The organism is Fibrella musci (assembly GCF_041321105.1).
Lineage (GTDB): Bacteria > Bacteroidota > Bacteroidia > Cytophagales > Spirosomataceae > Fibrella > Fibrella musci.
The window spans coordinates 1-115,343 of the sequence record NZ_JBGGWD010000008.1 but is presented as its reverse complement, the minus strand read 5'-3'; the positions used below and the strand labels follow the sequence as shown (position 1 = coordinate 115,343).

Here is a 115,343-nt window from a genome sequence, read left to right as displayed (position 1 = left end):
CGAGTACAGACCGCTGCCATCTGTCGTGGTGGTGGCCACCGCCGAACCGTTCTGGAACAGCGAGACTACGACACCTGGAATCGGCAGATCACCCGCATCCTGGATGCCATTTTTATTGACGTCTTCAAAGACGTAGTCACCCAGTGAAGCCAGGTAATCGTTACGGTCGCTGGTCGCGTAGAAACCGGCATCGAGACGATCGTTGTACTCATCTGGCATCAATGTTACCGTCCGCGTCAGCCCCGTCACCGGATTAGCATCCGAGTCAAGCGCATCGTCGCCGCCAACTTGTGCAGCAGTTGCCGTTAAGTTGACTGGGGTCGTGAAGCCAACTGAGTAGCTATACGACGTACCCGGGGTCAGGCCAATGAAGCTGTAGAAACCATCGCCGTTCGTAGCCGTCGTAGCCACAGCGCTACCATTCAGGTAAAGCGTAACGGCTACCCCATTGAGCGGGAAGTCACCCGCATCCTGAATGCCATCTTTGTTGCGATCATAGAAGACGTAGTTACCCAAACGAGCAGTCGTTGTAGTGTACCCAGCGTCGATCGTCGTGTTATTCTCACCCGAGGTCAACGTTACTGCTACAGTACGGCCCGTGATCGGATCCGCATCCGAGTCCAGTGCTTTGTCGGTACCACTCAGCGGCGTCGTTGCCGAGTAGCCCACCGGTGCGGTGAAGCCCACTGAGTAGCTGTTGCTGCTGCCAGGCGTCAGCCCTGTGAAGCTGTACAAGCCGGTGGCGTCGGTGGTGGTGGTGGCCACCGCTGAACCGTTCTGGTACAGCGTTACCACCACACCCGGAATCGGCGTGTCGCCCGCAGACTGCGTGCCGTCTTTATCATTATCCTGGAAGACGTAGTCACCCAGCGAGGCCGAGCGCACGAAGCCCGCATCCACCGTCGGGTTGAACTCGTTGGCCGTCAGGCTGTAAGCACCCGTCAGCCCGTTGGTTCCCGCGTCTGAATCCAGCGCGTCATCCGAGCCTACGTTGGCCACAGTCCGCGTGTAGCCCGTCGGGGTGCCGAAGCCCACCGTGTAGGGTACGCCGGGGGTCAGCCCCGTAAAGCTGTAGAGACCGCTGCCATCGGTGGTGGTGGTGCGTACCACTGACCCTGATTCATAGAGGCTAACCAGCACGCCGGGGATGGGTACGTCGCCCGCATCCTGGATGCCGTTGGCATTCTTGTCTTCAAAGACGTAGTCACCCAAGCCCGCCGTTTGCAGGTAGAAACCAGCATCCAGCGTGGTGTTGCTCTCGCCCGAGGCCAGCGTCACACTCTGGGTGCGGCCCGTGATGGGATCTGCATCCGAGTCCAGTGCTTTGTCGGTACCACTCAGCGGCATAGTAGTAGTATAATTCGCAGGCGTAGTAAAGCCTACTGAGTAGCTGTTCGAAGCACCCGGCGTTAAGCCCGTGAAGCTGTACAGACCGCTGCCATCGGTTACCGTCGTGGCCACCGCCGAACCGTTCTGGTACAACGTCACCACTACACCCGGAATACCCGGCTCACCTACGTTCTGCGTGCCGTCGCGGTTCTGATCGTTGAACACGTAGTCACCCAGCGAGGCCGGCCGATAGTAGCCCATGTCTACCGTCGGGTTGAACTCGTTGGCCGTCAGACTGTACACCCCCGTCAGACCCGTCACCGCGTTGCCGTCCGAGTCCGCGTTGTCAGCCCCCACATTGGCCACCGTGCCCTGATAGCCCACCGGCGCCGCAAAGCTCACCGAATAAGGCACACCCGGGGTCAGACCCGTGAAGCTGTACAACCCGCTGCCATCGGTCGTGGTGGTGCGAATCACCGCGCCGTTGCTCAGCAGGCTCACCACCACACCCGGGATGGGTACATCGCCCGCATCCTGAGTACCGTTGAGGTTCTTGTCTTCAAAGACATAGTCACCCAGCCCCGCCGTCAGCGGCGTGTAGCCCGCATCCAGCGTGGTGTTATTCTCGCCCGAAGCCAGCGTCACACTCTGGGTGCGGCCCGTGATGGGGTCCGCATCCGAGTCCAGACTGCGGTCGGTACCCGACAGCGGACTGGTGGTGGTGAAGTTGGCCGGCGGGGTGAAGCCTACCGAGTAGCTGTTCGAAGCACCCGGCGTCAGACCCGTGAAGCTGTACAAGCCGGTAGCGTCGGTGGTAGTGGTCGCCACGGCCGAGCCATTCTGGTACAACGTGACTACCACACCCGGCAGGGGCGTGTCGCCTGTGTTCTGGATGCCGTCTTTATTGGTATCCACGAAGGCGTAGTCACCAATCGAGGCCGAGCGCACGAAGCCCGCATCCACGGTGGGGTTGAACTCGTTGGCCGTCAGGCTGTATACGCCCGTCAACCCGTTGGTCCCCGCGTCTGAATCCAGCGCGTCATCCGAGCCCACGTTGGCCAGTGTGCGGGTGTAGCCCGTCGGGGTGCCGAAGCCCACCGTGTAGGGTACGCCTGGGGTCAGACCCGTAAAGCTGTAGAGACCGCTGCCATCGGTGGTGGTGGTGCGTACCAATGACCCCGACTCGTAGAGGCTAACCAGCACGCCGGGGATGGGCAGGTCGCCCGCATCCTGAATACCGTTGGCATTCTTGTCTTCAAACACATAGTCACCCAAGCCCGCTGTTTGCAGGTAAAAACCAGCATCGACTGAGGTGTTGCTCTCCCCTGATGACAAGGTATACGATCCCGTGCGGCCCGTGATGGGGTCCGCATCCGAATCCAGTCCGTCGAAGCCCACGTTAGCCGAGGTCGCCTCGAAGCCCGATGGCTTGCCGAAGCCTACTGAGTAGCTAATGCTGCTGCCCGGCGTCAGACCTGTGAATGAATACAAGCCGGTGGCATCGGTCGTAGTGGTGGCCACCGCCGAACCGTTCTGGTACAACGTGACTACCACGCCCGGGATTGGCGTGTCACCCGCATCCTGGATGCCATTCTTGTTCTGATCATTGAACACATAATCGCCAATTGAGGCCGGACGGATGAAGCCTGCGTCGACAGTCGAGTTGAACTCGTTGGCCGTCAAGCTATATAGCCCAGTTAGACCGTTCGTTCCAGCATCTGAATCCAGCGCATCATCCGAGCCTACGTTCGCAACGGTACGTGTGTAGCCCGTTGGGGTGCCGAAGCCCACCTGATAAGCAAGACCCGGCGTCAGGCCTGTGAAGCTGTACAACCCGCTACCATCGGTCGTCGTGGTGCGAATCACCGAACCATTCTGGTATAGGGTCACTACTACACCTGGGATGGGTACGTCGCCCGCGTCTTGGATGCCGTTGGCATTTTTGTCTTCAAAGACGTAGTCACCCAGCCCCGCCGTCAGCGGCGTGTAGCCCGCATCCAGCGTGGTATTATTCTCGCCCGAAGCCAGCGTCACACTCTGGGTGCGGCCCGTGATGGGGTCCGCATCCGAGTCCAGACTGCGGTCGGTACCCGACAGCGGACTGGTGGTGGTGAAGTTGGCCGGCGGGGTGAAGCCCACTGAGTAGCTGTTCGAAGCACCCGGCGTCAGACCTGTGAACGAATACAAGCCGGTGGCGTCGGTGGTGGTGGTGGCCACGGCTGAGCCATTCTGGTAGAGGGTTACCACCACACCCGGCAGGGGCGTGTCGCCTGCGTTCTGGATGCCGTCTTTGTTGGTATCCACGAAGGCGTAGTCACCCAGCGAGGCCGGACGGAAATAACCGGCGTCAATTGATGTGTTGCTTTCACCCGCCGTTAGCGTCACAGCACTGGCGAGTCCCGTAACCGGATCAGCATTGCTGTCGAGGTTACGATTCGAGCCACTTAGCGGCGTCGTTGCTGAATAGCCAGTCGGTTTAGTAAAGCCAACTACATAGCTATTAGACGTACCTGGAGTTAGACCCGTAAATGAATACAGGCCATTGGCATCCGTAGTCGTTGTGGCTACGGCCGAACCATTCTGGAACAGCGTTACTACTACACCGGGGATGGGTACGTCACCCGCATCCTGAATACCATTGATGTTTTTATCTTCAAACACATAGTCACCCAGACTAGCTGTTACACCCGGTATTACGACGATGTTACAGCAGTTACCAGTCGGGCAACCATTCAGCGTGGCCTGAAACGAAAAGATGCCGGGCCCTTTAATAATCAGGTTACCCGACGCATCGACACTAGCATTTGTCGTAGAAGCCGAAATAGGCTGGCCATCAGCCAACCACGTTACTGCCGAAAAACCAGCTGGCTTATCAACCTGATATTCATCACCGGCATACCAGCTTAAGGGTACCGAAAAACAGGCGTTGTCATAGTCATCTTCGAGCAGACTGCCATTTCCCGGAATTGAGTTAGCGTCGGTCTCGTTCATCGCACTCACTTCCGCGGCGCTGAACGCTACCCCTTCCGCATCAACGCGAGCGCTGATAAGCAGCGTAACCGTTTGGCCCGGCGCAACGCTGCCAACAGCCCAGGTACCAAGGCCTGTCGCACTGGTATAACTGAACGTACCTACCGAAGCTGTAGACGACAGGTAAGTGCTGTAGCCTGTAGCGATCGACTCACTCACGACAACGCCCGTTGCGGCCGTTGTGCCTGAGTTTGTGACGGTGACCGTGTAAGTAACGACCTCACCAATCGCCGGATTCGGGTTGTTAATTGCCTTGTCAAGACTGAGGTTAACCGAACTCGACTGAGCAGCCGCGTTGATGCCGGTAAACACGCTCAAGCATAACAAAGTCAGGGCACAGAGCTGACGGAAGCCATTCATGGCTTGTCGGCTGGCCATAACAGACCCAATCCGCGCTTGTCTTAAGGCACGAAAACAGGCTAGTAAAGAGCCTGTTGGGTTGTCATACTGATTGCGTAGAAGTTGATTATCCATTGAGCGAGACTGTATAAAAAAGCGAATGGTATGGGCAATTGGCAAAGGATCGTAGAAAAGAGAAGGTGGGCGAACTTCAGGATCAGGCGGGCCGGGTGGCTCACTGCTTGGAGGCCTGTAGCGGCCTGGTTCAGTACCGTATTGATACGTACCTGACGAATTATGGCCGTAGCCTGCTACGCAATACGCTTTAGCTGTTCTTCCAGAAAACAAGCTAATGAGCAGCCGTATAGCCTGCTGCAGAAAGCGAAGAAACCGCCGACCGGCCGACCATACTGGTAAACCCATCGCGGATGGCTTCTCTTGTTTCATATCAATTGCCTTCTGGAGGCGACTCGTAGGTATAGGATTCAAGTTCATCTGCTACCAAGTTGGATGCGTTCAACACGTATCAGTTACCAGTTGGAGGCAGGCTACTTTGTGACCTGTCATATATGAACTGGTCACGGATAAACGGCGCCGAACGGTTTCCTGGCTTTAATACACCTAGTAAGTATCTAAAACTATGCCAAAGCCCTATATGCCACTTTGTTTCAGCTGGCCATCAAGGTAACGGGGAGGCAACACGCCTGTTAATGAGTATAAAAGCTTAATAATGATACCCGTCACATATATATATCATAGCCAATAAATTACCCTCCTAAGTGATATTGGGTGTTCTTCATTCAAAAGAAAACTATGCCAATGCAAGGTTACAAGTGGTGTCTTATGCGATTATTTGCCAGCCAATACAGACAATAAAAAACCCCGGACAAGGCTGTCCGGGGCATATACGAGGCAATTCTAACTATAAAGTGTCCAGTTAAAAATCATACCCCAGCGTCAAATAAAAGATCGGTGGGTTCGTAACGCGGTTTTCGATGCCCCAGGCATAATCGGCTTTGACGTAGTAGCCAAACAGCATCGTGCGCGCGCCGACACCATAGCCAATCAGGAACGGATTTTTAAAGTTCGTGACGGTATAGTGGAAAGGCGGCCGGTTTTCCTCGACCGTATTCAGACTATTATTACGACTGAACGGCCCTTCAGTACCTGTCCAGGCGGCACCAATGTCCGAGAAGCCGACCACCTGGAAGTTACGCAGGAAGTTGGACGTAATATTGCCCCGATACAGATAGCGGATCAGCGGGAAGCGCAACTCGGCGTTGAAGAGCAGGTGGCTGTTCCCGATGAGTTTGCCCTGCCGGAAACCACGCAACGGCGCTACAAAGTCCATAAAGAACAGGTCCTGTATATTCTGGTTCTGATCGAGCAGCAGAGGATTGCGGGCGCCTGGTTCACGCTGTGATTGCGCCTGTCCAATCCAGTTTTCCATGCCACCCAGCGCACTCTGTTTCGGACTGGCGCCCCCCGATTGACCGTAGGATAAACGCATGGCCAGAATCAGGTCACGGTGCAGGCGCTGGTACCGACGGATATCCGCCGAAATCCGGTTAAACGACAAACTATTCCCTTGTAGGCTACCATAGTTTTCGTAGCGAAATTTCATACGCGTACCCTCAATCATGTTCATGCCATTGATCTTGGTGTTGTCGAATACCACCTCGGCCCGTGCTCCGGCATAATCGCGTACCAGATCGGGCTCACCCAGGGCCGACAGGTCGATGCGGCGCGTAACGGTATAGAACGGCGACACCGAGAAGCGCGTATTCACCGAAATCGGGTACGAGGCCGTCAGCGACACGCGGTTGTAGCGATACCGTTGCCCCTGATCGATGCTGCTGTTAAAATCGTTGAACAGCGTTTGCCGGTCTACGCGAATACCATAGTCGATCCGGTGTTTCTGGTTCATATATTCCAGCCAGAGATCGCTGTTACGCAACGACGTGGTAATGAACAGACCCGCTTTTACGATATGGTTTTCGAGCAGATCGTTGAGCGCTACCCGCTGAACGTACCCAAAGCCCCGGATGGGATCGATCCGGAAATCGGAACTGGCATCGTTCATCACAAACAGCCCGTTATAGGGGAACGGACCGCGCACGGTCACGTTTTCCCGGCGGCGGCTGCGAGGGAGCGGCGTTGTTAAGCCACCCGACGGGTTTCCGCCACTGAACGTCGTGGCAGCTCGTCGTTGCCGAAACTCAGCAGCTTTCAGTACATCAGGATCAAATTCATAAAAATCAGTATCGACCTCACCGGGCGCCAATGCCATCCGATTTTGAGCGGATGCCACTGTTTGGGCTACGGGTGCCGTGCGGGTAGCCGTATCGCGCCGGGCTACGCCGGTTGTGTCTGTAACAGACGTGGCCGTAACGGCTGTGGGTCTGACGGCTACCGCGCGTCGCAGCCCCATGCTGGTTGCCCGTTGGGTCGTTGGCAGCCCGCCACCGGCTTCGGTTAGTTTGGCCCGATAGCCAATGTACTGATCGCCATCCTGAATGCTGCTGTATACAAACCCACCATTGGCGGGCAGGTAATCGAACAGCCGGATACTCGTAGGCAGCGCCGTGACCGCCGTCTCGGTACCTTCTTCTACCAGGTGCTTGTACAAATTGCGGATACCGCTGGATTCAGACAGATAGTAGACCGTATTTTCCGTACTGGCTACCGGCGAAGTAGCCCGGCCAACGGAGTCGGTCAGCCGACGTACCGATGTAACACGGGGCGTTCCATCAATACTAAACAGGCTGAATTGATCGCGGATCGTTTTGTAGCTGCCCTTGTCGACGTTCAGCGTATCCTGCTGCCGGTTCGATGAGAACACGATCTGCCGGGTACGTCCCACAAAGCGGGGTTGCAGATCGTCGTACAGATCGTTGGTCAATTGCTGGTAATTGTTTCGGTTGATGCTGTACAGAAACAGGTCGCTTTGCCCTTTCCGGACGGCGCTCATGATCAGGCTACCGCCATCGGCAGAGGCATCCATGCTGGTTACCTGCGACAGCCCGTTGATGGCCTGCTTCAGCACCAGTTTCGGGCGTTTTTCCAGGCTATATATATATAGGTAGGGATCGCCCTGCTCTTCAACCAGCACAGCCAGTCGGTTGTCGCGCTGCCAGGCTACCAACGGCGTGTTGGGCCGATAGCTCAACCCATCGAGCCGGTAGCCGCCCGAAAGTAGCGACAGGCTCTTTTTGGTTTCTGTGTTGACCACCTCCACATTGTAGCGGCCATCGCGCACCGTAGTGTAGGCAATAAAGGCCTTATCAAGGCTCAGTTTCAGACTGTTCAGCTGTACTGGCGCTTTGGTGGTCGACGTCAGCTTAATCCGAAAATCATCATTGTTAGTTTTGAAAGCAGCAGCGAACGGCCCGGCCTGCCCGGCATAATACTCGCGCCACTCGCGCAGAAATCGATTATACGGAACGCCCAATGTGCTCTGAATGCTGCTCTGCTCGTTGCGAATGATGCGCGTCAGGTTCAGGATATTCGAAATATTGTCGCGGCCATACTTTTGCCCCACGTAGTTCCAGATCGACTGTCCCACGCGCTCAGCTTCGATACCACTGGTTATTGACGGTTTGCGAATCGGATTATTCACCGACGCATCGCGCATGTAGTCGTCGAGTTCGGTGCTCCATCCTTCCGACACGTAGGCCGCCATACCGGGCATAAACCAGTCGGGGAGTGTCAGCAGCAGGGAGCTTTGGAGGGCATCTTTCAGGCTACCACCGTAGAGCATGTCGTAGACGAACAGCATGGTTACGTCGCGGATCAGCTCTTTCCGGAAACTCACCTGATCGCCCGTAAATGCCAGCTCCACCCGCGACTTCGAAAGGTCGAGTTCGCGACGGCTCAGTTCGCCCAGCGTGGTTACGCCGATGTTGCTCTGCGCTAGTTCCTGCGGGGAGTTGTAGAGAAAAATTTTGATCCGGTTGTACGGCGTGTAGCCCAGCAGCTCGGTAATCCGGTCGAAATCAGACTCGGCATACTGCGCCGCAAGGTTGGCGATCTGTTCGCCATCCTCGTAATAATAAATTTCGAAGTTCGACGTCCGCACAGTCTGCCACGTAAACGTGCGGTACTGAATCCGGTTTTTGCCGAACTGTTCGAGTGACGGATAATTCTGGGCTACCGCCGGGATGATCAGGGCCATTCCCAGGACCATTCCCAGCAACCCGATTCTATAAAACTGACGCATATACCGAGTAGAACGAGAAGAAATTGAGCCAGTTGCGCATGTACGGACGCCGGTTGGCTGTTCCTAGACATGTAAAACCGACAACTCTTTTTTAAGCTACATTATAACGCTTGAAACCGAGTAATCTGTACGGCCGGCTCAATTTCTTCGCCCACGGTCAGGTGGTTTGCCAGGTTATGGGCCAGATAGGGTGCCAGCGACACGCCTTTGGTACCCATTCCGCCAAAAATTCCTATGGCCGGGTGGGTCGGATGCCAGCCCACAAACGGCCGACGGTCTTTGGTCGAGGGCCGGATACCCGCCTGCTGATCGACCACCCGAAACGGGATGGTCAGTAACTGACGGGCTTTCGTTTCTAGAAACGACCGGCCTGCCTCGGTTGTTTGCCAGTCCAGCTTATCCCACGCGTAGGTCGCCCCGATCCGGAGTCGTGCCCGGCCGGATTCGGCGGGGAGCGGCAACACAAACACGCCCTGATTGATGATATTGGTGACTGGGTACGTGTCGACTTCGGCGGTGAGCAACTCCCCTTTCACCAGGCTGTAGGGCAACCAATTGAAAAACGAATTAGTTTCGCCATGAGGGCCTTCACAAAAGATAACGTACCTGAAAACCTGCCCGTTGTACGTGATCCCATCGGGCTGAATCTGTAGCGCGGAAGCCGATACGTCGGCGACTTGAAAAAGCCCCTGCGCCGTGAGCCAGTCGCGCACTGCGGCGATAAAACGAGGCAGATCGACCCAGCCCGCCCCCGTCACCTGCAAACCGCCAAACGGATTACTGACCACCGCACTATACTGAGCGTTGTCAGGGTGAGTGGTCACGTACCTGGCGAGTTCAGGATCGGCGACGGCCCGTTCGTAGGCAATTTGCTCGGCCACATCGCGGTAAGGCCGGTACACATCAAGCGGCGTAAAAAACGACGTACCTGAGCGACCGCCCGACAACCGCTGGTCGGCAGCCGAATAGAACTGGTGCAAGTACGGAAAGAGTTGGTCGGCCAGCCAGGTTTTAACCAGTTTTCGACCCGTGAGAGGGTTCACAATCCCCGCCGCCACCAATGAGGCCGACGGCACCGAGGCCGACGAAACGACCTGCACACGGAGCCCGCGTTGCAATAAGGTTAATGCCAATACCGACCCGGCTATTCCCTGCCCAACAATCAACACATCGGCCGCCGGACGATTGTGCGAAACGCTGGTACTCATGCCTGGCGTGAGGCCGTTTTGTTGGCAGCAAAATGCCCTTTGCGGTGCAGTTCGGCAATGCGCCGGTCGGCCAGTTCGATTACCCACTCGACCTGCTCGTCGATCATCATAAACGATGTATCGAGCAGCGTGGCGTCGACGGCCTGCGTGAGGGGGCTTTCGGCGCGGGTGCTGTCGATATGGTCACGCTTTTCGAGGTTGCGCACGATATCGTCGAGGTTGACGAGTTCGCCCTTTTCAAGCAGTTCAACCTGCCGCCGTTTGGCCCGGATAAACGTATCGGCGGTCATGAACACCTTTACTTCGGCGTCGGGGAATACCTTCGTGCCAATGTCGCGGCCATCCATCACCACACCACGTTTGCGGCCCATTCGTTGCTGTTGAGCGACCATGGCACGGCGTACTTCCACGATGGTGCTCACTTCGCTCACCATATTGGAAATGTACATTTTCCGGATTTCCTCCTCTACGTTCAGGCCGTTGAGACAGGTTTCGTTACGCCCCGTTTTTTCGTTAAAATTGAACGATACGTGCAGTTTTTCGAGGGCAGCGGCCACCTCTTTCGGATTGGAGTAAGTGACGTGGTTCTGGTGAAAATACAAGCTGACGGCCCGGTACATGGCTCCGGTATCGATGTAGGCGTAGCCCATCCGGGCAGCTACGGCTTTGGCGGTGGTGCTTTTTCCGCAACTCGAATACCCGTCTATGGCAATGATGATCTTCGACATGAACCCTGGTCCTGAATTTTTCCGCAAAGAAACCACTCACGGGGCGGAATTGGAATTAGTTTGACGGCTGGCTTTGCAGCTTTACCGGTACTACCCTGACTACCAACCCCTATTAGCAAACGGCAACGGGCAAACTAAGTTTTCAAGCACGCTGGTTTTGTTGCGCATTGAACTCATCACGCAAAATGGCGTAGATGTGCTCATCGAGGTATTTATTGTTTTTGATGGCCCCTTTCAGCAGCACGGCCTCGTGCCGGAAATGCGCCCGTTCCAGCACCCGCATCGACCCGACGTTGCCATCCAACACACAGGCGTAAATGCGGTTTACCTGCGAATTGCGGAAGATGTATTCCACCATCACGGGTAGCACTTCGGAAATGACCCCCCGGCCCCAGTAGGCCTCGGAAAGCCAGTAACCGATTTCGGCGTTGTAACGGTACAAATCATCGCGGACGGTGTAGCCCACGTTGCCCACCGCCTCGCCGTCAATTTCGATAGCCAGGTTGTTGGGTAGCTGCAAGGTCTTGTTGGAACGTACCCAGGAGGTCGCATCGCGCACGGTGTAGGGATACGGAAAAAAATCGCGCACCCAATTCCAGATGTTACGGTTGCTGGCGTGGCGGGAAAGGGCTTCCTCATCGCCTTCGCGCCAGGGACGAAGCAGACAAGTGTTTAATTGAAAGTAAGTCAACAGGTAGCGAAGTTTAAACGAAGGTGGCCCGGTCGTCACCCGTCAAAGCCCACAGAGTGCCGGTCAGGTAGGTCAAGAACGGGTACGAAACGGACAAGATCAAGTTTTTTAACCGCCCCTTCTCACCAATGTTATCGGAAAATTACCGTCAGGCTTCGCGCACCGTGGGCCCCAATCACGAGCGACTGCTCAATATCGGCCGTTTTGGATGGCCCCGCAATGAACACCCCGTAACTGAGCGTGGCCCGATCGATACGGGCGTAGGCTTCGTGCATGGTCTGTACCAGCGCCGTTCGGTCGAGTAGCAGCACCAGGTGTTGGGTGATGAAGGGCAGTGCCCGGTGCAGCATATTGGCTTCGGGCAACCAGACAGCCCCGTTTTCGGCTACGCCAAATACGCCTTCCAGCACCGCCAGATCGACGCGGTCGAGCTCGGCTACGGGCGTCTCCTCCCCGATCGGCACGGTATCGATACCAGTCAGCGGCACCGACGCCGCCACGCGCTCCTGATCGGCATAGGCCGCCTGTATAACGCTTTCGACGGTCTGACCGGGTTCCAGCACCGTTGAGCGGCCACCCACAAAAGCCAGCACGTCCTGAAAGCGCGTCAGGGCGTCGGGCAGGCCGTCGGTAAACGTGGGTACGTTGGGTAATGCCGGTCCGTCGAAGCGGTGCTGCCGGATACGGTCGAGAATGGCTGATTTCGACAAGGTGGTGGGCATCTTTTGGGGTAGGCAGGCTACTTGTTTGTCTGGGTTTCCATCCATTCCCGGAAGCTCTGTTTAGGCGGCGCGGGCAACTCGCGGGCGATGGCCCAGGGGTTGAGCGATCCATTGTGCGTAAGGGCATGGGGCGTGATCGACAGCATCCGGCGGGCTACTTTGCCCAGGCGGGCATAGAGCTTGGGCCGGGCCAGCACTTGCGCCAGTCCGCGCATGCCGAGCCGCTTGCCTGCGGGCATCGCCCCTTCCTGCCCAATGATCTGCCGCCACTTATACAGTTGAACATGGATGTCGATTTTGACGGGGCACACATCGGAGCAGGAGCCGCAGAGGGTACTGGCAAACGGCAGTGACGCGTGTTTGCGCACGTCGATGTTGGGCGACAGAATGGCCCCGATAGGGCCGGGAATGGTGAAGTCGTAACTGTGGCCCCCGCTGCGCCGGTAGACCGGGCAGGTGTTCATGCAGGCCCCGCAGCGGATGCACTTCAGCGATGCCCGGAAATCGGGGCGGCTTAGCTGCGTGGTGCGGCCATTGTCGACCAGCACAATGTGCAGTTCCTGACCGGGGCGGGGTTTATGAAAGTGGCTGGTGTAAACCGTGCTGGGTTGCCCCGTGGCCGACCGAGCCAACAGCCGGGTAAACACGCTCAGGTCGCCCAGGCGGGGAATGAGCTTTTCGATGCCCATGCTGGCGATATGCACCGGGGCCAGCGTAACGCCCAGATCGGCATTACCCTCGTTGGTACACACCACAAAACCACCCGTTTCGGCAACGGCAAAATTGACACCCGACAGGCCTACCTGCGCCTCCACAAACTTGCCGCGCAGGTGTTGCCGCGCGGTTTCGGCCAGAAACTGCGGGTCAGATGCGCCTGCGGGGGTGCCCAAATGGCGGTGGAAGATGTCGCCCACATCCTCTTTTTTGAGGTGGATGGCAGGCATCACAATGTGGCTGGGCGGTACGTGCTCAAACTGGATAATGCGCTCGCCCAGATCCGTATCAACGACCTCGATGCCGTTGCGCTCCAGATACGGGTTCAGGTGGCATTCTTCGGTCAGCATCGACTTGCTTTTCACAATGCGCGTGGCCTTGTGCCGTTGCAGAATCTCAAGCACGATCTGGTTGTGTTCGGCGGCATCGGCGGCCCAGTGTACCACGATGCCGTTGGCCTGCGCCTGCCGCTCAAACTGCTCCAGGTACGTATCGAGCCGGCTGAGGGTGTGCATCTTGATCTGCGAGGCCAGTTCGCGCAGTTGCTCCCACTCCTGAATGGCGTAGGTGGCGCGGTCGCGCTTCTGCCGCACAAACCACAGCGCTCCATCGTGCCAGGTGGTACGATCGACGTCGGCGGTGAACTTCTCGGCGGCTTTAGGGTGGCTCATAGGTACGTTTGACGTTTACCGTTTTGGAATTACTGTTAGAGGTCGCGCGCTTTTACTCGTACAGGTTTGCCATCGCGCACGATAACCAGTTCCTGATCGGTTAAGTTAGCCTGCTCTATTACTTTGTCTACGGCCCGTTGTACACCTGCCAACACAGCTTCTTTAGTCGGGATTGGTTTGGGCTTCATCGTTACCATACGCCAGAATTCTTTTCCAGACTTGTTCATTATACACCTCAACCTCACTTTGTAATTTTCCTACAGCAACCAGTTGCGGGGTCACTGTGCCGTTATCAATGACAGTGAAATAATCACAAACAGAAACATATAAGTTTCGTAGGTTTAAGATGCTTCGACTATAACGTCTTTCAATAACATCAGCCGGTATATTGTGACCACCTCGGGCAACCCGAAAGGCCACCCGTTCCTTCGAAACAACTGCAGAGGGAAGCCAGAAATAATACAAACTAACTACATAACCTTGCCGCTGTGCTCGTTTAATCAACTGCACATAAGACCGGGTAGCTAGTGTCGTTTCAAAGGCAAAGTCTTCACCTTTTTCCATCAAATAATCAATACGTTGCAACATCAGCCGCCCTGCTTCAAAGGCGACGCCGTCAACATTAAACGGTGAAATTCCACGCGCAATCTCGTCTGCATTGACAAATTCATTGATTTGCATCACCTCTGGCAGCAGCGTGTAAGCAGCGGTGGTTTTACCCGCTCCGTTTGGTCCGGCAATGATGTACAGATTGGGCATAATTAATCTGTCTCGTCGAGCATAAACAACTGGTCAACGGGTTTCTGAAATACCTGTGCCAGCTTGAGCGCCAATACCGTCGACGGTACGTACCGGCCACTCTCAATGGAATTGATCGTCTGTCGGCTCACCCCAATTCGTTCGGCCAGTTCGGCCTGCGACAGGTTCTGCTCTGCCCGCTCAACCTTCAATCGGTTTTTCATAACGCCAGCAGGTTGCTATGCCGGCGCAATAACCACCTAAATCGTAAGATGAATACCAGCAGGGGCGTAAACATGTTGAAGATTAACACATCGTTGTAACTGAAACCATAAACCAGCAAGGTCGCTATCGCCAGCAGGACATAGTTGACCAGCAGGCTCCACTGAAGCGACTCCAGCCTTAGCCGGGCAATCATCTCATCTTCGATCGCCTCGCGCGAGAAGGCGATCAGGCCCAGCCCGACGAGCAAAACGAGAATCCCAACGGTGTTGGTCAGGTTCAGGCGATGCACCGCCGCGTTTGCCAACCGGTATTCCTCCGGTAACCATGCGTTGGGTACGTCGACTGTCAGCCAGCTAGCCGAGTAGTCGCTTGCGTAAATCGTCAGGCCCAGCACTAGAGCGGGAATAAAAATCAACCAACCAACCAGTTGGTAGCGGTGCGGTAATAATAGAGTCGATTGCATGACCAATGTAAAGTTTGTTTTACACATCAAACGTAAAGCAAACAAGTCATATTGTCAAACAAACTTTACAATCTTTTTCTAGATGGTCGCCACTCCCGAATTCAGAATCTCGGCGATGTGCAACACGCGAATGGGCAGGTTCTTTCTGCGTACGATACCTTCCAGGTGCATCAGGCACGAGACGTCGCCGCCCGTGATGACTTCGGCCCCGTTGCGCACGTGATCGGCCACGCGGTCCTGCCCCATCCGGGCCGATACCGCCGCTTCCGACACACAGAAGAGCCCCCCAAACCCGCAGCATTCGTCGTAGCGGTCGAGGTCAACCAGTTCGAGGCCATCCACGCCGGTCAGCAGGCGGCGCATCTGCCCATCCCGAACGGGTGTCAGTTCGGAATCGGTGGCCATACGGAGACCACGCTGTCCGTGGCAACTCAGATGCAGCCCGACCCGATGCGGAAAATGTGCTTCGATCTGCTTAACCTTTAGCACCTCGGTCAGGAACTGCACAAGGTCGTAGGTACGTTCGCGCACGTGCTGAACGGCCGGTGTCTGGTCGATAATATCGAAATGCTTACGGACATGATAAACACAACTGGCCGACGGCGCCACGATGTAGTCGAAGCCGGCGAAGGTATTCACGAAATGCTCATAGACCCCTACCGAGTCGCGTTCGCAGCCCGCATTGGCCATCGGCTGTCCGCAACAGGTTTGCTGGGCTGGGTACGTTACCGACACGCCCAGCTTCTGAAGCAGTTGCAACGATGCGATCCCCACCTGCGGATAAAACTGATCGACGTAGCACGGAATGAAAAGACCGACGTTCATAGGTTTTCAATTGACGGCCACAAAGGTAGCCACTGACCACCGAAGCAGGTTCCCACAGAGTCCCAGACCGGGCGTTTTTAGAGCTTGAATACCAGTTTGGCCGGTACCCATTTCTGGCCGGGCGCGGCGGTGGGCAGGGCCTCCTGATACCCCCACATCAACGTTTCCCACTCCTGCACGCGTGGGTTGGCGGCATCCATCTGTCCCTTCCGTTCGAGGGAAAACGTTTCGTCGCCTTCGGCAATCAGAAACAAGCGATTTTCGACCCGATAAATCTCCATATCGACGATACCCGCATCGCGCAGGCTTTGCAGAATGTCGGGCCAGACGGCTTCGTGATAGCGTTCGTATTCGGCAATCAGATCGGGGTCATTTTTTAAATCAAGAGCAAGGCAATGGCGCATGGGAGTTTCGAGTTTGGTGTTTTCAGTTTCGAGTTTAAAGTTTAACGTTGGCTGGCGCAAGCTCACTCAAGCGTCCGCCAACGTTAAACCCGAAACTATCCTTCTATACTAACCTTGTGCCCTCGCCAGCCGTACCAGGCGACGACGAGGAAGCACAGCATGGGTACGGCGTAGGCGACCTGAATGTTGCTTTGATCGGAGATCCAGCCCATCAGCAGGGGGAAGAAGGCACCACCGGCAATGGCCATCACCAGCAGCGAGGCACCCAGTTCGCGGTCGTCGGTGAGGCGGTTGATACCTAGCGCAAAGATGGTCGGGAACATGATCGACTCGAAAAAGGGCACGGCAAAAACGGCCCAGACCGCCATATCCGATTTGGCCGTGACGGCAACCGCCAGCAACAGCAGGCTGATGAGCGAATAAATAGCCAGCAGCCGACCAGCAGGTACGTAGCGCGTCAGGAACGTACCCACGAAACGGCCGATCAGGAAACCCAGCAATGCATAGCTGAGCCACTCAGCCGCCTGTCGCTCAGGTACGTTGCTGGTGAATTTGGCAAACCGAATAAAGAAACTTGTCACGCAGACTTGTGCCCCCACGTAGAAAAACTGGGCGATGATGCCGCCCGTCAGTTGGGGGTGTTGCAGGGCCGTACGCAACGACGATACCCGCTCCCCTACCGCCGAGCGCACGTCGGGCAGTTTGGTGAAGGCCACCATAGCCAGCACGAGCAGCACCACGATGGCAATGACGAGGTAGGGTATCTTAACCGAGTCGGCTTCAAACTGGAGGTAGGCGTCGAGCGCGGCGGGCGACATGGCGTTCAATTCGGCAGACGAGTGTTCGATCCCGCTCAGGATCAGCTTCCCCCCCAGTAGCGGCGCCAGAAAAGCCCCGAGCCCGTTGAACGACTGGCTAAGATTAAGCCGGGTTGTGGCCGACTCCGGGGGGCCAAGCAGCGTTACATAGGGGTTAGCCGCCGTTTCCAGAAAAGCACACCCCGCCGCGATAATAAACAACGCCCCCAGAAACAGGGCATATAGCCGGGTGCTGGCGGCGGGCCAGAACAGCAGCGCCCCGATCGCATACAGGCTGAGGCCCACCAGGATACCCTGTTTGTAGCCAAACCGTTTCATGACCACCCCCGCCGGTATGGCCATCAGAAAATAAGCCAGATACACCGACGAATCGATCATGGCCGATTGCAGATCGGAGAGCTGACAGGCTTTTTTAAGGTGCGGAATCAGGATGGGCTCCAGATTGTGCACAAAAGCCCACAGAAAAAACAGGCTGGTTACGAGCGCAAACGCCATTGTATAGCGCTGCGCCGGTGCCGCTGCGGTAGACGAAGTAGGGGTTGGAGAGGTCATAGGGAGAAGGGCTTTTTGAACGATAAGCGGCAAAGCAATGCGTAGTGCAGTTGGGTCGAAAATCTTCCCATAACTCACCACGCATCGTTTACCGCTTATCACTTAAGAAATAGCGCGGTCCAGGTGCGTGTAGCCACCGTCGACGTGGATCAGTTGGCCAGTGGTGTGGCTCGAACGGTCGGAGAGCAGAAAAGCCACCATGTTGGCAATTTCTTCGGTGGTGGTCATGCGGTGTTCGAGCGGAATTTTGGCCGTAATCTTTGCCAGCGTTTCCTCCGGATTCGGCAGCGTTTTGATCCATTTGGCATAGAGCGGCGTCCATGATTCAGCCACCACCAGGCAATTGACCCGAATGCTGTAGGGCAGTAGTTCGACGGCCCATTCGCGGGTTAGGGCGTTACGCCCGCCGTTGGCCGCTGCGTAGGCCGAGGTATTGCCCTGCCCTGTTTCGGCCACCTTCGAGCCGATATTCACGATGCTGCCTTTGCTGGCTTTCAGAGCGGGCAGAGCGTGATGGGCCATCAGGTAATAATGCACCAGATTTTTGTGTAACGAGGCGATAAACGACTCGTAATCACCGTTTTCCAGACTCACGCCATCGTTAACGCCCGCGTTGTTGACTAGCCCGTCGATGCGGCCAAACTGCGCCAGAGTTTCCTCCACAGCCCGGCGGCAGTCGTCGGGTTGCGTCAGTTCGGCTACGATACCAACAGCCCGACCGCCCGCCTGTTCGATCTGCGCCACAGCCGCCTGATTATCAGCCTCGGCCCGGCCCACGATGACAACAACGGCCCCTTCAGCGGCCAATACGCGGCTGATGCCTTCGCCAATTCCTTTGGCACCGCCCGTTACGATGATGATTTTATCCTGTAGGTTCAGATTCATGGTTGAGAAATGATTGGAACGCGGATGACTGGATTTCAGAGATTTTCGCGGACGGATCAACAGGGTGATTTTATGTGAACCGAGCCAGCTTATCGGCGTTGATTTCCGGCATTCCGTAATTCAGTTATAATCCGTAAAACGATATTGCATTCTGGCCAAATACCTTCGCCCGAACCTCGTCGCCCCAAGGCTGCACGTAGTCTTCGACAAGGGTTTTGACCTGTGTGTAATCGGCGGCGGTGAGGCACACGGGCCAGTCGGAGCCGAACAGCAACCGGTCGGGCCCGAAGTGGTCGAACACCACATCGAGATAGGGGAAAAAGTCGGCCTTGCTCCAGTGCTGCCAGTCGGCCTCGGTGACCATGCCCGACACTTTGCACGACACGTTGGGCTGTTTGGCGATCTCGGCCATCCAGTTCGACCACCGGTTTATCTCTTTACTTTTGATGTACGGTTTAGCCAGGTGATCGATCACGAACTTCACATCGGGCGCGGCCCGCACCAGATGCAGGGCGGCTTTCAGTTGTGTCGGGTAGATCAGGATGTCGTACGTAAAGTCGAAAGCCGCCAGTTGTTTGATGCCTTTGATCACCTCGGGGCGCATCAGAAAATCGTCGGGCTCGGCCTGCGCTACATGCCGGAATCCTTTGATCTCTTCGAACTGCGAATACGATTCCAGCTTGTCGTAGAGGGTATCGGCCTGCAAATCGACCCAGCCTACCACGCCCCGAACTATCTCGTAAGCCTGAGCCAGCCCAAGCAGAAAGAGCGTTTCGTCGTCGGATTGGCTGGCCTGCACGGCCACGCAGCCGTCGATGCCGTTAGCGCGGAGCACGGGTTCCAGATCAGCCGGCAGAAAATCGCGACGGATGGTCGCCATCTCGTCGGTAATCCAGCTGTCGCGCTCAGGATTGTATAGCCAGAAATGTTGGTGTGCGTCGATCATCAGATAAAAAATGTACAATGCACAATGTATAATGTACAATGGCTTGGCACAGACAATCATGCGTCGGTCAGGTGCCCCCTGCGAACCGCATTGTGCATTGTACATTATTCATTGTGCATTAGTTATAGGCTACGGCTGTTTGTTGTTGATGGCCCAGGCCTTCGATACCGAGTGTCACGACGTCGCCCGGCACCAGGTAGCGTGGGGGTTTCAGGCCCAGCCCAACGCCAGAGGGTGTTCCCGTCGAAATAACGTCGCCGGGGAGCAGCGTCATAAACTGGCTGATGTAGCTGACCAGCGTGGGTACGTCGAAAATCATATCGTCGGTGTTGGAATCCTGCAACCGCTCGTTATTCAGGCTGAGCCAGAGGTGCAGACCGTTGGGGTTGGGTACGTCGTCTTTCGTCACCAGATAAGGCCCCAGCGGCGCGAAGGTGTCGCAGCCTTTGCCTTTGTCCCACTGGCCGCCGCGCTCCAGTTGAAACGCCCGTTCGCTGTAGTCGTTGATGACGGCGTAACCCGCCACATAATCCAGCGCTTCTTCGAGTTCGACATAACTGGCCCGCTTACCAATGACGACGGCCAGTTCAACTTCCCAATCTGTTTTGAGCGAGTGCTTCGGAATCACAACGTCGTCGTTGGGTCCGCAAAGCGACGTGGTCGATTTAAAGAACAGAATAGGCTCTGTGGGCGGCGTAGCACCCGTTTCGGCGGCGTGTTTGGCGTAGTTCAACCCCACGCAGACAATCTTTGAGGGGCGCTTCACGCACGGTCCGTAGCGCACTTCATCAGGTACGTGGGGGCATTGGTCGACGTGGCTTTCGAGCCAGTGAGCCAGCCGGGCGGGGCCGTCGGTAGCAAAGAAGGTTTCGTCATAATCGCCCCCAAAGTGGGTTACATCGAGGCGGCGCCCATCGGGCAATTCAACGGCGGGATGTTCGTGGGCATCGGGCCCAAACCGAAATAGCTTCATGAGGTTGCTTTGCGACATGTGCGTGACGCAACCAGTGCGCACGCCAGATTCCTACAAGAAAGGAAGGGGGCACGACTCTTTACCAACCTCACTGGCAAAAACCCGTCAAATCAGACCTAAAAAGGTGCTATCCCGTTCGTAGCCAACAGGGTTAATTTACCCGCCAGTCGAACCAGGCCGTGTCATCTTCGCCGTTGGCAACCCCGTTTCCTGGTGTACTATCGGCGTCGGGCGGACTATTGGGACCGGGGCTACCGACCGACCAGACCTGCGCGGCGTTTCGAAACCACCCCGCCGACGTAGGCGTAATAGTGGCCGTCAGCAGCGCTGATCCGTCGGTCGGCAGGCTGCTGACGGTTGCCTGAATCACCGTGTATTGGGCGGTCGATGCTACCACCGTAAAGACAGATGAAGTTAGCAGCGTAGCGCCCCAAAGGGTATCACGCACCACCACCTGCGTGGCAGACAGGCTACCTGCATTGGTCACGACAACCGACAGCACAACGGGCTGCCCAATCGATACAGCCCGCGCCGACAGGGCCAGTTGGAGGCTCAGGTCTACCCGGTTGGGCGTAGGCACCGGCTGGTTAGGAAACACGGGCGGTAACAGTACCTGATTCGGATTGGGCGACTCCGACACCCCTCCGCCTGCGTCGTCCGTGCGCAGGTCAGCCGTAGCCGTGTCGTCTTCACCATCGCCCGTGCCCGAGTTGGGCTGACTGTCTTCATCGAAGGCGTCTGAGCCGCTTACCTGCGCCGCCAGTCGGTAGATACCCGATGTGGTCGGCAACACCGTCAGTGCTATCGTCGCGGAAGTGCCTGTTTGCAGAGACGCTAACGTACCTGACAAGATGCCGCTTGCCTGCGGCGCCAGAGCGGTACTACTTACAACGTTCAGACCAGCGGGTAGCCAACTGCTCACAACCACATTTGTAGCCTCATCGGGTCCGTCGTTCGTCACGGTTAGTTGGGCCGATACCGGTTCGTTGGGGTTGACGGCGCGTTGATCAAAAACCAGTTGAAGCGAAAGGTCGGCGTTGGGTGATAACGAGTTGACCACATCAAACTCCCGCTCCACCGTGAACGCGGGTCGATACTGGTCGCTGCCGTGTTGCGCGGCCCGCAAACGTACCCGGCCGGGCGTACCCATGAGCCGTATGTTGCTCCCCTCCATAAAGGCCGGGCCACTCAGTACATACAATGAGATGGGCAAGCCCGACGTGCTCCAGACCAACGGACGGAATGGGGCGCTGGTTTTGGCACGTTTGCGCGGCGTAGGGAATTCGATCGTCTGCTGGCTACCGTTGCAATCCGGGTAGATGTCTTTGTTGACGGTAACCGCCAGGCCACCGGGGTCGGTTACCGTTAGCACGACCCGATACCAGTACGTTTCCAGCGAGCTACAGTTGCCAAGCGGCGTCAGGGTTATCGTGGGCGATGCCGTCGTGAAGGTTCCACCCTCATGGCCGTGGTCGTTGTGCATACTGAGCAGCTTCCACTGGTAGCTCAGGGCGCTTGTGGTAGACTGCGCATCGGTTACCATTACCGACAAGGGTATGACGCTGGGCGAGGTGGCACTGACAACCGACAGCCCATCAAGGCTGGTCGACACCACGACGGGTGGCGTATTGTTGACCGAAATCACTTGGGTGGCCTGCGCCGTGGCACCGCCCGCGTCGGTCACCGTCAGGGTAGCGGTGTAGCTGTGCGATCCGGTGGCGGTGTAGACATGCACCGGCTGGGCCTGTGTACTTATGGGCGATCCATCCCCGAAATTCCAGGCGTAAGCCAACGCGGTATGTTCCGGATCGCTGGACCCCGTCCCCGAGAACGTCACCGACAGTGGACTGCTCCCGTAGGTTGGGGTGGCAGCGATAACGGCTCTGGGTGTCTGGTTACCAGTAAATTCTATTTTGAACGGATCAAGCAGAAATAAGTAGAACGTATACAGGTTGTTGTCGTTGGGATTGACCATCAACGACACCAGCCCATCGAACCCGTAGCCAAAGGGTTCGACACCCATAGGATGGTCGTCGGTGTCGAACTCGGCGTAGGCGATCCAGTTCCGGTTATAGTCACCAAAGAAGTATTTGTTCTGATAGGCTTCGGGCAGTGTGCCTCCCGTGCGAGTCCAGCCACCTCCAATGATGCAGCGCCCACCCGAGGTGACGTTCGGATACGGTAATTGCCTGTTGGGCACAGCTTCGGCATGACCGTGTTCCAGAAAGAACGTTTCGCCCCCATTACGCCCATACATGAGGTCAGCTTTCGAGAAGTGACCCACCGAATCCGCCGGGTTGGGCAGCCAGTTGTAATAGATATTCTGCGTGGAGTCGTTGGGATTCACGATCTGATTTGGGGGAAGGGTATAAAACTCCGTACGGCCGGCCGTGAAGCTCAGGCCTTCGAAATAAGGCCACCCAAAGTTTTGCCCCGCCTGTTTCAGGATGTGCAGCTCCTCGAAGCGGTTCCACCCCACATCAGCGATGTAGAGCGAACCGGGGTTTGCATCGGCCGGGTTGGTACTGCCCGTGTTGGGTCTTAGCGTGGCCCGAAACGGATTGCGTAGCCCGCGCGCAAACACCCGCGACCGCGCTGATCGGGGGTGGGCAGCCTCGTAATACGGATTTGAGGGAATTCCATCGCCCGTGGCCGGATCAATCCGCAACACCTTGCCGTTATGCGAGTCGAGGTATTGGCTCCGGTATGAGCCGATGTTTTCTTTAAAGGTGATAATGCCGCTCTGGAGACCCTGTTGCCAATAGGCAGAGCCATACCCCGGATTACCGGCTCCGCCTTTGTCGGCACCGCTCAATCCGGCACCATCACCCGTCGTCACGAGTAGGGTGCCATCGGCCCCAAAGACCAGATCCATCCCCGAATGCGAGCCGTCGAGTACAGGTATGCCCGTTTGGGCCGATTCGCCAATGAGGATCTTACGGCTATTCGCCTGCACCACCACATTGTTGGCGTTGGTGGCCGTCAGGCTGGCGGGGGTAACGGTGTAACGCGTGATGCGGACAACGGTGGCCCCGCTGGCCGACTGGTTGGGATCGTAACCGGGCGTGCCCGCATAGAGCAGGTGATACCGATCGACCACGTACCCAAGATACAGGTACCCGTTCTGGGAAAAATTAGGATCGAGGGCCAGGCATAACAAACCCAGGTCTGACTCGATAGCCACCTCTTCCCGAATATCGATCAGTGGGCTGGTCGCCACCAGGCCGTTCATACTAACCCATACGCGCCCATTCTTCTCGCAGGTATAGAGTCGGTTTTGCGGGTCGAAATCCATGTCGACACTGCGCCCCGGTATACGTGCACTGAATTGAGTGATGGAAAAACCGGGCGGCCCCTGCTGCGCCAAAGCTGGGGCAATCGGCGATAACAACCAGGTTAAAAACAGGAACAGAACTGTTGGTGTGGAAAACTGAACGTGCATGGTGCGGTGTAGGATCGCGATGGTCTGTTGGCGCATCGGTCTCTCTCCATACATCACCTTTCATACCAAAAGGTAAGTAATGACTAGTAAGCCATCCAATAACAATTAGGCCTCTTAAGAAATATCTATACAACTTATTGTCTATCAATACACTAACGCTGGTTTGACCTCACGAACTAACAAGTAACTATATTCTGTATACCGCCCAATAAATGTTTATCCACTAATCGACCATCTAATAACTATCAATTTTCATATGGTGATAAAGGGGGTACGCTTGTGGACTTTTTCAATATCAGTACCGAGTGACCGCCCCTCGGGCGATGGCTGTCTGATTTGCTAGTGTATCTGTCCGATTCGGCATAGTCTGCCGCAAATGTCAGCTTCAATCTGCAACGTCAATAGCCCCGTTCTGCGGGTCGGTTTTTGTCCCATTTTCTACCATCATAAACCTTTTTAAACGTAAAAATCATGACTGAACCTTTTATTGCCATGATCGGCCTCTTCGGCTTCAATTTTGAACCACGAGGCTGGGCTTTCTGCGACGGCCGCCTATTACCCATTTCTCAAAATTCGGCCCTGTTTGCGCTGATCGGAACCTTCTACGGCGGTAACGGCACCACGAATTTCGCGCTGCCGGACCTGCGCGGGCGGGCGCCCATTGGGCAGGGACAAGGCCCCGGCCTGACCCCGCGCACGATCGGTGAAGCGTCGGGCTCAGAGACCGTGACCCTCCTCCAGTCACAAATGCCCGCGCACAATCACCTGATGAATGTATCAGGGTCAGGTGGTACGCAAAACAGCCCGTCGGGTACTTTCCTGGCGGTAGCCGTTGATTCGAGTGAGCAGGCAATAAACATCTATGGTACAACGCCAAGCGCAACGGCCAATCCACAAGCCATTGGCGTAGCGGGGGGCACGCAGCCGCACCAGAACATGCAGCCCTATCTGGCTATGAATTACTGCATTGCACTGGAAGGCATTTTCCCGTCTCGCAACTAAGCCCACGCTAACTCGCTACCCTGCCTACCACACCGTTGGAGGCAGGGTAACCTGGTCTATTCATAATGCATACAGGTGTCCTTTTGCCCTTATTAACCAACTTTCTCTATAGTATCTATGGCCTATTTCTATACTTCTGAACGCTTTATCAACGTCCACGATCTTAAAGCAATTCTGTACAAATACCGGCTGGCGGGCTTGTTATGGCTGGCCTTGCTACTCTCGACCGTCGCCAACGCGCAGATCTACTACACGCTCAGCGATAACAATTTCGCAACGCGTACCGATCAGCTTCGACGGGTTAACAGCAATGGTACCAACGACACGCAAATCGCTACCAATTTTGTCGATGTCTCAGGCAATGTGGTTATTGACCGGGTGGGTAACCGGGCCTTCGTGGGGGAGGCTCGCGCTACGGTTCTACCCCGAATCTCGGTCGTGAACCTGTCCAACGGCAGCAGCAGTACCCTGGTCAGTTCGTCTGCAAGCAACCAGACTGCTGGTTTAGCCATCGACCCGGCTAACAGTTATATTTATTATATAGTCAGTGATGGCGCGGCTGGCACCTCCAACGATCAGCTCCGCCGTATCAATTTCGATGGCTCTGGCGATGTACTCATCGCGACTGACGTTGTCAATTCACCAGGTGCCTTGACGCTGGACGTTGCCAATAACCGAATACTAGCCGCCGATATCCGGAATAATTTCTCCAAAATCTCGGCGGTGAACCTATCAACTAATGCGGTATCCACGTTCCTGCCCACCTCGAGTACCTCATCGAGTATCGTCACGGGTATCACAGTTGATCCGGCTAACAGCAAGCTCTATTACATACTCAATGACGGGTCGGCCCCGAGTACAGCTGATCAGCTGCGCCGGATCAACCTGGACGGCACGGGCGACGAACTGGTGGCTACCAACTTTGGGAGTTCGCCAGCTATTTTAACGGTGGATGCCGAAAACAACCGCATTCTGGTTGGCGATATACGCGCCAATCAACCATTCATTTACGGCGTCGATCGGACCACTAAAGTGGCAAGTACTGTTTTCCAGCCATCGGGAGGTACATTAACCGGCCTCTATTTTTCCAGCGACCCCTGCGCTACTTTCCAGGGCACGCTGTCCGCCAGCAATGGGGGGGTACTCACCTGTTTGCAACCGACACTGACACTAACAGCCACAGGAGGGACCAACTATGTATTTGCCCGGACGGGCGGTGGAGGCATTGTCAGTCAGAACGCAACGGCTGGTACGGCGATCGTCAATGCCTCGGGTACGTATTCGGTGACGGTCACCAACGCCAGCGCTTGCAGCGCCGTTGCTACTACCACAATCACCAGCAACACGACGGCCCCCTCAGTGACCGTTAACCCTACCAGCGGTGTACTCACCTGCGCTCAGCCCAGTCTGCAGCTGACGGCCTCGGGCACGGGAACGTCATACCGCTGGACGGGTGGTTCAACCAGTAACCCTTTTACGGTAAATGCCGCCGGGGTCTACTCGGTCACGGCTACCGGCACGAACGGCTGTACGGCAGTAAGCAATAGCGTGACGATCACCGAAAACTTCAGCATAACCAGCTTTACGGCCACCAGCGGGTCGGCCTGCACCGGTAATTCTGCTACGCTGACCGCCAGTGGCTGTCCGGGTGGCACGATCAAATGGCCGGGCAATGTTGTGGGCAGCACCTTCACGACAACGACTACGGGCTTATACACGGCCACCTGTACAATCGGAACGTGTACGACGACGGCCAGCGCCAACGCCACCATCAACCCGTTACCCACGCCAACGCTCACGGTGAGCGGCTCAGGTACGTTGACGTGCGCGATCACCAGCCTGACACTGACGGCTACGGGCGGCAGCAGCTACACCTTTGCCGGGCCGGGCGTGGTAAGTCAGAACGCCATTGCCGGGACGGCGGTGGTGAATGCCTCAGGTACGTATTCGGTCACGGTGGCGAGTGCAGCGGGTTGCACCAGCACCACCACCGCATCGGTGAGCAGCAATACGGCAACGCCAACACCAACCCTGACGGCCAGCCCGTCGACGACACTTACCTGCGCCCAGACCAGCCTGACCTTGACGGCCACGGGTGGTACTAGTTATGCTTTCGCCGGGCCGGGGGTGGTCTCCCAGTCGGGTAACCAAGCCGTCGTGAATGTCTCAGGTACGTATTCGGTGACAGTCACCAATACGGCCACGGGCTGTTTCAGCACCACAACCATCGGCATCAGCAGCAATGCTACGCCGCCCACGCCAACGCTGACGGCCAGCCCCTCAACGACGCTGACTTGTGCGGCAACCTCGTTGACGCTGACAGCCCAAGGCGGTACCAGCTACGCCTTTGCCGGACCGGGTGTGGTATCCCAATCGGGCAACCAAGCCGTCGTGAATGTCTCAGGTACGTACTCGGTGACGGTGACCAACACGGCCACGGGCTGCTTCAGCACCACGACCATCGGCATCAGCCAGAACACCACGCCACCCACCCCGAGCGTTTCGGCTAGTCCGTCGACAACACTCACCTGTACGGTGGCGTCGCTGACGCTGACAGCCACGGGCGGTACCAGCTACGCCTTCGCCGGACCAGGTGTCGTTAGCCAGTCGGGTAACCAGGCCGTCGTGAACGCCTCAGGTACGTATTCGGTGACGGTCACCAATACGGCTACGGGTTGCTTCAGCACCACGAGCATCGGCATCAGCCAGAGTGTGGTTCTGCCAACGCCGAGTCTGGCTGTTAGTGGCACACTCACCTGTGCAGTCACCTCGGTTACCCTAACAGCTACAGGCGGCAACAGCTATGCCTTCGCCGGACCGGGCGTGGTTTCGCAATCGGGCAATCAGGCCGTGGTCAACGCTTCAGGTACGTACTCGGTCACGGTCACCAACACCGCCACGGGTTGCTTTAGCACCACGACCACGACCGTCAGCAGCAACACCACCGCCCCGACGCCAACCTTAACGGCCAGCCCATCGACGACACTCACCTGCGCGGTGACATCACTGACACTGACAGCCACGGGCGGTACCAGCTATGCCTTCGCCGGGCCGGGCGTGGTGTCACAGTCGGGTAACCAGGCCGTGGTGAATGCGACAGGTACGTATTCGGTGACGGTGACCAATACCGCCACGGGCTGCTTCAGCACCACAACCATCGGCATTAGTCAGAATACGACACTTCCCACGCCGAGTATTTCGGCCAGCCCATCGACCACGTTAACCTGTGCAGTGACCTCGATAACACTGACGGCTCAGGGTGGCAACAGCTACGCTTTCGCCGGACCGGGCGTGGTTTCGCAATCGGGCAATCAGGCCGTGGTCAATGCCTCAGGTACGTATTCAGTGACAGTCACCAACACGGCTACGGGCTGTTTCAGCACCACAACCATCGGCATCAGCCAGAACACGACCTTGCCTACGCCCACGCTGGTTGCCAGCGGTACGCTCACCTGCGCCGTTACATCGGTAACCTTGACGGCCACGGGTGGTAACAGCTACGCCTTTGCCGGACCGGGTGTGGTCTCGCAATCAGGTAATCGGGCTGTGGTGAATGCCTCAGGTACGTATTCGGTCACGGTCACCAACACCGCCACGGGCTGCTTCAGCACCACGACCACGACCGTCAGCAGCAACACCACCGCCCCGACGCCGAGTATTTCGGCCAGCCCATCGACCACGTTAACCTGCGCGGTGACCTCGATAACACTGACGGCTCAGGGTGGCAACAGCTACGCTTTCGCCGGACCGGGCATCGTTAGCCAGTCAGGCAATCAGGCGGTGGTCAACGCTTCAGGTACGTATTCGGTGACGGTCACCAACACCGCTACTGGTTGCTTCAGCACCACAACGATTGGCATCAGCCAGAACACGACGGCTCCAACGGCTACCCTGACGGCCAGCAGTCCGGTTGTGTGTGCGCCGAATACCATTACACTGACCGCAGGCGGAGGTACACAATACCGCTTCGCCGGACCGGGCCTGAGTCAGACTGGTTCGTCAAACACCGCCGTTGTCGCCCAAACCGGTACGTATTCGGTGACGGTGACGGGTGCAAACAGTTGCTCGGCGACAAACAGTATTTCGGTTACGGTGAACGCCCAGCCGTCGGCACCCACCCTGACCGGTGCCAGCCTGACCGTCGTGGCCAGCACAACGCCTCTGTCGCTGACGCCTTATGCAGTAGCAACAGGCAACAATACGCTGCTCTTTTTCGGATCAGGTGGCGTGTTAAATCCGCCTAATGCCGATATCAGCGCGCCAGGTGTTTATAGCTTCTCGGTCGTGCAAGTCAGTCCGCAAGGATGCGCCAGCCCCGCCACGCCGTTCAGCCTGACGGTCCTCTCGCCGCTGCCACCCACCAGCCAGACCCTGTGCCGGAGCAATGCAGTGGTGCTGAATGTGTTTCCGACAGGTGTACGCTACCAGTGGTATCGCCTCAACGGCAACGTGAGCATTCGCCTGACCGATGTGGCGGGTGTGCAACGGGGCACCAGCACGTCGAGCCTCACGTTGGTCAGCATTCAGACCAGCGCCACTTATACCTGTCAGGTGACCAATGCGAACGGTACAGTGCAGACATACGGGCCATTTGCCGTAAACGTGACGATCTGCTCGAATGTACGGGAGGCCGCCTCGGCTGAACCCGAAACGCCATTGCAGGTACGCCTGACGCCGAACCCATTGGTGGGCGGTCGGCTCCGCGCCATCGTGACGGGGGCAGCTGGTCAGCGGCTACAGGTTGAACTGATTAACCAGCTTGGTCGTCCGGTCGCTCAGCAACAGTGGGAACAGGCTTCCGCCGAGCAATTGGTCGATTGGGACGTTAGTCAGCAGCCCATGGGCATGATGCTCTTCCGCGTCAGCACCGACACCCGAAGCCAGACGGTGAAGGTGATTAAAGAGTAAGTTGCCAGGCGTTACAGCCTGTCGTTAACGCGAGGCCCCGGTTTCGGATCAACTGTTGATCCGAAACCGGGGCCTTAATCTGTTTATAGACGCGCCGACGAAACGTTACGTGTTTAGCCGAATGGTGCCGCCGTCGATGGGGTAATCGCAGCCGGTGATAAACCCAGCCTCCTCGGAACACAGAAAGAGCGCCAGGGCGGCCACTTCCTGGGGCATCCCCATCCGGCCAATGGGTTGGGCTTTGGCTAGTTTGTCAAACATCTCGGTTTCGCGGCCGGGGTAATTCTTGGCCAGAAAGCCGTCGACAAAGGGCGTGTGTACCCGAGCCGGGCTGATGCAGTTGCAGCGGATATTGTGCGCCAGGTAATCTTTGGCGACCGACAGGGTCATGCTGACGGTGGCGCCCTTACTCATCGAATAGGCGAAGCGGTCGTTCAGGCCGAGCGTGGCGGCAATGGACGCCATGTTGAGAATGACACCGCCCCCCGCCGCCCGCATATGGGGCAGCACGGCATTCAGGCAATTATAAACGCCTTTTACGTTGACCGAAAACACCCGGTCGAAATCCGTTTCAATGGTTGTTTCGGCGTTGCCGATATGGGCAATACCGGCATTGTTAACGAGTATGTCGATACGATGCTCCGCCGCAATCCGGTCAATTACACCCCGTACCGTTAGCTGATCGGCCACGTTAACTTCGTGCGCAAAGGCCCGGCCACCCGCGGCCACCACGCCCTCGGCTGCCGTTTGCGCCGCCGCCCGGTTCAATTCCAGAATATGAACGGTTGCCCCCGCCTGCGCGAACGCTTCCGTAATGGCCAGCCCAATGCCGCTAGCACCGCCCGTAATGAGGGCTGTTTTGTCGTGTAGAGAGAACATGAGAAGGTGTTAATGCACAATGTATAATGGACGATGTACAATGCGGGCCACCGCGGTGTGATCGCGTAGCCATTGTACATCGTCCATTATACATTATTCATTTTATAGTGAAACCCCCCGCTTCCAGGGGATGAAATCGTCTTGACCGAGTTGTTCGGCTTTGGTCAGGTACGTTCCCGAGGCCAGCCCGATGAGCCAGTCGAGCAGCGCTTCGCCGTTTTGTTCAACAGTCTGCGCGCCATCGATAATCGGGCCGCTGTCGAAGTCGATCACGTCGGGCATACGGCGTTGCAATACCGTGTTGGTCGAGATTTTCACGACGGGGCAAATGGGGTTGCCGGTGGGTGTACCGAGGCCCGTTGTAAACAGAATCAGGTTGGCCCCCGACCCAGCCATGCCCGTGGTGGCTTCCACGTCGTTGCCGGGCGTGCAGAGTAGGTTCAGGCCCGGCTGACGAATCGGCTCGGCGTAGTCAAGCACGTCGGCCACGAAGGCCAGGCCGCCTTTTTTGGCCGCCCCCGCCGATTTAATGGCGTCGGTAATCAGGCCGTCTTTGATATTACCGGGCGACGGATTCATGTCGAACCCCGACCCGGCGGCTTCGGCCTGCGCGGCGTAGGTCTCCATCAGATTGATGAATTTCTCGGCCTTGGCATCGTCGGTAATGCGGTCGATCATGTTTTGTTCGGCCCCGCAAAGCTCCGGAAACTCGGCCAGCACCGTGCGGCCACCCAGGGCCCCGATCACGTCGGACAAATGCCCGATAGCCGGATTGGCCGACAAGCCCGAGAAGCCGTCGGAACCACCGCACTTCAGCCCCACGCACAACTGGCTCAGCGGGGCGGGCTGCCGCTCGATCTTGTTGATCTCGATCAGTTCCAGAAACGTCTCCTTGATGGCCTGCGTCAGCAGTTCGTATTCGGTCCCCGCCTGCTGTTCATAGACCAGAATCGTTTTCTGGCTGTGCGGATTCTGGCGCTTCACCTCTTTCTCCAGCATGTCGGCCTGCAGGTGCTGACAGCCGAGACTGAGCACCGTGGCACCAGCCACGTTGGGGTTATTGATATACCCCGCCAGCAGCGAGCAAAGCGCCGCCGAATCCTGCCGGGTGCCGCCACACCCCATTTCGTGCGTCAGAAACTTGATCCCGTCGACGTTGGCAAACGGGCGCTTCGGCTTTTCGTCGGCCACAGCCATCTGCTCACGCGCCACAAAGGGCTGCATTTTCTTGATGACGTCCATCTGCCCGTGCTGATACAGGTGCAGCAGCTCACGGACCTGATCGCGGTATTGGTCGGATTGTGCGTAACCCAACTCGCGTTCGAAGGCTTCTTTCAGGGTCAGTACGTTTCGGTTTTCGCAAAACACCAGCGGAATCACCAGCCAGTAGTTGCGCGTCCCGACACGTCCGTCGGCCCGGTGGTAACCCATGAATGTACGCTCCTGCCAGTGCGACACATCAGGCGCCAGGTACGTATAGGGATGACGGTTACCGATACCGTATGCATCGGACTGATGTTTCAGGTTGAATGTGGTGATCACTTCACCGCGCCGGATGGGTTGCGTGGCGCGCCCTACCGTGACGCCGTACATGGTAACGGGGTCGCCCGGCTGGCGATCTTCCGTTACGAATTTATGCTTGGCCCCTACCCCATTGGGCAACAGGTACGTTTCTGTACCGAGCGTGACCGACGCCTGAGCTGGCAAATCTTTCAGCGCAACGATGACATTATCGGCCGGGTGTATTTTTAATATGCTCGTAATCATGCAGTAAAAAAAAGCCCTTTTAGGCGTTTTTAGAAGCCAATTAGTACTTAATTATACCTGTTGGGTCCAGGTATCGCCCTTGTGAAAACTTTGCCAGCGGATTTGCGATTCTACGGGGCATTGCAAAGATTTGATGATTGAAGCCCCTTTTCCGCACCGTCCATAACCCAGCCTTCTCGTTATCCGCTTTATGCTAACTGCCAACATCCTGAATCTTTTCGACAAGTCGATCATCTATGGAACCATCCATTTCGATCACGGGCGCATCGCCCAGATCGATCGCCTTGGCTCTGAGCGCCCCGGCGAACCCTATATATTGCCCGGTTTCGTCGATGCGCACGTGCATGTCGAGAGTTCATTGCTGACACCGGCACAGTTTGCGCGGCTGGCGGTGGTGCATGGCACGGTAGCTACCGTATCAGACCCGCACGAGATTGGCAACGTGCTGGGGGTTCCGGGCGTTGAATACATGCTGGCCGACGGCAAACGTACCCCGTTTAAGTTCTGCTTTGGGGCACCTTCCTGCGTACCGGCCACGCCCTTTGAAACGGCCGGCGCTACGATTACCGTCAAAGACGTGCGCTACCTGCTGGGCCTGCGCGACATCGGTTACCTGGCCGAGATGATGAATTTCCCCGGTGTGCTCAACGACGACCCCGACGTGTTGATGAAGATTGCGTATGCCAAGGCGTTCAGCAAGCCCGTCGACGGGCATGCCCCCGGCCTGCGCGGCAACGACGCCCAACGCTACATCGACGCGGGCATCGAGACCGACCACGAGTGTATGTCGTACGACGAGGGGTTGGACAAGGCCCGGCGTGGCATGAACATCCTGATTCGGGAGGGTAGCGCGGCCCGCAACTTCGACGCCCTGATTCCGCTGGTCGATGAATTTCCGCAACTGGTGATGTTCTGCTCCGACGACAAGCATCCCGACACACTTGCTCAGGGTCACATCAATCAACTGGTGGCGCGGGCGATCGGGGCGGGCTACAACCGCTGGAACGTGTTGCGGGCAGCCTGCATCAACCCCGTATTGCACTACCGCCTGCCCGTAGGCCTGCTGCGTGAAGGCGACCCGGCCGATTACATTGTTATCCGCGATCTGACTTCATTCGAGTTGCTCGAAACCGTAATCAACGGCGAAACGGTGGCGAAGGATGGTCAGTCACTCCTGCCCGACCTGCGCAGCGAACACGTCAACCAGTTTAATTGCTCGGAGAAAGAGCCCGCTGATTTCTGGCTACAGGCTCACCGGCCCTACGGCCTGCTACGGGTTATCGAGGCCATCGACGGGCAACTCATCACCAATGAGCTCCACCTGGAAGGCACCATTGAGCGGGGGGCCTGGGTAGCCGACCCAGACCGCGACCTGCTGAAGATTGCGGTCGTTAATCGCTACGCCGATGCGCCGGTATCGGTTGGTTTCATCAAAAATTTTGGTCTGAAACACGGCGCTATAGCCTCGTCGGTCGGGCATGATTCGCACAACATCACCGCCGTCGGTTGCGACGACGAAAGTCTGTGTCAGGCGGTGAATGCGGTTATCAAGGCGCGAGGCGGGCTATCGGCCGTGGGCGTCATTCAGCAGGACAGTTCTCCGCTCTACATCCGTAAGCTGTTACCCCTACCCGTGGCAGGCCTGATGACCGACGAGGATGGGTACGTGGTCGCTGAGCAGTATACTGAGCTGGACCGGTTTGTCAAAGAAGAACTGGGCAGCACCCTGGCCGCTCCTTTCATGACACTGAGCTTTATGGCACTTCTGGTTATACCTGCGCTCAAGCTGAGTGACAAAGGATTATTCGACGGACGCACTTTTCAGTTTGTGAAAATCGAAGGCGCTCACTGAGTTGTCATTCAGGCACATATCCTATACGATCTTACCAAAATCATGCTGTTTTTTAACGATTCACCATTTTTTTGCATTTTGCCAGTATAATTCATAAAATCTTATAGTAAGTTTACCAGAGACCTCTCTCCAAAACCAACTCACAAGCAACCATGGCTCGTCAGCGCAACACGCCTGGAATCGACGAAATCAAATTGTGGGACGAATTCCGGTCTGGTAACCAGCCGGCTTTTGCTCAACTTTATCAGGAATACGTCAGCGTCTTGTTTCATTACTGCAGTCACTTTTCGCAAGACCGCGCCCTGATTAAAGATTGCATCCACGATCTGTTTGTCGAATTGTGGCGACACCGGCAAAATATCGGCCCCACTACGTCAGTGCGCTTCTACCTGATGGCGTCGATCAAGCGGAAACTGGTTCGGCACATCACCGCCGAGCAGAAGTTCTGCAACCCTGATGATCTGCGGCCCGGAGAAGGGTTTACCGACAGCGACCGCTCGCACGAGATGACGCTCATTCATCAGGAAGAGGACTCGTTCATGAATGACTGCCTGAGCCGCGCCCTCGACCGCCTGCCCCGTCGGCAACGCGAGGCGATTTACCTCAAGTTTTACCAGAATATGGGCAACGACGAAATTTCGAAGCTCATGGAGATCAATATTCAATCGGTCTATAACCTCATTTTTGGTGCATTGGGCAATTTGAAAAAATACGTGTCGACAGAGCGTATGCCCATGTAGTGCTCCATCGCTCAATGCCAGCTCATTGAGTTGTTCTTTCCCTGTCTATTCCTAAGCCTTGTAAGCGGGCCGCTGGTTAGTTAACCAGCGGCCCCTTTTATTTTATGAGTCTCGGGGCGTAGTTTGTCGATGTGCTGCTTGGCAGCCCTACAACAACACATGAACCTGATGAACAGCGACACCATTCCCCTCCCCGAACGAGTCAGGCCGCGCGTCTTGGACGACGTAATCGGTCAGCAAAAACTGATAGGGCCAGGTGGCGCCTTGCGCCGGGCCGTCGAAGCCGGACGACTCCCTTCCATGATCCTGTGGGGACCGCCGGGCGTGGGCAAAACCACCCTTGCCCTGCTGCTGGCCGAGGCCGTCAAGCGCCCGTTTGTGGCACTTAGTGCCATCAACGCCGGGGTGAAAGAAGTACGGGACGTATTGAGCCGACCGGCGGGGTTGTTTCCGCCCGTTGTGTTCATCGACGAGATCCACCGCTTCAACAAAAGTCAGCAGGATGCGCTGTTAGGTGCCGTGGAGAAAGGGCAGATCACACTCATTGGCGCCACCACCGAAAACCCGTCGTTTGAAGTAAACAGCGCCCTGCTGTCGCGTTGCCAGGTGTACGTACTCGAAGTACTCGACCGCGACGAACTGATTCAGGTGGTCGAGCGGGCATTGGCCACCGATGTTGACCTTAAGAAACGGCAGGTACGTATTGCCGAGTATGACGCGCTACTTCGGCTGTCGGGTGGCGACGGGCGCAAGCTGCTCAACCTGCTGGAACTGGTGGTAACCAGCCATATTGGTAGCGACGAGCTGGTCATTACTGACGACTATGTAACGCGTGTCGCGCAGCAGAATATCGCTCGCTATGATAAGTCGGGCGAACAACACTACGACATTATTTCGGCCTTTATCAAATCCCTGCGTGGGTCAGACCCTAACGGCGCCCTGTATTGGATGGCGCGGATGCTTGTAGCGGGCGAAGACCCCGTCTTCATTGCCCGACGGATGCTTATCATGGCTTCTGAAGACATCGGTAATGCCAACCCCAACGCACTACTGATGGCTTCGCAGGCCATGCAGGCCATTCGGGTTATCGGCATGCCAGAGGGACGGATTATTCTGAGTCAGGTAGCCATCTATCTGGCTACGTCGCCTAAGAGCAATGCTAGTTACACGGCGATCAACGAGGCGATGGCTCTTGCCGAAAAAACGGCTCACCTCCCCGTGCCGCTGCATCTGCGCAACGCCCCAACGAAATTGATGAAGCAATTGGGCTATGGCCGTGAGTATCAATACGCCCACGACTATAATGGCAACTTCAGCCAACAAAATTACTTGCCCGACGAGTTACAGGGCCAACGGCTTTTTGAGCCAGGCCAGAACCCGCGCGAGCAGGAAATGCTGCGAACGCTACGCACACTGTGGAGTGACTGGTATAGCTATTAGCTAAACTATTTATTTACCATAAATATAATTCGCTGTCTTGTCGCAGAAACCAATGGTAATCAGCTTGCTGTCGCAGGTTTCGACGGACCCGAGGTTCACGAATGAATCGTTCAGGTCGATTCGGTGAACCTGCTACATCGCACTGCTACTATTTCCGGCATTAGGATTGATAATGAATTAGTGGAACTAGCCACTTAACTCAACGCCTTTGTCTGCCCCCAACGACTTCAAGTACCGTGTCATCTACGAGCAATTGTCGAGGTTTTCTGGTAACCTCAGCCGTACGACCTCATTCGACGAAATAAGGCAATGCCTGCAACGGCATGTTAAACACCTCTTTGGCTACCAACTCATCCGTTTCTGCTTTTACCAGCAGGACGCCTACATCGTTTTTTCGCTTACCCCAACCAACGTCGTCTGGCAACAAGGCGATTGCAGCCTACTTTACAGCCACGAACGGTTACTGAAGGGCAACAGCATTCCGGTGGTGATCAACGACGCTGCTCTGCTCGCACAGAGCGTGGAGTTGGTGCCCTTTCCGCCAACTGACGAACTCGTTCAACTGTGGAGCTGGAACCTGACATTTGCCCCCGACTCGGGCGTTATTGCCTGTGTTTTTTCTACGGAATCGCAGGCGTTTCAGGCGGCTGACGTAACCGTGCTGAAGATCACGCTGGAAAACCTGTATGCTAAACTCCAGTCGATTCGGCTTATCGATGAGTTGAATGCCAGCAAGAAGGCGGTCGACAACGCTTTGTTGGCCCTACAGGAGAAAAGCAACGTAATCTCGAAACTGGTCGCGACTCAGGAAGAAGTTATTCAGCAACGTACCCGGGCGCTGGAACTGAAAAACACGAAATTGCTACACCTGTCGCGGCAACACGCCCACACCATTCGCGAGCCACTTACCCGTATTCTGAGCCTAACGTACCTGATTGGGGTGCTTCCACCCGAAGAGGTCATTAACGATATTATCCCTGCACTGGTCGTTACGTCAACTGATTTGGACCAATCGCTTCAGCAGGTCGTCCAGCAGATAGACGGCGCCTTATTTTCCTCTGACGAATGGAATCAAAAGCTATGAGCCCCCTAACGATCATGCTGGTTGACGACAGTAGTATCTGCAACCTGATCATGCGCAAAGTGCTCAGCCACTTACCCATCACAACCGACATACGCGACTTTACTGACCCTGTGTACGCATTTTCGCAGCTATCGGCCCTGCACCCATCCCTGATTTTTCTGGACCTGAATATGCCAGAATTAGACGGTTGGGGCTTTCTGGAACGTATGCGCGAGACGGGGCAGCGCCAGCCGGTCATCATCCTGACGTCGTCGACCAGCACCATCGACCGATCACGCTGCGATGAGTTCAGCAACGTGCTGTTTTACCAGAATAAGCCGGTGACGGCCGCCTTCGTTGACGTACTGTCGCCACTTTTACAGGAATTTCAGGCAAAAGCCACCCCGCCAACTACCGGTGCGTCAGGCACCACGTACCCAGCGCAGAATAGCGGGGCCCCAATAATATAGGGTGAAGAAATACGTACCCAATCCGAGAAAACCGGTGGCCAGTAGCAGCACGAAGGCCGCTGACAGCTTGAGGGCAGGCGTGGCCTTTCTGGCACGCGCTCTACAGAACACCTCGACCACCAGCAGATTGGGAACGTAAAAGAAAAAGGCCATGATCTGGTCGAACGGACCGCTGAATGTGTTGGTGTGTCCAAGGCCATCGGTGAGCAGCAGCCAGAAACCGTAGTCCATCCGGTACAGCCATGAGCCAATTGTCAGTGCATACAGCCTCAGCGCCCAGAGCCTGTGCTTGCTCATCTGTCGCTTCACAGCGAAGCGATACGTCTGAACAGCGGCCAGCCCCATGAGCACGCCGTATAAGCCAAAGCCAAGGTCCATGACGAGGCCGCCAATCGTGCCTTTCAACCCAATAAACACCAGCCCGCCCACAGCAGCCAGCAAGCACGCGACAACATACAGGCGGCCAATCCAGCGATGCAGCGCCGGAAAGCGGCTCCTGGCTGCTTCAATCAATTGAATACTGCCCAGGATCAAAATAATGCCCCCGGCCGCAAAATGGAGCCCGATGCCAGCCGTGGCTGCGGCCGTATTTCGTTCATACAGGCCGGGCGGCACCTGATTCCATCGCACCATCTGGTTATCATATAGGGCCGCGGCATAAAACGCCAGGATATACAAACCGAACAGGCAGGCACTCCCCCAAACGGTTATCACCAGCAACACACTCGTCCAGCGCAGTGCCCTGTTACTTACCCTGTGTAGTGGTGATCCGTTGACCTTGGGTGGTAACAGCTCACCTATCGGCTCCGTCATATCGCGATCGACTGCCTATCGACCTGACGCGCAGGCAGTACCGCCGGCAAACATAACGCGCCGAAACGCCAAGGCGAAACCGGTTGACGTGTCGTTTACTGGACGGCAGAAAACGCCGATTGTTGCTCCTAAAAAGCGACCGACTTGAGCCGCAGCCCGGCGTCTTCGGGTAAGCCAAAGACCAGATTCATATTCTGTACAGCCTGCCCCGATGCCCCTTTCGTGAGGTTGTCGATTACACTACTGATCAGCAACTGTCCGTCGTGGTGTTCAAGCGCCAGCAGGCATTTATTGGTGTTGACCACCTGCTTCAGATCGACCGGGCCGTCGCTCACGTGCGTGAACGGGTGCTTTTCGTAGTAAGCCTGATAACGGTCACGAGCTTCAGCCAACGTACCTGCGAAAGGCGTATACACGTTGGCCATGATGCCGCGCGTGAAGTCGCCCCGGTACGGTACGAAATTGATCGCTTCTCCGAAACCGGGCTGTAGCTGCACCAGACTCTGCCGAATTTCGGCCAGGTGCTGATGCGTAAAGGCTTTGTAAATCGACAGGTTGTTGTTGCGCCAGGTAAACCCTGTGGTGGGCACCAGGGCCTGTCCGGCGCCCGTACTGCCCGTGACGGCGCTAACCTGCACGGCATCGAGCAACAGGCCCGCTTCGGCCAGCGGTAACAGCGCCAGCTGAATAGCCGTAGCAAAGCATCCAGGGTTGGCTACCCGGTCGGCCTGTTGGATGCGCTCCCGATTCAGTTCGGGCAAGCCATACACAAAGTCATTGGTCTCATCGCGGAAGTCGGTGCTGAGGTCAATGACCGTTACGTGTTCAGGTACGTCGTTTTCGGCCAGAAACTTCGCCGATTGGCCGTGTCCTGAACACAAAAACAGCACATCGAGCCCCTCCTGTTGGACCAACGGTTGTGTGTCGCCCCCGGCAAATGTCAGGTCAGTATCGCCCAGCAAATCGGTATGTGTGGCCCAAACCGGCTTACCCGCCTGACTTTGGCTGTGGGCAAAAGCCACCGACACAAACGGGTGGTTAATCAGAATACGAAGCAATTCGCCACCCGTGTAGCCCGCGCCGCCAATAATTCCTGCGTGAATGTTCATTCGCTGAAGAATGAATAATGTATAATGGACAATGCACAATGGGTTAAGTGAACCACACAAGCTGGCCCCTGGTCAACCCATTGTGCATTGTACACTATACATTATTCATTGTGTTTCACTCGTTCGTAAATCATGACCTGGTTCGAGGCTACTTTCGAGAAGCCCCGCACGTCGTCGCCGGTCCAGGCATTGTTCATCTCACCGTAAGAACCAAACTTGGCCGACATAAGGTCGTATGCCGACTCGATACCGAGCACGGTGAACCGATAGGGCGCCAGTTGCACGAATACCTTACCCGTTACGTGGCTCTGCGTGTCGGCCAGGAACGTCTCGATGTTGCGCATCACGGGATCCATAAATTGCCCTTCGTGTAGCATAGTACCATAGTAATTGCCCAGTTGCTCTTTCCAGGTCAGTTGGTTTTTGGTCAGTACGTGCTTCTCCAGTGTATGGTGCGCCTTGATGATGATCAACGGAGCCGGGGCCTCGAACCCAACGCGGCCTTTGATACCGATGATGGTATCACCCACGTGGATGTCACGACCAATACCATACGGGCCAGCCAGTTCGGTAAGGCGTTGGATAGCACCGACGGGATTCTTGAAGGTTTCGTCGTTGAGGCCCGTCAGTTCGCCGTGTGTAAACGTCAGTGTTACGGTTTCTTCACCCGATTTGGTCACCGGCGTTGGCCAGGCTGATTCGGGCAGGTATTGGTTCGACGTGAGTGTTTCTTTACCCCCTACCGACGTACCCCACAACCCTTTATTGATCGAATAGGCCGCTTTGTGCCATTCCTGATCAACGCCTTTGCTTTTGAGGTACTCGATTTCGGCCTCCCGCGACAACCGCAGATCCCGGATAGGGGTAATAATCTCGGCCTCGGGCACGATGATGCGGAACGCCATATCGAAACGTACCTGATCGTTGCCAGCCCCCGTGCTACCGTGTGCAATCGCGGAGGCGCCAATTTGCCGGGCGTATTCACCCACCGCAATGGCCTGGAAGATCCGCTCAGCCGATACGCTCAGTGGGTACGTATTGTTTTTCAACACATTCCCGAAGACCAGAAACTTCAGGCAATCCTGATAATAATCGTCGGTTTTCGACACGACCGCGTGCGAGGCAACCCCCAGCGAGTAGGCCCGGGCCTCGATGGCGGCCAGTTCGTCGGCCGAGAAGCCCCCCGTATCGACCAGCACCGAGTGGACTTCCATGCCCCTGTCTTCGGTCAGGTACTTTACACAAAAGGAGGTGTCGAGCCCTCCGCTAAATGCAAGAACAACTTTTTGTTTATCAGCCATTTCAGGTAGGAAGGTCATGTACCAGCGAATAACGGCCGCTGACAATGCCCAATTTGGCCGCAAATATCGGACTTGTTGGGGGAAAAACGCAGCTAAACTACAAACGGCTTAAGGCCCGTAGATTGCGTTCGACGATTTCGACCACCACCGCATCTGGCTTCTGGGCGTCGATCCGTTTCCAATCGAGCGTCGACTGCCGTACCAAACAGGATGTACGGAAGTGAGCAGGTAGAAAAAGCATCAGGCTCGGGCTAAACGAATCCCCAAAGACCAACAAACTAGGTAGACTGGCATCTGGGCCCACCCACTGCGTATCGGGGTACCCAAGGGCCGACTTGCTCATCCCCTTCTTTTCAACTGCTTTCAACGACTTTTTCGGCTCAATCCAATACAGATAAGGCTCCGGAATTTGCTTGCGTAACATCATCAATCCAGCCAAATCACCACCTTCGCCAGCCATCTTTTTATAGCGATACTCTTCTTTCAGAATTGGCGGCAGCGTCGGAAAATCGGAGCGCATACGCTTCATCAACGAGGCATACCCAATCAGCGCACCCAAATTGTTCCAGTGTGTGTCAGTCTGCTGGTAAACGGGCGCTATTGTCTTTGCATGCAACAGTGTATCCCGAAGATCAACATATGAAATTTCAGGATATTGCTTCATTACCATAGTCAACACATCATGCGGCGTCTCCGGTCGGTCAGAACCAGATGTATACAACTGATTTGGACGACGTATATCGGGCAATTTTTCAGGGTAAATACTATGAGAATCAGGCGCGATCAGTACATATAACTTGATACCCCGTTGGTTTAGACGTTTCTGAGTAGCTACCAGATGATCAGCTATCACGCGAGCGGAATCAAGCGATAATGGGTAAAGGCCGATATGTTGCTTCATTACGTTGCTAGATTGATCTCCAGCAAAAAGCCATCCATCTTTTCCTAATACAACCTGTTCGGGTATAGGAGATTGTTTTAACAGAAAATAATTTAAAAAACTGTGACAATATACCAGCAGATTTCGCCCTCCAAAATTGCCGACATAATATGAATTTATTTGCTTAACTATACTTTTTAGATAGTCAACTCCCTGACCTTTTGCCTGTATCATCTGCTTATTTTCCATGGTTTGTACAGTGGTCAACCCTAGAAAATACTCAACTGTCGGCAGCAGCAATAAGACAAAGAAAAAACCAACTAGACTTCGTGTATATAACTTTTTCATCTATACAATTAGTTAAAATCTAAAATAAATAAATGGATTATACGTGCTAGCTGCCAAGTAAATAAGTGTAATAATAAACAAACTAAAAAGGCCAAATATATAACTAATGCTACTCCAAAAAGCAGGCACTCGGCGCTGCCATTGATACGTCCACCAATGATAAAAGGGGGTAGCCAGCAAACAGCCGAGTAGTAACGTACCCAGTAAGGGCGGGGTTAGAAAATAAGAGGCGGGATAAGCAATCCAGGTACTATTGACCTCACTACTGCCAACCATTCGGCTCAGGTACGTAATAGCACTGCTCAAATCATCAGCCCGGAAAAACACCCAACCAATCAGCACAATCAGTAAGGTGTATAAATGTCTTATCAACTTGGGAGCCTGCTTGAGTCGATTGGCTAAACCCGCGCGTTCAATGAGCAGAAACAAGCCATGGAATAGCCCCCAGACGATAAAATTCCAACTTGCCCCGTGCCAAAGGCCTGTTACAAAAAAGACAATCAACAAGTTACGGTACGTCTGCATGGCCGTTCCCCGGCTCCCACCCAGTGGCACATAGAGGTAATCCCTGAACCAACTCGAGAGTGAAATGTGCCAGCGACGCCAGAAGTCCTGAATAGATTGAGCTGTGTAGGGATAATTAAAATTCTCTTTGAAGTCAAACCCGATCATTTTACCTAATCCGATCGCCATGTCGGAGTAGCCGGAAAAATCGAAATAGATCTGAAGCGAATAAGCTACGATACCAAGCCAGGCGGCTGGCGTTGAGATAACATCAATAGGCGCATCGAAAATAGTATCGGCGATCCTGGCAAAATTATTGGCTAGCAGCATCTTCTTTGATAGCCCAATAATAAAGCGCTCGATACCCAATGAAAAACTATAAAAAGTTGTCTGGCGACTTCTTATTTCGCCGGCAATATCAGCGTAGCGTACAATTGGTCCGGCAATCTGATGCGGAAACATAGCTACGTATGTACCATATTCAATAAAATTTCGATTAGCCTTAATACGCCCCCAATAAACGTCGAGTGTGTAAGAAATCCCCTGGAAAGTATAAAAGCTAATACCGATAGGTAAGGCTATCGATTCCATATGTTGCCAAGATTCTACTGGCATACCCCAATACTTGGCAATTTGGCTGGCGGTATAAATAGTAAAATTGGCATATTTGTAATAGAATAGCAGTGATAAGCTACCCAACAGGGATAGGTACAGACCCCCTCTTCGATAGTTATAAGCGATGAGCAAACCAGCTATATAATTTATAGCCGCTGATAAGAGTAAGATTAGTACCACTAACTCTTCCCCCCACGCGTAAAATAATAAACTAGCAATAAAAAGGAAGCTGTTTTGCCAGTCGAAATGTGTTCGAGTTTGTACGTTTCGATTAGCAGGCAAGGCGTGATAGACCAGTAGAAAGAATGGCAGAAACAAAAAAACGAAAGTTGGCGAACTAAATAACATGCCAGTAGATCAGTAAAGGGCGCCAAATGTAAGTTTTCCTTTTTATATCCCTCCTGACTATTATCATTATGCACTACAATTTCTCGATACAAGTCCGCATTATATTTACTTCATAGGATAACAGTAAACTATACGATTACAAATTCACCAAACGATTATGATCAAGTTTTTTTGCCATCTGTTGCTCGTTCTTAGTTTCCTAAGTTGTGGTTATACGGATGATTCTGTTACTAAGCCGCCAACTGGCTCTTCGGTAGCCCCCCCCAACGGCAATATACCTACGATTCCCTCCGTGGCAGATTGTAGCTGCCCTACAGATACCTCGACGGCCTCAGCATCGGCTACTGCTTTTGCGCGAACGCTCATCATTGGCAACAGCATCATGCTTCATCTGCCACAGCAAAACTTAGGTTGGCCATATTCGCATGGTATGGCCGCGTCTGCTCCTCAGGCTGACTTTGTGCATCTGTTAACTGCCAACTTACAGCGGCGGCTGCCGTCCGCCAGTGTTGCACTGGCCAACGGAGGCGATTTTGAACAAGGGTATTGGACCTACGACCTCAGTCAGTTAGATAATGCTTTCGTCAGCAAGCCAGATTTGGTCGTTGTTCGGATCTCAGAGAACATCAACGATAGTTTTGTCGAAGCCAAAAACTTCGAATTCCATTACAATCGTCTCCTCGATTATATAGTCGCGCATTCGGCTGTGAACGCAAAAATTGTCTGCTCGACAAGCTTCTGGAATAACCCGAAGAGCGATGCAGTCATTCGTAAAGTGGCCACGAAGCGTGGTTATGCAGTGGCCTGCCTTTGCGGGCTTGTTGGCAGGCCCGAATACATGGCTACTCAATTCAGCAATCCGGGAGTAGCCGTTCACCCTAATGATAAAGGGATGGCCGAAATTGCCCGCTTACTCTGGAAAAGCATTCAGTAATGTCTTTAACGGAAAAGCCCGCCCCTGTCTAACAGGGGCGGGCTTTCTTTTAGTCTAAGAATGGAATGTCGCTTTACGCGGTAACCGGCTGCGGCTGTGGCTGAATCATATCCATATCGGGTTTCGACTGATCGTCGAGGGTAACGCGGCCCCGCTCTTTCCGCACAATGCGTGAGTAAAGCGAAATCTCCTGATTGAACAGGAACAGGAAAAACAGCTTCACGAACGATGTGTGGTATTTGAGCGTCTCGTAATATTCAGGCGCGGCGTTTTTAATGGCCGGCAGCTTGTTCCAGGGCACTGACGGGAAATCGTGGTGCTCGTTGTGGAAGCCAACATTCAGGTTCACCGTGTTCAGCCGACCGTAGTAGCTATAGGTTTCCTGATTGGGGTCGAGGGTCAGGAAGTGCTCCTGCGCCCAGCGAGCACCCAGTGGGTGTAGCCCAACCGAGAAGAATAAACACAGCACCAGGAAAGCCACCGCTTTCCAGCCAAAAAACACAACGAGGAGCACGTCGAAGGTGATCTGCACGACGAAGTTGGCAATTACCCACTTATCGAATACCGCCAGTTCGCGCATACGGAGCGTACGGATACCCTGGAAAATAGGGTACAGCAGCAGCCAGATCGCTTTGCCAATCGAGTAGTTGTTGATCAGCTTCGCTTCGTACCAGTCGGGCAGGTCGGCGTCGAGTTCGTGTACCCCCTGGAAAGCGTGGTGCTTGATATGGAAATTCTTGAACGTGATCGCCGTAGGGAATATCGTGGGCAGGTTGGCGAAAATAGCCGTCCAGACGTTGGCCGAAGGCTTGCGGAATACTAGATTGTGAGCCGCTTCGTGGATGCAGACAAACAGGGTGTGAGCCGGGAAAGCACCAACAAACCAGGCCGCCGCGATAATCAGCCACCACGACTGATCGCGTAGCAGCCACGCCATACCCACCATCAGGATAACGCAGGCCACGGCGACCCAGAGCGTTGTCGGGTTCTTTTGCCCAATGAGCTTTTTCACCTCCGGGTGGGCTTTCATGATCTGCCGCGTGCGGATACGGTGGGGCTCCGCCGCAGTCGAATACGTAAAGTCGTTGACTTTTGTTGACATAATTCAGGTGTCGTGGCTACGAGCCGGTTAAGACCCGTTGTTGCTTACGGTTAGTTTGTACGATTGACAAAAATAACCACAAAGACGGGTTAACTTTTTGTCTAATTGATATTAATCATAAAAAAGACGCACCCGCCAGTGGTGGGTGCGTCTAACTCATTGGTTCGTAATCAACAATTCTAAAATTTATAGACTCGGTTCATCATCTTTTGTCTACTGTCTTCTGTTGGCTGGCGCAAACTGACTCGGCACGAATGACTAGAAGACAGTGAACAGTAAACGATGAGTGCTTACAGGGTAAAGGCGTAACCGACTGATACACCGACGCTGCGGTTACGGACGGGCAGGTTAACGAGCGGCACCTGCAACTGACGGGTGAAGCCGTACTCGTAACGACCTTCTACAAAAAACTTGCCACTACCCGTCTCGGCCGAAATCCCGAAGCCACCCACACCTGAGAAATCCCAGGGGTTCAGGGTATTGCCAAAATCGAGGTCGACGTCCATGTTTTTTGTGGTAAACAGCGCCGTGGCCCGGGTCCGGATGCGGCCATCGAACGTATAAGCCACCGCCGGGCCAGCAAAGAAGTAGGGCTGTACCGGCCCATCGACCAGATTCACCTTCAGCAACGCCGCCGTCTGAATCGACTGGGTCTGGTAAGCGACCCGCGCACCGATCGGTAGATTGATAAGCCCCAGATCGATATTGGTGCCTTCGCGCAGCACAAAGCCTTTTTGTACATAGTTCACTTCGGGCCGGAACGACACCATCCCGGTTCCGAGCGGAATGTCGAGGAAGATACCACCGGTGGGGCCGGGCGACAGTTCGGGTTGAACGGGCAAATTCTTGAGCAGCGACGGCTCTGAAACGGTGCCCCAGTTAACGCCTCCCCGAAAACCCACCTGAACCTGGGCAAAGGAAGCAGAGGCAACAAACAAAGAGGCAAGAGCAAGGGCGGAGGCAAACAAACGTTTCATACTTTCTTACTGAGGTTAATTTGGTGAACCCGAAGCTCGACCCAGCCGGGTCGATAGATAGGCAGTCAGTCGGGAAGTAGAAAGTCGGCTATAGGCGCGTTTCGTGATTGTTTGATGCTTGGATAGACCAGCCACGAGAAGGATTAACGTACCTGAGAAATTTTTTTGGGCGCGGCTTTCTCCTTTCTTTGCGGGTCCGAGTTTAGTCTTGGGGTGGCATTTATGGGCCATTGACGCGTGTTCAGCGCCGATGCCAGCCAACCCTTGACCTTTGACCAGGAATTATGCGCTACGTAAAACCGACCCGATACAGCTACTTGCCCAAGCCCCTCGACCGGCTCGATGTCATCGGTCTGTTTGAGTGCGACCCGTTTGGTAATTGGCTGCTCTTCAAGCGCATCGTCATCTCTATCGTCGGCTGGTTTACCTACTTCCGCTACACCACCGTCAACCGAATCACCATCGAAGGCACCGAGCATTTGGAGAATCTGCCCATCAACAATGTGCTGTTTCTGTCGAATCACCAGACCTACTTTGCCGACGTCATTGCGTTTTACCACATCTTCTGTGCGGTGAAATGGGGCTTTAAAGACACCATGCTCCCGCCGATGTATCTGTTTGCACCCCGGGCCCGGCAATACTACGTAGCGGCCAGCGAGACTATGCAGAAAGGTATTCTGGCAAAAGTCTTTGCGTTGGGTGGAGCGCTCACCGTGGAGCGGTCATGGCGGGCCGACGGGCGCGACGTAAAGCGCACGGTAGATACCTCGGCGGGCGACAAGGTCCGCACGGCCCTCGAACATGGCTGGGTCATCAGTTTTCCGCAAGGCACTACCAAGGCGTATGCCCCCGTCCGGAAAGGCACCGGCTACCTGATCAAAGAAAATGACCCGATCGTCATTCCGGTGGTGATCAATGGCTTTCGGCGGGCATTCGATAAGAAAGGCTTACGGTTTAAAAAGCGGAATACCCAACTCTCTGTCCGCTTCAAAGCGCCGCTGGCCGTTAGCCCCGACGAAACCGTCGACGAGATTGTCGAGAAAGTGCGTCGTGCGATCGAACAGGACATTCCCGAGCAGATGGACTGGGTTCAGGGACCGGACGGGCAGTAGCTCATACGCAGAACGACAGCTTCCGGCGCTCCCTTCCCCTCAGTTGATTATTTCCCCGAACAGGCACCCTCGGTATAACGTACCCCGGCGCAGCTGGCCATGCAGGCATTGCTGTAGGTACGTCCGTCGCACCCGCACACGGGCCGATATTCCTGCGTACAGACGCAGTTAGCCATAGCTTTCGGCTGGCAATCGGGCGTGACGGCTTTGGCGCACCCCAATACACTAATCAGGACAAAACAGGTAGCAAGCGTTTTCATGATGGATGGCGTCGGTTCGAAACTCGTTCCTATCCACAAGACCCGGCTACCCGCCAAACCGTTGGGTCAACTAGGTCTGTATAACGCCAACGTTGAACGGTTTTGTAATTGGCGCGTGGTTGGCCGCTTCGAGCGTGGTCGCGATGTGGCGGCGGGTATCCAACGGGTCAATAACGGCATCGACCCACAGGTGCGCGGCGGCGTAATAGGGCGATAGCTGGGCATTATATTGATCCGTAATCTTTTGCAGCAGCGCCTGTTCGTCTTCGGGGGTAATGGTTTCGCCTTTTGCCTTGAGCGAAGCCACCTGGATCTGTAGTAGCGTTTTAGCCGCCGACGCACCACTCATCACCGCCATCTGCGCCGTTGGCCAGGCCACCATCAGGCGCGGGTCGTAGGCCCGGCCACAAAGGGCGTAGTTGCCCGCGCCATACGAGTTACCCACGATGATCGTGATTTTAGGCACCACCGAATTGGCCATTGCATTGACGAGTTTCGCCCCGTCTTTGATGATGCCCCCCTGCTCGGCACGGCTACCAACCATGAAGCCCGTTACGTCCTGCATAAACACCAGCGGAATCTTCTTCTGGTTGCAGTTCATGATAAACCGCGCGGCCTTATCGGCAGCATCGCCGTAAATCACGCCTCCCATCTGCATTTCAACTGACGGACCGGGGGAGCCTGCTCCGCCAGAGCGGGGTTGCCTGGCCTTCACCACTTTCCGCTGATTGGCTACGATACCAACCGCCCAGCCGTCAATGCGCGCATAGCCGCAGATCAGCGATTGGCCGTAGTCGGGCTTGTAGGGGTCGAAGTCGGAGTTGTCGATAAGCCGGTCGATGATGGCCTGCATGTCGTAGGGCTTCACCCGGTCTTGCGGCAATAATGTATAGATTTCTGCTGGATCGAGGGCGGGGGGTGCGGGGGCTACCCGGCTGAAGCCCGCCGTTTCTGACGTACCTGTCTTATCCAGAATGCGCTTAATGGCATCGAGACAGCTTTGGTCGTCGGGGTATTTGTTGTCGATGACGCCCGAGATTTCGGTGTGCATGGCCGCGCCGCCCAGCGTTTCGGCGTCGACGTCTTCGCCGATGCTCGCCTTTACCAAGTAAGGTCCGGCCAAAAAAATCGATCCGGTTCCTTCCACAATCAGCGCCTCGTCGGACATGATCGGCAGATAGGCTCCACCCGCGACGCAACTGCCCATGATAGCGGCCACCTGCAATACGCCCATCGCCGACAGGTGCGCGTTGTTACGGAACATTCGGCCAAAATGGTCTTTGTCGGCGAAGACCTCGTTTTGCAAGGGTAGATACACCCCCGCACTATCGACCAGGTAAATGATGGGTAGCCGGTTTTCCATGGCCACTTCCTGCGCCCGCAGGTTCTTTTTGGCCGTAATGGGAAACCACGCCCCTGCTTTCACGGTGGCGTCGTTAGCCACGATCACGCACAATCGCCCCGATACGTACCCAAGGCCGGTAACAACCCCGCCCGATGGGCAACCGCCGTGCTCGGGATACATACCTTCGCCAACAAAGAGGCCGATTTCAAGAAAGTCGGTCTCGTCATCGATCAGGTACGTTATTCGTTCGCGGGCGGTGAGCTTTCCTTTTTTGTGCTGATCGTCAATTTTTTTCTGGCCACCACCCAGGTACGTTTGGGCCGAGCGGCGGGTAAGTTCGTCGAGAAGGGGTTGCATAAGGGTTTGTGAATGAAGTTGTAATAAAAGAAAAAATGCCGACGCGAAGCCCTCCGACAGGTTCAGGACGACCGCCCGACGTTGCTCTGTTTTGGTAAACAGCGACAAGTTTGTGGTCACCCTGAGCCGGTTGAAGGGCTTCGCGTCAGCATTCTATTTAACAGGTCACTACTTATTTCTGCGGTATCGAATCGACCTTGGTCGTCGTTGTCGTGGTCACGCGCACAGTACCCGGTTTGCTCGGGGCAGGCTTGTCTTTCTTACCGAAGACCGAAAATGACACGTTGATGTATTTCTTCGGATTCTCCCGAAAGTCGTTGAGCAGTTTATCGACCGAACCGGCCGTGCGACTCACATTCACGTAGAGCGAATCGTCGGTGGTGAGCTTACCCAGCGATCCCTGGCCTTTCTGGATGTTACCCAGCAGTTTTTGCAGGTTATCGATCGACTTGTTGGCGTTGTTGAGCGTCTGCCGGAGTTGCAGAGCGTTGAGCGAATCGGCAAATGAACTGGTTTTGGCCAGTACCGGTCCCAGTTCACGCGTAGTCTGATCGAGCGACCGCGACAGCTGATTCACATTGGCCAGCGCCGCTTTCAGGCCAGCTCGGTTTTCGTTCAGCGCCGAGTTGAGCGTTCCCGTTACGGCATTGGCCCCTTGCAGGGTTTGGTTCAGCACCACACCGGTTTGATCAAACTGAGCCACCACCATGTTGAGCCGCCGCGTCAGCGAGTCAACGTTGTTTAGAACCGGCAGCGTTTTTTCTTTGATCAGGCCCGAGATACCCTGCTCGTTGGCGGCGGTCAACATCTCGCCTTCAGGCAGCACCGGCGCACCGGGGTTCAGCTCCAGCCGAATAACCTTCCCCCCCAACAGGCCGCCATCAGCCAGCAAGGCTTTTGACCCCTGCGTGATCACTACGTTTTTGTTGACGTCGAGAGTTACTTTCAGCTTATTACCCTGATCAGGCAGTAGTTCGATAGCACCCACCCGACCAACGGTTAGCCCGTTGAGCAGCAGTGGGTTCGACGTGGTTAGCCCGTCTACGTTAGTGTAAATGACCGTGTATTGCCTGCTTTTCTTGAAGATATTGGTTCCCTTCAGAAAGTTGAACCCAAAAAATAGCATGGTGAGGGCCACTAAAGCCAGCAGACCCACCTTTGCTTCCTGCGATAGTTTCATGAACGATTGATACAATTCCCGGCTCAACAACTGACGGGCCGGTGCCTATTGGGGATAACTTAGGTTTATCAGTCAAGGTTCAACGGACACAGGCTCAGCATTGAATCGGCCAGCCTACACCGTTGACCAACGTTGCCTGAAGCCGTAGTTACTAGTTGGTCCCCTCCATATCGTGTTTGTACTGCTCAAACGCTTTGCAGATGGAGGCAGCAATGCGGTCCTGTCCGTCTTCAGAAGCCAGAAAATCTTCTTCGTCGACATTAGTCAGGTAGCCCGTTTCGACCAGCACGCTCGGCATGGTCGTGCGCCACAACACCAGAAAACCAGCCTGTTTTACGCCGTTGCTGCGGCGCTCGGCCATCCGGCGGAAGTTGCGCTCGATTTTCTCGGCAAAGCTGATGCTGCTGCCCATAAACGCATGCTGGTAGTTGGCCAGCATAATGTAGGCCAATGGCGAGTTGGGGTTGAAGCCTTTATAAGTCTCCTGATAATTGGCTTCTTTCAGGATAACCGCGTTTTCCCGTTTGGCGACGTCGAGGTTGCCTTCGGTTTTGTGTAACCCCATGGTGTAGGTTTCGGTGCCGTGTACAGCCTTCGACACCGGGCTGGCGTTGCAATGGATCGAAATGAACAGGTCGGCCCGGTTGCGGTTGGCAATGGCTGAGCGCTCGGCCAGTTCAATAAACCGGTCGGTGGTACGGGTGTAAATGACCCGTACGTCCGGCATTTCTTCCTTAATCTTCTCCCCTAACGCCAGCGCAATTTTCAGGTTGATCTTCTTTTCCTGCACCTGACGGCCGTGGGTGCCGGGGTCTTTACCACCATGACCGGCATCGAGCACGACCGTCCTGATCTGGTTGGCGCGCCCCGCCGGACGGGGCTGTTGAGGCACGGTATCCTGCCAGCGAGTAGGGCTCGGCAGGGTCGTCAGGGCAAGCAAAGGCCCCAATATCACCGAAAGTAGGACAATCCTAACAAACCGATTTGAGGCCAGTGGCACAGTCGGTTTAATACTATTTAACAGTGAAATGGCTTTCAAGGCAGTATCGGGTGTTTGTTCGTTGGTAACTTTGTGTACGTTGCGACGACATTCTCCCGTCGGCAAATGTAATTTTTGATAGAACCGAAAAAAGGACATATTATTTTACGGGTCAACACGTGGGCGCTGATTCTGTGGCTTTTGCTGGGCTTTTTGGGCTTCGCACAGGCGCAGGATCGCCCCACCAACCCGCTCAGTCCGCTCCCGACGCCCCCCTCCAAACCCGTCAACCAATCGCCCGAAGCCACGCGGCCTGCCTCAGGTACGTCGGCACCGGCGGGTACACAACGTACCCGGCTTTCGGGTCGTTCGGCCGGGGATACGGCCCGTACGGGTACCCCATCCGACTCTGCCAAGGTACCGCAGGATCAGTTTGCGACCACCGTACGTTACTCCTCGAAAGACTCCAGCCAGGTTAACGGGCAAATCGTAGAGCTATGGGGCGAGGCCGAAGTGGTCTACGGCGACATCTCGCTGAAAGCTGATTACATCAAGCTCAATCAGGAAACCAACGAGGTATATGCCCGCGGGCGCTACGACTCAACGGCCAAAAAGACCATCGGCACCCCGATTTTCAAAGACCGGAGCGAGACCTATAATACCAAGGAGATCCGCTACAATTTTAAGACCAAAAAAGCCCTCGTCACCAGCATCATCACCCAGCAGGGCGAAGGGAATATTCGCGGAAAAACCGTTAAGAAAGACGCTGAAGACAACCTCTACATTCGCGGGTCGATCTACACGACCTGTAATCTGGCCACGCCTCACTTCCACATCAACGCGCCCAAACTCAAGGTGGTGCATAATAAACAGGTAGTATCGGGGCCGTTCAATCTGGTGATCAACGAGATACCCCTGCCCATTGGCCTCCCCTTCGGCTTTTTTCCATTTCCGAAGAAAAAAGACATTGGCGTATCGGGGATTATCATGCCTCAATATGGTGAAGAACCCAACGGGCGGGGTTTCTACCTGCGCGATGGCGGCTATTACTGGGCCGTCAACGAGAATATCGGCCTTCAGTTCACGGGGCAGATTTACTCGCGGGGTAGCTGGGGGGGCGGGCTATCGGGGGCTTATAACAAACGGTATCGGTACAATGGTGGCTTCCAGCTCCGCTACAACCGCAACTTCGCCGGTGACCTGATCGACACGCTTAACAAACCCCGCACCGACTTTGCCATCACCTGGAACCACGCCCCGCAGAACATCGGGCGGCGGTCGTCGTTTTCGGCCAGCGTCAACGTGACCAGCAACAGCTACAACCAGTTCAACTCGTTCAATACGGCGGCGGTTACCTCCAATGTGGCGGGGTCGTCGATCCAGTATAGCCGCACGTTTGGCAAGTATGTGCGGGCGGGCAGCAACCTGCGCGTGAATCAGCAGTTCGGCCAGATCAACCAGACCACGGGCGTGCGCGAAAACGGCAAAACAGACGTGTCGGGTGATTTCAACCTCTCGGTCAACCAGATTGCGCCCTTTGCGTTGAAAGGAGGAACCGGCCGTTGGTACGAGAGTTTCCGGCTGGGTTTTCAGTTCGATGCTAATGCACAAGTCAGCAATACCATCCGCAGCCAGTTCGACACCACGGGCTACGGCTTTCGGGTCATACCCGACGAATCAATCTTTGGAAAACCCGTTAGCCGGGCAATATTTATTCAGGACAGCATTCAACGGGCCACCGACATCCGCCTTGGCAGAACCGTCGAGGACCCCAACCTGATTGCGTTCAATTTCGATAATCTGGGGCGCATCTGGGACAACCGGCTGATCAACATGCGCTATAGCATTCCAATTGCGCTGCCCAACTTCAAGATTGCCCGCTACATCAATTTTACACCAGGTTTCTCGTTACAGGGCGATATCTACAACTACCGGCTAAATTATAGATACGTACCTGACTCCAACGGCGTGAGCATCAGCCGTGAGCGGGGCTTCTTCCCGACCTACCAATTCTCGACCAACGCCAGCATCAACACACGCTTTTACGGCACGGCGTTTATCCGGGGTAAGCGGCTCGAAGCCATCCGGCACACGGTAGCCCCGTCGGTATCGATCAGCTACACACCCGATTTCTCGAGTTCGACCTTTGGGTTCTACCAGCGGCTTGAAGGTCCGGCCGGTTCAGCTTTTAACAATATTCCCGAATATCGCCGCACGCTGTCGCGCTTTCGGGGGCTTGGCGGCACCTATGGCAGCACGCCACCGGGGCAATCGGCTATTGTGTCGTTTGGGATCGTCAACCAGTTGGAGATGAAGGTACGTACCCGCGACGACAGCTCGGGGCAGGAGTTTAAGAAGGTACCGATCTTCGACAACCTGAGCCTCAATGGCAGCTATAACCTGCTGGCCAATGAGTTTAACCTCTCAACGATCAACGTCAGTGCCAACACGCAGATCGCCAAGAACATCAACTTCAACATCTCGTCGGTCTTTGATCCGTATTATTTCAAGCTTATCCCCGGCGCTGAAACCAGCTCCGGCCAGGATGAATACGTTCGGATCAACCAGTATCTGGTTAACGCAGGGGGAGGATTAGCTCGCTTGTCGAGCTTGCAGGCGTTTATCAGCACCCGGTTTGCGCCCAAGAAGGCCGATCAGCCTAAGAAATCGCCCAACGCCAGCGACGCTACCCTGAAGGCCATCAATCAGAACCCGGATCTCTACGTTGATTTTAATATTCCCTGGTCGTTGAACCTCAGCTATTCATTTGGCTACACTAGCTTTAGCCCTATTCAGAGCGCCATCATCCAGACGATGCAACTCACGGGCGACTTCAGCCTGACGCCCAAATGGAAATTTACGTTTCAGACGGGTTATGACTTCCAGTTCAAAGCACCATCGATCACGACTATTGGTGTCAACCGCGATCTGCACTGCTGGGAAATGGCCTTCAACTGGACGCCCTACGCCGGTAGCGCCTTCCGGGCTGGCAACTACTCGTTCGACCTGCGCGCCAAGTCTTCAATTCTACAGGAGTTGAAGCTGAGCCGCCGTCGTTCATTCTACGATTCGGGCGGATTTGGGGGTGGTTTCAGGTAACCATTTTCTAGAGCTTAGCAATACAACTATCTATTTAGTAAGTAGTTAACTACCTTTTAATAAATCTAAACGGGCAGATCTGATTACCCGTTCATATAGGCATGTTTATTGACAATCGGCGCAAAACACTCAATTAGTACATCATTTCAAGAAAAAAAAATACATATCATCATTGTGCCAAACTGGTCAATATCTTTTTTTTAAGAGAGTTTTACACCAATTGTATTTTGTTGATTTTCAATCTATTACCAAATAAGTATAAGTAAATGTAGTCAGGCATAAAAACACTTACAAGCTGACAATCACACATTTAGATACCCCATACTTGGTATAGTAGTTGCCAATGTCAGTGAAAGAAAACATGCACTCTATCTTATGCAAAAAAGTGCTTACTCCAACTCACTAACATTTTAGTTATCAGGCTACTACGTTAGCCCGTTTCGCCTTCTCTTCTACGGATACCGCCTTTCTATGACAGGTTTGTCGACGGACCTGACCGGTATCACTACGCGCTCTTTTCGCCGCTAGGGTGGTTGCTACAAACCACGCCTGACCAAGATTTCTGTCCATTTCCCCTACTACTTCTTCTTTATTCCACATGAAAAACGTTTCTCGTAACGTAGCCACTTTGCTGGCTATGCTAGTCTGCACTATGTCCATAGTTTTTGGACAAACGACCCCCCAAACGCGGGAGAATAATCAGGTTTGTATGGATCCCGTCGTTGGTATTGGGCGGGGAGCCTACATCGATCAGGCCCGTACATCGGGTATTTGCGTAGCCTGCTCAGGTAGCAGCACATCGGCAGTTGTCAATGGTAACCTGGCCGATTTCGCCACTATTGATCTGGGTGTATCAGCCGCTGGTGGTTACCGCGTTTCGGTCCGGGATTCACTGCAATACTATCCTGCTGGTAACGAAGCCGGTTTTGTGATCCGGTACCGCGACAGCGGTCTGCTAGGCCTGCTCGACGCTACCCTGCTGAACCAGGTTGCGATTCGCACATACCGCAACGGCACGCTGGTTGAAACGGCTAACTTCTCGAGCGGTTCGGGCCTGCTGAAAGCCAACGTGCTGGGCGGTAGCGGTTCTGGTAAGCAAGCCCTTAGCTTCGTCACGACCCAAGATTTTGACGAGATTGAGTTGGTGTATAATGGGCTGGTGTCGGCGGGTAAGTTACTCGATGTCTATTATGCCTTTGAGGGCCCCGGTACGTGTCCTAAAGATTGCATGGATGCCTTGCTGACAGCGGGCAACGGTGCTACCGCTACGAGTGGCCAGGTTGGTGCAACCGTTACCGTTGGCCCCATCCAGGTCAACGCTTGTACGCTGGGCGGTAGCATATCAGGTGTTCCGAACGTACTTGACAGCGATTCGACCACCAACTTTGCCACTATTGCCTCTACCGTCGGGCTGCTTTGTAGCCGGTACATCGAAGTGGGCACGGCGACAACGTACCCAGCCGGTTATGAAGCAGGTTTCGTGATCGACAACGGGGGTAGCCTTCTTGACTTAACTGCACTGGGCGGCATTACGGTCACTACGTACTACAATGGTGCCCAACGAGAATCTTTTACGGGTAGCAACCTGGTTTTTGCCAACGTCCTGGGCGGATCGAACAAAACGCAATTGGGCTTCAAGGCTGGACAGGCGTTCAACAGCATCCGAATCTCCCTGACAGGTGTTTCAGTAGCTGTCAACCTGCGCGTTTATCATGCCTACGTCAAAGCCGATACGGATAACGACGGCGTAGCCGATTGCTTGGATAAGTGCACAGGTAATGATCTGCTCGACGCTGACGGCGACGGTATCCCCGACGCCTGCGACAGCAACGTGGCCGACCTCTCGGTTACCAAGTCATCGAACAGCAGCACGGCTACGGTTGGCAGCAATGTGACGTACACAGTCAATGTTCAACGCCTCTCTGGCCCCAATGCTACGGGGGTTGTGGTACTCGACACGCTGGCTCCCGGGCTGGTTTATGTATCGCACGTGGCAACGCCGGGTACGGTCTATAACCCAACGACAGGCCGCTGGACGATTGGTAGTGCACTGGCAGGCTCCACCTCGACGGTTTCGTTGAGCATCACGGCTCGGGTCGATGTGCGGGGCGTCAGCACCAACATTGCCGAAGTGATTCGCAGCTTCGAGACAGACCCGAACTCAACACCGGGTAACGGGAATCTGTCAGAAAACGACATCGCCAGCGCCTGCGTCAGCGTACCAATTGATCTCTGCCAGGGCTCATCGGTAGTGCTCTCGGCCCCCGATAGTTACACGGCTGGCGTCGAATGGTTCCGCACCTTCAACGGCGTTACGACCTCGGTTGCTACCACGCCCACGTTCTCGGCCTCGCTGTCGGGCAGCTATAGCTTCACCAGCGTTGGTGCATCGGGTTGTGCATCGGGTAACTGCTGCCCCGTTATCCTGAACGTTGAGCCGCTGCCAACGCCAACGCTGGCAGCCAGCCAGTCGGTCATTTGCGCAGGGGCCAGCACGACGCTGTCGGTGGTTAGCCCGGTAGGCAGCACCACCTACGTCTGGAGCGATGGCACTGTAGGTACGTCGGTAGTAGTGAGCCCATCTGTCACGACCGTCTACAGCGTATCGGCGACCTCGGCCGGCGGCTGCTCGAGTGTTGTCTCGATTACCGTTACCGTCAATGCCGCGCCGGTTCAGGCTCCCATCATTGCGATTTGCGGCCCGGCATCCAGCGGTACGTATAGCTTCGTGATCAGCCCGACCACGTCAGGTACCAGCACGTCGTACTTCGTGAAAGTAGGCTCTGCTGCCGAGACGGGTCCGTTTGCCTACGGCACGCCTCGCCAGATCGACGGCAACACCGGGTCATTCTCTGTCGTGATTCGGGATGCTACCACGAGCTGCTCGATTACGCTACCGGTAACGGCACCGACCAACTGCCCCACGTGTCCGCCTAAAGTTTGCGTACCGATCCGCATTGCCCGTGTTGAGTAAGGTTAGGTTTGTTTGAACGATCCACTCCATTCATTCCGAACGGCCCGCTTGGGCCGTTCGGTTTTTTAGGTATCAGGCAAACCAGTAGCCGTCTGATTTGAGACTAATACACAGTCGTTTTCAGCTTGCCTTTCATGGCCTTCCGCAACTTCTCCACTTTGGGCAGCGACACCCGCTGAATATAAGGCTGATCGGGGTGGAGCTTGCAGTAGTTCTGGTGGTAATTCTCGGCAGGGTAAAACACCTGAAACGGTACCACCTCCGTCACCACCTTACCCGCATAATAATGTAAGTCATTGGTGCGGCGAATTGCAGCTTCGATCTCGGCCTTTTCGGTAGGTGTCCGGTAAAAAGCCACCGACCGATAATCGCGACCAACATCGGGTCCCTGCCGATTGAGGGTAGTGGGGTCATGGCCAGCAAAAAAGGCCTCTAGCAGTTCACGATAGCTGATCACTTTCGGGTCGTAATACACCTGCACCGATTCGGCATGGCCCGTTTGGTCGGTGCCAACCTCTTCGTAGGTCGGATTCTTGGTGTTTCCGCCCGAATAACCCGAGATCACCTCCCGCACGCCTTTCAACTGATCGAAGCCTTCTTCCATGGCCCAGAAACACCCGCCCGCAAAGGTGGCGACGGCCTCGCCGGGTTTCAGGGTGGGAAGTTTGGCCGGTGCGGCGGCTGGCGCCTGTGCCCACCCGACTTGGGCGATCAGCAGGAGCCACATCAACGTTAGTTGTTTCATGGATTTGCTTGTTTAGTCATGCGTTACAGCCTGATTGGGTCGTATAGATACTGGCCCATCTGCGCTATCAGATAAACGCTGGGTTTGCCTTATCCATTCCGTATAGCGCTGTGGTGATCAGGCATTCTTCGGCGTGGTGGTGGCAGGTAGGCTCACCGGCTGCGTGAAGGCGTGTTTAATGGCCGGAAACTGCTGTTGAATAGTGGCATGGATGCGCACAATGGCCTCATTCAGTACGTCGGTGGTCAGATCTGTCTGGAACGCCACACTCTGGACCATCGTAATTTCTTCGGGCCCTAAATAAATAGTCGCCAGTTCGCTGACCTGAACCACCGCCGGGTCTGATTCGGTGAGGGCGATCAATTGCCGACTCACCTCCGGGTCGACGCCCTCGCCCAACAGCAGGCTTTTGCTTTCGCGGGCCAGCACCACCGCCACCCCTACCAGCAACAGCCCGATCAGGATAGAAGCCAGGCCATCGAGCGTGGGGTTGTTCAGCGTATGCCCCAGAAAAACGCCTAGAAACGCAATGATCAGGCCAATTACATCGGAGGCGTCTTCAAACAGCACGGTAAACGTGGCCGAATCTTTACTGTCTTTGATCGCCGCCCACAACGATTGCTGGCCGCGTTGGGCGTTGAAAGCCCGCCAGGCCGTCAGGAGCGAATAGCCATCCAGCACCAACGCAATACCCAGCACGATGTAATTCCAGAAAGGGTCTTTGATTGGCTCGGGGTGCTGAATGTGCGTGATGCCTTCGTAGAGCGAGACCCCGCCGCCGATGGCAAAGATCAGCAGCGCCACCACATACGACCAGAAGTACTGCTCGCGCCCATAACCAAATGGTCGTTTCTGATCGGGTGGGCGCTGACTGCGGCGTATACCCAGCAGCAGCAGGACTTCGTTTAGTGTATCGACCAGCGAGTGAATACCTTCAGAAAGCATCGCCGAGCTTCCGGTCATGCTCGCCACGATGAACTTGGTGGTAGCAATCCCCAGATTAGCCGCCAGAGCCGTATAAATCGGCGTATTCGATGAAGCCATACCGGTAAAACTACGGGTCGGGGCTGATGTTTACCCAGGCACTTACGGCGCCCCGTTGGCTATGGACCGGACGGGATAGTGACTAAGCCAGGCAACGTACCTGTCCCTGGTAGACGAGCCAGGAACGTACCCAGCCAATTGGTACGTCAGCAAGGCTATAGATACGTACCGAAATGCACCGAGTTGGCCGCACAGAATGCCTCCACCGCCAGATCGACTTCATGAGCCGACTGGATCTGCACACTGACTCGTATGGCGGTTCGCTGCCACATCGGCTTGTCGGTTTCGACTGACTCGTCAGCGGTCAAATCGGCCTTATCAAGACCCAAAAGCGAGACCAAAAACCGGCCCGACGTACCTGGATCGGTGCGCTCGCGTTGGGTCTCGGCACCCGGAGGGGCCGAAAACAGAATGTGGTCGATCGTGAAGCCCTGCGCCAACAAACGTTGCACAGCCTGCTGGGATTCGGCAACGTGGTCAAAAAAGCCAGTAATCGTTTGGGCGTATGTCATGAGCCGGTCGTGCTGTTCGTAGAAAGAATTCATCAACAGCGGAGGACCGTATGGCGGAGCAAACACCCGGAGCCAGGTAGGCTACTAAGTAGTTTACTGTTAACTCGACAAATGTACTTTGGCTTTATGCGCAGCCCTATGATATGCGCGGTCCAACAACATGATTGTTACGGGTTACAGCCACGAAGCCTCCCCTACTCACAACCAAATTGTTAGCCGCTCATGAGCCTTTAGCCGCCCGACAACTCGAGGCATAGCCACGTTTAAAACACTTACAATCAAATCAGTAGCGAAGAAATGATCATATTCTTTAGTGACATCGGTCATAGGAAAGCGCAAAAGCCCTACGCAATTTTAACATTTGCCCGAAACATATTATCGACTTACCAACCTGTACGTTCATGAAAAATTCCAGAGCGCTTGTTTATATAGCCGACGATGATGCCGACGATCGTTTCTTCATACGATCGGCCCTCCGGGAAGTTGATCCGTCCATTACGCTTGTTGAAGCCGAAGACGGCGACGATCTGCTCGACAAGCTGGTTGCCTGGAGCTTAAACCCGATGGCTTCGCCGATCAGTCTAATCCTGCTAGACATGAATATGCCCCGGCGCAGTGGTCTGGAAACGTTGATCGACCTCAGGTCGACGCCGGCCTTCCGGCACATCCCAATCGTGATGATGTCTACGTCTGCCGAACCCGCCGAAGTTGCGGTAGCCTATCGGCAGGGTATCAGCAGTTACATCCGAAAACCGGAGGTATCTTCTCAGATCAAATCGATTATCCAGGCGATCAAAATATGCTTCCTGAATGCGAGCGTAGCCTAACGCGCCACGACTGCCTTGTCGTTTTGACCCGTGGCCGATCGGTTTATGCTGTTTCTATTTTTTCTTACCATGCCGAATACCCTGCCCAATTTACCCGAGGATGACGATCTGGCCGTTGAGGTTAGCCAACTACGGCTGGCCAATCAGGTCCTGACACAACAGGTGAGCGACTACAAAGCTGACCTGACCCGGATACGGGCGGAGTTGGCAGCCTGTGAACAGACCCGATTCCAAAGCCAGCAAAATGAGCGGGAACGCAGTCACTTACTGGCGCAGGAACGAGAGCTGAATGAGTTGAAATCAAACTTTGTCACGCTGGCGTCGCACGAATTTCGCACGCCCATGGGCACGATTCTCTCCTCGGCATCCCTCATTGGCCGCTATAATAGTCCCGACGATGCTGAAAAACGCGAGCGTCACGTGCAACGGATTAAGCTGGCCGTCAATAGCCTGACTGGGCTCCTGAACGATTTCCTGTCGCTCAGTCAGATGGAAAAAGAAACGCTTTACGGTAATCCTCTTCCGGTCAACATACTCCTCTTTTGTCACGAACTCATCGACGACATAAACGCCGTCATCAAACCCGGGCAACTGGTCGTTTATCGGCACCTCGAAGGGCCCACTACCGTATCGATCGACGGGCAGATGATCAAAAACATTCTGATCAATCTGCTGATCAATGCCAGTAAGTATTCGGCTGAAGGGAAACAGATCGAACTCAAAACGGCTGTAGATGATACCCAATTGATTATCACGGTCAGCGATCATGGCATCGGCATTCCCGATGTCGACAAAGACAATTTGTTTATCAGTTTCTTCCGGGCGCGCAACGCCGCGCAGGTGGAGGGAACGGGATTAGGACTTTATATCGTTAAACGATACGTAGACTTACTGGATGGTGCTATCAGCTTTACTAGTGAACTCGATTCGGGTACTACGTTCACCGTCCAACTTCCGTTGGCGTACTCCCGACGCTATGAAAAGCATCCTGGTAATTGAGGATAATGCAGAGATGCGCGAAAACATCGCCGAGATGCTCGAACTGGCCTCCTACACGGTCATCCAGGCTGGAAACGGCAAACAGGGCGTACAGATGGCGCGCCGCACCCAACCCGATCTGATTCTCTGCGATGTGATGATGCCCGAATTGGACGGCTATGGCGTCCTCCAGATCCTGAGCAATGATCCTTTGCAGGCGACTACGCCGTTTTTGTTTCTTTCCGCCAAAGCCGACTCGACCGATTTTCGCTTCGGCATGAACCTGGGGGCCGACGACTACCTAACCAAGCCCTTCGACGACGTGACGTTACTCAACGCAGTGGAGCTTCGGCTAAAGAAGGGGGAACGGAAACGATCCGACGCTGTCGCCAGCCCGGCTAATCTGGCTAATCTGACACAGGCTATCCTTAACGAGAGCACGGCCCAGCAGGAGTTATCCGACTATTACCCCACGGCCCACTACAGAAAAAAACAACAGCTGTTTACGGTGGGTAGCTTACCAATGTCGCTGTTCTTCGTCATTAAGGGAAAAATTAAAGTCTCCCGGCTCAATCAGGCGGGCAACGAATATATTACTGCCTTAGTGGGGGCGGGTGAATTTATTGGGTACGTTGACCTGTTAAAAGGGGGGAGCTATGCCGAAACCGCCGAAGCCCTAGACGATGTCACTGTCGTAACCATCCTGAAAGCCGACTTTCTGGAATTAATTGGCCACCATCAGGGAGTAGCCGCCAAGTTTATTCACCTGTTGGTCAACGATGTAGTCGAGCATCAGAAACGGCTCCTCAATCTGGCCTACCAATCGGTACGTAAGCGGGTAGCCGAAGCCCTGCTGATGTTTCAGGAAAAATTCTATTCGCCATCGGTCAACTCAGAGCAATCCGACCTAACGCAACTGACCGATGCGGCAGACGTACCTGGCCAACCCAGCCGCCTGATACACAAACCGGCCGGCACGGTTTTGCCTCCGATGACCCTGTCACGCGATAATTGGTCGCACCTGGTGGGAGCCTCTACCGAAACGGTTATCCGAATCTTAAGCGATTTTCGGTCTGATCGACTCATCGACATTAGCTCGCATCAGATCACCTTGCTTAATGTGGGTAAACTGGCTGAACTGAGGCAGTGATTTACCCTTCTTACCAACATCTGCGCTATTGTCTTTTGCGCCCCTGTTGTATTTCAGGCCGACGCGGAACTACCCGTTTGCCTTGCGCTGACTGAAGCCGCTTCAACAGCTCGATAATTCATTTTTACTCAACGTTATAATGTCAACCAAACTCAAATTTAGCCCCGTCGGCCGATCCCCTTTCTTTACTACCGTTCGTGAGCGGGTCGATGCCTACTTTGCCGGAAAAGACCTTTCTCCCCACGCCAATGGGGCCATGTGGGCTAAGGCCGCGTTTTTTCTGGGCGGGTACGTCCTGCTCTACGCACTGTTGATATCGGGCCAGTTTGGTGTATGGCCCATGTTGGGCTTTGCCATCGGGCTGGGCATATTCGCAGCCTGTATCGGGTTCAACGTGTCGCACGATGCACTGCACGGGGCTTTCTCGGCCCGTCCATGGGTCAACAAATGGCTGGGGAATACCTTTTACCTATTGGGGGCCAACCCATATGTCTGGAAAATAACGCACAACGTAGTACACCACACCTACACTAACATACCCGGCCACGATGAGGATATCGAGGTAGCGCCGGGCCTGGTGCGGCTCAGTTCGGAAGAGCCCCTTCGCCCCTGGCACCGGTACCAGCACTTCTACACGTTTCCGCTCTACACGCTGGCCTCGCTTTCGTGGGTATTCCGAAAAGACTACGTCAAATTTTTCAAGCGTCAGATTGGTCAGCACAAACCGGCGGCCCACCCCCGGCGCGAGTATGTAAACCTGTTTGTAGGCAAAGCCCTTTACTACCTGTTTTTTCTGGTGTTGCCTTATCTGCTGCTCGATGTGGCCTGGTGGCAGGTGCTGATTGGCTTTACGGGTATGCAGCTGGCCGAAGGACTGGTGTTGGGGCTCGTTTTTCAACTGGCTCACGTAGTTGAAGGCACCTCGTTTCCGCTGGCCCATGAGTCGGGCACCATGCAGGATGCCTGGGCTGTCCACCAGCTTCGGACGACGGCCAATTTTGCGCCGCGTAGCCGACTGGCGGCCTTCGTGTGTGGCGGCCTGAACCGGCAGATCGAACACCATCTGTTTCCGAAGGTGTGCCACATTCACTACCCTGCCCTGACGGCCATTGTGAGGCATACGGCGCGCGAATTCAACCTGCCTTATCTGGAAAACCGGAGCTTCTGGACCGCCATCGCCTCGCACTTCAGGGTGCTGCAAACAATGGGGAGGCCCGCTTAGGTAAGGTGTCGGGCGGCCGCCGCGCCGAAAAGAGTTAAAGCGTTTTGGCGCTCAGCGTGTTGTATACTAAACCCGACACACATGGCGACTCATCAGGACAAGAAGAACAAAAACACGAAAAAAGTGGCCACGAAGCCCGCCAAGCAATCGGGTCATCCTGCGGTGCCCAAATACGTGCGCGACGACTCGTCAGCCGGACCGCTCGACCTGACGGCTCAGGCGAAGAAAGGCAAGAAATAATAGCGCTGGGTACGTTCTGGCCTTAATGGCCGGCCCCGTGATTCTTTCGGCACCTCAACATCCCTTACCAATTGTTTTATGGCCAACAACACGCTGGTTATTGTCACAGGGTACAAATCGATATCCCCGCGGCCCATTCGCAAAGCTTATCTGAACAGCAGCGAAGACAAGGCAACGCAGCGCTTCGTACAGGCGTATCCGGGCATCCGGGACGTTACGACGGTGACAATCACGTTCGAAGACGAGTTTACGATCCGGGCAAACGGTGATATAGCCCCCTATTGATCAGGCATCCGGTCAGGCAGCAGCGCTGTGTGACCGGATTTTTGTTAGCCCCTATCCGTTCAGGTTATTGTATTGCCGGATGTAGGTGCCGGGCGACATGCCGGTGGTGCGTTTGAACTGCCGGTTGAAATTAGACAGGTTGGTGTAGCCGCACGAAAACGCAATCTGGCTGATGGTGTCCTTCGATTCGCGCAGGTAGCGGCAGGCGTGCTCGACCCGTACTTCGTTGAGCAGCGTCGAAAACGTTTTGCGGGTGTGCTGGCGGAAAAACCGGCAGAACGCGCCGGGTGTCAGGTTCGCCACGCTGGCCACATCGTCGAGCGCAATAGGCAGGTGGTATTGTTCCAGAATAAATGAGAAAACCCGCTCCAGCCGCTGCTGATCTTCGGGGCGCTGAGGGCGCGTGAAGGCCGTCACCGACAGGATCTCCCGGCTAGCCGTCGTTGCCAGAAAATCCAGGATCGTCAACAGCGTTACCAGTTGCTCAAACGGGCGCTGGGTCGGCAGTTTTCTGAACTGATCGGGCAACGGATGGCCGTCGCTGCATCGAAACCGGATTCCGTGCTGCGCCTCGGCCAGCAGGTGCTGCAAGTGGCGGGTTTCGGGGGTATTCAGCACCGTTTTTTCAACCTCATCGGGCCGGAACAGGGCCGAAATCGCCACGGAGCGCATCGACGAATCGGGCAGAAAATAGCCGGGATCGCTGCGCAATACGTGCGGTAGATTGGCCCCCAGCAGAAGCACATCGTTGGGGGCAAAGCGATCAATTTTGTCGCCCACAATCAACGTCCCCTCCCCTTCCTGAATCAGCGTCAGCTGAATTTCCGGGTGAAAATGCAGCAGCTTGTAGAAATGCGGGAAGCTGTCCTGCTCCACCCGAAACGACCGATCGTCGGTCGCCAGCACCTTAAATAACAGCGGCTTCATCAATACATTTTTTACGAGTCTACAGGCATTCACGCACAAAGTAGTGAATATAATACCATTGTTCACGAATCGGTAGCAAACGAGGGGTCGATTGGTCCAGTACCTTTACACTAGACTAGCAACTCCAATCATACCGCTTATTTCTATGAACGTGACGACTCGTTGGGAAGGTGTTTATCCCGCGCTGCTGACCCCCTTCACGGCCGACGATCAGCTTGATCTGCCCCTGTTCGAAAAAAACCTGCACGCGCAGCTCGAAGCCGGGGTGCATGGTTTCATCATCGGTGGCTCGCTGGGCGAAGCCAGCACCTTACAGAATCAGGAAAAGATCGAACTGCTGACATCGGCGCTGGCGGTTTGCCAGGGCAACGTACCTGTGCTTATCAACATCGCCGAGCAGGCTACCCGGCAGGCCATCGTCTGCGCGCAGGAAGCCGAAGCCAACGGTGCCGACGGCCTGATGCTGCTGCCCCCCATGCGCTACCCCGCCGACGCCCGCGAGACCGTAACGTTCTTCAAGGCCGTAGCCAAAGAAACCTCGCTGCCGATCATGATCTACAACAACCCGTATGATTACAAGATCATGACCACCGTGGCGATGTTTGAAGAGTTGGCCGAACTGCCCAACATTCAGGCCGTAAAAGAATCGACCCGCGACCTCACCAACATCACCCGGATGCGCAACGCCTTTGGCGACCGTTTCAAACTGATGGGCGGTGTGGATACACTGGCGCTGGAAGCCCTGCTGCTGGGTTGCGATGGTTGGGTTGGCGGCCTCGTTGATGCCTTCCCCGCCGAAACGATGGCGATTTATAACCTGACCAAAGCCGGTCAGGTAGCCGAAGCACTCGACATCTACCGCTGGTTCATGCCCCTGCTCGAACTCGACATTCACCCCAAACTGGTGCAATACATCAAGCTGGCGGCCCAGGCTACGGGCATCGGTTCGGAGCACGTGCGTGCCCCCCGCCTCCCGCTGATCGGTGCCGAACGCGAGCAGGTGCTGAACATCATCAACACCGCCCTGGCCAAACGCCCCACGCTGGCAACCGGTAAACCCGTGGCCGAACCGGGCGCATCAGCTCCCCTCAACCCCGCACTGACGGCCCTGAACCCGGCTGTATTCATTAACTAGGTATGGCTGAATACCACTTTTTCTGCATCGATGCACACACCTGTGGCAACCCCGTGCGGGTGGTCACGGGTGGGAGCATTCCCTTTTTGCAGGGTGCCTCGATGAGCGGAAAACGGCAGCACTTCCTGCGCGAATTCGACTGGATTCGGACGGGGCTGATGTTTGAGCCACGCGGCCACGACATGATGTCGGGGAGCATCCTGTACCCGCCCATCGACCCGGCCAACGACGCGGGCGTGCTGTTTATCGAAACGTCGGGTTGCCTGCCCATGTGCGGCCACGGCACCATCGGCACCGTTACGGTAGCTATCGAGCGCAACCTGATCCGGCCCAAAACGCCGGGCGTGCTGCTGCTGGAAGTACCGGCCGGACTCGTCAGGGCCGAGTATGTGATGGATGGTCCTAAAGTGACGTCGGTGAAGATCACGAACGTGAAGTCGTACCTCGCCGCCGAAGCGCTGACCGTCGAATGCCCCGACCTGGGTACGTTGACCGTCGACGTAGCTTATGGGGGGAACTTCTACGCCATCGTCGATCCGCAACCTAATTTCCCGGGTCTGGAGCATTACAACGCCGAGCAACTGATTGCCTGGGCGCGGGTGATGCGGCAGCGGATGAACGAGCAATACACGTTTGTGCACCCCGAAAACGCGACCATCAACGGCCTGAGCCACATCCTCTGGACCGGCAAACCGCTGCTGGACAGCTCGACCGCCCGCAACGCCGTGTTCTACGGCGATAAGGCCATCGACCGCTCACCCTGCGGCACAGGTACGTCGGCGCGGATGGCCCAACGCTACGCCAAAGGCCTGCTGAAACCGGGCGACGTGTTTGTGCACGAAAGCATCATCGGCTCCATTTTCAACGGGCGTATCGAAGCGGAAACCGAACTGGCCAATCAACCGGCCATTGTACCAAGTATCGAAGGCTGGGCACGCATTTACGGATACAATCACCTGATTCTGGACGAAGCCGACCCATACGTACACGGATTTCAGGTCATTTAAAGACTTTCTCTTTCCCTTTCTCCCATGCACATTGGTATTGTTGGTGGTGGTATTATCGGGCTGAGTTCGGCCTATTACCTCCATAAGGCCGGGCATACGGTGACGCTGTTTGACCAGAACCCCATCGCCGACGGTTGTTCGTTTGGCAACGCGGGTATGATCGTCCCCAGTCACATTATCCCGCTGGCGCAGCCGGGCATGATCGCCAAAGGCATGCGCTGGATGCTCAAATCGACTAGTCCGTTTTACGTCAAACCCCGCCTGAACCTCGATCTGGCTCGCTGGGGCTGGCTGTTTTACCGCCATGCCAACGACGCCCACGTACAGCGGTCCATTCCGGTGCTGCGCGACCTGAGTCTGCTCAGCAAAAACCTGTATCAGGATCTGGCCGCCAATGGCGATTTAACCTTTGAGTGGCAGGAACGAGGGCTGTTTATGTTGTACAAAACGGCCGCTGCCGAGCACGAAATGGCCGAAGAAGCCGACGTAGCCAACCGGGCGGGTATCGAGGCGGTGCAACTTGACGGACAGCAAGTGCAGGACATGGAGCCCCACACCCGCGTCGACGTGCGGGGCGGTATCTTTTACCCCGGCGATGCGCACCTCAATCCCAACGAACTGATTCACTCGCTGGTCACGTACCTACGGCGCGAAGGCGTTACGCTCATTGAAAACACCACTGTCACGGGCTTCACCAAAACGGGATCGCACATTCGGTCGGTGCAAACGGCGCAGGGCACCTACGACGTCGACACGGTGGTGATTGCGGGGGGCGCGTGGTCGCCCGAGATTGCCCGGCAGCTAGGGCTCGACCTGTCGTTACAGGGCGGCAAGGGCTACAGCTTCATGGTCCGGAACCTAGTCAACAACGTTCGGATTCCGGCGATTATGCTGGAAGCGCGCGCTACGGCCACGCCAATGGGTGGGGATCTGCGATTTGCGGGGACGCTCGAAGTGGCGGGTACCGACATGACCATCAACATGAACCGGGTGCGGGGCATTGTGCAGTCGATCAACAACTATTACCCCGACATTCCGGTCGATCTGCCGCCGGTAGAGCGCGTCTGGCGGGGGCTTCGTCCCTGCTCACCCGATGGTTTGCCGTATATTGGGCGCAGCAACCGATACGACAACGTGGTACTTGCCACGGGGCACGGCATGATGGGGCTGAGTCTGGGGCCGGCAACGGGTAAACTCGTGAGCGAAATTGCCGCCGACAAGGTCAACAGCCTGGACATTTCTGCTTTCAGCCCCGATCGGTTTTAACGCAACCCCCTAGCCGGTGAACGCGACGACGCATGTGCGGCGTTGCCTAACCAACCTTACCGCATATGACAGACGCACAAACATCAACCGATACGTTTCAGGGCATCAACCCCGCCACGGGTGAAGCCCTGCCCGGCTTTTTCACCGAAGCCACCGTCGACGAGGTAGCGCAGGCCTGTGAGCAGGCAGCCGTTGCCTTTGCCACGTACCGCCAGAAGTCGGGTGCCGAAAAAGCCCGTTTTCTGGACGCCATTGCGGCCGAAATCGAAGCACTGGGCGACGAACTGCTCACGCGGGCACAGGCGGAATCGGGCCTGCCGCTCGCTCGCCTGACGGGCGAGCGCGGCCGCACCACGGGGCAGCTCCGGCTCTTTGCCGAGTACCTGCGCGACGGCTCGTGGGTAGACGCCCGCATCGACACCGCCCTCCCCGACCGCCAGCCCCTGCCCCGCCCCGACCTACGGCAGATGCTGCGCCCCCTTGGCCCCGTTGGCGTGTTTGGCGCAAGCAACTTTCCACTGGCCTTTTCGGTAGCGGGTGGCGACACGGCTTCGGCGCTGGCTGCCGGCTGTCCGGTGGTTGTAAAAGCGCATCCGGCCCACCCAGGTACGTCGCAGCTCGTTGGTGAGGCCATCGAGCGGGCCGTTATGGCTGCGGGTATGCCCACAGGTACGTTTGCGCTGATCCACGGCCGCACCACTGCCGTCGGCATGGCCATTGTGGAGCACCCGGCCATCAAAGCCGTTGGGTTCACAGGTTCGTTGCGGGGTGGCCGGGCGTTATTCGACGCGGCGGCCCGTCGTCCCGAACCCATTCCGGTTTACGCCGAAATGGGCAGCACCAATCCCGTGTTTTTCCTACCACAGATTTTACAGGAAAAAGGCGCCGCACTGGCGCAACAATACGTTGGCTCGGTGACGCTCGGCGTGGGACAGTTTTGCACTAATCCGGGGCTTTCGGTGGTGCAGCGTTCCCCCGAAGCCGACACCTTCGTGCAGGAGTCGGGCAAGGCCGTAGCGCAGCTGGCGCCAGGCACGATGCTGACCAAGGCTATTTTTCAGTCGTTTACGAAAGGTATCGATAAATTAAGTCAGACCAACGGCGTTCAGGTGCTGGCGCAGGCGACCCCGACCGACAGCTTTGCCAACGGTACCCCGACCCTGCTGAAAACGACCGCCGAAGCCATCCTGGCCGACTCCGCCATTACGGAAGAAGTGTTTGGGCCAAGCAGCGTTATTGTGGAAGCCAACGACCGCGAGCAGTTGCTGGCCGTAGCACGCGGGCTGGAAGGCCACCTGACGGCCACCGTGTTTGGCACCGATGCCGAACTGGCCGACTACGCCGACCTGCTGGCCATTCTGGAGCAAAAAGTTGGGCGCCTGCTGATCAACGGTTTCCCGACGGGCGTTGAAGTGAGCCACGCTATGCACCACGGCGGCCCCTACCCCGCCACGACCGATTCGCGGTCAACGTCGGTCGGTACCAACGCCATTGTGCGCTTTGCCCGCCCCGTCTGCTACCAGAATTTCCCGGATGCACTCCTGCCCGACGAACTGAAAGCCAGCAATCCGCTGCACATCTGGCGGCTGGTCGACGGAAAACGGACCAACTGATAAACATAGTTTCCGTGTGCCTTCGCCCGGGCGTCGGCAAGGTTTTTATACCCTGTAGTTCCCCTATTTAGTACAACTGATCAATGTAACCCTGCCCCCAACCCGATACGTCAGGCGATGTATGGTGTTGGGGGTTCTTTTATGGGGGCGAGCCGGGTACGTTCCCCAGTTGCAGCAGCACTCGCCGGCTTACCCAGGGCTCAGGAACGTACCCAGTCGGCCAAACATCCGCCGGGCTGAACCGGTTAAGTCAATGGAACTGATACAACAACAACTTATGAAAACGATTCGCGCCCTGAGCCTCTTACTCCTGATTGCGCTGGCGGGCAGCTCGTGCACGCCAAACATGAAATTCAACACGTCGACCATCGTACCGTCGGCAACGGGTGAGGTTAAAGTCAGAAAAGACCGCAACCAGAATTACGCCATCGACATACGAATTTTCAATCTGGCCGAACCCGAAAAACTCAGCCCGGCCAAGAATGCCTACGTGGTCTGGATGGAAAGCGACGGGAGCAGCACTCCCAAGAAACTGGGCCGAATCAACACCAGCACCGGCCTGTTTTCCAAGGCGTTGAAGGCCGACCTGAACACCACCGTCACCACCAAACCGACCCGCATTTTTGTCTCAGCCGAAGACAGCCCCGACGTTGACTACCCGCAGGGAGTCGTGGTCATAAGCACCTAGTCTGAGCACTTGTTTCTCCATCAAAAAAGCCGCCTGGTACGTTACCAGGCGGCTTTTTTGATGAGCGCGACTGCTTTATTCACGTACCAGCCGAACGCCGTAGACCGGGCCTGCGGCATTGCGTGGTTTGGCCTGTAGCCGGATCGTTACGGTCGATTTACCGTTGGTCAGCTCGGTCGGGATTGGATACTGGATGTCGTAGAAACGACTCTCCTTGTACTTGTTCAGGTCTTCGCTCGCGATCACGGTTCCGTCGACCAGCACGTCGAACTGACGCCCCCGGTTGTCCATACCCCAATACGTTCCGATCAGGATGTTGCGGGCGGCAGGGTCGGTTTTTAGGGTGAAGCTCATGGCGCTGCCATCGGTGGCTACCCGAAACTTGCGGGTGTGGTCTTCGCCTGCTTCCAGTTTGTCGCCCGTTACGTTGTGGTCACGTTCGGGTTGCATCTCGCCCAGCCGCAGCAGGTCGACCGTGCGCTGTTCCAGATCGGCGGCTTCGCGGCGTTTCTGTTCGTAAACCGCCTGCTGCTTTTTCCAGGTGTCGGGTGTAAAGACGTCCCAATACACCGTGTAGTAGGTATCCTGCACCTCATAAAACGGGCGCAGCGTAACGGGTGCTTGGGTACCGGTTTGCGCCGTAGTGAACGTGAGTGGCGACGAAGCGGGTTTGATCCAACCGTTCGGGTCGGGGTGGCTCGTCACAAACACGGGTACGCCCTGCGTGGGGTCGGGTTCGGTCTTGCCCAGATCGCCCGCCAGCAGTACCGGGCCATAGAAAAATGCCTGCCGCGCGGCGTTGTCGGGCATCGGCATCGACCGTAGCGAAGCAGGTAACGTCAGTTCGATAACGTCGCCCGGTTTCCAGCTTCGGTCGATCACCACGTACCCGTCCTGTACCGTTTCGGCTACGGCTTTGCCGTTGACACGTACCTGCATCGGGCCGGCGAGCCAGTACGGTTTCCGCAGTCGGATGGGCCATTTCGTGGGCTTGGCAGCTTGTACCGTCAGCCGCACGGTTGGGTCGGTAGGGAGGTTGGCGTTTAGCGTGAGGCGTAGTCCTTTTTCGGCCCAGTTCAATTCCGACGGGATGAATAGATTGACAAACAGACTCCCATCAGCGCCTTTGAAAAAGATGCTTTCGCCATATTTGACATGGTTTTCCATGCCGGTACCCACGCAGCAGGTGAAGTCCTCTTCCTCATCGCTGAAGTGCTTGCGGGTACCCATCCGTAGCGGCACGAAATAGCAGACCATACCCGTTTTGTGGTGCTGCGACGCCAGAATGTGGTTGTACAATGCCCGTTCGTAGTAGTCCATGTAGGTGGCGTTAGGCTGCAACGCAAACAAATGCCGGGTCAGTTTCAGCATGTTATGCGTGTTGCAGGTTTCCATGGTGTTGTCGGTCAGTTTGTCGTTGAGCTGATCGGGCGTGCTCAGGTATTCGTAGTTGCTGTTGCCGCCGGGCGCGTAGGTGTGGTGGTTGACAACCGTCTTCCAGAAGAAATCCGACATGGCAAAATCAGGCTGATTGCCCGTCAGCTCGTAGCGCCGGATCGTGCCGATCAGCTTGGGCACCTGCGTGTTGGAATGACGACCGGGCAGAATATCTTTCCGGCGGGCCAGCGAATCGAGCACTACACGGTCATGGAATTTGTACGACAGATCGAGGTACTTTTTGTTGCCGGTCAGCGCGTAGGTATTCACCAGTACATCGTTCATGCCGCCATACTCGCACAGCAGCATCTTCTGAATCTGCTCATCGGTGAGGCTTTTCAACGTTTCGCCCGCCCAGTCCGACAGCCCGACGTTGATGGCGAGCGCCTTGTCGTTGTGGCAGTATAGATAGGCATCAAGCAAACCCGCCATCACCTTGTGCACCGTGTACCAGGGCGACCACGCTCCGTTGAGGTCGAACCCGCGCGAACGAATGTTGCCCTGCGCGACTTCGGCGAAAACCGTGTCTTCGCGTGGAATAGCGCCCACGTAGCCCGTCTTGCGTGCCCGTTGGCATTCCGCCAGTTCATCGACGATGTAGTTGACGCGTTTCAGGTAGTCGGGATCGTTGGTAGCCGCATATTGCAACGCCAGGGCCGACAGGTAGTGCCCCAGCGAATGCCCCGCCAGCCCCGACGATTCCCAACCGCCATATTTGGCGGCTTTCGGTGCGAGACCCGCGTGGGTTCTGAACTGAGCCAGCAGCCGGTCGGGCTGGAGGTTGAGCAGAAAGCGGGTGTCGGCCTCCATCGCCGTTTTAAACGGACTATCGAGCAATTTGACGGCACTAAGCGGAAACGCATAAGCCCGGATCGGCACCGCCGTTTTTACCCGTACCCGGGGGTCGTTCTGTTCGGGCAGGTACGTCTGCGCGTGGGTGAGGTGGGCAAGACAGAACGCGAGTACGAAAAAGATAGGTTTCATAGGTTTGGTACAAGTCAAGAGCAGTTAGGCATACGTTGATGGGGTGATTTCGACAGTTAGCGTGGTGTCAGGTCGGGAACCTGACACCACGCACTGAGACGCAAGGGATTGCGTCTCTACTGCCCTCCCACACTCCACTCCAGAATGCCACTCGACGCGTCTTTCGGGAGTTGCACCAGCATGCGGAGAGCGTTCGTCTGTACGGGCTCAAACGCGACCTCGTTGTAGGTGTCCTTGCTCACCACATAGGGCGTTTTCGTGGTCACCTCCCGCCAGTCGCCCGTGGGTGTCTGGTACAGCAGCTTCCAGGAGGCCGGAATCCGGCAGCCGCCCCAGGGACCATCGTCGAACCAGTACACCTTGGCCGACGACACCGTGGCGGGTTTGGCGAAGGTGTACTGCACCCATTGCGTCGTGTCTTTTTTGGGCCACCAGTGGTAGTAGATATTGTCGTGGTCGTTGGAGTGCTTCGGCGTATCCTGATCGTTCAGGGCCGCCAGTGCCTTGGTTGTCAGCGAAGCCGAAATTTTGCTGGTCGACGCAATCGTGGGGGCGGGAGTCGGCTTGGCGGCGGTAGGTTTGGTCGCCAGCCAGACAGCCATTTCGCCGCTTCCCCGGTTGGCCCAGGCGTAGTACGGAATGGCCGTCAACCGGGCCGGGCTGGTCTCGAAACCGCCAGCGGTTGTGCGTTTCACCTTGGCCGCTTCACCGGTCAGGATGTCGGCCCCGCCAAACAGCGCCGGGTTGAAACGCGCCTCCAGTTGGCTTTGGTCGGGCAGAATGTAGTCGAGCACATGGCCATCGGGGGCATCGGGCCACTCCGCGCAGTAGACGATCGGGCCGCGTTGCAGCGCCACCTTGTCCTGATCGGCTTTTACCTGCGCGTTGGCCTCGATCCGGCGAATCTCCATCGGCAGCGACAGCCGCACCACATCGCCCGGTTTCCAGGTCTGTTTCAATACGGCATAGCCGTTGTCGAGCGTGTACGTCGCCTTTTTCCCGTTGACCGTAATCACGACCGGGCTGTTGCGCTGATCGGCGAAGCGGTACAACGTACCTGGCACCGGCTGATTCTGCGCCCAGCCCGGAATACGGAGGGCCAGTTCAAACGCCTTGGCACTAGCGGGGTTCAGCGTAAAAGCGATATCACCTGCCCACGGGTACGTGGTTTCCTGCGCCACCCGAATAGCCGTACCATTGAGGGTGACATCGGCCGTGCTGTTCACAAACAGGTTGGCGTAGAGTCGGTTGCCGCGCTGTGCGTAGACGTACCCAGGCATCGACGGAATGAACCGGCATACGTTGCTGGGGCAGCAGGCGCAGCCAAACCAGGCCGAGCGGGCGTGTTGCCCCTGCGACTGCAACGGGTTGGGGTAAAAGAACCGGTCGCCGCTCAGCGATACGCCCGACAGCATGCCGTTGTAAAGCGTCCGTTCGAGCACGTCGTAGAAGCGGGCGTCGCCGTGCAGCAGAAACAGCCGCTGATTCCAGTAGATCGTCCCGATGGCCGCGCAGGTCTCGTTGTAGGCCGACATGTTGGGCAGGTTATAGGCCGGTCCAAAGCCTTCATGGCCCCCTTCGGCACCGATTCCGCCCGTGATGTAATATTTGCCGTCGACCACATCGTGCCAGATCCGGTCCATCGCCGTCACGTAGGCTTTATCGCCAGTGATGGCGGCCACATCGGCCATGCCCGAATACATGTACGTGGCCCTGACCGAGTGCCCAACGGCTTCGGTCTGTTGCGTGACGGGCTTGTGGTCCTGGCTATACTCCTGCCCTTTGCCGCGCACATCGAGCAGAAACTTCGCCAGGTCGAGGTAGGCTTTCCGACCCGTCGTGCGGTACAGTTTCACCAGCCCCATCTCCACAACCTGATGGCCGGGCGCGTAGCTCAGCTTGCCGGGGCCAAAGTCGCGCACCAGCAAATCGGCGTTTTTAATGGCTACGTTCAGCAGCGTTTTTTTTCCCGTGGCCTGGTAGTGCGCCACGGCGGCTTCAAACAGATGACCGCTGTTGTAGAGCTCGTGGCTCAGGTCCGATTCCTTCTCCCAGCGTTTCAGCCCCGCCCAGGGGTGCGGGTGCGCCGGGTCGATGGTGCGGGCGGTGTAGAGGTAGCCGTCGGGCTCCTGTGCGCTGGCAACGTACCCAATGAGCGAGTCGATGCGGGCGTCGAGTCGTTTGTCGGGGAAGGTTTGCAGCGAATAGCTGGCCCCTTCGATGATCTTGTAGATATCGGTATCGTCAAACGGGTATTCAGTGCAAAACTTGGTGCCGGCTTTCAGATGCCCCGCCACCAGAAAATTGTCGACCCGGCCCGTGCTGTAGCAATGCTTAAGGGCAATCGGGATGGTTACCTCGTGGTTGAGCCGGATGCGCGGCGCCCAGAACTGATCGGTCACTCTGACGGCCGTGAAGGGTACTGGCTGAATGGGATAATCGCCGCCCGCTTTCGGTCCGGCTCCGATCGACTGCCCATAGCTTACGCCCATCAGGGCCAGGCAGGCTAGCGGCAGGAGTGTCTTCACTACATAGTTGCGCATAGAAACAGGTTCGTTCAGATCAGTAAAATAGTATTAGTGGTGGCGCAGGAACACCGGGCAGTCCCGTTCGCCGCGTACCCGCTGCCGATGGGGTTTCTGGCCGCTTCCGGGGTGTCAATCAAGCACAAAAGCAAGCGTCACGCCATCCACTACGGCAGAATGACCCCGGACTACAACGAAGGTACAGTGGCTGACAGGGCTCTTTTATACCGTAGTTCGCGAGTGCTGATACTTTTTTAACAAGTGCATAAACAAGCCAATTGAATACAACCTGAATTCACTTTATTGCTTTCAGATTCTTTGGCATGAGTCGATACCGGCCGTAGTTTATTCTGAAAACGGCCGCTTTAGTCGGCTGCAATCATCCGGCTCGTGAAGCCGGTTCATGCCCGTGCATACGCATCGAGTATTCCCTGAATTTACACCTTTACTTCCTCTTTTTACCAGACTATGGAAACGGCCACCAAACCTGCCAACGAGTTCGTAGCCCGGCTGGGTCTGCTCGACGCGACGATGATTGTGGCCGGTTCCATGATCGGGTCAGGGATTTTTATCGTGGCGGCCGAGGTCACTCGTAGCGTTGGCGGGGCGGGCTGGATGCTCGCTATGTGGTTGTTGGCGGGGCTGGTGACGGTCATTGCCGCCGTCAGTTATGGCGAGCTGGCGGCCATGTTTCCCCGCGCGGGCGGTCAGTATGTCTACCTGCGCGAGGCCTACAACCCGCTGGTCGGGTTTCTGTATGGCTGGTCGTTTTTCGCCGTTATCCAGACCGGCACCATCGCAGCCGTTGGTGTGGCGTTTGCCAAATTCACGGCTTACCTCATCCCCGCCTTCAGCGATACCAATTTCCTGCTCGATCTGGGAGTCTTCCGGCTGTCGGCGGCGCAGCTGGTGTCGATTTTCGTGATCGTGCTGCTCACCTACGTCAACAGCCGGGGCGTGAAAGAAGGCGCGGCGCTGCAAACTTTTCTCACGATCGTAAAGCTGCTCTCGCTGTTTGGGCTCATCATCTGCGGCTTTATCTGGGGCGCGAAGGCCGACGTCTGGAACGCCAACTGGCAAAACGCCTGGCAACTGGCGAGCCTGACCAAAAACGGCGATGCCCTTTCCTACACGACCCTATCCGGGCTGGGCGCCTTCGGGGCCATTGCCATCGCCATGAAGGGCACGCTATTTTCGAGCGACTCGTGGCACAGCATCACCTCGATAGCCGGGGAAGTAAAACGGCCCGAGCGCAATATCGGCCTAAGCCTCGTGCTGGGTACGTTGGTCGTGACAGTCATCTACGTGCTGACCAACGTCATGTACCTCGCCGTGGTGCCGCTCAACGACATTGCCTTTGCCCCCAGCGACCGGGTGGGCGTGGTTGCCGCCGATTATATCTTCGGCAACAGTGGCACCATCATCATCGCGATTATGGTCATGATCTCGACCTTCGGCTGCAACAACGGCCTGATTCTGTCGGGCGCGCGGGTGTATTACATCATGGCCAAAGACGGGCTGTTTTTTGCCAAAGCGGGCCAGCTCAACAAAAACGACGTACCTGGCTACAGCCTCTGGATGCAGTGCCTATGGGCCAGCGTGTTATGCCTCACCGGCGAGTACAACAACCTGCTGGCGCTGGTTATTTTTGGCGTACTGATTTTCTACATCCTGACCATTCTGGGCATCTACCGCCTGCGTCGACTTCAACCCGATTTACCCCGCCCCTACAAAGCGCCCGGTTACCCCTACCTGCCTGCCGTGTATGTGGTGATCGCCCTGGCGCTGGCCGTATTGCTGCTGTTTTTCGAAACCAACTACACGCTGCCAGGGCTGGGCATTATTCTGGTCGGCATCCCCATCTACTACCGGCTTATCCGGCAACCAACCTGATACGGCTACCCTGTGCGGGCTGGGGCAGTCGCCCCCCGAAGAACCTTTTCAACAAACCGGGTGCCGTAAACGTACCCACCGATTGTCTGGCTAGTGCTACCTCGTTATGAAACCTTACATCGTTCCTATTTGTCGAGCCAACTCACTCTATAGCTGGGCCTTCATCCTGCTGCTGGCAGGGAGCCGGGCGCTGGGGCAGGGCACGGCCGACGATTACAAACGCAGCGAAGCGCTGAAAGAGAAGCTGCGTGACAAAATCTACAACGCCCCGGCGACCATCAACTGGCTTCCTAAAAGCAACCGGTTCTGGTACCTGACCCGCACCCGCAAAGGGAGCGAGTTTATCGTGGTCGACGCCGCCAAACGGACCCGGCAACCTGCCTTCGACGCGCAACAGGTAGCCCAGAAACTATCCGAAGCGACCGGTAAAACGCTCGACCCCTACAAACTTCCGTTCAATAGCATCACCTTCGGCAAAGACGACGAGAGCGTCGAGTTTGTGGCTGAAGGGTCGGTCTGGCAATACGGACCGGGTTCGGTAGCCTTTCGGAAGAAAGGGCCTTTTACGACCGAAGTGAACGACCGGCGCTATTGGGGCGAAGGCCGTGACGAAACCGCAAAACGGCTGGTTACCTCGCCCGACAGCAACTGGACGGCCTACGTCAAGAACTACAACGTGTACATCAAATCCCGGCAAACGGGGGCCGAAAGTCAGTTGAGTTTCGATGGGTCGGCGGGCGATTATTACGCCAACAGCATTCAGTGGGCGCCCGACTCGAAAAAGCTGGTCGCCACCAAACTGCGCCCCGCCGAAAAGCACCTGATTCACTTTGTCCGCTCGTCGCCGACCGATCAGTTGCAACCCCGCCTCGAAAACCGCGAGTACCTCAAGCCCGGCGATGCACTGCCCATGCGGCGGCCACAATTGTTTCTGGTCGATAGCAAACAGCATATTCCGGTGTCAGACGCGTTGTTCAGCCAGCAGTTTAGCCTCTCGAACCTGAACTGGCGGGCCGACAGCCGCGCCTTCACATTCGAGTACAACCAACGGGGGCATCAGCTTTACCGCGTGCTGGACGTAAACGCCAGTACGGGTGCCGTCAAGACGTTAATCGAGGAGCAGAGCAAAACCTTTATCGACTACAGCGGCAAGCGGTTTCGCTACGACGTGGCCGATGGCAAAGAGCTAATCTGGGCCTCGGAACGCGACGGCTGGAACCACCTGTACCTCGTTGATGGTACTACGGGTCTTGTGAAAAAGCAGATCACCAAAGGCGAATGGGTGGTGCGCGAAGTCGTGCATGTTGATGAACCCACCCGCACGATCCTGTTCGCGGCGAGCGGCAAGCAATCGGGGCAGGACCCGTATCTGATTCAGTATTACCGCGTCAATTTCGACGGTACCGGCCTTACCGCGCTGACAACGGAAAACGCCAATCATGTAGCCCGCTTCTCGTCTGACTTTCAGTATTTTACTGACACCTATTCGCGGGTCGACCTGCCGCCGACTACCGTGCTGCGCAGCGCCAAAGACGGGTCGGTGCTGATGGAACTGGAAAAGGCCGATATCAGCGACTGGCAACAGGCGGGCTGGAAAACCCCCGAGGTGTTTACGGCCAAAGGTCGCGACGGCAAAACCGATATCTGGGGCATCATCATTCGCCCTACCAATTTCGATTCGACTCGAACGTACCCGGTTATCGAGAATATCTACGCCGGACCACACGGGTCGTTTGTTCCCAAGACCTTCATGGCCAACGCTTTTGCCATGCATGAACTGGCCGAGCTAGGCTTTGTGGTGGTGCAGATCGACGGCATGGGTACGTCGAACCGCTCGAAAGCCTTCCACGACGTCTGCTGGAAAAACCTCAAAGACGCGGGCTTCCCCGACCGGATACTGTGGCTACAGGCCGCCGCCCGCAAATATCCCTCGCTCGACCTGAACCGCGTGGGCATCTACGGGACGTCGGCGGGCGGTCAGAGCGCGGCCGGGGCTTTGCTTTTCCACCCCGACTTTTACAAAGTGGGCGTTTCGTCGTGCGGGTGCCACGACAACCGCATGGACAAGATGTGGTGGAACGAACAGTGGATGGGCTACCCCATCGGCCCCCACTATGCCGAGTGCTCGAACGTTACCAACGCCCACAAGCTACAGGGTAAACTGATGCTGCTGGTGGGCGAAGTCGACGACAACGTCGACCCCGCCTCGACCATGCAGGTAGCCGACGCGCTCATCAAAGCCCAGAAAGATTTTGAACTGGTGGTGCTGCCGGGCGTGGGCCACTCGTCGGGTGGCGATTACGGCGAACGCAAACGCCGCGACTTTTTCGTCCGTCATCTGCTGGGTGTCAACCCACCCGCCTGGCCCGCTCCGGCTCCCGCCGTTTCGCCGAACTGATTGCCTTTTCTGTAAGCCAACTGCCGATATGATCCGATCCGCTACCGTCTTTCTTCTGCTAATCAGCTGTTTAGTCATCAATACCCCCTTTTGCCAGGCGCAGCCCAACCCGCTCAATGGCATCAATCCGCAGAGTAGCGATGTCCATCATTTGCTGACGCAGTACTACGCCGACTGGGGTAGCCTGAGCCGTTTCTACACCGTGGCGGGGTCGCCCGAGCGCCGGGTACGTTTCCAGCAATTTCATACCGACTACCTGAATCGGCTGGAACAACTCGATTTCAACCGCATGAACACAGACAGCCGGGTCGACTACCTGCTGTTTCGGCGCGATCTGCAACAGCAACTGGGCAAGCTGGCGGCCGAGGCGACCGAGCGGGAACAGATCAACGCCTGGTTTCCCTTTGCCGATTCGGTCTATGCGGTTGAAAAGCGGCGGCGGCGTGGGTACGTACTCAACCCGCAGCAATTTGCCCAGAACCTGACCGGCATGAGCCAGCAGATCAGCCAGTTGCAGAGTTCACTATCGAAAGAAACCAACCTGAACCCGACCCTGCTGATGCGGGCCATCTCGACGGCCGAAGGGTTGCAGTCGGCACTCAAAAGCGTGTATACGTTCTACAACCACTACGAGCCGGGTTTTTCGTGGTGGATTCCGCAGCCCTACCAGAAAACCGATAGCCTGCTGACGGCTTACACCGCCTTTTTCCGCAAGAAAAGCCGCGACGCCGCCCCTGTGAAAGACGACGGCAGCGGCATTACAGGCGTAGCCGTTGGGCGCGACGAATTGCTGCGGCAGCTTCAGGTCGAGATGATTCCCTATTCACCCGAAGAGCTGATCGAGATCGCCAACAAAGAATTTGCCTGGTGCGACCGGGAGTTGCTGAAGGCCTCGCGCGAGATGGGCTTCGGCGACAACTGGAAAGCGGCGCAGGAAAAAGTCAAAAACAGCTACGTACCTGAAGGCCGCCAACCCGAGCTGATTTTGCGGCTATTCAACGAATCGGTGGCGTTTTTGAAGGCCAAAAACCTCATCACCATCCCGCCCATCGCCGAAGAAACTTGGCGCATGAGCATGATGTCGCCCGAGCGGCAGCTGGTCAACCCCTTCTTTCTGGGCGGCGAGGTGATCCAGATTTCGTACCCTACCGAGGGCATGAAACACCCCGACAAGCTGATGAGCATGCGCGGCAACAACCCCCATTTTTCGCGGGCAACTGTACACCACGAACTCATTGCGGGCCACCACTTGCAGGGGTTCATGAACAACCGGTACAAGGTGTATCGCAACTTCGACACCCCCTTCTGGACCGAAGGCTGGGCACTCTACTGGGAAATGCTGCTGTGGGATCAGGGCTTCCCGCAGTCGCCCGAAGACCGCATCGGGATGCTGTTCTGGCGGATGCACCGCTGCGCCCGGATCATCTTTTCGCTCAACTATCACCTGGGCAAATGGGGCCCGCAGCAATGCATCGATTTCCTTGTCGACCGGGTTGGACATGAGCGGGCCAATGCTGAGGGTGAAGTACGGCGGTCGTTTATCGGGGGGTATCCGCCGCTGTATCAACTGGCGTACATGACCGGCGGCTTCCAATTTCTGGCCCTCAAGAAAGAACTGGTGGATAGCGGACGCATGACCCACAAGCAGTTTCACGACGCGGTGTTACAGATCAACTCCATGCCGGTCGAGATGATCCGCGCCATCCTGATCAACCAGAAGTTGCCCAAGGATTTCAAAACGACCTGGCGATTCTACGACCTAAAACCACTACGCGACTAGTATAGCCGAGGTCCATAAAAAAGCCCGTTCAGCCTACCGTTGAACGGGCTTTTTTATGGATCAGAAAAGGCATAGACTCCAACAGATACTTACCGAGAAGTAATATCATAAATTACTTATTATTTTGTACTTATTTAATCTCCTATTAATTTAGTCAGCATATACTGCAATAATGTACATTTCCCTAGACAACACGGAATAATATTCTGCCTTAAGTACTATAACTGTCATAAAATATCATAGATAGGCGTATTGTTAAAATATCTTAACCCTATATATTTGACGATAGTTAACCTCCTTTATAATTCGAATTTAATCTGCTCTATGGTTAGAAATCTACTGATGAGTATACTGCTGGTATACTCATTCTGGGAACCCTGCTGGGCTCAGGAACGGACCCTCAAAGGAAAGGTCACAGCAGCCGAAGACGGCAGCCCGATTCCGGGCGCGTCGGTCGTGTTGAAAGGAACGACAAAAGGAGCTAACACCGGCGTCGATGGTACCTATTCGATTGCGGTACCCTCGGGTGGTGGCACGCTCGTCGTCAGTTTTGTGGGGACGGTTACCCAGGAAATCGCGATTGGCAATCGCACACAGATCGACATTAGCCTGGCCGCCGATACCAAGAGTTTACAGGAAGTAGTCGTTACGGCGCAGGGTATTGTCCGTGAGAAAAAAGCCCTCGGTTACGCCGTAACTACCCTGGACAACAAGCTGCTCGAAGACCGTCCGCAAGCCGACGTTGGCCGGGTCTTACAGGGCAAAATTCCCGGGGTAAACATTACGGCTACATCGGGGGTTTCGGGCACGGGAACGAGCATCAACATTCGGGGTTTCTCGTCGATTACAGGGTCAACGCAACCCCTCTTTGTCGTCGACGGCGTGCCGTTCAACTCAAGCACCAACTCACGCGACGGCTTTACGGGCGGGGGGCAGTCGGCCTCCAGTCGGTTCCTGGACCTCGACCCCAATAACATCGAGAATATCAGCGTGTTAAAGGGGCTGGCTGCTACCGTTACGTATGGTGATCAGGGCCGGAACGGGGTTATTCTGGTGACGACCAAAAACGGCAGCAAGAAAGCCCGCCCCACTGAAATTACGCTGACCCAGTCTGTCTTTGCCAACACGGCCAACCTGCCTACGTATCAGAATGATTATGTGGGTGGTTTCCAGCAGAACCTGGGCTATTTCTTCAGCAACTTCGGCCCTACACTCGCCGAATCCGCTGCCTACCCCTCGCAGAATACGAACACGGCGCTGACCAACCACCCGTATGCGTTCCTGACCAACGCAGCATTGCGGGCGGCAATGGCCCCGTACGTGGCGTCGGTGAGTCCGTACAAAATGCAGGTCTTCCCTGATAACGTGAAGGATTTTTTCCGGACCGGGATCATCTCCAACAGCTCGCTTAACCTGTCGGGTGGTAACGAACGGGTTGGCTACAACCTCTCGGTCGGTTATAATAAGGAGCAAGGATATATTCCCGAAAACGGGCTGACACGCCTTAATATTGGGGCGGGTATCCGGGCGCAGCTGACCAAGAAACTGAGCATCAGCACCTCGTTCAACTACGCCAACACGGATCAGTACTCGCCCCCGCTCAACGCCGGAACCGGCAACAACTCGCTCGGCGGCTTCCCGTCGGTGCTGGCCAACGTGCTCTTCACGCCCCGGCAGGTTGACCTCATGGGCTGGCCCTACGAAAACCCGGTCGACGGTGGCACGGTGTATTTCCGGTCCGGCAACGACATCCCCAACCCTCGCTGGATTCTGGCCAACTACAAAACGACGGGTGTCGTCAACCGGTTCTTCACCACGACCAACCTGACGTATGACATCGCCCGGGACCTGGTGCTGCTTTATAAGGTAGGTCTCGATACGTACACCGAAAGTCAGGAGTACAAGTTCAACAAGGGCGGCGTCGACTTCGTCAATGGGTTCTACAATACCTACGACATCCGGAATACCATCTGGGATAACAGCGTAATTCTGTCTTACACCAAACCCCTGGCCGACCGCTTTACGCTCTCAGGCCGGATTGGTGGCAACATGCGTAACGACCGGACAAGCTCGATTTTTGTAACGAGCCAGAACCAACTGGCGCGCAACCTGTTCCGCCACAGCAATTTCATCGATAACGTGGCGTCGAATGGCGAAGTGGAGCAAACGCGGATCGGGGTGTTTGGCGAACTCACAGCCGACATCAACGATTACCTGTTCCTGAACCTGGCCGCCCGGAACGACTGGACGTCGACGGTGGAAATTGCCAACCGTCAGATCTTCTACCCCTCGGCCAGTATCTCGTTTGTGCCCACGTCGGCCATCAGCAGCCTACAGGGTAACAGCGTGCTCAGCTTCCTGAAAGTTCGGGCGGGTATCGGTACGTCGGCGGGTTTCCCCAACCCGTACAGCACCCGTAACGTGCTCAACCAGAGCGCCAGGGGCTGGCTCAACTCGTCGGGGGCTACTGTGCAGACCCACTCGGTCGACAACACGCTGGGCAACCCGAACCTGAAGCCGGAACTCCATACCGAAATTGAGTTAGGTCTTGAAGGTCGCCTGTTCAACAACCGGCTCAACTTCGACATCACGGGCTATCAGCGCACCACCCGCGACCTGATTACCCGCACCCCGCTCGATGCCTCGACCGGCTACACCGCTACGACAATCAACATCGGTAAGATCCGCAACGAAGGGATCGAAGTGAGCCTGTCAGGTACGGCCATCAAACGCAAGGGCTTCTCGTGGGATGTCACCGGCGTGTTCTCGCGCAACGTACCCAAGGTGCTCGATCTGGGCGGCACGCTTCAGGAAGTACAGATCGCTGGCTTCGGTGGCACGCTGGGTAACTATGCCGTGGTTGGGCAACCCTTCAACGTAATCAAAGGCACCGGTTTCCGGCGCAATGAGCAGGGTCAGTACCTGATCGACGGGCAAGGCTACCTGCTGGCGACTACTTCGCCGGTTGTCCTGGGCAACCCCAATCCGGCCTTTACGTCGAGCCTGATCAATGAATTCCGCTACAAGAACTTCTCGCTGAACGTGATGATCGCCTATCGTCACGGCGGGGTGATGTACTCGTCGACGGCGGGTGCCCTGCTGGGTCGCGGTCTGGTCAACACGGCCAACGGTAATCTGGGCGGCAACGACCGGTCACAGACGATCATTCTGCCTGGCGTGAAGAACTCCGACGGCACGCCGAACGATATTCAGGTTACGGCATCGGACTTCTACTTCAACAACTATTACTTCTTTGGTGATGAAGGCCGCATGTTCGACGGGTCGACGATCCGGTTACAGGAAGTATCGCTGTCGTATCAGCTGCCCAAAACGCTGCTGAACAAAATGGCGATCAAAGGGGCATCGCTCACCTTCTTCGGCAACAACCTCTGGTACCGGGCGCTGTATTTCCCCAAAGAACTCAACTTCGATACCGACAACCTCGGCCTGGGCGTCGGCACAGGCATGGGCTTCGAATTCCTGACGGGCCCCAGCTCACGACGGCTCGGTGGCACGCTAAAGATTACCTTCTAACCATAAGGCAACGCAAAGCGCCCCGTGCGCCTGCCCATTCCTTATCTTAAAAGCTGACGATAATGATCAAGAAGTTAAGCGCCTTACTACTCCTGCTGTGTGTGGGGGCGGTCAGTTCCTGCAAGCTGGATTTGCTCGACAATCCGAATGCCGTAACGACCAACAACACAGACATCAATTACCTGCTCAACTCGATTGAGCTAAGCTACCGGACGCACTTCAACCAGATGAGCGATCCGGGGATGCGCCTGACGCGCATGCTGAACCAGGGAGCGGCCATTTACGACAACGCCGTATCGCCCGGTAACTTCGACGGGGCCTGGGAAACCGCCTACGCCGGCCTGATGACCGACGTAAAAACGCTGATTCCGCTGGCTGAGTCGAGTGAACTGTTCGTGCATGCCGGCATTGCCCGTACGTTGCGGGCTTCGGTCCTGATCAATCTGGTGGATGGCTTCGGCGACGTACCGTACTCACAGGCCATCGACGCCGCCAACTTCAACCCGGCCGTTGACCCCGCGCAGAGCATCTACGAAGCCGCCCTGGCCGAGCTGGACAAGGCCATCGCCAACTTTGCTGCTACCTCGAAATCGGGCGCGCCCAGCGACCTGATCTACGGCGGCAACGCCGACAGCTGGACGCGGGTGGCCAATTCGCTGAAGCTGAAAGCGTACCTCAACCGCCGCCTGATCGACAAGGCGGGGGCTACCACGGCGATCAATGCCCTGATCGCCGGTAACAAGCTCATCTCGACAGCCACCCAGAACTTTGTGTTTAAGTTTGGCTCGAACCTGACCAACCCCGACACGCGCCACCCGCGCTATGCCGGCCAATACTCCCCCACCGGCGGCGGCGACTACCAGTCGAACTCCTACATGGGTACGTTGTATTCGTCGAAAGGTTTTCAGGACCCCCGCATGCGGTATTACTTCTACCGGCAAACGGTGAAAAACCCGACCGACGTAAACGCGCTGCGCTGCATCACCAACTCGAAGCCCGCTCACTATACCGATGCCGACGTGTTCTGCCTGCCGACGGGGGTTGGCTACTGGGGCCGCGATCACCTCAACAACGAGGGCATTCCACCCGATGGGTTGCTGCGCACAGCCTGGGGCGTTTATCCGGCCGGTGGCTTGTTTGATAACGACGCGGGCGTACCGGTATCGCTGGGCGCCGGAGCCGGTGGCGCGGGCCTTCACCCCATCATCATGCGGTCGTTTGTCGACTTCATGCTGGCCGAATCGGCTCTGACGCTGGGCACCAATGGCGTGGCCAAAGACCTGCTCAAGTCAGCGATTGAAAAATCGATGGCCGACGTACGGGCGATGGCGCTGGGTACGATCGAGAGTGGCAAGATCAGCACCTACGAAGCCGCCAACAACTTCGTATGGGCCGATCAGGTGACGAAGTACGTAACGAAAGTACTGGCCGACTACGACGCCGCCGCGACCACCGACGCCAAGTTGAACATCATCGCGACGGAGTACTGGCTCGCGCTGTATGGCAACGGTATCGAGTCGTACAACCTGTATCGCCGCACGGGCAAACCGTCGAATCAGCAGCCTGCGCTCGACGCCAGTCCCGGCTCGTTCCCCCGGTCCTACTACTATCCGTCGACCTACATCATCCGGAACGCCAATGCGAAGCAGAAAGCGAGCCTGACGGTGCCTGTCTTCTGGGATAATAACGCCGCCGGTATACTCAAATAGGCATTCGGGTTCTGTTGTAGACGCATCAATTCCCACAAAACGTAAGTTGTGATGAAACAGTATTTTCTTCTTGCTCTGCTGGGTCTAGGCTCGCTGAGCTGTAAAACTGACATGGTGAGCCGGATCGAACCGGCCGATATCGAGAACGGGGGCTATATCCGTACCGTGACGCCCTACCCGGTTGGCAATTCGACGTTCAGCGTCAGTAAGGCAAATCTGGGCGGGACCAAAATGGAGTTTGTGGCCGAGGCTGTCACGCCCAATCAGGGCGCGTTGTTTGCCTCGTACGACCTGACGATCAAGTTTGTGGACGCGACGCCCGCCAACGGCACGACGCCCTCGACGACCGTAGCCCTGAAGTCGATTCCGGCGTCGGCGTTCACGAAAGACGCCACGACCGGCTATCCGCGCGCTACCATCGCGGTGACGGGTACCGAGGCCCTCACGGCCACAAAGCTGACCGCCACTGACATCGCCAATGGCGACCGGTTTGAGATTAACGGCACCATGAAACTGACCAACGGTAAAACGTTTACGGCGGCCAACACGGGTGCCAACATCACCGGTGGTGCGTTCTACAGCTCGCCCTTCTTCTACCGGATCAACGTGGTGAATTAACGGTAGCGCTCTTTGCTGAGCCTAAAAAGACGGTCGGCCTGCTAACGGAAACGTAGCGGACCGGCCGTTTTTTATGGACTCAAAAGTGGCAAGGCCATTCACGCTGATGCCGAATTGCCTGTCCAGAAAACGCGCATCCTGAGGCGGTCTGAACGTACCGTTCAGTTCGCGATTAAGCGCCGTGTTGACGCAGCACCTCCAGCCTGTTGCTGCTTACCCGACTTTGTTGTCCGCGTTTTCACTCGAAAGCGCTGGGCTGGGTGCCCGGCGAACTCCTTGAAAAAGGGCCACAACGCCGTAGATAACTAAGCCGACCACCAGACCGAGCACGAATTCTTTCAGCGTGGCAGGTACGTTGGGCAGCATCTTATGAATGTACGGTATGTTGTGGTCGAATATGCCACCGGCCACTAACAGCAGCGCTAACGTACCCACCACGCCCAAAACCCGAATGACGACGGGTAGCGCACCGACCAACCCACGGCCGAGCGTCGCCAGCAGACTCTTCTCCGCCGATCCTTTGATTAGTTTGTAACCCGCATCGTCCATGCGCACAATCAGCGCCACGAAGCCATACACGCCAACTGTGGCCAACAGCGCCACCGCCGCCACAGTCACGATCTGTACCGACAGTTCTTGCTCAGCCACAGACCCCAGCGCGATGATGACAATTTCCACCGAGAGAATGAAGTCGGTGGTAATAGCCGATTTTACTTTATCCTTCTCCTCACCGGAGGCTGGCTTTTCCTCCTGAGCCGGGGTGGCGGCGTGCTGTTTCTTCCCCACTCGTTCTGCCAGGAAGTGGACGATCTTCTCCGCCCCTTCATACGCCAGATAACAACCACCAGCCAGCAGAATCCAGGTGATAGCAGCGGGTAGAAACGCATTGAGCAGCAGTGCAACGGGCACAATGATCAGCTTGTTGACGAACGACCCTTTTGTAATCGACCAAAGGATGGGCAACTCCCGGTCGGCCAGAAAGCCGGTAGCTTTTTCAGCGTTTACGGCTAAATCATCGCCCAATATGCCGGCTGTTTTGCGCGTGGCTACTTTTGTTGCCAGGGCAACATCATCCATTAACGCCGCTATATCATCCAAGACGGCAAATACTCCCGATGGCATTTCGTTTTCGTTTTAACTTCTAAAATACACGCAAGCCCTGAGACAGAAACAAGCTATGTCTGTTTCCGACGCGGATAGTCAACACAGAACGACTGAGTATGAGTGGCTTGCCAATGGTATGTCGTGGCAGGTTAGCGCGCGTCTGGTTCAGCGCCTTTCCGAAGCCATCGCAAACTACCACTGCTCCTGGCTCTGTCTGATACAACACTAAAAAAGCACTCACGGTTAACGGTGAGTGCTTGATATGTAAGACTCCGTATTCGTTATGCCTCATCAACGCACACAACATACGGGCGAACATTACAATTACCTATCATGTTGGTCTTGTTTACAGAGCCTATTAACCAGATAGCCGCAAAAAGGCGATGACCTTTTTTTCCAGTTCAGCCCATAGTTGAGTCTTCAACACCTCACGTCGGTTAATTAGCTCCTGTCGGCTATAATGGCCCTGTGGTACCTCTGCCGACACCATTACGCCCGTCGGTTTGTGCAACAGCTCTACGCGGACCCCAGTCAAGCCAATGGCGCGGGAAGTCCTAGTCATTCGACCACCCCTGCCCTGACCGGCCGTACTTCCAAACTCAGACTCCGCCACGTCGGCGGGGTTCAGGACAAACTTGTGCTTCATAACCAGTCTTTTACCATTACTCCACGCGCAGTCGGCCGTTGCTGTAAGCACTCCTCATACTCGATACAACACGCAATAAATGCATTGCACAAAGCATAAAAAAAGCACTCACGATTTAACGTAAGTGCTTTTTTTATGCTTTGTGCTCCCGAAGCTGGGCTCGAACCAACGACCCTCTGATTAACAGTCGTAGCCAAGCCCTTAACGAATAGTATAATTTCTTTTACCAAGGCTATTCAAATCTCCTGAAAAACAGCTAGTTAACCCTGAAACACTTATCATTCTTTATTGCTTTTGTGCGCTGATTCTACAATTTTGTATTGCAATCTGTATTGCAACTGACTGCCAACTTGCAATACATTACGAGCAGGACAACCATTAATTTGTTCCTCGACAAACGGGCAAGTAGAACCGAGCAGGATATAGTTAAAGGCTTGCCTGTCTTGACAGAAAGCAACGGTTGTTTGGCATCTTACATTAGCCGAATGGAAGTTTTTACAAAAAAGCAAAAGCAAACAGGATAACCAGATAAAGGATAAGTTACGGCTTTGGTATGAGATGTACGGATAATCCTTCCAGGAAGAGTTGACCAGCAAGCCACAAACGAGGTACCACAAACGGTCACAAATAATTAATGATCAGTTAGATGGGCAGTTCACATTCGATGCTTTAGTGGAAGGCCTTACCAATTATGGCAAGGAGAAAGAGATGCCCGCCAAACAGACCGACCTCTTAAGGTCACTAACGTTTAAGGCAACCATTATGATCAACGCCGTACGAATGGACAATGCCGTTAACTACTAGTTGGTCGTAAAGTCATTATGCCCGTTTGTCGCTTCTTTCACAAATTCAGTACGGAAAGAGTTTTTGAGCATTCCCGTTCCTTCCAGTTGCTGAGCATTTTGCCCTTCTACATACTAACTGCTGGTTTTTCCACCACATCGAGGTTCAGGCCTACGCGGGTAAGAAACCGCTAAGGACAGAAAGCTTCATGCCTCCGTGGATCGGATCGGACTGAGTAAGCTAAAAGCTTTTTGCCTGAGGCAAGCCATTGGGTAATAAAGCCAACCGTTGCCTGGATAAATTTCTTTCCGGTCCGCCGGTGCGGCCGAATCACAAAGGATTACAAACTTACCCTATTTTCTTCGGTGAGTTAGCTGTATTTGGCCAATATTCAGACTATACCACAGCGACTTCTAAGGAGTTATCACAGTAACGCATTGTTTACTGGCAATTGATCGTTTAGAGTTGTTATGCCTATATTTACGCTAGAAGGCAAAAGGGCAATAGTGCTATCCATACGCAGAAAGGCAACACACTGATGCGGCCGTGTCCTTGTATTTCGGTCAATACAGGCTGCTATGGCTGCTACCTACTACTGCCTTTCCGAGCGTAGGCTCTTAACCCGCTCTATCCCATGAAGAAAGACTCAAGTAATTTGTCTGATATATGTACGTTTCGATAATCCCTGTACCACCTACCTGCTGATGCCAGATGCCAAGATGGTTTGACCTATTCGTCTCGCAGCCTGTTGTTACGGCGTAGCTCTTGTTGCATGTATTTACATAAACCGCAAAGAAAATATCATCTACCTTAATTGGTATATATAGGTCATGAGTAACTGGTACAGAAAAATTGAAAAAGGCATTTCCTGGTCAGTTATACGGATTCATATTTACGTATGGCTAGCGTATATAGTTTACGAGCATTTAATTTATTTTTTTGTACTCAGTGAAGTTAAATTATACATCACTGAAACCCTGATTGGCTTCGCAGCCAATGCAATATTATTCTATTTCGCCGCCTTGTATGTGTATCCTATGTTTTTACCAAGTCGTCAATATATACGTCTGACTTTGTATACAAGCTGTATACTTATTGGTTATGTTATTTTTAAAGTAATTTTTAAATTATACATTTTACCTATATTGGGTCCTGATTGGGCGCAACCCTACGCCTCTAAGCGTCTATTAATCGGAGAAACTTTCTGGCGGGGTGGCTATTATATGTTGCTTGCACTGGGTTATTGGTTTGGTTCACACTTGTATGTCACCCAAAAGCGAAAATTGTCGTTAGAACGGGAGCAACGGGCCAATAACCTTCGCATGATCGAAATGGAGAAACACCTCAATCTACTGGAGGTCGATTTCCTGAAATCGCAGTTGAATCCTCATTTTCTGTTTAATACATTAAATTTTTTCTATTCGCGGCTGATCACTCAAATGCCTCAGGAGGCCCGCGGTATTCAGCTTTTGTCAAGTATTATGCGGTACGCGCTGCAGAAACGCACTATCAATGGCAAAGCTCTATTGACCGATGAAGTAAGTCATTTGAGTAATTACATTGAATTACAGAAGGCCCGATTCAGCAATTCAATTCATGTCGAATTCACAATCGACGGAATGCTTGATTATAAGCTGGTTGTTCCTTTAGTTTTGATGACACTTACCGAAAATTGTTTCAAACATGGCGACCTTTTCGACGCTGAATCGCCGGTACGTGTTACGATACAAACGACAGACGAAATCTTATATTTTTCAACTGTCAATAAAAAGAACAAAGTCAAAGCAAAAGATTCAAACAATATCGGCCTGACTAACGTCCGAAAAATCCTTAAAGACGTGTACAACACGAATCACACCTTTACAGTTGTTGATAGCGAAAATCGCTACGAAACCCGTTTGTCGATCAACTTATGAATATGGCGACTTGCTACATCGTAGATGACGAAATAGCGGCTATTGATGTAATCCGCAATTACATCGGGCAGACCGACAATTTGACGCTGATTGACAGTTTCACTAATCCGGTAGAGGCACTTAAAGCTATAAAAAAACAGCCAGCCGATGTCATCTTTCTCGACATCAACATGCCCAACATCAGTGGACTCGATTTTGTAAATCTGTTGCCTGAGGAAATTAGCGTCATTTTTACGACTGCTTACCCCGACTACGCACTCGACGGTTACGAGCATAACGCTGTCGATTACCTGCTTAAGCCCGTGGCTTATGACCGATTTCTAAAGGCCGTCGATAAGTTTGGTAAGCTTACTAACAACGCCAACGCTCCTAAAGCTGAGCCGATCAACGGAGCTTCAGATTACATTTTTGTTAAGACCGACTACAAAGGCAAATTCATTAAGGTCAACTTCAACGACATCATATACGTTGAAGGGCTAAAGAATTATTTGTCGATTTATACGGGAGACGAACAGCGTATCATTACAATGATGAGTATGAAAGAAATGGAGGAGGTTTTGCCCAAGACCAGTTTTCTCCGCGTCCACAAATCGTACTTAGTATCGTTTGATCGGATCAAAGCCGTAGATGGGAATCAAATCCTGCTGACCAATCAGAAGGCTTACATTCCGTTGGGTGAAGGATATCGAAAAGTGTTCTTCGATACCCTTCGCGAAAAAATTCACGGCGGTAAGCGCGTATAGTCATTACCGTTAGCGAATTTACTTGTTGCTGATTACCTTTAGTCCATCATGCAACTCAGGGAAACCATCCTGAAGCAAAACCCTCTGTCAGGCAGGCCAACAACCTGCCCAATAGCTGTTTAACAGGCAGCGCCTTCCTCGCTCAACCATGATGCTCAATGATACATTTCGGCCCTGATTGGCCGAAATGGCAGTGCGTTATTGCCTAATTTATTCACGACTTTATTGTGTTCAATAACCTGCCCCTTAGTCTATGCATCACTTTTTCGCAGCCAATCTGCTGCTTCGGGTCCCAGCGCTCCCATCAACGGTAGCCTGGTCGCCCGAACAGCTTCTGGAATGGGCGCAACTTCCTGCCAGTCAGGAAGCACTGGCCATTTCATCACCAACTCTAGTTGATTCGCTAGCCAATTGGTTAGCTCGGCCCGAAGCCGATCTCGAGACCGGTCAGCAACTGATAAAGACCTTATACAAATACGCCACCCGGATGAGCAACCGCTGTACACCGTTTGGGCTGGCAGCGGGTTGCACCCTGGCAGGCTGGGCCGATTCATCACAGGCAGGCGTAGTAGTGAATGGGTTTCGGAGGCGTACCCGGCTCGACACCCTGGTCGTCATACTGCTGACTGAATATGCCAATACGCACCTTGAACTGCTACTTCACCTGCGGTGCTACCTGAACCCAACCTGTCACCTTGTGGGACAGGAAGCCTCGTACATCGAATATATCCGAGAGGGTGAAACCTGGGTAAATCAGATCAGCCTCACGGAACTGACAGAGCCGCTCGATCTGATCAGCACATACCTGACCGACCAAACCGCCTCGCTCCAAGAGCTGAGTCAACTCCTGACGGATCAGTTGAACTACACACAATCCGACGCGATAACGTACCTGACCGAGTTACTCGAAGGGCAGATCCTACTACCCGAAACCACCCTACGCCCCACTGGTTCCACGCCTCTATCGACGCTGATTCAGGCGATCAATAAGGTACCCAAACCGCAAATGAGCCGTCAGTTGCTCACCTTGCAAACAACCCTGCTGGATATGGGACAGTTATTGCTTCAACTCGACAAGCGGACAGGGGATACCACCCAACTACAGTCGACGCAGGCTGCCTTCGACTCGCTGTTACAAAAGTTGCCGATCGGTCCGTTGCCCAAACAGGTCTTGCAAGTCGACTCAGAGCCACTCGTGCAGGGAGGCATTCCCCAGTCCAGTCAAAAAGCCCTGCTGGAAGGAGTCGACGTACTCAAACGGCTAAGTGCGCCCAGCAATCAATCGGCCCTCGATGCCTTCAAAATTCGTTTTTATGAACGCTACGAGGAACAGGAAGTACCCCTATTGCAAGTGCTCGACGATGAAAACGGGATTGGCTACAACGATGATCTGGTCAAAAGCTACAGCTCGCTCACATCGGACCTTGTTACGCCTGCCAGCCTAATACATCCTCAGCAGATTCTACGCCAATCGGCCGACCGCTACCTATACACTAAATGGCTGAATGCCCTCCAGGAAAATGCACACGAGATCCGCCTTCAACCCGATGAACTGTCTACCATTGAGCCGGTGATCAAGCGGATGCCCGTTTCGATGAGCTTGCTGTTCCGGCAAGTAGCTGATGGTCAACTTTACATAGAGAACAGCACTGGAATCAGCTCGTTGGTGATGATGGGCCGCTTCACCGATTATATCCCCCAGGTACGTGACTTCGCCCGCCAAGTGGCCCAATCCGATGCCGAGCAGCACGAAGGGGCTGTTCTGGCCGAGATTGTCCATATGCCGGAAGATATCCGGGCGGGCAACATTACCATACGGCAACCCATTCACACGCACGAAATACCCATTTTCGGGCAGGCTACCTCGTCGCCGCTCAACACCATTCACTTGACCGATCTGCTAGTTTCGGTGCGGCAGGGCGTGATCCGGCTTCGATCAAAACGGCTCGATAAAGTAATTTTACCCCGGCTTAGTACGGCTCATAATTTCAGGCAGTCCACCAATCCGATCTATCGGTTTCTGGCCGACCTTCAATACCAGAATGAGCAGGCCGTACTTCAAATTGACTGGCAACGGATTGAGCCCGAGGGTAACTATTTTCCGCGGCTGGTGTATAAGGATATTATTCTAAAACGGGCAACTTGGTATTTGCATGCCGCCGATCTGGCGCAGTGCCGGGGCCTAAAAACCAGCGCCGCTTTTCAGGCATGGTGGCGTAAACGCCATTACCCCGAGCAATTTGTCGTCGTTGTCGGTGATAACGAATTGCTGATCGACATCAGCAATGAACTTGCCATTCAGGTGTTGCAGGATGAAATTAAATCGAGCAGCACTTTATGCCTAGAAGAATGGCTGGCGCCCGATGCCACAGCCGTGACAAACCCACACGGCGAAACAATGGCGAACCAGTGGGTAGCCACCCTCTACACGCGCGATCAGGCCGCGCCCAACTACCAACTACCTGCCCGGATTCAATCACTCGATGAACGTACCTTTCTGCCCGGCTCCGAGTGGCTCTACGTAAAGTTTTATGGCGGGGTACGTACCCAGGATCAACTGCTGACAACCCTGATCTGGCCACTGGTGCAGGAGCTACTGCAAGCCGGCATGATCAGCAAGTGGTTTTTTGTTCGGTATGCCGATCCGCACCCCCACGTCAGGGTTCGGCTCCTGCTTACCCAACCCACGCACTTCACCAGCCTGCTGGCCGACCTCCACACGCGCGTGAAGGAGTTTCAGACATCGGGCGGGGCGGTAACCATGCAGTTCGACACGTATGTACGTGAGCTGGAGCGGTACGCGCTGGGAACGATGGACGATACCGAGTGGCTCTTTTTTCAGAATAGCCAGATTTGTTTGCAGGCGCTGTCGGCACTGCCATTCGAGTCGGAAGAACGGTGGCTCTACCTCCTGCCTGTCATCGACCGGCTACTCGATCGCTCCGGGCTATCGGTGGCCGATCGGGTCAAACTGGCCGAGGCGGGCTTCAACGCCTTTTCGCGCGAATTCAACGTCGATCTGGCCATGAGACGGCTCCTGAACCAGAAGTATCGGGTGTTTCGGGAGGCGATACAGGCCTGTATGACGACAAAAGCGGCGTTTTTCTCGACGCCCCCGATCGAAGAGGCGCTAACCCGGCTAGCTAGCCAGTATGGCACGGCCGATCAGCAGCATTACCTCCATCACCATATCCACATGGCCATCAACCGAATGCTCCCCGATGAGCAGCGGCTATACGAGCTGATTCTTTATTTCTTTCTGAAACAATGGTATACGAGTCAGGTAGCACGGGAACGAACAAGCCAAAGCGCCGGTAAAGCGCCGATTGACAGTATGGGAAAAACGACCTGATTATCGGTCTAATCACGGGTGATATATGACCAATAGCGGCATATGTACACTAATTTTTCGGGGCGTGATAGGAGTCCCTACCTTTGAATTGTTCAAAGAAAAACAAACAGAAAAACATCTATCTTATGAAAAAGTATTCGACTTCCCTGACTGGCTCAACAATCCGCCCTACGTTCAAGCGTACTTCTGCTGGCACGCTCCGCCTCGCTAATCAAGGCAACGCCAACCACCACGGCAAATCGTTTACGACTATCACTACCATCTTTTTATAGAACACCGCTTTGTAGCCTTTACCACAAATACATACTGGTTGGCGATTCTAGTATCAGATAAAAGAACGCTTTTTTAGTTGACGATCTTAGTAGACCTACTACCCCAAAAACCATATGATATATGACCACCGTCTGATCCACTCAGGCGGTGTTTTTTTGTGATCAGTCTGATAAGATCGCCAGTCGCCCCCCTGTAACGTACCTGGGCAGTATGGGGCGGGGTGCCGGTTCGTCCAACAATTGGTCTACGTTGACAGCCTGAACCCGCATGGCGTCCCCTACCTTGTTCGTAGCCAGATGGGCCTGGTAGCCCTCGGCAAGGGTTAACGGCACCAACTGCCAGCGCTGTAGTCCCACCTGCGCCGTTAGGGTTGCCTGATCGAGCCAGATTTGCTGAACAGGTAGGCTCATGCCGCGCCCATCGGCTTTCATGATCGCTTCTTTCTGCGTCCAGCAGGTATAGAATCGGGTCATTTGCTGTGCCGACCCGCCCCCGGTGATATACGCCCATTCGTCGGGGCGCCAGATGGCCTCAAAATCGCGCCAGTCAATGGGCTTCATTTCTTCCACGTCAACCCCGATTCGGGTGCCTTCTGTGGCTAGCCCACAAAGCACCACATCCCCCGAATGCGAAATATTGAAGTCGACAAGCGCATTGAGTTGCGGCCGCTGGTAGGCGCCGGTAGATACCTGCCCAAGCCAAGAGTCGGGCAGGTGTTGTTGCCGCAGGGCATAACGTAGCAGCAGTTTACCGTATAGCGACCGATGCTGATCGGCAGCGTAGCGGAATCGAACAACCTGCTGTTGCATAGCGCCCGGCAGGCTGCGGAGTGCTTCGGTAAACCGGGGAGCCGATAGCACCCCGTCAAACTTGACATAATACAGACAAATCATGGCAACCGAGTTGTTAAAATGGGTGAATACGCTCAATGACGGCGCGGAGTCGTATCCATCGCTACGTTACGTTTCTGATACCGGTAGTCGGTCAGGGCGTTCATAAACGACACCAGATCATCGACATCCTGATCGGTCATGGTCTGGGCTCGCTGATGCCGCACGTTGGCGTGGGTACGCGGGTTACCCAGGAAGTTTTCGCGCTGATTATAGAAGACGATCACCTCGCGCAGGGTCTTCATCGAGCCGTCGTGCATATAGGGGCCTGTCACGCCCACATTCCGGAGAATAGGCGTCTTAAATTTCTGCCGGTCTTCGGGGCGCCCCGTAATACCGTAGCGGCCCATGTCGTTCCCGTCGTGCACGCCTACAAAGACCAGCGAATCGCCGCTGAAGTCGGGGCCAATGTGGCAGGCCGGCTGCGCGCAGGTATTTTCCTGATAGAACAGGTAGAAGCCCCGAACAGCCGACGCCGACATGGCCGACTGATCGCCTTTCAGATAGCGGTCATAGGGCGAATCATAATCAGAAAGGCTACGCTGGAAGTCGGCGAGTGCTTTGGTTAAGCCCAGCGAATCGGGGGCTCGGTTAAAGACTTTCTGAAATGCCACGGTGTAATAGGCGTGCTGGCGAAGCCGCCCAATGGCCTCCGTTACGGTCAGGTTCATTTCTTCAGGATGGGTGATGGGGCCGGTTGCCTGGTGTTCGAGCGTTGCCGCCCGGCCATCCCAGAAATAATGCTGCCGCCTAGCCGAGTAGGTCACGGTGGGCGTGTTGCGGCCCGTTGGTTTCCCATTCACCCCAATGCTGAACTGCGAGGTATCCGAAAAGGCGAAATCGGGTTTGTGGCAACTCGCGCAACTGATGGTCATTTTGCGCGAGAGCATTGGCTCATGGAACAGGGCTTTCCCCAGTTCGATCGTCGACGTAGGTAGTTTGCTGAAGCCCGAACCAACGCGCGACGGGGTAGCGAAATTGAGGAGCAGAGTAGCCATCGCCACGAAGCTGCTGAGAAGGAGTGTCGGTTTCATGGTGGTTACTGCTTTTGTTTACGCTGACTGAACAACCAAGGCAGCAGGGTGGGCTCTTCGGCCAGCAGGGTATTCCAGCAGCGGTGGCCGCGTTGTTTAATTTCCGAAAAATGGCTTGGCCGATCGACCAGCCGATAATACGACCGCATGAGCTGCCGGGTAAAGGAGCCAAACCACTCGTCGCGCTCGCCGAAGACCTGCCAAGTAGGCACTTTGGCCGCTTCCTGCGCCGAAAACTGCGACAGCCTATAGGCCGTACTGACGGGCACAATAGCCGCCAGCTGATCGGGGTACCAGGTAGCCAGTGCATAGGCCCCTTCGCCGCCCATGTTGGTGCCGACCACGTAAATACGCGACCGGTCGATGGGGTATTGCCTGGCCAGCGAGTCGATCAGTTGCATCGATGACTCGAGGGGCCATGTCAGGCTTGAAAAGGCTTCGCTTCGCCAGTTGCCTTCGGTGGCCGGTAGCTGCGGCGCCACCACAAAGCAGGGGTACTTGGCCTGCACAGCCGGATCGACCAACTGCCACACAAATTGCCGGAGTTGCAACCGGTTGTCGTTTCCTGCTTCGAAATAGTCGTGCAGATAGAGGATTACCGGGTACGTTTGGCTAGGTTCCATCCGTTTCGGCTGAATCAGCCGGTAGCGCAGGGTATCGCCCGTTGCGTGAACGTACCCACCTGCTTCTGACGGATATTGATCGGTGTAAAGCACCTCATAACGCTTATCAAGTGCCTGCAGGCCGTCGGCAGTCCAGTTGCCATTGGGTAGTTGCGTCAGTTGATTCTGCACACCCCGGATTGGTTGCCCGTCGATTAGGATGGACTGCGCTGTAGCGGCCGTAGCCACCTGATTCGTGCTGATTCGGAGCGTCGATTTGCGGGTCGGGGCGGCCGTGTAGACGGCGATTGCGGGATGGTCGGTCACTAAGAGCCGGGCCTGAGTGCCGTCAAAGAGCATCCCGTCGTTGGTCATGTAGCTATTCTGAACGTACCCATCGGTTGGTTCCGTGTTGATCCGGCAATCGGTTATCTGGCAAAACGTTTGTACACCCACAGCCAGATTGGGTACGTCGCGGCGACCCCACCGCTGCCAGCCATGATCGTGCTGGCGTTGATAGGCCGAAGGAACCGCCGGGTCCAGTGTGAGTCCATTGTTGAGCGTGAGCCCCTGCAACCACACCTGCCCGTGTTTAACGTTTCCTCCCCGCACCACATCGGCCAGATCGACCACGGCGCGGTTGATCGACAGGTATAACAGCCCTACTTTTTGGGTAGCTCTGGGCGTGTAGATCCGCTTGGGTTGAGCGGTTTTGAAATCGGCGACCGACGTTGGCGTGGCCGATGCCCCGGCATCGAAACGGGGAAACTCAAATTGCGTAACAGGCACGGCAACACCGGCTTTTGTGCGAGACAGAGGTAAGGCACCACGCAACACCACGCCATCGGGCAGTATTACGTCGTGGTTGATGTAATAGGTACCTTTGTCGAAGATCAGGACGCCTCCGCCCTGCGTGGCCAATTGGGTCAGTGTGGTCGCCAGCGTCAGCGAGTCGAGTTGGCGATCCGGTTTAATCAGTCCTTTTACCGATGTAGCGACCAACTGTTTTTTGGGCAAAAACTGCGCGAGGGTCAGCGGCTGCGCCTTGCTCGCTCCGACCGCTAGTCCGATCAGGATGGTGCTTACTAGTGTTCTGGTATACATGATTTCTATATAGTTTCTAGTGTTTATGCGTAAGCGATTAACTGGGTAGCACGTATCAATTTGGTGCTGATCTGCCGCGCGATATCGGCTTCGTGGTCGAATAAAAAAAAGTGGTTGCCTTCGTAGATATGCAGCGATAAGGGGTGGCTGGTTTCGCGCTGCCAGAGGCGCACGTCGTCGGGCGTCATCAGGTCGCGGGTGCCCACGAATGCATCGATGGGAATAGTGATTTGTTGCGACTCGTAGCGGTACGTTTCCGACGCCTGAATGTCGGCGCGTAGAATCGGCTCGAACAGATTGAGCAATGCCTGATTGGCCATCAGTTCAGGCGACATTCCACCAAAATCACTCACTTCACGGATAAACGCCGCCGACGGGAGCCGGTGCCGCTGCGAGGTTGGTACCTGCGAAAGCCCCCCTTTCCCACTGACAAACAGATGATCGGGTTGCCGCAGACTCAGGGTCTGGGCTTTACGGGCCACCAGCGCCGCGAGCAGTGCCCCCAGGCTATGCCCAAACAGGGCGTATGACTGCCCCGGCCGGAGCTGATCGCCCATCTGGCTTATCAGGTCGTCGGTCATGGCGTGGGCGTCGTGCAGTAGCGGCTTGCCAAACCGACGCCCGCGGCCTGGTAATTCAAGCGTTACAGCCTGAATCGACTTGGGAAAATGGCGCAACAGCGACTGATAGGCGTAGTAGCTTCCGCCCGAGAACGGAATGCAAAACAGGATGGTAGGCTCGGAGGTGGACGACAGTGTCATGATCTTATTGGGTTAGGTCCAGTTCGACAGTTTGTTGATGCTCGATAATCCGGCCGGCGCTGAACTCCACAATGCGGTCGGCAAAACCGAAGTAACGATCATCATGTGTAACGGCGATGACCGTCTTGCCCTCCTGTTTCAGAATGGGCAGCAGTTGGTCATAGAAATAGTAGCGGAACGAGGGGTCTTGTTCGGCAGCCCATTCATCCATCACAATGATGGGTTTCGCTTCCATCAGCGCCAGCACCATGCCCAGACGCTTCTGTTGCCCTTTCGAGAGTTCGCCGCTGATGGTGCCCTGCCCCGTAAACCGGATTTTACCCGTCAGCCCCAGCAGGTCGATGTAGCGGAGTAGCGTAGGGTCGGTGGGGTTGAGCCGGTACCGGTCGTAGTGCTCGCTGAACAAGTGGGCGTCGGTAAACAAAGTCGTGATCAGGTCGCGGTAAGCAGCGCTATGTCCTTTGGTCATCGACTGCCCGTTGAGGTACATCTTACCCCACTGCTTGTCGAGCAGGCCAGTCAGTAGCAGCAGAAACGTGCTCTTGCCACTGCCATTGCTGCCTACGATAAAGACGGTTTCGCCCCGGTTGATGGTCAGATCGAGCGGGCCAAGGTGGAAGGTCGTCCGCTGGAAATCATCTTTATAGCTGTATTCCAGATCGCGAAAGGTGACGCTTTCAAACTCGGCGATGGGTACTTGCATCGCCGGAGCAACCACATCGAGATGCTGCACCTGCTCGTCGAAAGCCTGCAACCGACGGATGGCCGTGGCCGACCGGCTAAAGTAAGGCAGCGTACTGACGAGGGTCGTCAGCGGACCAACGATGTAGAGAATCGTGACGGTGAAAGACACCGTAATCTGCGGGTCGGCGCGGCCCAGCAGTGGCAGCCCGAAGATCACAAACCCCAGGATAGCAAACCAGGCAAAGCTGCCCAGCACCTCGTTGTTGGCATACCGGATGGCCGTGTTGGTTTCGAGCCCTTCGGTTTCATTACGATTCTTTTTCAGGTAGTGCTCGTAAATCGTCTCCGTGCGTTCGGTGCTCATTTTCACCGCTTTGTAGCCCATGAGCAGATCATTGAGGTAACGGTAGTAGTGGTTTTCCAGCTCACGAATGCGCTCAAAAGCCGAGCTGATTTTCTTGTTCTGCCAGTAGTAGGCCAGGAAAATCAGGGCTGTCATGCCCAGTACGAGGCTCGCCAGCATCGGCTGTAAAAAAAGCATGTAGCCCAGGCTGAAGACAATCATCACGGTTGTATTGAATACGTCGATCAGGATGCGCGGAAACTGAACAATGGTTTTGATATCGTTGATGGCCGTGTAGATGGCCTCTTTTTTCACCTTCACGAACGACTCATACGAAGCACTCACCACTTTGCGCACGATCGACAGCTCGAGATCGAACAGGACGCTGTTGGTGAACCGGATCAGGTACGACTGGTAGAACCGCCGCGACAGATAAGACCCCACCAAGATCGCCACAAACAGCAGCGCCAGGTTGGTGTTGAGCCCCCCGCCCGTGGCTGTGCTGGTCAAGCTCTGGTTGAGCAAGATGATCAGGCTACTGTAGAGCAGGCTATTCAGTACACCCAGGATGAATAAACTGATATATTGCCGCGCTTTAGGCTTAACTAAATCGAATAGATACATGATCGCTTATTTTTAAGATAACTAGTTGACTTTAAGTGTAATACTATGAGCGTGTTGTACACCAACCAGCTCGGCCAAAGCGGCCAGATTGGTACTCAACAACTGCCGCATAAACGAGAAATTGATCTTATCGACGGTGTCGTCTTCCTGGCTGTCGATATATTCCCCGGCATGGCCATCGGTGATGTGTAGGGTAGGCAGGCGGCGGTACCAGAAAATCACGTGGTCGCTCTGTTGCACTTTGAAAATGGTGCAGTGTGAGCCACCCGTACACTCGCCATAGCCGGGGTAATCCTCAAGCACGTACCTGAGGTGAGGCGCGTAGTGTTGCGCATGGCGGACAACGGCATCGGCTAGATGGCGCGAAGCGTGGTTGCTCACGATAGTCATGAAGTTAGCTCGCAGGCTATCGGCCTCCAGTTTTTTCTGTTCGGCCGGGAAAAGCTGAGCAAAATCCTTATCGGGACGTAACGAGCGGGCGCGGGGATTGTAGCTGCCAATACGGTCGAAATTGAACGTACCCAGCAGGTTTTCGCGGCGCGACAGCCCACCCTTGAACAAGTAGTAATTAGCCCCCACAAACTCATCGTCGCCCGAGTAATCGAGGCCAATGGCCGTGAGCCGGTTTTTGTGCGGATAGGCCGCCAGAATCTCCATGACCTCGAGCATGCCAGCTACCCCGGAGGCGTTCATGTTGGCACCGGGAGTAACCCAGTTGCCATCATAAGCGGCGGTAAGTGCGTAGGTGACGGGCGTGGCAGCAGTGCCGGTCGAGGTAGCGATTACATTCTGCCCGGCATAGCCTGCAAACTGAAAAGGCTGTTGTCGAACCACGCAGTTGAACGACTGAAACGATTGATTCAACAGGTCACGCACTTCAAGCAGGTGCTTCAGGCCAGCGGGCACCGACGGATGGCGCACGCCGCTAATGGCCGTTAGGCGGCGTTTCAGCCGATTGGTGTCGATCCGACTGATGAGTTCGTCGAAGGGCACCGGCACGCCATCATCCGCCGTCAGTCGATAGGTTAGCGCCGATACCCGCTGCCGGTAGGCCGACAAATCGACCGCAAATGCATGCTGCGTGTTGGCCGTCAGCGGCTGGTTTATGGCGCCCCAGCTGGGTACGTCCACCGGCAGGCCGCTAGCATCGAATACAGCCACGTTAACGGTCACGTTGGCTTCTTCGGCGTCGGCCACGTGGTAGCTGACGTTCAGGCAAGCGTTTACCGAATCGTAGTCGAACTGCACCGCCGAGAGGTGCGGTGGCCTGTTGGTTTGCGCCCAGGCTACCCCAGGCACGTTGCTGATGAGCAGTATAGAAATGGCTAACGATTTCATGATAATGAATAGCTATAGGTTTATCAGATGATGTATGTTTCGTATTGGTCTGACAGGCTCAGTTGAATTGAGCTTGGCTGAGCAACTGCCTGCATGGCGTCGATCACCTCGGCCAGTTCGGCGATAGTGGGGCGTTGATAGATGTCGTTGAGGGGAAGTTTATAGCCTAGTTGTTGCTGAATAGCCTGCTGAAGCTGAATGGCTTTAATCGAATGGCCGCCAAGGTGAAAAAAGCTGGTGCGGATGTCGGGCTCAAGTACGTCGAGTAACGTCGTCCACAAAGTCTGTAGCTGCTGTTCGGTTTCGGTACGGGGCATTTCGGCCGTGACAACCGTTGGTGGTGTCACCAGCTGGCGATAGTCGAGCTTGCCGTTGGGCGTCAGCGGAAACACGTCAACGGTGATAAACCGGGCCGGAACCATGTACTCGGGGAGCCACTGCCGAAGCTGCTGCCGCAGGCCGCTGTCATCCATTGGCTGGCTCATCTGCCACTTTACAAACGCCTGCAACGTGCTGCCAGCGGCTAATTCGGCCACGGTTACGGCTACCTGTTCAACGCCCTCTACCCGGCTTATCTGTGCTTCGATCTCGGCCAGTTCGATGCGTCGACCGTTGATTTTCACCTGCTTGTCTTTCCGGCCCAGGTAATCGAGCCGACCGTCGGGCAGCCACCGGGCCAGATCGCCAGTCTGATACAGCCGACTACCCGGCCACTGCGGCAGCACTCGGAAAGCGCGGCTGGTAGCATCGGGTTGGTTGATGTAGCCTATACCCACACCCTCGCCGCCCACATAAAGCTCGCCCACGCCACCCACAGGTACGTGTTCGCCCTCGGCAGTCAGCACCAGCAGTTGCGTGTTGACGATGGGCCGGCCGATGGTAATGTGATCGTGCTCCCCGGCGATTTCCTCGATAGCACACCCAACCGTGGTTTCGGTGGGGCCATATTCATTGAAAATGCGCATGGCCGGATTCAGCCGCCGCAACAGCCGGACGTGCTCGGGCAGTAGCGCCTCGCCGCCTACGATGATGTGCGACACGCTGGTTTGGCTCAGGCCGGTGTATTGGAGCAGCAGCACGTGCGAGGGCGTCATCTTCACGGCCCGGATACCCGAGTTCGGCGCGAAGACTCCGGCCAGCACTTCGTTCATCGCTGCTGCCGGTTCGTATATCCGAACGCCATCGCCCCGTAGTAACGGCGAGAACAACGTAGTAATGGTCAGGTCGAACGCAATGGACGTGAACAAGGCCATTGGGTAGCCGCCCTGATCGGCGAAATAATATTGGTTGCTCCAGCGCAGGTAGTTCATCAGGTTCCCCATCGAGATTGACGCGCCTTTGGGCCGGCCCGTCGAACCGGAGGTGTAGATCACGTAGGCGCGGTCGGTGGGCGTCCAGCAAACCGTGGGCCGGAGCACCTCCCCTACCGGCCGGAACCGATCGATGGCCAGCGTGGGGCAGTTGACGGGTGTGAACGCCACCGCCGAATCGGTGAGCAGCAGTTGAGCACCGGCATTGTCGAGCATGTATTGGTGCCGGTCGGCGGGGTTGCTGATGTCGAGTGGACTAAAAGCGGCCCCCAGTTTCAGTATAGCCAGCAGGGCCGTAAGTACGCGGGAGGAATGCGGCATCAGCATGCCCACCAGGCTACCCGGCCCGATGCCGTACTGCGTTTGCAGGTACGTTGCCAGCGCGTCAGATTGGTCATCGAGTGCCTGATAGGTCAGCGTGGTGGCTTCGTCCCAGACGGCGACGGCCTGCGGCGTTTGTTGAACCTGCTGCCGGAACGCCGTTACCAGATCATCCGTCCCGAACGTCTGTGTTTCGCCAAGGCTCTGCTTATCCAGCCAGTTTTGCTCCGTCGCCGACAGCATCAGCAACTGCCCAATCGGGCGCTCGGCGTCGGCAGGCGTCGTGGCGGTCGTCAACAGGGCGACGAAGTGGCGAAGAATCTGTTCGGTCCGGTCGAGGTCATACAGATCGGCATCCACCACCAGCGATACATCGAGCGATTGTGGATTTTCGAAACAGAAAAACTCCCAATCGAATTTGCTTTGGGTGTCGGAGCCAGTGGCATAGTAGGCTGTGCGGAGGTCGGTTAGTGACTCGTCGGTGGCCTGCCCCAGCTGCTGGTGCGAGAGCATCACGTCGAAGAGCGAGCCATCGGTCCGACTGTGGCTCAGGTCAGCCACCATCTGATCGTATGGGTAGAGCGCATGTTGCTGATTGGCAAGATTTTTCCGCTGAACCGCCCCGGCGAGCACGGTAAACGGCGCCGACGGATCGACGGTAGCCCGCACGACCAAGGTATTCAGGTACAGGCCAATCTGCTCATCGAGGCCGGGATGCTGACGCAGCGATACCGGCGTTCCAATCAGCAGATCGGTTTGGCCACTGTAGCGATACAACAGCACATAGAGCGTGCTCATCAGTAGGTTGTAGACGCTGGTTTGTTGCGTCACGGCCCAGCGTTTTAGCTGCGTGTAGGTAGCTCCTGTCAGGGTGGTACTGACCCGATGGCCGACAAACGTTTTCTGTACGGGACGTACCTGCTGCACGGGCAGCATCGGGCGATCTGGCAGGTTTGCCAGCTCGGCCAGCCAGTAAGCTTTATCGGGTTGAGCCGAATCGGCAAACTGGCTGTTTTGCCAGTCGGCCACATCTTTATTCTGAATGGCGAGCGGCGGGTACTCAATTGCCTGCCCGGCGGCGTGGGCATTGTAGAGCCGGAAAAGCTCGCCTGTCAATTGCTGCAACGACGCGCCATCGACCAGTATATGGTGAATCGTCATCACCAGCACATGGCGTTCGGCAGCCAGCGGCACCACGCACACCCGGAACGCCGAAGGCCGGTCGAGAGGTAGTGGTGCCTGTTGTTCGTCCTGAATGAACGCGGGAAACGCGGCTTCGTCGATATCCGTTACCACTCGAAAAGGCAGATCGTCGGGTTCGTAATAGCTCACCACCTGCCGGAGGTCGCTGCCGATAAAATGGAAAGATGTGCGCAGGATCTCGTGCCGTTCAACCACCTGGCCCAGTGCCAGTTCGAACAGCCACGAATCGAACGGACCCGTAAGCTCACAAACCTGCTGAATGTGGTAGGCCGATTCAGCGCCCGCAAATTGCGCCAGCATCCAGAACCGACGTTGCGCTGCCGAAACAGCATAGTGGCTCTGGCGGGGCGCCAGCTGAATAGCCTCGTAACGCGCCGACTGCTGATGGGCGTTGATCCGACCAGCCAGCTGCACCACCGTGGGGTAATTGAATACCTCAGCTACGTTGAGTCTGGTACCGATCCGCTTGTATATCTGGGCCACCAGCCGCATCGCCTTGAGCGAATGCCCACCCGCCTGGAAGAAGTTGTGCGTGGTGGTCAGCGTGGGCGTTTCCAGCACCTCCTGCCAAATAGTCAACAGCTGGCTTTCCAACTCGTTCTGGGGCAGCACGACTTCCTGGCTGGCATCGGGTTGCGCGGGATTAGGCAGCGCGGCCACGTCCACTTTACCGTTGGCGGTAAGGGGCAGCTCGTAGATCGGTACCAGCACCGCCGGGATGGCGTAGATGGGCAATCGTTGCTGCAAAAACGTCCGTAGCTCCAGCAGGTCGATGGTTTGTTTCGTTTCAACGTACCCAGTCAGCGCCATATCACCCTGTTCGTTGGCTTGAGCCACTACGCAGGCTGCAGTTACGCCTTCAAAGGCGATTAGGTTGCTTTCAATGTCCTGTAATTCAACCCGGATACCCCGTACCTGCACTTGTTTGTCGTTGCGCCCGAAGTACTCCAGCCCCCAGTGCTGATGCCAGCGGGCCCGGTCACCCGTGCGGTAGAGACGGCTACTCGACTCAAAGGGGTTTTCGATAAAAGCCCGATCGGTTTGGGCCGGGTCGTTGAGATAGCCAGTCGACAGGCCGATGCCGCCAACGTACAGATCACCAATGGCGCCTTCGGGCAGCAGGTTCAGGTCTTTGTCCAGCACCAGCACGGTGGTATCGGCAAAGGGTGCACCGATGGGTACGTGTCCCAGCGCCCGGTAGTCATCAGCGTGGGTAGGGTTGATCTCGAAAAAAGTAGCGCCCACGCAAGTTTCGGTGGGGCCATAGCCGTTGATGACGCGCCGGGTTTGGGCGTAAAAGAGCGATTCGGCCAGCCGGGCTTCTTCGCCCGTAGTGATAATGCGCGTCAGCGTGGGTAGCGAACGACGGTCGAAGGCGTTGAGGTAAGCAGGCGGAAAAATGGCGACGGTCACACCGTTGGCGTCGATGTACTCACCGAGCAGGGCGGGGTTGTCTTTGGTAGCCGCATCGGCCAGACAAAGCGTCGCACCGGCAAACAGCGCCATACCGGCTTCAACCATCGCGGCGTCGAAACCTGTCGAGGCCAGGTACAGCACACGGTCCGCCGGTTGGATGGCCAGGTACGTGATGTGGTCCTGAATCCGGCTACCGAAGCTCCGGTGGGCAATTTGTACGCCTTTAGGGATACCCGTAGTGCCCGATGTAAAGATGATGTAGGCAACCTGATCGGCCCCAATCAGCCTACTGCCCTCTACTGTCCGGGCAGCGGCTCTGGCTTGGGTACGTAGTTCGTTGAGGAACAACGTGGATGCTGGCAGCGTGTTCGCCGGTCGATCGGTCAGGATGAGCCGAGGGTTGGTTTGGCGGCTCGCTTCCAGCACGCGGGCGGCAGGCATCTGAGCGGCTACCGGTACGTAGGTAGCTCCCAGTTTCAGCAATGCCAGCCAGGCGATAAGCTGCTCGACGGACCGATCGGCCCAGACAACGACCGCCTCATCAGGCCGCACGCCATAGGCATGAAACAACTGCCCCGCCAACGCATCCACCTCCGCGACCAGTTGCCCGTAGGTAAGCGTTTCAGTGGGCGATTGAATTGCTGTCTGGTTGGTGTACTGCGCTACCGATTGCTGAAACAGGCCAAACAGACCCGTTTCGGGCGTTTCGTAGTGCGTTGGATTTTGCATAGCCGCCCACAGGCTCAGTTGCTGTTGAGCCGGTAGCCGGTTTAGCTGGCCAATGGGTTGAGTCGGGTCCGTCACGATCTGCTCCAGCAGGTGCTGAAACTGCGCCGCCAGGTTCTCGAACAGCCACGGCTCGTAGCGATCGGCGCGGTACGTAAAGCGCAGTTGCAGGGTGTCGCTCACCTGCGCCAGTACGCCGAAATCGTAGTTGATCTGGGTAAAAGCGTCTTCGTCAAGTGGACGGATCAGTGCCAAGTCGATGTTGGATGCTCCGCCCGGCATGGTATCGACTACAAACAGGTGATCGAACAGCCGATCCCGGAGCAGCGACTGCGCCTGTATGTCGCTCAGCGGCAAATGCTGGTACGGCAGCGATGTCCAGAAGTCGCGTTGCCCCTGCCGGGTCAGGCTGTAGACGCTGTCGGCATTGGTCCATTGCACCCGCACCGGCACCGTGTTAGTAAACAAGCCGATGGTGTGGTCGAAAGCGGGGCCATCTACCGGGCGGACCGTGCTGACGGTGCCAAACGTGACGTCCTGGGTCTGGTTGTACCAGCCCAACAACACGCCCCATACCCGTTGCAGCAGCGTGGGCAGGGTAGCGTTCATCGCCACCGCCGTCTGGCCCAGCCGACTTGTTAGCTGGGCAGGTAGCACCTGCGTGACTTCAGCCCAGCGAGGCGTTGCATTGGTTGTCTGGCGCTGGGTAGGTGCCAGCGTAGCCGTTTGCAGATAGCTCTGCAGGTACGTTTGCCAGAACATTGCCGCCTCGGTTTTGTCCTGCGTTTCGAGCCACTCGACATACTGCCGGAAGGGTGTTGGTGCGGGCAATTGCAGTGGGGTATCCTGTGCCAGCGACTGGTAGATGGTTACAAACTCAGCCATTAGTTGCCGAACGCCCTGCGCATCCATCAGGATGTGGTGGTTGGTGAGCGCCACCACAAACCGGTCGGGCTGTAGGGTCAGCAGCAGCACCCGCAGCAGGGGTTCTTTGGCCAGCTCAAACGGCTGAGTACGTTCCTCAGCCAGTCGCCGGGCGATCTCGGCCTGAGCGGCGTCGGTGGGTAGGTGGCTCAGGTCGTAGGTACGTACGTCGATGGTCCGGTCGGCCAGCAGCACCTGATAGGGTCGTTTCAACCCTTCAAACACAAAGGCCGTACGGAGCAGATCGTGCCGCCGGGTTAATTGTCCGATGGCCTCGGCCACCCAATCGGGTTGCAGGGTATAGTTGATCGCAAATGCCGACTGGACAACGTATGCCTCGGCCTGCGTCTGCGATACATACAGGAAGTTTTCCTGTAGTGGGGTTAGTGGGTAAATAGCTTCCGTCATGGCTGTGTTCAGTTGAAAAGGGCTTCGATCAATTCCAGATCGTCGGCACTGACCCGCTCCGTCTGGACGGGTGCTGTAGCCAACGGCTCAGTGTGAGTGCGGGCCGTCAGGTGGCGGCCCCATTCGCCGAGGTAGGGCTGCTCAAACATGGTTGCCACCGACAGGTCGTAGCCGCGTTGTGCCAGTTTGGCCATCACCTGCACTGATCGAATTGAGTCGAGCCCCAGCCGAAGCAGGTTGTCGGTGCAGCCGATTTGCGGCTGGGCCAGTATGGTTTCCAGCACCTCGGCCAGCAGTCGTTCGTTGGGGGTTTCTGGGGCCACATAGGCCACCAGTTCCGACCGGGCAGCGGGCGTAGGCAACACCTGGCGGTCAATTTTACCGTTGACGGTCAGCGGAATTTTATCGAGGAATAGAATCGCCTCGGGAATCATGTGCGCGGGCAGGAATGCCAGCAGCCGTTGTTGCAACGCCTCTTCGGTCAGCTCGGTAGCCGTCGTTTTTTTTACTACGTAGGCGACCAGTGATTTACCCAGCTTCGGCCGGTCGAGGCCCAGTACGCACACTTCTTGAACGCCGTCGATGCGGGCCAGCTGGTGTTCAATTTCGCCCGTCTCCACGCGGAAGCCTTTAATTTTCAACTGATTGTCTTTTCGACCCACGTATTCAACCCGGCCATCGGGCAACCAGCGCGCCTGATCGCCGGTGGCATAGAGCCAGTCGGTACCGCCGTAGGGGTTTGCAATAAACCGCTGGGCTGTCTGCTCAGGCTGATTGATGTAGCCTTTGCCAACCCCCGCCCCGCCGATGAACAGTTCGCCCGTAACTCCCACCGGTACCATTCGGTGTTCGACATCCAGAATATAAAGCCGGGTGTTGTCGATGGGTTTGCCCACGGCCCGCGTGTCAGTTTCGTCGCCCACCCGGTTCACCACGCAGCCCACGGTCGTTTCGGTAGGGCCGTATTCGTTGTAAATCCGCATGGCCGGGTTGAGCCGCCATAGTGTCCTGACGTGTTCGGGCTGAAGCTCTTCGCCCCCCACCACGGCACAGGTAATGTTGGTATAAGCAATAGGCAGGTGATTAAGCAGCCCGACGTGGGCAGGCGTCAGTTTCACCATCGTCAGCTCCGACGTTTCGCCAAACACCGTTGTCAACACATCGTGCAGCGGTTCGTCGTCGTGGAAGATGCGGATGCTGTCGCCGCGCAGTAGCGGAGCCAGCAGGGTGGTGATGCTCAGATCGAACGCCACCGACGTAAACCAGCCCATCGGGAAGCCGTCGCGGCCCAGCGCATAGGTCCGGTTGACGTAACGCAGGTAGTTCATCAGGTTTCGCTGCGACAGCTGTGCACCTTTGGGTTGCCCCGTCGAACCAGACGTGAAGATCACGTAGGCCGTGCGGTTGTCAGCAATGGCTGGTGCCTGCTGTTCGGCCGAAAGCGCTCCGTCTACGTGCGGAATAACCTCTGTAGCCACCGTGTAGCAACCTACCTCCTGCAACGCGGGCAGGTAGTCGACGGCGGTCAGCGCGACTTTCGTGCCCGCCTGATTGAGCATGTAGCGCACCCGGTCGATGGGGTAGCTGAGGTCGATGGGCAGGAACGCCGCCCCTGCCCGCATAATCCCCAGCAGACAGGCGACACACTCGATGGAGCGGTGCATGTATACGCCGACAACGTCGCCGGGCTCTATACCAACCTCTTGTTGCAGGTAATTGGCGATCTGCACCGACCGCCGTTGCAGCGTGCGGTAGTCGACCGTGGTGAGGCCATCGAGCAGAGCCGCCGCATAAGGCGTATAGGTTACCTGCGCGTCGAATGCCGTGAGGTACGAGGGGTCGGGCGTGCGGATTTCGTCGGCATCAGCGCCCCAGTAAGTGAGCTGTACTTTTTCGTCGGCTGTCAGCAGGCCCACCCGGCGCAATGGCGCTTCGGGCATAGCCACAAACTGCCGGATCAGGTGCTCGTAATGCGTTTGCAATTGCCCAACGAACGCGGCATCGTAGACGGCCGCGTTGTATTTTAAAGTAATCTGAAGCGAGGCACCGAGTTTTACGTCGACCGCCAGGTCATAGTCGGTATGCTCGGTCGTGGTGACGTTGTCGATAACCCAGTGCGTCGACGGTGCTTCCGATAGGCTGGTTTCGACCGGGTAGTTTTCAACGATAAACAGTTGGTTAATGAGTTCGCTGCCCAGCATAGATTCAGCCTGAATGACCGACAAAGGCAGGTAACTGTGGCCGGTTGCGGCCAGCCGATCGGCTTTGGCCCGAGCCATCAGGTCGGTCAGCGTGTCGGTCTCGGAAAACCGGATGCGGACGGGTAGGGTGTTCAGAAACAGGCCGACCGAATGCTCAGCGCCAGCCAGTTCGGGTGGGCGGGAGGCTATTACTTCGCCGAAGACCACATCCTGGGCGTTGGTGTAGCGAGCCATCAGCAACCCCCACAGCGTAGTCAGCATCTGGCTCACCGACAGGTCATTTGCCTGCCCGAATGCCAGCAGCGACTGGCTAATGTGGGTTGGCAACGTAAGGCGTAGGGATTCATACTGGAAGGCCGTCCTGGTCTCGTTGGTATAGGTGCGGCGGGGCAGTTGAATAGGCGTATCGTAGCCGCTCAGGTACGTTTGCCAGTAACTGGTAGCGGCCGTCTGGTCCTGTTGTTTCACCCATTGCACATAGTCGCGGTACTGGGGTGCAGGCAGCATCGGTTTTGCCGACGGTTGGATCTGGGCGTCGTAGCATTGTAGAAAATCAGCCATCAGCACGCCCATGCTCCAGCCATCCATAATCAGGTGGTGACAGCTCCAGACTAGTTCAACTTGCTGATCGGCGGTTTTGAACAGGGCAATTCGGAATAACACCTCCCGAACAATATCGAAGCCGCGTTCCCGATCCCGCTGCTTGTAATCGGCGATGATCGTTTGCTGCCGTTCGGCCGTTTCGAAGCTGATGTTTGTATAGGTAAGGACTGGTTGACGATTGGTTAAAATGAGTTGAACGAGTTCGCCCGTCTGTTCGTAATCGAATGCCGTGCGCAAAATGGCGTGGCGTTCCATCAATTGGTTGATGGCATTGGTGAAGGGCGCCAGCGCTACATCGCCCGTCAGGCGGTAGGCCAATTGATAGCTGTAGGCCGTAGTGTTCGGCTGGCGCAGATAGGCAAAGGCCATACCTTCCTGTAGCGGAGCCAGTTGCACCACATCGGCTAGTTTGGTATCGTATTGCGCCTCTACGTGGGTTTCAAGTTGGGTAAGCTGATCGATGGACAGCTGGCTGTAGCTCAGATCACTCGGCGTCAGCTCCCGCTCCCCCTGCTCCATACAGTGAGCCACCACCGACCCCAGCGCCTGCTCGTAGCCCGCTACCAGCGCCACCACCCACCCCTCGTCTACCATACCCCGATCGTAGCGAACCGACACCTCCAGCTCGCCACCCAACACCCCGCTGATGATCCGCAGCGGCGGACCAAACACGGGCTCGTCTACGCCCTCTACCATACCGTAGTCTTCCCCAGCCAGCGACCACAGCTCCCCCTTGAGGTCCGTGTCGAACTGTCCCAGGTAGTTGAACAGCACCCCCGCCGACAGGATCGCCCCCGTCTGCTGTTGCCACCAACCCCACCCCACCCCGTGGTGGGGCACGCCCCGCAGCTGCTCCTTGACTTCCTTCAGACTGCGGCCCACCGAGCTACTGCTCAGGCACAGCCCTACCGGGTAGAGGCTGGTGAACCAGCCCACCGTGCGGCTCACGTCCAGCCCCCCCACCAGCCCCTCGCGACCGTGCCCTTCCAGCTCCAGCAGCACCGCCCCCGCCCCCTTGAGGGCCTGCCAGCTCAGCAGCAGTCCCGTCAGCAGCGTCTCCTGGATGTGGTTGCCGTAGGCGGCAGGCACCACCCGCAGCAGCCCATCGGTCAGTTCAGCACTCAGCCGGATCACCACCTGGCCGCTGCCGCTGCCCTGCCCCGAGGGCAGGCCCAGGGGCTGGCCCTGCCAGTGGGCCACCAGCCCCTGCCAGTGGGCGGCCTGCTGGGCCAGCAGC

78 protein-coding genes (1 of these 78 running past the window's edge) are annotated in these 115,343 nt (G+C 55.7%); 32 read left to right on the top strand and 46 right to left on the bottom strand.

From position 1 onward, the window contains the following. The 18 genes from ACAW74_RS24975 to ACAW74_RS24890 all read right to left on the bottom strand — a co-directional run. A protein-coding gene (locus tag ACAW74_RS24975) for an SdrD B-like domain-containing protein (protein WP_370700988.1) crosses the window boundary here: on the bottom strand, positions 1-4,737 show its 5' end (the start). Its footprint begins 11,805 nt before the window's first position; the window shows 4,737 of its 16,542 coding nt (coding positions 1-4,737); the start codon lies at positions 4,735-4,737; its stop codon lies beyond the left edge, outside the window. Between the two features lie 898 nt (positions 4,738-5,635). Further along, complete coding sequence (locus tag ACAW74_RS24970) at positions 5,636-8,917, bottom strand: hypothetical protein (protein ID WP_370700987.1); 3,282 nt, start codon at positions 8,915-8,917, stop codon at positions 5,636-5,638. 101 nt (positions 8,918-9,018) lie between these two features. After that, positions 9,019-10,125, bottom strand: a complete 1,107-nt coding sequence (locus ACAW74_RS24965; RefSeq protein ID WP_370700986.1) for an NAD(P)/FAD-dependent oxidoreductase — start codon at positions 10,123-10,125, stop codon at positions 9,019-9,021. Further along, positions 10,122-10,853 carry a (d)CMP kinase gene (gene cmk / locus ACAW74_RS24960; RefSeq protein WP_370700985.1) on the bottom strand — a complete coding sequence of 244 codons (732 nt, stop codon included), beginning with the start codon at positions 10,851-10,853 and terminating at the stop codon, positions 10,122-10,124. The genes ACAW74_RS24965 and cmk overlap by 4 nt, the downstream gene beginning before the upstream one ends. Before the next feature lie 142 nt (positions 10,854-10,995). Beyond that, entirely contained in the window at positions 10,996-11,544 is a 549-nt protein-coding gene (locus tag ACAW74_RS24955) for a GNAT family N-acetyltransferase (RefSeq protein WP_370700984.1), read from the bottom strand. Positions 11,545-11,675: 131 nt separating this feature from the next. Beyond that, on the bottom strand, positions 11,676-12,266 hold the full coding sequence (locus tag ACAW74_RS24950) for a LutC/YkgG family protein (protein WP_370700983.1): 591 nt from the start codon (positions 12,264-12,266) through the stop codon (positions 11,676-11,678). 17 nt (positions 12,267-12,283) lie between these two features. Then, positions 12,284-13,651, bottom strand: a complete 1,368-nt coding sequence (locus tag ACAW74_RS24945) for a lactate utilization protein B (protein ID WP_370700982.1) — start codon at positions 13,649-13,651, stop codon at positions 12,284-12,286. A gap of 35 nt (positions 13,652-13,686) precedes the next feature. Continuing rightward, positions 13,687-13,839 (bottom strand): hypothetical protein, encoded by a 153-nt coding sequence (locus ACAW74_RS24940; RefSeq protein ID WP_370700981.1) that lies wholly within the window; start codon positions 13,837-13,839, stop codon positions 13,687-13,689. Continuing rightward, positions 13,814-14,410 (bottom strand): ATPase, encoded by a 597-nt coding sequence (locus ACAW74_RS24935; protein WP_370700980.1) that lies wholly within the window; start codon positions 14,408-14,410, stop codon positions 13,814-13,816. Before ACAW74_RS24935 ends, ACAW74_RS24940 begins: the two co-directional genes overlap by 26 nt. Positions 14,411-14,412: 2 nt before the next feature. Beyond that, entirely contained in the window at positions 14,413-14,613 is a 201-nt protein-coding gene (locus tag ACAW74_RS24930) for a helix-turn-helix transcriptional regulator (RefSeq protein WP_370700979.1), read from the bottom strand. Continuing rightward, positions 14,610-15,077: a hypothetical protein gene (locus ACAW74_RS24925; RefSeq protein ID WP_370700978.1), complete on the bottom strand. Its 468-nt coding sequence runs from the start codon at positions 15,075-15,077 to the stop codon at positions 14,610-14,612. Before ACAW74_RS24925 ends, ACAW74_RS24930 begins: the two co-directional genes overlap by 4 nt. Before the next feature lie 78 nt (positions 15,078-15,155). After that, a complete protein-coding gene (locus tag ACAW74_RS24920; protein WP_370700977.1) occupies positions 15,156-15,902 on the bottom strand; it encodes a (Fe-S)-binding protein in 747 nt (248 codons plus the stop codon). Positions 15,903-15,979: 77 nt separating this feature from the next. Beyond that, on the bottom strand, positions 15,980-16,306 hold the full coding sequence (locus tag ACAW74_RS24915) for an L-rhamnose mutarotase (RefSeq protein WP_370700976.1): 327 nt from the start codon (positions 16,304-16,306) through the stop codon (positions 15,980-15,982). Between the two features lie 95 nt (positions 16,307-16,401). Continuing rightward, the gene (gene fucP, locus ACAW74_RS24910; protein WP_370700975.1) at positions 16,402-17,676 is read right to left on the bottom strand and encodes an L-fucose:H+ symporter permease; all 1,275 of its coding nucleotides are present in this window, start codon (positions 17,674-17,676) and stop codon (positions 16,402-16,404) included. Positions 17,677-17,778: 102 nt separating this feature from the next. After that, positions 17,779-18,561 carry an L-fucose dehydrogenase gene (locus ACAW74_RS24905; RefSeq protein WP_370700974.1) on the bottom strand — a complete coding sequence of 261 codons (783 nt, stop codon included), beginning with the start codon at positions 18,559-18,561 and terminating at the stop codon, positions 17,779-17,781. A 124-nt stretch (positions 18,562-18,685) separates the two neighbouring features. After that, positions 18,686-19,510: an amidohydrolase family protein gene (locus ACAW74_RS24900; protein ID WP_370701098.1), complete on the bottom strand. Its 825-nt coding sequence runs from the start codon at positions 19,508-19,510 to the stop codon at positions 18,686-18,688. 115 nt (positions 19,511-19,625) lie between these two features. Continuing rightward, positions 19,626-20,480, bottom strand: coding sequence for a fumarylacetoacetate hydrolase family protein (locus tag ACAW74_RS24895; RefSeq protein WP_370700973.1), 855 nt, complete (start codon positions 20,478-20,480; stop codon positions 19,626-19,628). 151 nt (positions 20,481-20,631) lie between these two features. Further along, positions 20,632-23,958, bottom strand: coding sequence for a PQQ-dependent sugar dehydrogenase (locus ACAW74_RS24890; RefSeq protein WP_370700972.1), 3,327 nt, complete (start codon positions 23,956-23,958; stop codon positions 20,632-20,634). 435 nt (positions 23,959-24,393) lie between these two features. Here ACAW74_RS24890 and ACAW74_RS24885 point away from each other — a divergent pair, with 435 nt between their 5' ends. Together ACAW74_RS24885 and ACAW74_RS24880 are read left to right on the top strand one after the other, a co-directional pair. After that, entirely contained in the window at positions 24,394-24,924 is a 531-nt protein-coding gene (locus ACAW74_RS24885) for a phage tail protein (RefSeq protein ID WP_370700971.1), read from the top strand. A gap of 117 nt (positions 24,925-25,041) precedes the next feature. Next, positions 25,042-29,832 (top strand): hypothetical protein, encoded by a 4,791-nt coding sequence (locus ACAW74_RS24880; protein WP_370700970.1) that lies wholly within the window; start codon positions 25,042-25,044, stop codon positions 29,830-29,832. Between the two features lie 105 nt (positions 29,833-29,937). Here ACAW74_RS24880 and ACAW74_RS24875 read toward each other — a convergent pair whose 3' ends face one another. Beyond that, on the bottom strand, positions 29,938-30,711 hold the full coding sequence (locus ACAW74_RS24875; protein WP_370700969.1) for an SDR family NAD(P)-dependent oxidoreductase: 774 nt from the start codon (positions 30,709-30,711) through the stop codon (positions 29,938-29,940). Positions 30,712-30,813: 102 nt separating this feature from the next. Further along, on the bottom strand, positions 30,814-32,478 hold the full coding sequence (locus ACAW74_RS24870) for a UxaA family hydrolase (protein ID WP_370700968.1): 1,665 nt from the start codon (positions 32,476-32,478) through the stop codon (positions 30,814-30,816). Between the two features lie 190 nt (positions 32,479-32,668). Here ACAW74_RS24870 and ade point away from each other — a divergent pair, with 190 nt between their 5' ends. From ade to ACAW74_RS24845, 5 genes are all read left to right on the top strand, one after another. Further along, positions 32,669-34,330, top strand: coding sequence for an adenine deaminase (gene ade, locus ACAW74_RS24865; protein ID WP_370700967.1), 1,662 nt, complete (start codon positions 32,669-32,671; stop codon positions 34,328-34,330). Between the two features lie 152 nt (positions 34,331-34,482). Further along, a complete protein-coding gene (locus tag ACAW74_RS24860; protein WP_370700966.1) occupies positions 34,483-35,070 on the top strand; it encodes an RNA polymerase sigma factor in 588 nt (195 codons plus the stop codon). A gap of 168 nt (positions 35,071-35,238) precedes the next feature. After that, the gene (locus ACAW74_RS24855) at positions 35,239-36,510 is read left to right on the top strand and encodes a replication-associated recombination protein A (RefSeq protein ID WP_370701097.1); all 1,272 of its coding nucleotides are present in this window, start codon (positions 35,239-35,241) and stop codon (positions 36,508-36,510) included. A 208-nt stretch (positions 36,511-36,718) separates the two neighbouring features. After that, positions 36,719-37,594, top strand: a complete 876-nt coding sequence (locus tag ACAW74_RS24850) for a hypothetical protein (RefSeq protein ID WP_370700965.1) — start codon at positions 36,719-36,721, stop codon at positions 37,592-37,594. Then, positions 37,576-38,043, top strand: a complete 468-nt coding sequence (locus tag ACAW74_RS24845) for a response regulator (protein ID WP_370700964.1) — start codon at positions 37,576-37,578, stop codon at positions 38,041-38,043. The genes ACAW74_RS24850 and ACAW74_RS24845 overlap by 19 nt, the downstream gene beginning before the upstream one ends. On the opposite strand, the gene ACAW74_RS24840 is transcribed toward ACAW74_RS24845, so the two are convergent. From ACAW74_RS24840 to ACAW74_RS24820, 5 genes are all read right to left on the bottom strand, one after another. Continuing rightward, on the bottom strand, positions 37,996-38,856 hold the full coding sequence (locus ACAW74_RS24840) for a DUF2306 domain-containing protein (protein ID WP_370700963.1): 861 nt from the start codon (positions 38,854-38,856) through the stop codon (positions 37,996-37,998). The two genes, ACAW74_RS24845 and ACAW74_RS24840, sit on opposite strands and share 48 nt — an antisense overlap. Before the next feature lie 128 nt (positions 38,857-38,984). Further along, the gene (gene argC, locus ACAW74_RS24835; RefSeq protein ID WP_370700962.1) at positions 38,985-39,965 is read right to left on the bottom strand and encodes an N-acetyl-gamma-glutamyl-phosphate reductase; all 981 of its coding nucleotides are present in this window, start codon (positions 39,963-39,965) and stop codon (positions 38,985-38,987) included. A 101-nt stretch (positions 39,966-40,066) separates the two neighbouring features. After that, positions 40,067-41,266 (bottom strand): argininosuccinate synthase, encoded by a 1,200-nt coding sequence (argG, locus tag ACAW74_RS24830; protein ID WP_370700961.1) that lies wholly within the window; start codon positions 41,264-41,266, stop codon positions 40,067-40,069. A 97-nt stretch (positions 41,267-41,363) separates the two neighbouring features. Continuing rightward, positions 41,364-42,494 (bottom strand): alginate O-acetyltransferase AlgX-related protein, encoded by a 1,131-nt coding sequence (locus ACAW74_RS24825; RefSeq protein ID WP_370700960.1) that lies wholly within the window; start codon positions 42,492-42,494, stop codon positions 41,364-41,366. Between the two features lie 12 nt (positions 42,495-42,506). Next, entirely contained in the window at positions 42,507-43,931 is a 1,425-nt protein-coding gene (locus tag ACAW74_RS24820) for an MBOAT family O-acyltransferase (protein WP_370700959.1), read from the bottom strand. 187 nt (positions 43,932-44,118) lie between these two features. Here ACAW74_RS24820 and ACAW74_RS24815 point away from each other — a divergent pair, with 187 nt between their 5' ends. Continuing rightward, positions 44,119-44,895: an SGNH/GDSL hydrolase family protein gene (locus ACAW74_RS24815; RefSeq protein WP_370700958.1), complete on the top strand. Its 777-nt coding sequence runs from the start codon at positions 44,119-44,121 to the stop codon at positions 44,893-44,895. Between the two features lie 73 nt (positions 44,896-44,968). On the opposite strand, the gene ACAW74_RS24810 is transcribed toward ACAW74_RS24815, so the two are convergent. Both ACAW74_RS24810 and ACAW74_RS24805 read right to left on the bottom strand, forming a co-directional pair. Continuing rightward, positions 44,969-45,997, bottom strand: a complete 1,029-nt coding sequence (locus tag ACAW74_RS24810) for a fatty acid desaturase (RefSeq protein WP_370700957.1) — start codon at positions 45,995-45,997, stop codon at positions 44,969-44,971. A gap of 290 nt (positions 45,998-46,287) precedes the next feature. Continuing rightward, positions 46,288-46,974, bottom strand: a complete 687-nt coding sequence (locus ACAW74_RS24805) for a porin family protein (RefSeq protein WP_370700956.1) — start codon at positions 46,972-46,974, stop codon at positions 46,288-46,290. A 284-nt stretch (positions 46,975-47,258) separates the two neighbouring features. On the opposite strand from ACAW74_RS24805, the gene ACAW74_RS24800 reads away from it, so the two are divergent. Beyond that, positions 47,259-48,086, top strand: a complete 828-nt coding sequence (locus ACAW74_RS24800) for a lysophospholipid acyltransferase family protein (RefSeq protein WP_370700955.1) — start codon at positions 47,259-47,261, stop codon at positions 48,084-48,086. 47 nt (positions 48,087-48,133) lie between these two features. On the opposite strand, the gene ACAW74_RS24795 is transcribed toward ACAW74_RS24800, so the two are convergent. The 4 genes from ACAW74_RS24795 to ACAW74_RS24780 all read right to left on the bottom strand — a co-directional run bounded on the left by ACAW74_RS24795 (position 48,134) and on the right by ACAW74_RS24780 (position 52,168). Further along, on the bottom strand, positions 48,134-48,346 hold the full coding sequence (locus ACAW74_RS24795) for a Kazal-type serine protease inhibitor domain-containing protein (protein WP_370700954.1): 213 nt from the start codon (positions 48,344-48,346) through the stop codon (positions 48,134-48,136). A gap of 70 nt (positions 48,347-48,416) precedes the next feature. Continuing rightward, positions 48,417-50,048 carry an acyl-CoA carboxylase subunit beta gene (locus ACAW74_RS24790; RefSeq protein WP_370700952.1) on the bottom strand — a complete coding sequence of 544 codons (1,632 nt, stop codon included), beginning with the start codon at positions 50,046-50,048 and terminating at the stop codon, positions 48,417-48,419. Positions 50,049-50,220: 172 nt separating this feature from the next. Next, the gene (locus ACAW74_RS24785) at positions 50,221-51,228 is read right to left on the bottom strand and encodes an MlaD family protein (RefSeq protein ID WP_370700951.1); all 1,008 of its coding nucleotides are present in this window, start codon (positions 51,226-51,228) and stop codon (positions 50,221-50,223) included. 151 nt (positions 51,229-51,379) lie between these two features. Beyond that, positions 51,380-52,168, bottom strand: coding sequence for an N-acetylmuramoyl-L-alanine amidase family protein (locus tag ACAW74_RS24780; RefSeq protein WP_370700950.1), 789 nt, complete (start codon positions 52,166-52,168; stop codon positions 51,380-51,382). Between the two features lie 174 nt (positions 52,169-52,342). On the opposite strand from ACAW74_RS24780, the gene ACAW74_RS24775 reads away from it, so the two are divergent. Beyond that, positions 52,343-55,306, top strand: a complete 2,964-nt coding sequence (locus ACAW74_RS24775; protein WP_370700949.1) for a putative LPS assembly protein LptD — start codon at positions 52,343-52,345, stop codon at positions 55,304-55,306. A 709-nt stretch (positions 55,307-56,015) separates the two neighbouring features. Next, complete coding sequence (locus tag ACAW74_RS24770) at positions 56,016-58,280, top strand: hypothetical protein (protein WP_370700948.1); 2,265 nt, start codon at positions 56,016-56,018, stop codon at positions 58,278-58,280. A 103-nt stretch (positions 58,281-58,383) separates the two neighbouring features. On the opposite strand, the gene msrA is transcribed toward ACAW74_RS24770, so the two are convergent. From msrA to ACAW74_RS24755, 3 genes are all read right to left on the bottom strand, one after another. After that, entirely contained in the window at positions 58,384-59,025 is a 642-nt protein-coding gene (msrA, locus tag ACAW74_RS24765; protein WP_370700947.1) for a peptide-methionine (S)-S-oxide reductase MsrA, read from the bottom strand. 117 nt (positions 59,026-59,142) lie between these two features. Then, complete coding sequence (locus tag ACAW74_RS24760; RefSeq protein WP_370700946.1) at positions 59,143-60,069, bottom strand: cation diffusion facilitator family transporter; 927 nt, start codon at positions 60,067-60,069, stop codon at positions 59,143-59,145. Positions 60,070-60,224: 155 nt separating this feature from the next. Further along, positions 60,225-60,614: a hypothetical protein gene (locus tag ACAW74_RS24755; protein WP_370700945.1), complete on the bottom strand. Its 390-nt coding sequence runs from the start codon at positions 60,612-60,614 to the stop codon at positions 60,225-60,227. A 368-nt stretch (positions 60,615-60,982) separates the two neighbouring features. Between ACAW74_RS24755 and ACAW74_RS24750 the strand changes: the two genes are divergently transcribed. The 6 genes from ACAW74_RS24750 (at position 60,983) to ACAW74_RS24725 (ending at position 65,283) form a co-directional block, all read left to right on the top strand. Then, positions 60,983-61,408 (top strand): response regulator, encoded by a 426-nt coding sequence (locus ACAW74_RS24750; protein ID WP_370700944.1) that lies wholly within the window; start codon positions 60,983-60,985, stop codon positions 61,406-61,408. A gap of 69 nt (positions 61,409-61,477) precedes the next feature. Beyond that, positions 61,478-62,407, top strand: coding sequence for a sensor histidine kinase (locus tag ACAW74_RS24745; protein WP_370700943.1), 930 nt, complete (start codon positions 61,478-61,480; stop codon positions 62,405-62,407). Then, the gene (locus ACAW74_RS24740; RefSeq protein ID WP_370700942.1) at positions 62,385-63,536 is read left to right on the top strand and encodes a response regulator; all 1,152 of its coding nucleotides are present in this window, start codon (positions 62,385-62,387) and stop codon (positions 63,534-63,536) included. Before ACAW74_RS24745 ends, ACAW74_RS24740 begins: the two co-directional genes overlap by 23 nt. 139 nt (positions 63,537-63,675) lie before the next feature. Beyond that, positions 63,676-64,758 (top strand): fatty acid desaturase family protein, encoded by a 1,083-nt coding sequence (locus ACAW74_RS24735; RefSeq protein WP_370700941.1) that lies wholly within the window; start codon positions 63,676-63,678, stop codon positions 64,756-64,758. Positions 64,759-64,839: 81 nt separating this feature from the next. Beyond that, positions 64,840-64,998, top strand: a complete 159-nt coding sequence (locus ACAW74_RS24730) for a hypothetical protein (RefSeq protein WP_370700940.1) — start codon at positions 64,840-64,842, stop codon at positions 64,996-64,998. 78 nt (positions 64,999-65,076) lie between these two features. Continuing rightward, complete coding sequence (locus ACAW74_RS24725) at positions 65,077-65,283, top strand: hypothetical protein (RefSeq protein WP_370700939.1); 207 nt, start codon at positions 65,077-65,079, stop codon at positions 65,281-65,283. 51 nt (positions 65,284-65,334) lie between these two features. On the opposite strand, the gene ACAW74_RS24720 is transcribed toward ACAW74_RS24725, so the two are convergent. Beyond that, a complete protein-coding gene (locus tag ACAW74_RS24720; RefSeq protein WP_370700938.1) occupies positions 65,335-66,210 on the bottom strand; it encodes an AraC family transcriptional regulator in 876 nt (291 codons plus the stop codon). A 145-nt stretch (positions 66,211-66,355) separates the two neighbouring features. On the opposite strand from ACAW74_RS24720, the gene ACAW74_RS24715 reads away from it, so the two are divergent. The 5 genes from ACAW74_RS24715 to ACAW74_RS24695 all read left to right on the top strand — a co-directional run bounded on the left by ACAW74_RS24715 (position 66,356) and on the right by ACAW74_RS24695 (position 71,919). Next, the gene (locus ACAW74_RS24715) at positions 66,356-67,345 is read left to right on the top strand and encodes a dihydrodipicolinate synthase family protein (RefSeq protein ID WP_370700937.1); all 990 of its coding nucleotides are present in this window, start codon (positions 66,356-66,358) and stop codon (positions 67,343-67,345) included. A 2-nt stretch (positions 67,346-67,347) separates the two neighbouring features. Continuing rightward, positions 67,348-68,352 carry a 4-hydroxyproline epimerase gene (locus tag ACAW74_RS24710; protein ID WP_370700936.1) on the top strand — a complete coding sequence of 335 codons (1,005 nt, stop codon included), beginning with the start codon at positions 67,348-67,350 and terminating at the stop codon, positions 68,350-68,352. Between the two features lie 24 nt (positions 68,353-68,376). After that, positions 68,377-69,618 carry an NAD(P)/FAD-dependent oxidoreductase gene (locus tag ACAW74_RS24705; RefSeq protein ID WP_370700935.1) on the top strand — a complete coding sequence of 414 codons (1,242 nt, stop codon included), beginning with the start codon at positions 68,377-68,379 and terminating at the stop codon, positions 69,616-69,618. Between the two features lie 65 nt (positions 69,619-69,683). After that, on the top strand, positions 69,684-71,231 hold the full coding sequence (locus ACAW74_RS24700; RefSeq protein ID WP_370700934.1) for an aldehyde dehydrogenase (NADP(+)): 1,548 nt from the start codon (positions 69,684-69,686) through the stop codon (positions 71,229-71,231). A 277-nt stretch (positions 71,232-71,508) separates the two neighbouring features. After that, positions 71,509-71,919, top strand: a complete 411-nt coding sequence (locus ACAW74_RS24695) for a hypothetical protein (protein ID WP_370700933.1) — start codon at positions 71,509-71,511, stop codon at positions 71,917-71,919. 75 nt (positions 71,920-71,994) lie between these two features. Here ACAW74_RS24695 and ACAW74_RS24690 read toward each other — a convergent pair whose 3' ends face one another. Both ACAW74_RS24690 and ACAW74_RS24685 read right to left on the bottom strand, forming a co-directional pair. Further along, entirely contained in the window at positions 71,995-74,340 is a 2,346-nt protein-coding gene (locus ACAW74_RS24690; protein WP_370700932.1) for a beta-L-arabinofuranosidase domain-containing protein, read from the bottom strand. Positions 74,341-74,456: 116 nt separating this feature from the next. Then, positions 74,457-76,883: a glycoside hydrolase family 127 protein gene (locus ACAW74_RS24685; RefSeq protein WP_370700931.1), complete on the bottom strand. Its 2,427-nt coding sequence runs from the start codon at positions 76,881-76,883 to the stop codon at positions 74,457-74,459. 450 nt (positions 76,884-77,333) lie between these two features. Here ACAW74_RS24685 and ACAW74_RS24680 point away from each other — a divergent pair, with 450 nt between their 5' ends. The 6 genes from ACAW74_RS24680 to ACAW74_RS24655 all read left to right on the top strand — a co-directional run bounded on the left by ACAW74_RS24680 (position 77,334) and on the right by ACAW74_RS24655 (position 88,797). After that, positions 77,334-78,758 carry an APC family permease gene (locus ACAW74_RS24680; protein ID WP_370700930.1) on the top strand — a complete coding sequence of 475 codons (1,425 nt, stop codon included), beginning with the start codon at positions 77,334-77,336 and terminating at the stop codon, positions 78,756-78,758. Between the two features lie 106 nt (positions 78,759-78,864). Beyond that, on the top strand, positions 78,865-81,156 hold the full coding sequence (locus ACAW74_RS24675) for a S9 family peptidase (RefSeq protein WP_370700929.1): 2,292 nt from the start codon (positions 78,865-78,867) through the stop codon (positions 81,154-81,156). Positions 81,157-81,184: 28 nt separating this feature from the next. Continuing rightward, on the top strand, positions 81,185-82,936 hold the full coding sequence (locus tag ACAW74_RS24670; protein WP_370700928.1) for a DUF885 family protein: 1,752 nt from the start codon (positions 81,185-81,187) through the stop codon (positions 82,934-82,936). 324 nt (positions 82,937-83,260) lie between these two features. Then, the gene (locus ACAW74_RS24665) at positions 83,261-86,470 is read left to right on the top strand and encodes a SusC/RagA family TonB-linked outer membrane protein (protein WP_370700927.1); all 3,210 of its coding nucleotides are present in this window, start codon (positions 83,261-83,263) and stop codon (positions 86,468-86,470) included. Positions 86,471-86,532: 62 nt separating this feature from the next. Next, positions 86,533-88,179 (top strand): SusD/RagB family nutrient-binding outer membrane lipoprotein, encoded by a 1,647-nt coding sequence (locus tag ACAW74_RS24660; protein WP_370700926.1) that lies wholly within the window; start codon positions 86,533-86,535, stop codon positions 88,177-88,179. Positions 88,180-88,230: 51 nt separating this feature from the next. Continuing rightward, on the top strand, positions 88,231-88,797 hold the full coding sequence (locus ACAW74_RS24655) for a hypothetical protein (protein ID WP_370700925.1): 567 nt from the start codon (positions 88,231-88,233) through the stop codon (positions 88,795-88,797). A gap of 213 nt (positions 88,798-89,010) precedes the next feature. On the opposite strand, the gene ACAW74_RS24650 is transcribed toward ACAW74_RS24655, so the two are convergent. Next, positions 89,011-89,919 (bottom strand): DUF808 domain-containing protein, encoded by a 909-nt coding sequence (locus ACAW74_RS24650; RefSeq protein WP_370700924.1) that lies wholly within the window; start codon positions 89,917-89,919, stop codon positions 89,011-89,013. 2,241 nt (positions 89,920-92,160) lie between these two features. Between ACAW74_RS24650 and ACAW74_RS24645 the strand changes: the two genes are divergently transcribed. From ACAW74_RS24645 to ACAW74_RS24630, 4 genes are all read left to right on the top strand, one after another. Continuing rightward, complete coding sequence (locus ACAW74_RS24645; RefSeq protein ID WP_370700923.1) at positions 92,161-93,246, top strand: sensor histidine kinase; 1,086 nt, start codon at positions 92,161-92,163, stop codon at positions 93,244-93,246. Next, positions 93,243-93,989 carry a LytR/AlgR family response regulator transcription factor gene (locus ACAW74_RS24640; protein ID WP_370700922.1) on the top strand — a complete coding sequence of 249 codons (747 nt, stop codon included), beginning with the start codon at positions 93,243-93,245 and terminating at the stop codon, positions 93,987-93,989. The genes ACAW74_RS24645 and ACAW74_RS24640 overlap by 4 nt, the downstream gene beginning before the upstream one ends. 253 nt (positions 93,990-94,242) lie before the next feature. Continuing rightward, positions 94,243-97,341: a lantibiotic dehydratase gene (locus ACAW74_RS24635; RefSeq protein WP_370700921.1), complete on the top strand. Its 3,099-nt coding sequence runs from the start codon at positions 94,243-94,245 to the stop codon at positions 97,339-97,341. A gap of 125 nt (positions 97,342-97,466) precedes the next feature. After that, positions 97,467-97,613, top strand: a complete 147-nt coding sequence (locus ACAW74_RS24630) for a hypothetical protein (protein ID WP_370700920.1) — start codon at positions 97,467-97,469, stop codon at positions 97,611-97,613. Between the two features lie 162 nt (positions 97,614-97,775). Here ACAW74_RS24630 and ACAW74_RS24625 read toward each other — a convergent pair whose 3' ends face one another. The 8 genes from ACAW74_RS24625 to ACAW74_RS24590 form a co-directional block, all read right to left on the bottom strand. Further along, entirely contained in the window at positions 97,776-98,507 is a 732-nt protein-coding gene (locus ACAW74_RS24625) for a 4'-phosphopantetheinyl transferase family protein (RefSeq protein ID WP_370700919.1), read from the bottom strand. A gap of 32 nt (positions 98,508-98,539) precedes the next feature. Beyond that, a complete protein-coding gene (locus tag ACAW74_RS24620) occupies positions 98,540-99,538 on the bottom strand; it encodes a cytochrome-c peroxidase (protein ID WP_370700918.1) in 999 nt (332 codons plus the stop codon). 5 nt (positions 99,539-99,543) lie between these two features. Next, complete coding sequence (locus ACAW74_RS24615; RefSeq protein ID WP_370700917.1) at positions 99,544-101,244, bottom strand: carboxylesterase family protein; 1,701 nt, start codon at positions 101,242-101,244, stop codon at positions 99,544-99,546. A 23-nt stretch (positions 101,245-101,267) separates the two neighbouring features. After that, a complete protein-coding gene (locus tag ACAW74_RS24610) occupies positions 101,268-102,005 on the bottom strand; it encodes a thioesterase II family protein (RefSeq protein WP_370700916.1) in 738 nt (245 codons plus the stop codon). Positions 102,006-102,009: 4 nt separating this feature from the next. Continuing rightward, positions 102,010-103,656 (bottom strand): cyclic peptide export ABC transporter, encoded by a 1,647-nt coding sequence (locus tag ACAW74_RS24605; RefSeq protein WP_370700915.1) that lies wholly within the window; start codon positions 103,654-103,656, stop codon positions 102,010-102,012. Positions 103,657-103,677: 21 nt separating this feature from the next. Continuing rightward, positions 103,678-104,994 carry a M28 family metallopeptidase gene (locus ACAW74_RS24600; protein ID WP_370700914.1) on the bottom strand — a complete coding sequence of 439 codons (1,317 nt, stop codon included), beginning with the start codon at positions 104,992-104,994 and terminating at the stop codon, positions 103,678-103,680. 23 nt (positions 104,995-105,017) lie between these two features. Then, positions 105,018-111,302 carry a non-ribosomal peptide synthetase gene (locus ACAW74_RS24595; protein WP_370700913.1) on the bottom strand — a complete coding sequence of 2,095 codons (6,285 nt, stop codon included), beginning with the start codon at positions 111,300-111,302 and terminating at the stop codon, positions 105,018-105,020. Positions 111,303-111,310: 8 nt separating this feature from the next. Further along, the coding region (locus tag ACAW74_RS24590) for a non-ribosomal peptide synthetase (protein WP_370700911.1) at positions 111,311-115,343 on the bottom strand (4,033 nt) is incomplete at its 5' end.

Bases quoted from the DNA above. Each gene is read 5' to 3' on its own strand.
- ACAW74_RS24970 (WP_370700987.1), bottom strand. From the start codon at position 8,917: ATGCGTCAGTTTTATAGAATCGGGTTGCTGGGAATGGTCCTGGGAATG.
- ACAW74_RS24965 (WP_370700986.1), bottom strand. From the start codon at position 10,125: ATGAGTACCAGCGTTTCGCACAATCGTCCGGCGGCCGATGTGTTGATT.
- cmk (WP_370700985.1), bottom strand. From the start codon at position 10,853: ATGTCGAAGATCATCATTGCCATAGACGGGTATTCGAGTTGCGGAAAA.
- ACAW74_RS24950 (WP_370700983.1), bottom strand. From the start codon at position 12,266: ATGCCCACCACCTTGTCGAAATCAGCCATTCTCGACCGTATCCGGCAG.
- ACAW74_RS24945 (WP_370700982.1), bottom strand. From the start codon at position 13,651: ATGAGCCACCCTAAAGCCGCCGAGAAGTTCACCGCCGACGTCGATCGT.
- ACAW74_RS24940 (WP_370700981.1), bottom strand. From the start codon at position 13,839: ATGAAGCCCAAACCAATCCCGACTAAAGAAGCTGTGTTGGCAGGTGTA.
- ACAW74_RS24935 (WP_370700980.1), bottom strand. From the start codon at position 14,410: ATGCCCAATCTGTACATCATTGCCGGACCAAACGGAGCGGGTAAAACC.
- ACAW74_RS24930 (WP_370700979.1), bottom strand. From the start codon at position 14,613: ATGAAAAACCGATTGAAGGTTGAGCGGGCAGAGCAGAACCTGTCGCAG.
- ACAW74_RS24925 (WP_370700978.1), bottom strand. From the start codon at position 15,077: ATGCAATCGACTCTATTATTACCGCACCGCTACCAACTGGTTGGTTGG.
- ACAW74_RS24920 (WP_370700977.1), bottom strand. From the start codon at position 15,902: ATGAACGTCGGTCTTTTCATTCCGTGCTACGTCGATCAGTTTTATCCG.
- ACAW74_RS24915 (WP_370700976.1), bottom strand. From the start codon at position 16,306: ATGCGCCATTGCCTTGCTCTTGATTTAAAAAATGACCCCGATCTGATT.
- fucP (WP_370700975.1), bottom strand. From the start codon at position 17,676: ATGACCTCTCCAACCCCTACTTCGTCTACCGCAGCGGCACCGGCGCAG.
- ACAW74_RS24905 (WP_370700974.1), bottom strand. From the start codon at position 18,561: ATGAATCTGAACCTACAGGATAAAATCATCATCGTAACGGGCGGTGCC.
- ACAW74_RS24895 (WP_370700973.1), bottom strand. From the start codon at position 20,480: ATGAAGCTATTTCGGTTTGGGCCCGATGCCCACGAACATCCCGCCGTT.
- ACAW74_RS24890 (WP_370700972.1), bottom strand. From the start codon at position 23,958: ATGCGCCAACAGACCATCGCGATCCTACACCGCACCATGCACGTTCAG.
- ACAW74_RS24885 (WP_370700971.1), top strand. From the start codon at position 24,394: ATGACTGAACCTTTTATTGCCATGATCGGCCTCTTCGGCTTCAATTTT.
- ACAW74_RS24880 (WP_370700970.1), top strand. From the start codon at position 25,042: ATGGCCTATTTCTATACTTCTGAACGCTTTATCAACGTCCACGATCTT.
- ACAW74_RS24875 (WP_370700969.1), bottom strand. From the start codon at position 30,711: ATGTTCTCTCTACACGACAAAACAGCCCTCATTACGGGCGGTGCTAGC.
- ACAW74_RS24870 (WP_370700968.1), bottom strand. From the start codon at position 32,478: ATGATTACGAGCATATTAAAAATACACCCGGCCGATAATGTCATCGTT.
- ade (WP_370700967.1), top strand. From the start codon at position 32,669: ATGCTAACTGCCAACATCCTGAATCTTTTCGACAAGTCGATCATCTAT.
- ACAW74_RS24860 (WP_370700966.1), top strand. From the start codon at position 34,483: ATGGCTCGTCAGCGCAACACGCCTGGAATCGACGAAATCAAATTGTGG.
- ACAW74_RS24855 (WP_370701097.1), top strand. From the start codon at position 35,239: ATGAACAGCGACACCATTCCCCTCCCCGAACGAGTCAGGCCGCGCGTC.
- ACAW74_RS24845 (WP_370700964.1), top strand. From the start codon at position 37,576: ATGGAATCAAAAGCTATGAGCCCCCTAACGATCATGCTGGTTGACGAC.
- ACAW74_RS24840 (WP_370700963.1), bottom strand. From the start codon at position 38,856: ATGACGGAGCCGATAGGTGAGCTGTTACCACCCAAGGTCAACGGATCA.
- argC (WP_370700962.1), bottom strand. From the start codon at position 39,965: ATGAACATTCACGCAGGAATTATTGGCGGCGCGGGCTACACGGGTGGC.
- argG (WP_370700961.1), bottom strand. From the start codon at position 41,266: ATGGCTGATAAACAAAAAGTTGTTCTTGCATTTAGCGGAGGGCTCGAC.
- ACAW74_RS24825 (WP_370700960.1), bottom strand. From the start codon at position 42,494: ATGAAAAAGTTATATACACGAAGTCTAGTTGGTTTTTTCTTTGTCTTA.
- ACAW74_RS24815 (WP_370700958.1), top strand. From the start codon at position 44,119: ATGATCAAGTTTTTTTGCCATCTGTTGCTCGTTCTTAGTTTCCTAAGT.
- ACAW74_RS24810 (WP_370700957.1), bottom strand. From the start codon at position 45,997: ATGTCAACAAAAGTCAACGACTTTACGTATTCGACTGCGGCGGAGCCC.
- ACAW74_RS24805 (WP_370700956.1), bottom strand. From the start codon at position 46,974: ATGAAACGTTTGTTTGCCTCCGCCCTTGCTCTTGCCTCTTTGTTTGTT.
- ACAW74_RS24800 (WP_370700955.1), top strand. From the start codon at position 47,259: ATGCGCTACGTAAAACCGACCCGATACAGCTACTTGCCCAAGCCCCTC.
- ACAW74_RS24795 (WP_370700954.1), bottom strand. From the start codon at position 48,346: ATGAAAACGCTTGCTACCTGTTTTGTCCTGATTAGTGTATTGGGGTGC.
- ACAW74_RS24790 (WP_370700952.1), bottom strand. From the start codon at position 50,048: ATGCAACCCCTTCTCGACGAACTTACCCGCCGCTCGGCCCAAACGTAC.
- ACAW74_RS24785 (WP_370700951.1), bottom strand. From the start codon at position 51,228: ATGAAACTATCGCAGGAAGCAAAGGTGGGTCTGCTGGCTTTAGTGGCC.
- ACAW74_RS24770 (WP_370700948.1), top strand. From the start codon at position 56,016: ATGGATCCCGTCGTTGGTATTGGGCGGGGAGCCTACATCGATCAGGCC.
- msrA (WP_370700947.1), bottom strand. From the start codon at position 59,025: ATGAAACAACTAACGTTGATGTGGCTCCTGCTGATCGCCCAAGTCGGG.
- ACAW74_RS24760 (WP_370700946.1), bottom strand. From the start codon at position 60,069: ATGGCTTCATCGAATACGCCGATTTATACGGCTCTGGCGGCTAATCTG.
- ACAW74_RS24755 (WP_370700945.1), bottom strand. From the start codon at position 60,614: ATGAATTCTTTCTACGAACAGCACGACCGGCTCATGACATACGCCCAA.
- ACAW74_RS24750 (WP_370700944.1), top strand. From the start codon at position 60,983: ATGAAAAATTCCAGAGCGCTTGTTTATATAGCCGACGATGATGCCGAC.
- ACAW74_RS24745 (WP_370700943.1), top strand. From the start codon at position 61,478: ATGCCGAATACCCTGCCCAATTTACCCGAGGATGACGATCTGGCCGTT.
- ACAW74_RS24740 (WP_370700942.1), top strand. From the start codon at position 62,385: ATGAAAAGCATCCTGGTAATTGAGGATAATGCAGAGATGCGCGAAAAC.
- ACAW74_RS24735 (WP_370700941.1), top strand. From the start codon at position 63,676: ATGTCAACCAAACTCAAATTTAGCCCCGTCGGCCGATCCCCTTTCTTT.
- ACAW74_RS24730 (WP_370700940.1), top strand. From the start codon at position 64,840: ATGGCGACTCATCAGGACAAGAAGAACAAAAACACGAAAAAAGTGGCC.
- ACAW74_RS24725 (WP_370700939.1), top strand. From the start codon at position 65,077: ATGGCCAACAACACGCTGGTTATTGTCACAGGGTACAAATCGATATCC.
- ACAW74_RS24720 (WP_370700938.1), bottom strand. From the start codon at position 66,210: ATGAAGCCGCTGTTATTTAAGGTGCTGGCGACCGACGATCGGTCGTTT.
- ACAW74_RS24715 (WP_370700937.1), top strand. From the start codon at position 66,356: ATGAACGTGACGACTCGTTGGGAAGGTGTTTATCCCGCGCTGCTGACC.
- ACAW74_RS24710 (WP_370700936.1), top strand. From the start codon at position 67,348: ATGGCTGAATACCACTTTTTCTGCATCGATGCACACACCTGTGGCAAC.
- ACAW74_RS24705 (WP_370700935.1), top strand. From the start codon at position 68,377: ATGCACATTGGTATTGTTGGTGGTGGTATTATCGGGCTGAGTTCGGCC.
- ACAW74_RS24700 (WP_370700934.1), top strand. From the start codon at position 69,684: ATGACAGACGCACAAACATCAACCGATACGTTTCAGGGCATCAACCCC.
- ACAW74_RS24695 (WP_370700933.1), top strand. From the start codon at position 71,509: ATGAAAACGATTCGCGCCCTGAGCCTCTTACTCCTGATTGCGCTGGCG.
- ACAW74_RS24690 (WP_370700932.1), bottom strand. From the start codon at position 74,340: ATGAAACCTATCTTTTTCGTACTCGCGTTCTGTCTTGCCCACCTCACC.
- ACAW74_RS24685 (WP_370700931.1), bottom strand. From the start codon at position 76,883: ATGCGCAACTATGTAGTGAAGACACTCCTGCCGCTAGCCTGCCTGGCC.
- ACAW74_RS24680 (WP_370700930.1), top strand. From the start codon at position 77,334: ATGGAAACGGCCACCAAACCTGCCAACGAGTTCGTAGCCCGGCTGGGT.
- ACAW74_RS24675 (WP_370700929.1), top strand. From the start codon at position 78,865: ATGAAACCTTACATCGTTCCTATTTGTCGAGCCAACTCACTCTATAGC.
- ACAW74_RS24670 (WP_370700928.1), top strand. From the start codon at position 81,185: ATGATCCGATCCGCTACCGTCTTTCTTCTGCTAATCAGCTGTTTAGTC.
- ACAW74_RS24665 (WP_370700927.1), top strand. From the start codon at position 83,261: ATGGTTAGAAATCTACTGATGAGTATACTGCTGGTATACTCATTCTGG.
- ACAW74_RS24660 (WP_370700926.1), top strand. From the start codon at position 86,533: ATGATCAAGAAGTTAAGCGCCTTACTACTCCTGCTGTGTGTGGGGGCG.
- ACAW74_RS24655 (WP_370700925.1), top strand. From the start codon at position 88,231: ATGAAACAGTATTTTCTTCTTGCTCTGCTGGGTCTAGGCTCGCTGAGC.
- ACAW74_RS24650 (WP_370700924.1), bottom strand. From the start codon at position 89,919: ATGCCATCGGGAGTATTTGCCGTCTTGGATGATATAGCGGCGTTAATG.
- ACAW74_RS24645 (WP_370700923.1), top strand. From the start codon at position 92,161: ATGAGTAACTGGTACAGAAAAATTGAAAAAGGCATTTCCTGGTCAGTT.
- ACAW74_RS24640 (WP_370700922.1), top strand. From the start codon at position 93,243: ATGAATATGGCGACTTGCTACATCGTAGATGACGAAATAGCGGCTATT.
- ACAW74_RS24635 (WP_370700921.1), top strand. From the start codon at position 94,243: ATGCATCACTTTTTCGCAGCCAATCTGCTGCTTCGGGTCCCAGCGCTC.
- ACAW74_RS24630 (WP_370700920.1), top strand. From the start codon at position 97,467: ATGAAAAAGTATTCGACTTCCCTGACTGGCTCAACAATCCGCCCTACG.
- ACAW74_RS24625 (WP_370700919.1), bottom strand. From the start codon at position 98,507: ATGATTTGTCTGTATTATGTCAAGTTTGACGGGGTGCTATCGGCTCCC.
- ACAW74_RS24620 (WP_370700918.1), bottom strand. From the start codon at position 99,538: ATGAAACCGACACTCCTTCTCAGCAGCTTCGTGGCGATGGCTACTCTG.
- ACAW74_RS24615 (WP_370700917.1), bottom strand. From the start codon at position 101,244: ATGTATACCAGAACACTAGTAAGCACCATCCTGATCGGACTAGCGGTC.
- ACAW74_RS24610 (WP_370700916.1), bottom strand. From the start codon at position 102,005: ATGACACTGTCGTCCACCTCCGAGCCTACCATCCTGTTTTGCATTCCG.
- ACAW74_RS24605 (WP_370700915.1), bottom strand. From the start codon at position 103,656: ATGTATCTATTCGATTTAGTTAAGCCTAAAGCGCGGCAATATATCAGT.
- ACAW74_RS24600 (WP_370700914.1), bottom strand. From the start codon at position 104,994: ATGAAATCGTTAGCCATTTCTATACTGCTCATCAGCAACGTGCCTGGG.
- ACAW74_RS24595 (WP_370700913.1), bottom strand. From the start codon at position 111,302: ATGACGGAAGCTATTTACCCACTAACCCCACTACAGGAAAACTTCCTG.